Origin of the sequence: Parachlamydia acanthamoebae (assembly GCF_000875975.1) — a bacterium.
Taxonomy (GTDB): domain Bacteria; phylum Chlamydiota; class Chlamydiia; order Chlamydiales; family Parachlamydiaceae; genus Parachlamydia; species Parachlamydia acanthamoebae.
In genome coordinates this window covers 403699-519041 of sequence record NZ_BAWW01000066.1, presented here as the reverse complement: position 1 = coordinate 519041, position 115343 = coordinate 403699, and the positions used below count along the sequence as shown (strand labels likewise).

The window sequence follows — 115343 nt, the reverse complement described above, 5'->3', positions numbered from 1 at the left end:
GATGAGAAACAGGTTTTAGCTTTAAGAGATCAATACGGCATTTACACGCCCTTAAATGGTCGTATCAATGTGGCTGGACTTAATTCAAGTAACTTAGATTATGTTGTACAAGCGGTTAGCCAAATTGTAAAATCATGAGACGTAAACAATCCCAACCCTATCTTTTCATCTTCTGTTTCCTATTTTTATTGATGAGCATCCCTTTGCAAACTGCCGAGAAAATGAAAGGAAGTGTTGCTGCTTTGCTGGGCCCTTCCTGGGAAAGCCTGGCTAATACTAAATTGCGTTTGGCTTCATTTTTATCATTTACGACAAAAGGGGCGGACTCTCACGATCAATCGGAAGAAAGGCTTAAGGAGCTGGAGCTTGAAAATACGCTTTTAATGACAGAAAATGAACGACTTCGTTTAATGGCGGAGCATGACTTACGCTTGAATTCATGGAAAGAAGAGGACTCTGCTTCTGAGAAGAAGGAATTAGAAGGGCGAGGAATTCCAGCAAAAGTCATTTTTCGTTCTCCTTCATCCTGGAATAGCTCATTATGGCTGAATGTAGGAGCTAACAAAAATGAAGATTTAGGTTGTTCTTATATTTGCAAAAATAGTCCTGTGATGTTAGGAAAATCCGTGATTGGCGTGATTGATTATGTGGGAAAAAAACAAGCAAGAGTCAAATTAATTACAGATTCTGGCTTGACACTTTCCGTGCGTGTCCATCGAGGTAGTGACCAAAAAACGATTCTTTTAGAAAAAGTAGATTTACTTCTCAAGTCTATGTCCGCATCTTCTGTGCAAGATGAAGAGGTAAAAAACCTATTGAATAGTTTTAAAGAGAAGCTAAAAAAGGAAACCGTACCGAGATTATTGCTGGCAAAAGGCGAGTTAAATGGCTGTAGCAAGTCTTCCTGGCGTTCTCAAGCTCCGTGTTTGCGTGGAATTGGCTTTAATTATGATTTTGCTGATCAAGAAGGGCCTGCAAGAGATTTGAGAACTGGCATTCCCGAAGATATTCCTCTTTCACAACGAGCTACATACCAGGCTCCCCCTTTAGTGAGGGTGGATGATCTCCTCGTGACGACTGGAATGGATGGTATTTTTCCCGAAGGATTACATGTTGCTAAAGTGGTGAATATTCATCCTCTGAAAGAGGGCGATTATTTTTATGAACTCGATGCTGAACCCACCGCAGGTGATATGAATGATCTATCCGTTGTATTCATTCTTCCTCCACTTGGCTTCAATCCTTTAGATTTGCCCCCACCCATTAACAGATAACGCAAGAGCATAAAATGGATAATCTACCCCATTTGAAGTTGATTGGCGAAGAATTCCAAGAAAGAATTTGGAATAAAAAGGATCTAAGTGCCATTGATGATCTGCTTCATCCCGATGCCATTATTCATAGTCTGCTTGGGAATTTTCAAGGTAGAGAATTGATGAAAAATGTTGTCAAAACATGGTTGAAGGCCTTTCCTAATCTTAGTGTAAAAAACATATTTGTAGTGTGTGAAAGAGACGTTGTTGTCACTAACTGGCGATGCTCAGCTAATCATCAAGGGGAATTTAAGAATAAAAAACCCACAGGAAGACCTATTTCTTTTAGTGGGGTCTCGATGTACCGGATAAAAAATGATAAGATCATTGAATATTGGTCTTATTTTGATGTTCAACATATTCTGAACCAGATTGGTTGATGTGAGTTCATCGATTGTAACCAAGATTGTAGAGTGGGCTAAGCAAGAGCAAACCGTTAAAGCCGTGATTTTGCAAGGATCCCATGCCACAAATCAAGCTGATAGATACTCAGACTATGATCTATCTCTTTTTTGCACAGAAATCGAAACCTTTACCTATAACGACACTTGGCTATCAGCATTTGGAAATGTCTGGATTTGTGTGCATGAAAAGCTATGTCTTGCACAACAGATCGTTCCTACTCGCCTTGTCATTTTCGAAGATGGAATAAAAGTGGATTTTACCCTCTTTTCTCCAGACATTTTGCGAACTGTTCATTGTTTGCCCCCATTCAAGATTTTAGTCGATAAAGAGAATATGTTAAAAAATGTGGAAAATGAAGCGTATGAAAGGGATAATCCTAGCCTTCAGCAATTTGTCCGCTGCATCAAAGAGTTTTGGTTTGAAGCGTATCATGTTGCGATTGCTCTGAAACGAGAAGATTTATGGAATGCCAAATTTCGCTTTGAAGCGATTGATGCATTTTTGCTTCAAATGATCGAGTGGCATACCTCCGCGTTAAATGAAGGACAACAGATTTTACATGGTGGCAAGTGGATGCGATCATGGGTAACACCTTGCTGTTGGGAATACATTCAAAAAATTTCCTCTTTACCATCCGTTAGCTGGGAACGGCTGGATGAAACAACGCAGCTCTTTCGCTTACTGGCTACGGAAACGGCTTTCAAATGGCATTATCTTGATGCTTTGGACCTTGATTTTAATATCTCTCACTATATTTCCTCTCTTAAATTGTAGAAAAATACTTTTACATTTAAAAAATCTTCTGAAATGCTGATTTTAGAGAAATACGCAGTGAGATAAAATGTCTGACGATAGATCCCTTTTAGAATTACCATCCAAAAAATTATTCCAGCATATTTCTGTTAAAGGATTTTGGTTAGGATTAGCCTATTGTTTAATCTCTTTAGGAGCCGCTGAGGTCACGTATTTTTTATATAATGGTGCCTTCTATTTTGAATCATCAAATCCATTGATCTTATCCTTATCAGAATATGACGATGCCTCTTTAGGAAGTATCCTGGAACAACTACTCTTTCGCATTCAGATTCAACCCTTTAACTTGCTTTCTTTTGCTATTTTTATTTGTGCCATTACGCATACGTTTTTTACACATAAATTTACTGAGATGTCAAATCGTCTTAAAGCCTCACAAAGCGATTTAACCATACAAAACCCCCTTAATAATTTTAAAATTGAAGTTTTTCATTTTTTAGGGGAAGTCGAAGTTGCCTTTGGTGTGTGGGTGATCCCTTTAATTCTTTGTATGGGATATATCTACAATTGGAATACGGTCATTCACTACTTAAATGGGATCAGTTACATCGAACCTCTTTTTGTTGTTGTAATTATGGGGATTACTTCCACAAAGCCCATTATTCATCTAGCAGAAAAGAGTCTAAAGTGGGTAGCAAGGTTAGGGGGAGAGTCTGTTAAATCTTGGTGGTGGGCTCTTTTAACAGTGGGGCCGTTAGCTGGATCATTTATCACAGAGCCTGGCGCGATGACAATTTGTGCCATGCTTTTGGCTAAGCAGTTCTATCACTTAAAGCCTTCTCCTCTTCTTGCCTATGCGACTTTAGGACTCTTGTTTACCAACATTTCGATTGGAGGTATTTTAACAACTTTTGCTGCTCCTCCTGTCTTAATGGTTAGCAAAGTTTGGGATTGGAATACGCCAAACATGTTAATGCAATTTGGATGGAAAGCCATTTGTGGGATTTTAATTGCAAATTTTTTGTATTACCGTTTTTTTCAAAAAGAGTTTGTCCAATTAGAAAAACAAAGGCAGCAATTTAGAGAAACAGAAGAGGAATCGGAATCGATTCCCGTGTGGATTTGTCTGGCTCATGTGTTTTTTTTGACATGGATTGTGGTTCATTCTCACTATCCCGTCGTCTTCATTGGGTCTTTTTTGTTATTTATTGGATTTTATCGGGCAACGCTTCCTTTTCAATGGGAGTTGGAGCTTAAAACGCCTATTTTAGTAGGGTTTTTTTTGGCTGGCCTAGTCATTCATGGAACCCTGCAAGCTTGGTGGATTGCTCCATTGTTAGGGCATGCTTCAAATGAGATTTTGATTGGTCTTTCGATTATTTTAACTGCGTTCAATGACAATGCAGAAATTACCTTTTTAGCGACATTGATTCCCACATTTACAGACCAGATGAAATATGCCGTTGTTGCAGGAGCTGTAACGGGAGGAGGCTTGACAGTGATTGCCAATGCACCAAATCCCTTAGGTCAGGCCATTTTAAATAAGTATTTTGCGGATGGTATTTCAACATTATACCTATTTTTGGGGGCCCTTATTCCAACACTTATCATGGCGAGTATGTTCTATTTTTTTTAATAAGGACGCAAGGCACAGGCAAAGCCGCCATCTAAGCCCAAAGCATTCGGCAGAATGGTTTGGCTTGTTCGCATAAAAAGACCACTTTTTTGACTAATTTTCTGAGCAAGCTTTTCATTTTCCTGACTTAAAATGCTACAAGTCAAATACCAAATTTCCCCTTTATCTGAAAGGAGTGTTCGCGCATGAGCTAGCAATTGCAATTGAGTCTCTTCTAGCTGTTTAAGTGACTCAGGGGAAAATCTCCAACGCGCTTCTGGTCGTTTATTTAGGACACCCGTGTTGCTGCATGGGGCATCGACAATGATTAAGTCAAAACGTCGATCGGAAGCAAAAAATTCCCCTTTTGAACAGCTGAGGGAGACGTTTAATTGATATTTATGACAGTTTTCTTGAAGTGTTTTAAGTTTGCGCTCGGAAACATCGTTGGCAAATAAGGTCGCCGAAGGATAAAAATCATGGGCTAGCAATAATTTTCCACCTGGAGAGGCACAAAGATCCAAAATGGTTTGAGGATTTTCAGCGCTTTGGCGTAGATGTTCCATCAATAGGTAAGGTGTACCGTTTTGAATGTAAGTGTGGGGAGACTGAGAAAAAATGGACAGAGTACCTGTTTCTTTGATGCATGCTAGATGAGGAGAAAGCTCAGGTATGCACGTTAGTTTTTCTTTTTCATCTTCAGTAAGAGATGCATGGGGGCGAATTCTCACCATAGTAGGAGCCGGATGGTTGCCAAGCTCTAACATTTGTTTGCATTTTTCTAATCCAAAGTCATCCAAAAAAGCTTCAACCAAGGGAAGAGGATACGAATAACGAATGCTTAGATCTTGCAGGGAATTTCCTTCTGGTAGCGGAGGAATTCCGCTTCCTAATTTTCTCAATAAGGCATTTAAAAAAGAGCTGAATGTGGGATGGCAGTATTTTTTGGCGAGATTGCCACTCTCTTGACCAATCGCATAAAGAGGTGTGGACCGCTGAAAGGCTGCTTGATAAATGGCCGTTCGGAGAAGAGATCTTTCTTTTACTTTGAGAGATAACGATTGCCTTTCAGCTGTTGATTTTGCGATATAATCCAATGCGAGAGCCATTCTAACTGATCCGTAGGCAATATCTTGAGCAAAAGAAAAATCTAAAGAAGAAGGGGATTCTTTTTGCTTCCAGTTCTCTAGAGATTCTGAAAGAAACTTTCCTTCTTTTAAAAAAGAATAAACAGCCAAAAAGGCTGCTTCGCGCGCATGGATTTGAGGCATACATTTGACCAGAGTAAATTCGGATCTAGCTTACTCAATTGATGATTTTGTATCTAGAGTTAACCATTGTTCTAGGAACCATTTATGAAACCATTTTTGTAAGTTTTCGGCGCTATTTTCAAAGATCGGGTCTGTTTGTTCGTCTAGCCATTCACAGGCTTGATCGATCGAGCAACCCGAGCGGAAAAGAGAAAGAAAATGGTATTCATCTGGATCGAGTGGTGTCGTCACGACTTGATTGAAATCATTCCGGAAAACGGCGCAAAAAGTGGGTACGTGCTTCAGTTCGGGAAAGTCATGTTCCAGCCAATAATCGGGATTTTGCTTTAAAAAAGCTTGGCGAAATTCCACTAAATCGTATTTGAATGCAAACACTTGCATATGGGGCTGCAGAACTAGACTTTTTGCTAAAACAGCTTCTGAATCTCCTAACATCATCTCTTGAAGATTTGTGGGAATATGGGCTGAATAAAATGCTTGGTTAAAAGCGCAGTCTAATTGGGTGGCATCGTAAACGAGCTGAAAATCATCCGCCCGGTAATATTTCTGGACGAAAAGAGGTAGGCGATCTCCGATGGCTTGCAAGAACCAATGAGCGGGTGGGTATTTCACTAAAAAGGGAAACCCAAGGACTTGATTAAACTCTCGATAGCCAAACAAGCATGTGACGAAGGGAAAGACTTCATGCAAAACATTTAATAAACGCCACCAATATTGTTGGTTGTATAACTCAATTCTTTGCGCAGGTCGTAACGTTGGACTTGGCGCAATATAATGAGCCGCTTCCTTTTCCATGGAGTGCCCACATGGTGAAATGGGATTCATGCGATTGTCAAAATCAATCGGGCGAGCGATGATACTACCAAACCATTCTTGAATATATTGGAGGACTGGAGGCGCGAGTGTCTGTTCTGTGATCATGCCTGCTCTCCGCAACTAACTAAAGACTGTTGAAATTGCTTCGCTTTTAAGGCTTCATTCCACGTATCTTGAAAGCTCAGGAAGTTGTCATCCCATTCTAGCAATGTAGAGACGCCACCCGTCTTCGGATAGACCTCGGCATAAATTTGCCAGACTTCATCGACCACGTGATGGTCATGTGTGTCGAGAATATAGGCACCGTAGTCGGAATGGCCTGCTAAGTGAATTTGAAGAACCCGATCTAAGGGAAGGTTTTCCCAATAAGTTCGCGGAGTAAATCCGTGATTGCGGCTAGAGACATAGATATTATTCACATCCAACATCATATAGATATCCGCTTTTTCTACGACAGCCGTGTAAAATTCCCATTCTGGCATTTCATCTGCGTTATAGGCCACATAGGAAGAAAGGTTTTCTAGAGCGAAAGGAAGCTCAAGGTAATCTTGCACAATGCGTGCGCGTTCTGCAACGTAATCAATCACTTCTTGGGTATAGGGGAGAGGAAGTAAATCATGATAATGTGCACCTGGAAGTCTTCCCCAGCATAAATGGTCGGAGACCCAAGGTGTTTTCGTGAGTTTTGTCAGATTTTTTAATTTTTTTAAGTAATCAAAATCCAAAGGATCTGGGCTGCCGATTGCTAAGGAAACACCATGTTGAACAACAGGGTAGCGTTCCAAAATCCGTTCAAGATTTTGTAAGGGGAGGCCGCCCTCTACCATGAAATTTTCGCTAATAATTTCAAACCAGTCAATATCAGGTTGATCGCGAAAAATTTCATTGTAGTGTGGGACTCTTAAGCCAATACCAATCCCTAAATTGGGAATATTAGAATTTTTTTTCATAGGTAAATTTCGAGTCTTGTGTATCTATTAGTGTTTAACAGATAACAGGGTTATTTTTTGTTTTGTGTGCCTTCAGTGGCTTCTTTTCTCTTATCAGCCATCTTATCTACAACGAGCTTAACGGCTAGGTTTTTGTCTGCAAGGGCACACTTTCCTTTTCCTTTGCAGCTACCTTTTCCTGCACAAGCATTTTTATCTGTTTGACAAGCATTTAAACCTTTGCATGCATTTGAACCCATGCAACGTTGACTTGCCACGTAACGAGCCAATTCTTTACCTTTTGAATCCAAAGAATTATAAAGAGATACCCCCTGAGGACTTAATTCAAGGAGAAGTTCATCTTCTGTCATTAAGTGGTAACCCATGTTGCCACGTTCGCTGGTTTGCTTGGAAACCCCATATTTTTGGATGGTTTCATTATCGAGCTCAGTTCCGGCATAGGCCACAGTGTTAGCAGTAACAAAAGCGCTTAAAATTCCTCGCAAAGCGAGTTGTTTAGCAGTATTTTTTTTCATATTTAAGCTCTTATTTTAAAGAATGAACGCTTAGTCAAATTTAAATAAATAGCTTATGCATTGCGAGAATGCATAAGCTATGGGCTCTATTAAAAGAGATTAACGAGACTCGTGGCCCCATCCTTGGTTTTGAGGCGCATAGCGATTAGCATCTGGTTTACCAGCTTGGTTTGGCTGGTTCACTGGATTTGCTGATGGCGCGGATGGGTTAGATGGGTTGTAGTAGTTGAGTGGTTGTTGTCCACCACAGCTACTCGAACCACCGCAGCTTGAGCCGTGTGTTTGTGGGTGCGCTTGTCCTGCACATCCTTGAGAGCTAGCAGCACAGCCTGTTGAAATTGTCTGCTGTCCATTCCAAGATGAGGCTTGAGGATGGTGTGGTTGCGCTTCCCATTGTTGAGATCCACCATAGTTTGAAACAGGAGCTTGAGGATGAGCTTGTCCGCCACATGATGATCCACCAGCACCGCAGCTTGAGCCACCATGTTGAGGTATATGTTGAGGTGCATTCTGAGGTATTGCTTGTCCACCACATGCTGAACCACCGGCACCACAGCTGGAACCGGAAGATTGAGGGATTGCTTGTCCACCGCATGCTGAACCACCTGAGCCACAGCTTGAAGAAGCTCCACCCCATGAACTTTCGCCTGAGCCTGAATTGCAGCATCCACGGTTTTTGCTATAAGCATAGTTTCCGCGACGGATGTAGTTTCCGGAATAGCTGTAGTTATAGTTGGAAGCTAAGTGATTTTCAATCGAAGTTTCAGGTTGAACAGGAACTTCTGCTTGTCCTTGGGATGCCATCATAACACCGCTGGTGATTCCCAATAGGGCTAATTTTTTCAGGTGATTTTTTTTCTTCATAAATCCACTCCTTAAAGTTGATGGAACAGTATCTCATTATGGTTTGCGTCATCATTTTTTAGGGGTGATGCGCTCACCTAGATAAAAATAGCCTCTAGGTAGTTTATAAAGGCACTTACCCCTTTCTCTTTAATTTGTTTGTAGCATTAATCATTTCATCATGCAAGGTTTTTTTTGAGTGGTTCGCATCGTTTGCTTATCCACTTGAAAATCTTTCGGTTAATTTCATCCAAAGAAAGAAGGATATTGTGTATTTGGAGCTCTCATCATGCGAATCATGCCTTAATGGATTTAAATTCAATGCTATCTGCAGGGGAAAGTTTGTTGATATGTTAGTTTTAATTTTCATAAAAATTTATTAATTTTATTTAATAAGTGTTTTTTATTATTTGATAACATAAAATTTTGACTTTTATAAATTTTAACCAAAGAAAAACGATGGGACCTGATACGATTTGTGTTTATCAAAAAAATTGGGCATATGCCACACCTGATTCTCCAAAACCTATTCTGACAACCGGTAGCTTCGGCCCTTGTTATGTGGTCACGCTCATTTCAGAAAAGTGTACGGCAATGGCTCATGTGGATGATACGACTCAGGTTGAATCAATTAAGCAAATTTTTGCAGAATTTTCTAAACGATCAATTCAATTTAAAGATGTTCAAGTGGTTATTTTGGGTGGGTGGAAAGAACATGGGGAGTCTAAAGAATGGGGCGATAAAATTTTTAGATACCTTTGTTCTGCTGGTTTTTCATCAATCAATCTTAAATATATGTTTTCAAAAAAAATGCCTGAAAAGCCTGGTGACCAGCAAATATTCGCTGATCATTTTTATGGAGCCGCTCGAGTGGATGCGCGTAGTGGAAAGATGCAGATAAGTGCTACCCCCGATGGAAATATAGCCAGAGAACAAGCGAGGCAGATGTTACAAAATTTGCGCGATCATGGATCTGCTTATACCACTATTGAGCATCCTTTGACTCAAGTAGAGTTCTAAATAGGAGATTAAAAAGAGAATGATTAAGATAGCAGGTAGATTGACAATTTTATCAAAGAGGCTTGAGGAAATAGGGATCAAATATAAAAAAGCCCATTTTGATTTTTGAAAGCCTTCTAGGCTTGACCTTTTTCGCTATGGCCTATATATCCTTGTTCGATTTATACTCTGTCATTTTATCAAAATTTCTAAAGCAGTGGGCATCAATGAAGAAAAGAAGACAAAGTCAACCTGTGAGTGCGCTTGATATAGCAGCATATATTCTAGCTAATCATACGCGAAATACGCCCATTGCAGCATGGAAAATGCATATCCTTGTTTATTACTGTCAAGTTTACCAGCTTATCAGTGAAGGGATTCCTTTTTTTAATGAAAAAATAATGGCTACCCAGAAGGGAATTATGATTCATGAGCTTTGTGCTCTTCATTATAATCAGCTGTATATCGGAGATAGCTCCAAAGGGAATTTAAATCATTTGTCTTTAAAGCAGATCGATATTATCGGCGAGGTAATGAAAAAATATGGCAACAAAACATTGGAAGAATTGGGTCAATTGATTCAATTAGAAGCTCCTTGGAAAAAGGCTAGACAGGAAACGACGGATCTTAGAGTTTCGGTTGAAATCATTCCTATTTCTATTCTCGAGCTTTATAACCAAGGTAATCTTTAGATAGCCTAAACAGTTCTACATCTCACGTAAATTATATAGCTAAGTATGTACATAGGTCGATAATCTTATCAGAACAATTAAAGAAATTAGAATTGGAATCAAATAAAAAAAGCCAATTTTGATTTTCCTTTCAAATTTTTGACCTATTTCGTTTAGAAAACCGAAGATGGAAAAAGTAAACACAGCCGCATCCGTTCCTCCATAAAGGTTTAAAATTTTACCGGCTAGTTTTGCCAAATATTTTTTCAAAAGTCAAACTTGAAATCTCTAAACATAATCCGTTTCATTTATTCCCTATTTTTGTTAAAATGGAGGCTCGTTCTGGCCCTTTTATCTAAAAAAGCTGTTTCAGGAGAGCTTCATGAATAACGATGTTCAACTACGATTAAAAAATCTGGAAGATCGAATCCTTCATATGTGGAGGTATCTTTGACTTGGCTTCAAAGGAAGCAAAAGTTAAAGCATTAGAAACAGAAATGGAAGCCCCCACATTTTGGGATGACAACGATGCGGCTCAAAAAGTGATCGCAGAATGTAATGCCTTGAAAGCTTGGACAATTCCCTACCACGATCTTAAAGAACGCTATTCTAATGTCAGTGAATTATTGCAAGAAGCCTTTGATTTAGGTGAGGAAAGCCTCATTCAAGAGTTGGTGGAAGAATTAGATTCTATCGAAGCAAGCTTGAAAGAGCTTGAAATCAGAAAAATGCTTGCAGGTGAGCTTGATAGTAAAAATGCTTTTTTGAGTATCAATGCGGGCGCAGGAGGAACTGAAGCTTGTGACTGGGTGCTGATGCTATCTCGGATGTATCAAAGATGGGCGGCTAAAAAAAATTGGAAAGTGGAAGTGATCGATACGGTCGACGGAGATGTGGCCGGGATAAAGAGCATTACTTATAAATTTACGGGGCCTTTTGCGTATGGCTATGCCAAGGCAGAAAAAGGGGTTCATCGATTAGTCCGCATTTCCCCTTTTGACAGCAATGCCAAGAGACATACCAGCTTTGCTTCGGTCGATATTACGCCAGAAATTACGGATGACATTCAAATCGAAATCAGGCCGGAAGATTTGCGCGTTGACACATTTAGAGCCTCGGGGGCCGGTGGACAACACGTTAATCGAACAGATTCTGCTGTCAGATTGACGCACTTGCCTACAGGGATCGTGGTCTCCTGTCAAGCACAACGTAGCCAGCTTCAGAACAAAGAAACTTGTTACAAAATGCTTCGTTCTAAATTATATGAAATGGAAGTCACAGCCCGTGAAAATGCACTGAAGGCTATGGGTGGCGAGAAAAAAGAAATTGCCTGGGGCAGCCAGATTCGTAATTATGTTTTTCAACCCTATACTTTAGTGAAAGATACGCGTACAAAAGTAGAGTGTGGAAATATTCAAGCTGTCATGGATGGAGAGCTTGATGATTTTGTTAATGCTTATTTAATGGAGTTTGGGGGATGACGGCCCAGAATCAATCAGATATTGAAATTCGATATACAGAGCCTGGTGATGCAATTTATCTAAAAGAGTGGCTGATGGATAAAAGTGTTTCTCGCTGGTTTCCGATGTGTGATGAAGCTGAAATCAACGATGCTGTGAATCGTTGGATTGGCTTTTATCGCTATAAATGTAGCTTAACGGCTGTTAAAGATGGAGTTCCTTGTGGACTCGCTACCCTTTATTTACAGCCTTATCGCAAGCTTGCTCATCAATGTGAATTTGGAATTATTGTGGGCGCTGATTACAGAAATCATGGAGTTGGAACAGAACTTCTCAATAATTTAATGTATTTAGCCAAAGAGACATTTCGCATCGAACTGCTCCATTTGCAAGTATATGCTGAAAATCCGGCCATCCGTCTTTACGAGCGTTTTGGATTTAAAGAGTTCGGCAGGCAGAATCAATGGATTAAAGAAGACGATCGCTATGTTGGGCGGGTATTTATGGAGCGTTTCTTAACTTGATTTAATACGAATAGATGAGTCTATATGTCAATTATGCTTTTTCGGGAAAAGCTTGAAACCACTTCGGGGAAAAAGCTGATCCTGCGTTTTAATAATAATCGTTCGACCATGCTAAGTGTCAAATGGGGCGAGCCTGATTGTGTTGTTTCCTTGCATTCCTTTTTTTTGGGAGCTCCTCAAAATGTGATGGATGCCTTAGCTTGCTATATCAAGCAAGAGCATAAAAGGATTGCTCCAACGATTAAGATTTTCATTGAAGACAATCTTAAAAAATTAGATTACTCCAATCAAATCGATTCGTCAAAATTGTCTGCGCAAGGTAATATTTATAATTTGCAAGCGATTTATGATGAATTAAATGCAGAGTACTTTGGTGGAGAAGTCAAAGCCGCGATTACTTGGTATGGAAGACACTCGCAAAGAAATTACTCACGCGTGACATTTGGGCTCTATCATCATCTTTTGCGTTTAATCAAAATCAATCGGATTTTGGATGTCCCACATGTTCCGGAATATCTTGTATCTTTTGTCGTTTATCATGAGATGCTGCACGAAGCATGCCCGTCTTATGTAGATGAAAAAGGAATTAATCGTATTCACAGTAAAGAATTTAGAGAGCGAGAAGTCCTTTTTCGAGATTACTACAAAGCTAAAAAATGGATTGATCAATATCTCGGAGAGATGTTCGCATAAAACAAAGGAATTTTTATGGCAGGTCATAGTAAATGGGCGAATATTAAGCATCGCAAAGGACGCGCGGATGCTAAGAAAGGAAAAGTTTTTTCAAGAATTGCAAAGGAAATTATCAGTGCTGTCAAACTGGGTGGTCCTGATGCAAAAGCTAATCCTCGTTTGCGTATTGTTTTACAAAAGGCTCGCGAAGCTAACGTTCCTAATGATATTATCGATCGAAACATCAAAAAGGCCTCAAGTGCTGATCAAGCGGATTATATTGAGATGACTTATGAGCTCTATGGTCATGGCGGCGTTGGGATCATTATCGATGTGATGACCGACAACAAAAATCGGATTTCCTCAGATATGCGCATTGCGACCAATAAACGGGGAGGGAGCATTGCCACTCCTGGAGCGGTTGCTTTCAATTTTGATCGCAAGGGTGTCATCCAAATTTCGAAAAAGCATGGAGTTGAAGAAGAATTATTTAACGCGGCGATTGAAGCAGGGGCTGAAGATTTTGAAGTAGCGGATGAATTCTTCATGATCACGACTGATCCGGTCGATTTGTTTCACGTGAAAGATGCTGTGAATCATCTAGGTTTTCAAGCAGATGAAGCGACTTTAGAAATGATTCCAAAGTCTTACGTTGAATGTGATGAAGAAACAGCTAAGGCTAATTTAGCATTGATCGATTGGTTGGAAGCATTAGAAGATGTGGATGCTGTTTATCATAATATGAAAGTTCCAGATCAATTGGTGGATGAGTAATTTTTTCAGTGAGCTTGATCTAAGCTCCATCATTCGTCATTCCGATGATCTATTGCAGATTGCACGTTTTTTTTCTCAGGAAAAAGGAACGTGCTTTCTTTATTCCGGTGGAAAGTTCCCTCTTTCGCAAAAGTCTTTTTTATGTGTATTTCCATTTGCGTCTGTTTCGATAGAAGCTGCCCTCCAACGAAAATACTGGCAGGGCGATATTTTATCCCCTCTTGAATTGCAACTGGATAACCCATGGGATGCTCTTAAACAATTCTTAGAAGAACCAAGTTCCGATGAGCCTATTCCTCGATGGGTGGGTTATTTGGGATATGAAATGGGGGCCTATAGCGATCCCGATATTCAATTAGATTATGTGCAACCTGTTATTCCCTTGGCGTTTTTTCAACAGTTTGCTTGTACACTTATCTTCGATCATCAGTTGGAAAAATGTGATCTATGGATTGATGAAAACTCTTTTTCTTTTCTGAATTCATCTCAACAATCTAAAGTTTTAGAGTTAAATAATATTTCAAATTGGTTGTCGATAAGGGATCAAGCCTATTCCTTCGTTCCGAAACGTAAAGTGGCTCCGCTGAAATATAAAAATCAGCCGAAGAGATCAGAAGCTTATATGGATCACGTTCAAAAAGCCCAAGAATTGATTGAAAACGGGGAGATCTATCAAATCAATTTATCACAGTCTTTTGCTTTCCAAGGAAAACGAGATGGCTTTGAGCTTTTTTATCAGTTAGCCAAGCAAAATCCTGCACCTTACTCAGGCTATTGGGACCTCCCTTTTTGTTCGATTGTTTCCTCTTCGCCTGAAAAATTTTTAAAAAAACAATCTCAGACGCTTTCAACAGAGCCAATTAAAGGCACAGCTCCACGGGGAACAACAGCAATTGAAGATTTTCACAATCGAGAAAAACTACTATCTTCAGAAAAAGAAAATGCTGAATTGTTAATGATTACAGATCTTATGCGTCATGACTTAGGAAAAGTCAGCCTTCCAGGTAGTATCAAGGTAAATCCTGATTGGAATTGCTATGCCTACCAAAATGTTTTTCATTTAAGTTCTACAATTGAATCTATTCCTTTTTCATCCATGCACGATTTGGATATTGTGCGGACATGTTTTCCTGGAGGGTCTATTACGGGTTGTCCAAAAATTCGTGCGATGCAGCATATTTATGATTTTGAAAAAAGAGCTAGGGGTATTTATACAGGGTCTTTGGGGTATTTTTCTCACAATGGAGATTTCGATTTTAACATTGCCATTCGCTCTATCGTTTTGACTGATCTAGGCATCGAAACAGCACTTGGAGCAGGCATTGTAGCGGATTCTAACGCTTTGCATGAATACCAGGAAATTCTGTGTAAGGGAAAGTCAATTTTTGAAATTTTGGATATTTCGATCTCTTAAACTAGTCTAAGCTATTCAGTACTAATATTTTTCAATAAAACGTCGTATTTTGCTATCTGAAAAATAAAAAAAATTTATGAATGTATCATCTTTTTTGTTAAACAAAAAAATAATTGTTAACACTATTGACAAAGGAGATGACGATGAATTTCGGATCGACCACAGCAACTCCCTCAACACCTCCACCCGCAACTTCGACACCATTGGAATCTCCTAGAAGTAAAATTGGAAGCCCAAAAGCTGAACCAGTTAAAAATACGCCTCGCCTGAGCATAAGCTCAACATTTGCATCTAGAATTGCTCAATTGAAACACAAGCTTTCCCCTGGCTCTGGATCGCAGATTGGCCATTCAGATAAAGCAATGAGTGGACGAATTTCTCCTATAAGTAAAGGAGGATCACAAATTGCAGGGCATTCGCATGCTTATGAAACGTTTAGCAGCGAAGAAGACGAGAAAGACGTGGTAGTCAAAAAAGGCTCTCAAATTTCTTCTCGACAAGGGAAGAAGTCACATGGTTATAAAGCATTCTACACAAAAAAAGAAGAGGGAGAATTTATAGCCGAAAAAAGATCGCAAATTTCTTCTACGGGTTTAGGGGGAACTTTAGAAAATTATATGTTCGAGTCATCTGAAGAAAAGAAAGGCACTTTTGGGTTCTGGGAAATCAATACTCAAACCTCTTCCAGGGGTGGAGAAGTTGAAGTTGTGCGACCTGCTGAAGATTGGATGACTCCCATTGTCGAAGACCGAGAAACAGATGACGAACATTCATTGAGTTTTAAGCATGATTCTGCAGAAGGCAGCGAGGCAGAAGTAGGGCCCTCTTCTTTAAGAGAGCCCAATGCTGATAAAGTGAAAAAAAATCGGATTGTATTAGGCTCGCATGACGAGTTGAGCTCAGATGAATCCTCTACATCTGAAGAAAGCTTATCAGAAGTAGATGATGAATTATTTCATTCTGTTGACATGGGAACAGGAAAGGAAAAAGATTTTGAAGAGCTCTATAGTGCTGAAACAGTGCCTGATTTTTCGGAGCCATTTGAGGTCTTAAAACGACCCAACTGGGATCGATCTGAAATTAGAATGCGGGAGTGCCTAACCCCAAAAAATGCTCAAAAAACGAATCAAGAAGCAAAAAATGCAATCTTGGAGGAAGATCTTGTTCTCTACGATGCTGCTACATTAAATGTCAAAATATTGGATTATTTAAAAGTCCATGCTGAGGAAATTCTTAGAAAAAAGAAATGGGGGAATATCCCTGCTAAACAATTAGAGCGGATGGCATCGCCTCGATCTCTTAATCTTTATAAAAAAATTCATCGCAGTCGTTCTATTTTGCGTCATATCATTAATAATTTAATTATCATCGAAAAATGTTTATATGATTTTGTAGAAAGGACTAAAGCGAACACAAAATGGATGAAAAATTTTCGAAAACAACTCGATGTTTTAATTAAATCTAATTTTAAGTCTTTTGTTGATTACTTTGAAAACAGTCTTTCTATAGAAGATAAAAAGCTTGTCTTACTTGCATTAGGAAATGATGCCGCTGCCAATTTAGAAGTTTTAAAGATGTGGGTCAATCGCAGTAATCAGGATATGGTCAAAAAATATTTGTTAGATCGTGAGCTTTTTTATTTAGGTGTCGAAAATCTTCGCGAAAAGAAGATGGATGTTTCCCAGGATATTTTTGCAGACTCGAATGTTTTTTGTATTTCTCGAAGTGATATTGTGCGTGGACTTACTGCAAAAAAAGTCTGGGACATACCCCATTTTGTTAATGGCCGGCAAGTGATTTGTCATTTGGAAAATGAAAGAGACGAATCTAAGTTGGAAAATTTTTTAAATAAAATCCTAAATGCTAGCGATAATCGCCCTTTAGAGGAAACTGCTTTTGCTGGATATGTAGAGGATTTTTTAAGATTTAATTTAACCGATTTTGATTACTTATACAGGCTTTTATATCTTGGGCATTATAGAATGGCTCTAGCTATCCATTTTATTTTTAATTCGAATGCTAAAAGTGCAGATATTAAAACGAAAATGTGTAAAGTTCAATTTAATAATTGCAAAAATTTTGAACTTCAATTTCAAATCTGTTGCACATTGGAAGATAAAGCAAAAGTGACATTTACTTTGGACATTCGGCCCTCAAAAAAAACCGTGAATTCTTTCAAAGCTATTCTAAAAGTTTTGCATTATGAATTTAATCCAAAGATTTTAGATTACAAGAAAAATGAAATTTTAGAACATCTGGTCAATTATTCTAACGCTATTCGTTCACATAAAACGCTGCCACGTGGAATGTCCTATTACACCTCTCCTGGAAGCAAAAATCTGGACAGGGAATTTAAAAATAAGCTTGAACAAGAAATTACAAATTGTAACAGCGAACATCCTTATTTGGGTGTATTCAAATTAAAAGATGGGTATCGCAAAGAATGTCGCGGGGCAATTGTTAAGAATCGAGGGATTTTTTCAAATGAACTCATAGAGGAATTGCAGCAAAAATTGATTGTCAATGAAGCTTTTTTTGAATCGATTATTCCAAGAATTTCTTATCTCGCAAAGGAATTGCAGAACTATTCCGAAAGGAAAAATCGTCAAAGTATTTTTTATGAAGAAATCATGAAAATTTTCAAAAATATCAATGAGGCTTCCGAATATATTGTAAGGTCATCTGGTATAACAAATAATACGAACGTTGAAAGGTTTCTTGAAATCTTTAATGAAATCACAGATTCAGAAATCTGTGATTGGTTTTTAAAGGCAATAGGGGGAACGGCAGAAAATGGGAAAAAACTCATTGATTTTCTGAAAAAAACAGTCAATCCAAAAAAAATTACCAAACAAATCGAGAAAATGGCTGAAGAATATCATAAATATAGCCATGAAATGTTTTCTTCTAAGTGTTACCATGTAACTATTCCAAAAAAATTACAAAAGGCTTTTTTTACGGTTTTCCCTGAAGATATCTTCAGGAGCTATAAACCTCAAGAAAGTTCTGGCTGTATTTTTAATTCCATTAGAATCAACGAACATTTGCTTTTTAACTCGGAAGACGATTTTAATTTATCTCTTTTTTTAAAAAAAATATACGCCCACTTTGAAGAAGAACGTCAAGAAGAAAGGACGGATTTTGAGACGGAAGCTTTTGAAAAAATATTAAATACGAGCTGGAAAGAGATTCTTCCGTATTTTTTTTATAAAAAGAAAGGTGTTGAAGGCGATTTTCATAAACGAAAGGAAATCGATTTGAAGAAATTGCGGAAAATTTTTGATTTTCCTGCGATCAATCTAAAAAAAATTCAAGATGATTTTAGTGCATTTAAAAAAAAGAAAAAGTACGCGGCAGATGATTTATGCAAAATCATTGCGACGTGGTTTATTGCAGCGACCGTGCCTTGTTATCCCATATTAGTTTTGGGTGCAAATGGAGTCTGGAGCATTGTAGAAACACTTTTACAATCTACTTTTACAGGATTTAATAAACTTCCCTTCGGTTTAAAAGTATTGCCAGGCATTGATTTAGCGGTTCAAATTGAAAGCCCAATTTGTTATAAAGTCAAAGTGACCAAAAGCCTTGGTGTTTGTCCACGTGTAGATCGCTGGAATCCTGCATTAAGTGCAGTGGATAATAAGAGTCCCGTAGCTACGATGTTGGTGGAAAGTACATTTTGCGTAATTAGAAATAGTTTAGAAGCCTTAATCGAAATAAAGCCTCCGATTTTTCATAAAGAAAACATCTATTCTGCCGAGGATCCTTATCGCATTATTAAAGTATTTGATCGCGCCATTCTTCTGCACCCACTGGTGTATGGCATTCACTCCGAATCAAAAAAAGGCAGGAAAGCTTGGAATTTAAAGGTGAAGGACAGTTCGGATGATAAAGTGGGCGATTCGTCCAATTCTTTTGCTGCAATCAATGAAAGTAGAGAAAATTTAGAAAATGAGTCAACATCCACATGATATCAAAAACAAATAAAAATATTATCGTCACAGGTGCCGCAGGATTTATTGGATTTCACACTACGCTTGCGCTTGCTCAAAGGGGCGACCATGTCATTGGATATGACAATTTCAATGACTATTATTCTCCTCAATTAAAAAGAGACCGTTGCGAATTGTTGAAAAAAGCAGGGATTGAAGTTGTTGAAGGGGATATTTGCGACACTTCTAAGCTTAAACAGTGTGTCAGGGCAAATCAAGCGACACATTTTGTTAATTTAGCTGCTCAGGCAGGTGTGCGTTATTCTCTCACAAATCCTCAGTCTTATGTCAAATCGAATCTAGAAGGGTTTGTCTCTGTTTTGGAAATCTGTAAAGATCACCCAGGAATAAGTTTGGTTTATGCTTCTTCCTCTTCTGTATATGGATTGAACCGTAAAATTCCGTTTTCAATCGAAGATCGTACAGACCAGCAAGCCAGTCTATATGGCGCGACGAAAAAAGCGAATGAATTATTTGCGCAGACCTATCACCATTTGTATCGGATTCCAGTAACAGGATTGCGTTTTTTTACTGTGTATGGTCCCTGGGGAAGACCTGATATGGCCTATTCACTTTTTACGAAAGCCATTTTGTCGGGAGAACCTATCGAAATTTATAACTACGGGAAGATGCAGCGGGATTTTACTTATGTCGATGATATTGTTAGTGGAATTTTGGCCGCGATCGACCGAGAAGCCCAGTGTGACCTCTTTAATTTAGGCCATCACGAACCCGTTGAATTATTGGAGTTTATTCGCACTTTGGAAGAATACCTAGGAAGAACAGCAACGAAGATATTTAAAGAGCTGCAGCCGGGGGATGTGCCCGAAACTTTTGCCGATATTCGAGAAAGTACACGTCATTTGAATTTTGTTCCAAAGGTGGGAATGCGAGAAGGGCTAGCTAAATTTTTGGATTGGTATAGAGATTATTATCATGTTTGAATTTTAGTTAATTAAGTATTCCGAGACAGAAAAAAGGAAATCATTTATGATTTCCTTAAGTTTCCAAGGGATAGGCCATGATTTTAGTTAACATCATCAGTCTGATTTTTCAAGTTTATTTTCTCATGCTATTTGCGCGCATTTTAAGCTCGTGGCTACCGGAATTGCATCAATACCGAATCATGCAGTTTATTGCTTTTTACACTGACCCCTACCTGAATTTTTTTCGAGGAGTTATTCCTCCCCTGGGAATGATTGATATAAGCCCCATATTTGCCTTTTTGGCACTGAGCTTTATCGAATATTTCTTAAAAATCTTGCTCATAAATTTGTAATTTTAATGAATACTTTTTCTTCTTTTCAACTCGGGAACCTCACATTGCCTAATCCCGTGTTTTATGCACCTCTAGCAGGGTGTTCCGATTTTCCATTTCGGCAGATGTCTGCGCGGTATTCGCCTGGCTTAATGTATTGTGAAATGGTTAAAATGGACGCATTAGTGCGGCATGATCCCAATACATTCCGGATGTTAGATTTTGATAAGGATATGCATCCGATTGGCGGGCAGCTATGTGGAAGCAAACCTCAGCTAGCAGCTAAGGCTGCCAAAATCATTGAGGATTTAGGTTTTGACGTGGTGGATTTAAACTGTGGGTGTCCGGTTGATAAGGTCACAAAAGACGGTAGCGGTTCAGGACTTTTAAAAAATCCTTTGTTAATTGGAGAAATTTTATCAGAAATGGTCGCTGCTGTTAAAATTCCAGTAACGGTTAAAATTCGAGCGGGTTGGGATGATGAAAATCTATGTGCCGAGGAGATTACACAAATAGCTGAAAAGGCTGGAGCTAAAGCTATTACGATCCATGGCCGGACACGCCAACAAGCTTATCGCGGACCCGCCAACTGGGATCACATTAAAGCCAGTAAACAAGTTGCCAAACATATCAAAGTGATTGGCAATGGAGATGTGATGGATCCTACGTCAGCGAAGCGTATGTTTGAGTATACAGGCTGCGATGCTGTATTAGTCGCGCGCGGAACTATGGGACAGCCGTGGATTGCTCAAGATATTTTGAATTATCTGCAAGGCGGGACAATTCGTGTGCACACACCTGAGGATTGCCGCCAAGCTCTTTATGAGCATTTTTTGTGTACTGAACGTTATTACAATCCTCGCCAAGTTGTGATTGAAATGCGGCGTGTAGGATGCTGGTATATCAAAAGTTCTGGTGGAACTCGAGAATTTCGTGGCTTGATTAGCCGAGCTTCTTCACCTGATCAAGTGAAAGATTTGATTCAAAACTTTTCTTTTGGCAACGATAGTGATTTAGAAAATTCCGTTACCGATCAGGATTGTGAAGCCTGCTAGATTACTTTTTGGGTTTTTTTAGTTCAGAAACATTAGGTTGTGCCATGCGTATTGTGACCCTTTCACTCGCAATTGGATTTCGCTTTGCTTTCTTTTCTCCACGAGAGCTGTGAAAAAAATTTAGGGCACTTTCGATCGTTTCATTCGTTGTTTTCCAGGTTCTACCCTTGTGCTTAGTTTTTTGCACTGCTGGTGTTTGCGGAGGGTGATTAAAAATACGTGCAAATGAGTTAAGATTAATACGCATAGCTTTACCCCGCAAATTTTATCATTTATTTTTGTTCTTTTTTATCTAGTGAAGCTTTTGCTTTCTTTTCTTTATCTGAAATTAATTCGCTATAATTTTCAAGATAAAAATTTAATTTTTTATCTAGTGTACTAATAGTACTTCCAGATTTTTTCTGAACCGATTCATCACTATTAAGTAAGGACTGTAATTGACCTAATTTTTCAGAAAAATCCGCTTTAATCATTTCTTTGATATCATTCGTTCTGTCTTTACCACCTATCGAAATAGGAAACGTAATTTTTGTTGAATCAAGTTTGATTACAAAACTAATAAAGTATTCACGAACTTGTTTTAATTTAACTTTGTCAGGTCTTATTGCCTTTTTAATTGCTAAATACTTATTAAATTCCGCAGGAAAATCTAGTTCTTTTCGGGCTTCGTTCACATCTTGAATCTTGGGCTTAATGTTGATCGAGTCAACAGCTTTTCTGAGTTTATCCTGATTAGGAAGTTTTAGAGATCCTTTGATGGCATCAACTAATATGCCGTAGCGAGGAATTCTTTGAAGTGGATTGGCTGTAGGTTCGAAATCATAAGTGTCTTTAAATTGTTTATTTGGCATCGAGTGATCTAGAAAATCCTCAATCTTAGCCTTGTTTCTTCCAATAAAGTCTTGCATGGGGAATGCGTTATAAACAAGAGAAGTCTGCAGCTTAACGTTTTGATTAAAGATGCTTCCATTGTCATTTACCAAATCGGCAAATTCTTTTACCGCCGTTTCAGATTTTTCTAGTGTTAAAGGAGGTTTCAAAGCTGGATCGATAATCTCTTCTATTTTTTCAGAAAGCTTTTTTGCTAGAGGGATATACTTTTCTTGGTATGTTTTTTGCCATTCAGTTAACATTTTTTTGTCGGCTTTATTTAAACCTTTCATAAACTTTTTGTCTTTTACCATGGCAGACAGAATTTCTGATTGAATTGAAATACCCTTGAAATGTCTTTGCTCAGTCTCTTTCAACTCTTTTAATGGTTTAGAAAATGGAATAAGTTGTTTATGCTCTTCTCCAGCTGAATCCACATGCACTTCATTTTCTGAACTTGAAGATGACACAGGTGTATTCATCACTTTTTTTGAGGCTAGTTCTATTTTTGCAGCAGTTGCACGGCTTGTGCTTTCTGGAGGAACTTCGGTTTTTAAAGCGGTGTCTTTGACTTCATTTGTTGAGTTGCTTGCAAGGGTGGGTTTATCAGATTTTAAAGTATCTGGTTTAATCGAATTATCTTTCTTTGATATCTCGGTTTTTTTAGATTCATCTTCTTTAGGTTTAGTCTTTTTTGTCTCAATTTGGTTTGTTTTTTTTGCAGCGGGAGAAGATAATTGAGAAATATTTCTTTGACTCAACTGTTTATTTGACACTGTGGATTCTTTTTTCCCAAAATTTGGTACAAATTTTTTAAAAAAATTCCCTATACCTCCAAAGATTCGCTTCCAAATCCGTCCTTCGTGTTTGACGCTTGGGGTTTCGGTGGGGGGAGAGTTAGTTGCGCTTTGGTCAATTGTTCTAGCTATTGGTCCAGTTAAAGGAGAAGTCATGATTACTATCCTTTAATTTAAATATAATTATTTATTTTATAATAATTTGCGATTTAATAATTTTATTATAGCATTTTTAGTTTTTTAATAATTTATGTTTTTTAAAAATTATATATTTTCATTTGCAAAAAATAAAATATATTGACGATTTCTTACACGAAATAAGCCCTGTTAGGAAAAACATTACTGTGGTAGGATGAGGCCAATTCAATAAAGGTTTAAAATTGTCAAAATTTTATAGACGGAAAATCAATCATGTCGGGAACTAAGATCTTGAGCAAGCTAGTAGGTACTGTTTTTTTGCTTTGCATGGCCTTTCTACTAACGAGTTGTGAATCGCGGAAAACGATTGTGAACGGTTTGGACGAAAAAGAAGCAAACGAAATTGTAGTGTTTCTTTCTAGCAAAGGCATCGATGCGATGAAGGTACAAAGCACTGAGGGAGCCGGAGGCGGTGGATCAAAAATTGTGTTGTGGGATATTAGTGTTTCCGCTGATAAGGCGACGCAAGCCATGTCGATCCTCAATCAGAGTGGGTTACCTCGTAGAAAACCACAAAGCCTGCTGGGCATCTTTTCAAATGTTGGGCTTGTTCCCTCTGAGTTGCAAGAAAGGATACGCTATCAAGCGGGTCTTGCCGAGCAAATTGCGAGTACGATTCGGAAAATTGACGGAGTTTTAGATGCAGAAGTACAGATCTCTTTCCCTGAAGAAGATCCCTTGAATCCAACTGGTGAAAAGAAAGGCAAAATTGTTGCTTCTGTTTACGTCAAGCACTCAGGCGTATTAGATGACCCGAATTCTCACTTAGTCACGAAAATCAAACGACTGGTTGCAGCTAGCGTGACAGGGCTAGACTATGATAATGTGACTGTCATTGGAGATCGCGCACGTTTTAGTGAAATGCCCATTGGATTAAAATCGGGTGGAGATGAAAAGCAATTTGTCAGCATTTGGTCAATCATTGTGGCTAAAGAATCTGCTTCTCGTTTTCGTATCATCTTCTTTGCATTCAGTTTGCTTCTCTTGCTTTTGACGCTCTTAATGATCTGGACCGGGTGGAAGCTCTATCCACTTTTAAAAAGTCACGGAGGCATTAAGCAGCTTTTCAATTTACATCCTATCTCTGCAGAACCTCCTAAAGAGGAAGAGAAAGAGACTCCAAAGGAAGAAGAGAAAGCGAGTGAAGGGGATAATGATCAGGATAAAGGTGTAACCTAAAGCTCTTCTGCCAGGATTGGAAAAATGATGAATACTAAAAGTCTGATGATGCTCAAGGTTTTGTTGAACCGTTATCATGAGAAAAAAATGAAGGAATTTATCGATTGCTTGCCTTCAGAAAATGTTCAGGCTATTCTGAGTACACAAACGGAAGCATCAGCTCCAGAGGCCGTTTTGTGGGCTTATGAAAATAAAATTGGCCAAGTGCATTATTCTTGGCTGGTCCCCATTTTAAAAAAGATTCCTATTGAAGAAGCCGCGTGGATAATGAGTGCGTTGCCTGTGGCGATTGTTTCTAAATTAAAAAAAGTGTGTCATATCTCCCCGCTTGAAGTGGAATTATCGGCTCCAGCAAAAGAATTTGCTTTGCATTATCTTTGGAAGCAGATTGAGCAGCCGGATGTGATGCCTATAGAGTTTTTGCCGCAAACCTCTCTATCCTTTCTCTTGCAAACCTCAAGAGAGGATTTGTTAGAAATAATAGATCTTCTGAGTATATACGATTTGGCTGACAAAGTACGTCAAATTGTTGATAAAAACCGTTTAAAGAATATTTACGGAAGTCTAAAGCCCATCGAGCTTCAATTTTTGCGTTTTTGTTTGAATAAACAAGAAAAACTAGCCATTTCTCCTCTAAATCTCGCTGATTGGAATGGAGATAGCCAACAATTACGGCAAAAGTTACATAGGCGGGGGCTGAGTCGATTGGGGCATGCTTTAGTAGGGGAATCCGCTGATTTTAAATGGCACTTTTTGCGCAAATTTGATGTTGCTAGAGCTGCTGTTCTACAGCATTGTTCCGAGAAGCAAGACACCTCCAAAGTGACAGCTATCTTAATTCAACAACTTTTAGGTTTGGTGAATTTTAGAAATAAAAAGGATAATCGTGAGCAATAAAAAATTATTATCTTTAATTTATGGAAAAGAAGACGCGATTCATCTAGCGCCTAGCTCTAAGGTCGTTTCTGCCGATGTATTTTCGAAACTATTAGAAGGGCAAGATATTCTTGCTAGGGTGAAAGAAGATGCTGAACGGTATCGAAAAGAAGTTGTTGCTGAATGTGAAAAACTGAAAGAAGCCGCTCAAAAAGAAGGCTTTGAAGCAGGTTTTAAGCAATGGGTTGAATATGTTGCGGACTTAGAAAAAGAAATCAAAGAAGTACGCGGAGAATTTGAGAAAATTGTTTTGCCTGTCGCTTTGAAAGCCGCCAAAAAAATCGTCGGCAAGGAATTAGAGGTTTCAAAAACGGCTATCTTAGATATTGTGACTTCCACACTCAAAGCGGTAGCTCAACATAAAAAAGTTGCGATTTATGTGAATAAGGAAGATTTAGAAGTCTTGAATGAAAATCGACAGAAAATCAAAGATGTGTTTGAGAATCTGGAAACCCTGTCGCTAGGAGTGCGTGATGATATTGCGCCTGGGGGTTGTATTATTGAGACCGAGAGAGGAATTATTAATGCCCAGATTGAGAGTCGATGGAAGTTGTTAGAAGAAGTCTTTGAATCGATGGCAAAGCCTTCCTTAAAAAAAGTAGAAAATGAAGAAGCCACAAAAAGCTCTTAAGCGTTACACAAGATAAAAAGAAGGCAAATCAATGGTTTTTATGGAATGTTCTTTTTATAAAATCTTTCTCCCGTTTCTTGCTTTCCTGCTGCTTGTGGGTGGATCATCGGGTTTTGCTTCGCAAGACCTTCTATTGGCGCAAACAACTCCTGCACCAACTTCAGGAGCTATTCCTAGACAACCCACTATTCCAGCTCCTTCCGCAACACCAGCAGTGCCTCGAGCATCTTCTACTTCGAATCCTTCAACAAGGAATTTACCTAAAAAGCAAAGCGTGACAGAACAGCTTTTGAATAATCAGGGTGGAATGGATGACATCAAGCGTCCATCGCTTATCACTCAGGCGATTGTTTTGACTATTCTGTCGTTATTGCCTTTTATTATCATGATTTTGACCTCCTTCCTTAAAATTGTGATTGTGCTTTCCCTTTTACGAAGTGCTCTGGGAGTTCAACAAGCGCCACCAAACCAGATTATCAATGGTGTGGCCTTTATGCTTAGCTTGTTTATTATGTATCCCACTGTATTAAAGATGTACGATGCAGCACAAAGTGTGATTGAATCAACGCGAGCTCCAGATTCGTTAGTTTCAGTCGAATCTTCTAAGTACATTGTGGATGTAGCAGATGCTTCTAAGGAGCCTTTAAGAATGTTTTTAAAGCGGAATTCAAGTGTTAAGCACCAAGCTTTGTTCTATCGGATGGCTTATCGAATTCTGCCGGAAAATTATCGAGCAACCTTGAAGCCGGATGATTTTATGATTGTGGTCCCAGCCTATATTACTAGCCAGCTGAAAGATGCATTTGAAATCGGGGTATTGATCTACATTCCATTCTTTGTGATTGACCTTGTGACCTCTAACATTTTGCTCGCCATGGGGATGATGATGCTTTCTCCCGTGACCATTTCAATGCCACTCAAACTTTTTCTTCTTGTCATGTTAGATGGTTGGACTTTGCTCATTGATGGATTGGTCAATACTTTCCGCTAAAAACGAAGGAGTACTTTAAAATGCATGCAACGCAGGTCATTCAATTAGCTTATCAAGGCTTGTTGCTGATTTTAATTTTATCAGCTCCTCCAATCTTGGTGAGTATGTTTTTTGGAATTTTGGTCGCGATTTTCCAGGCTGCGACGCAGATTCAAGAGCAGACCCTTTCCTTTACAGTCAAGTTATGCGCTGTGACACTGACATTGATGTTCTTAGGTGGGTGGTTGGGAGCTCAAATTATGACATTTGCTTCTAATATCTTTCAGCATTTCCCTGAATGGAGCTTAGCGACACAATAATGAGCCAAATAAAAGTCAATCACCATGCCTGAAATTCAACAAGAAGCTTATATCTCTGTTTTTTTGAACAGTGCGCTTGCCACTGGAGAAGTCGAAGGGGTATTGACGATTTTTTTGCTATTTTTAGCTAGAATGTTTCCCATTATTGCCCAGTCCCCTTTTTTGGGAGCGCGTGTTTTGCCGCACCCCGTTAAAGTGTCATTGGCGATTTCTTTGTTTGTAATTTTTTTCCCACAAATGCTTTTGCTGACAACCACTCCCATTGGATTCAATTTCAATGCGCTGTTGCTTCTATTTAAGGAAATTTTGATTGGGTTTATCTTAGGTTTTATTATCAGCATACCGTTTAGTATTGTTCAAAACGCGGGAATGATTATCGATCATCAACGCGGCGGTGCGAGTTTGATGGTCAATGACCCTACTATTCAAAACCAATCGTCTCCGGTGGGCACACTACTAAACATGGTATTGATTTTTCTATTTTGGGTCGTAGATATTCCTTTTCTATTCATCGATGCTATTTTTACTTCCTATGAAATTGTTCCTCCGGACCAGTTCATCAATCCGAACTTTTTTGATGCTGCATCACCTTTTCGAAAGACTCAAATTGAACTATTAAACAAAGTGATGGTGGTCTCCATTCAGCTAGCAACACCAGCTTTGTTGGCCATTTTAATGACAGATGTGTTTTTAGGGATTGTGAATCGCTTGGCTCCACAAGTACAAATTACGTTTTTGGGGATGCCGCTAAAATCACTTTTAGGTCTTGGAGTGATTTGCTTTGGATGGAATCTTTTGACCACACAAATGGTTAAAGACTCCTATGTTTGGTTGAACTCTATTAATGATGTCTTCAAATTAATGAAAACCCCGATTCCATAGCTTTAGAAGGCATAATCGGGGATCAGGTATTTGATTCTTTTCTTTTCAAATTGTTCTCTTTCTTTTTGATGCAGGCTGAGCAATTTCCACGTGCTGTACTGCTCTTGCTGAAGGATTTTAAAGACTTCATCTGTGCCATTGACCTTATTGAAAATATCTTGACGATTCTGGGCTTTTGCTAGAGCCTGCTGAAAATGTGTTTTGTACAAAGTTTTTAAAATTCCTAAGATTAAATATTGTGTGGAAACGGGCTTATATTTAGCTGGGTTGGTAATCAGAATTAACACACCTTGGCAATCTTGCTTGGCAAATTTTCCGTAATAAGGACGATATTTGAAAGGTTCAAAGTGAACCCCGGGAAAATCTTGCTCATTGAGTTTCTTTGCTAACGTCGTTCCATTAATCCAAGGTGCTCCAATGAGTTTGAAAGGTAACGTATAACCAATGCCGATGCTAACAAGTTGTAATTCTCCAATAATACCTGTTGTCGGGTAATAAAAAGTGGTATTTGCCTCAGGGATGCATGGACTTGTCGGAATCCAGGGAAGACCTGTGTCTTGGAATATCATATCTCGTCGCCAGCCTTTCATGGGGATAACGGTAAGCTGACATCCAATTTGGTATTCTTGATTAAAGAACTGGGCGAGTTCTCCGATGGTCATCCCATGGCAGTAAGGGACATTGATATATCCAACAAAGGATCTCCATTTTTCTTCAAGCATGGGTCCATCAATAATAAGGCCCCCCAAGGGGTTTGGGCGATCCAAGACCCAAACAGGAATGTTCTTCTTAGCAGCTTCTTCCATCGCATAAAAAAGAGTCGTGCTGTAGGTGTAAGAGCGAGATCCGATATCCTGGATATCGTAAACTAATATGTCAACACCTTTTAGCATTTCGTCGGTGGGTTTTCGTGTTTTGCCATATAGGCTGTGGATTGGAATGCCATCAGGATCAACCTTTGATTGGAGCTCTTGCTCTGCATAGACATCCCCATCTAACCCATGTTCAGGGCCAAAGAGGGCGACTAGTTTAAAACCCTTGGATTTAGCGTGGGTTTTAAAGAGCTGAATCGTGGAATGTTTTTTTTCATTGAAAGCTGTGTGATTGGTGATGAGCCCGACTTTTTTTCCTTTTAAAAGGGAGACATAAGGCGCATTCATTACACGGTCTGCGCCGACTTGAATTTGGGATTCTATGCCATGCAAAGTTGTACATGCGCATAACCAAAGCAGTAAAAAGTAAAATCGATGCATAAAACCTCAAACTAAAGAAATCCACCATTTATTGACGAGTTGATCAGGCTCATAGGCCTCTTTGGCCTGCCTAAGAGAAGGAATTCCCAAATCCTGTTCTAAATTAATCCACAAAGTATCTTCTGAAAGATGGGCTGCAAAGTCTTCATACAGAAAAGGAGTTAGACCCTTAATTGCATGTAAAGCTTTTGAAAAGTGTAAAATAGCTGTGGACGGAGTGAGTTTTTCCCCAATCGTAAAAGCAACTGGAGCCCCATCCACGTAACACATACGCCCCATAAATTGGAACGGTTTTAAATGTTTTAAGGCTTCTTGGCAAGGATAAAAATCGGTTTCATCTGCCGGAAAGGAAGATTGTTTTTGCCATTTTTCTAAAACTTGTAAAGCATCCGTATAATCGCATTCGCAAAAGGACTCTGTATGCACTTCATGCTCTTGAGTGAGCTGATGGAGGAGATTGCGTCGGCTACTTAATTTTCGCCCAGGTAAAGTCTTTAATTTATCGACAGAAAAAAGATAATCGGATTGATCGCGGTTATATCTTGCTTGCACAGGAAAATCTTTGAAACAATCCAACCATTGATCTGGAATAGGAAATAAAGGAGCGATTTTTAAAAGTTCAAGAATACGCTCTTTAGATAATCTATCCGGATGAAACGTGGGAATTAAAAAATTTTCCCCGCTCCTAGAAACGCCTCTCACCAAGACAAGATTGTCTATGTGTTTGACTTCATACGCATGCTGTTTACGAAATAGAAAATTGTTGGGAAAGCTATATTCAGATAGGACAATTCCATTTTGTTGACAAAGTGTTTTCCACTGAGAGTCAAGTATAGATTGATGTTCCAAAGCTAGTGGAGACCATGACATAAAAACACTCCGAACGTAAGATCCAAAAGTCGATATTCTAAATTTTTTTAGCAAGCATTGCAAAGGTTCCGTTTCTTCCTGTTATACCATCGCGGCGGTAAGAAAAAAAATCTAAAGAAAGGGAATAGGTATTCATTTTTGCAATTTCAATGTGATGAGGCAAAACGCCACATGCTTTTAGCTGCATTTGACTGATGGACCATAAATCAAAATAGAGAGGGCGAATTTGGAAATCCCAGAAGTGGGAAGGGAGTTCTGTTTGAAAATGCTTAAACTCCGCATTTTCTGGACCGAGACTGGGTGAAATGCCTACTAAGAGGTTTTCAGGTTTTGTTCCAAAAGTTGTTTGCAGATACCGAGTGGTTTTTTGAAGAATGTTTTGAACATTGCCTCTCCAGCCCACATGCACGTTGGCAAGAGCTTGCGTGATAGGGTCAAACATGATAACAGCTTGACAATCTGCATGCATGACAAACAATGCCTGTTCTGAGAGATTTGTGACTAGCATATCAGCTTCTTGTGGGGAAGCGTTCGCATCTTTAATATGCCAGATATGATCTCCATGGCATTGTTTAGCCACGTGAATAGAGGGGAGTTGATGTGTGGACTGCACCTTCTCAAGATTTTGGGCAATTGCTAAGTGTTCGTCTTGGGTACTATATAAACCCAGATTTAAACTTGAAAACGAGCCACTGCTAAAGCCTCCTTGGCGTAAAATAGTGCCATGTTGGAGGCCTTTGCAGTCAGCTAATAACTCAAATTCTAGCCATTCGATTCCATTTTTTTTGTGACGAAGCATGTGGATAGAATCTCAAAGCTTATTTTTTTGTTTTTTGCTTAGCTCCAGGTGTTGTGCGGCGTAATAAAGCTTTTTTAGGTTTTGCAGGGGCTTTTTCCGCAGCTTTTTTCGTTTTAGCAGCAGGTTTTGCTTTTGCAGGAGCTTTACTTTTCGTTAGGCGCTTTGCTTTTGGTTCTTTTGCGGCTTTTGCTGTAGATTCTTTTTTCTTACCCTTAGAAGCTTTTGGAGAATCGTCTACATCCCAGTCGTCATCTTCATCATCTTCGTCATCGTCATCCCAGTTCTCTTGCACAACGGGTTTGGTTTTTTCAACTTCTCCTTCCACCCATCGATTGGAAAGATGTCGAAGCGTTTCCAATTTACTGGATAGGTCAGTCACGTTGAGATCAACATCACCTAGCAAGTGAGAGCGGCGATGTGCCATTAATTCTTCTCCACTTTCAAATTTAGAAGAGAAGGTTACATCAAATGCACTCGAAATATCTGGAGTGAACAGGAGTGGAAGAATCGGTGAAGGTACTGTGATATAGATATCAGTCGTCATTTGCGGTTCAATTTCTTGTTTTACCGCTTGTTTAGGAGGGCGACCCCGTTTTGGTCGTGGATTAAGTGCTTCGCTGGAGTAATAAGTCTTTGCTTTAGCCGTGAGGACTTTACGTGCCGAAGCAATGTCGTTGCTGACTTTTGGTTGAAAAAGATTGCGTTTCAATTTTTCAATCATATTTTTGGCTAAATCAAGATCTTCTTCAAAAACGAAGTGAAAGTTATGACTGCGCAGCCATTCGATAATGCGAATGCGAGAGCGCTCTTGGTAATACTGCTGCCATTTTTCAAGTTCTGAGTGATGATCATAGATAAACTCAAGGAAATGCTCACGCGCCTCTTTAGATTGAATGATATCTAAAAGTTTTTCCTTTGTGTCAATATCGTAGACTTTTTCGTTGACGAAACCTTCCATAATTTTTTTTGTTTCGTAAAAAGTCAGTTTTGGTATGAGGCAATAGCGTTCCGGGTTATTTTTAAGCTCTTCCTCAAACGCATCCAAATCCTCTTGTGGCTTATCTAGATCGACATAAATAATGAAGCCTTCTTGTCTATCTAAGTAAAAATCTCTTTCATCATCCGATTTTGCAAAAGCTTCCATCAAGCGATGGCTGCGTAAGATTAAAGGATTTTGTGCTTGGAGCTTAACTTTGGTATTGCTCATTGACTCTCCCTAAAGAAAAACGTGAGTTCATAAATTTCTGAATTTGACTCGATTGTACTGAAAATAAAGAGTTCCATTCAACCGAAAAGGGGGATTTCAGAATAAATGATGATTTATACAAATTGTAAGTAAGATGTTTTTGTATTAAAATGATTACATAGACACGAAAAGGAGCTTTTAAAATGAATCGCATCGATCAATTCACCGACCAAGCCAGTCGATTACTGTTTTTTGCCGTTGAAGATAAGAAACATAGTCTAGCGGTAGAGGAGTGGGTTGCTTCCCTTCCCGAAAATTTAACCCCTCTTCAACAAAATCAAGCTTACGCTGCGCTCGATTTGATCGACACACATTTGGGTCGTAAAACAAAACGGTTATTTTCGATTTTCATGGCGAAAGCTAAAAAAGAAAGAATGCGGAAAGCGATGGATCTGATTCAGGAGGCAAAAACCCGGCTTTCCTACGATTCGAGCTTGACAAGTGAAGTGGAGGCCCGCCTAAAATTTTATGGCAATACAGCGCACCGATTAGGGATTAAAAGGGCCGCAGAACATGATGCTTTAAGCATAAAAGTAATGAGCGCTAAATTTTGGGAGCACGCAAAGAATTATTCCGAGTATGAAAAGTATATGCGTTTATTTTTTCAAGGTGAGCATATGTTGATTGAAGAAAATGAGACCTATGCTTTGTATGACTGCTTGAGAGTGGCACGGAGAGGGGCTTATTTAAGAGGTTCTAGTCACTATGATCACGGAACAATTAATGGAAAGACGGGAGGCCCTCCGCCGATGAATAAGACAATCACGGCCGTCGCGAACCCTCAGTACGCAATCACAGGACCCCAAATTAAGTCTTTGCTTTTTGGACGGGTTAAATTAGCCGTCGATGAAAAGGACAATCCTCTCTTTGGAAAAACCTTTGAGCAAAGCTGTCAAGAAGCCGGGAAAAAAAAGAAAGAGGCTCCTAAACGTTTCAAACAATATACTTTTGTTCAGACAGAATGGGCGCCAGATAGTGATACTATTTATTCAAAAAACTTTTGGAAGCACCGCGTATTTTCTTTTTTTCTTTACAAATGTCGAAAGCTATTCCATTTCGAAAAGCCTAATGTGGGACCGTATGGCTATGGGCATGCTGATAAGGGATATAATGCTAAATCAAATCCAACGCTTATCCGGCTAAAACCCCTTTAAAAGTACAAATGGCAGGGCCTGTTAGGCGTACATTGCGGAATTTTGTCGTTTTTTCAAATTGAATTTCAAGATTATCTCCGGAGCGTGTTTTGATCGAAACAGGTGAGGAGATTCCTTGTATTTTGGCGGCAGCAATCGCAGCAGCTGTTGCTCCTGTGCCGCAGGCCAATGTTTCTTGTTCGACACCTCTTTCATAGGTACGTAAAGAAATTTCCTCTTTTTTAATTTGAGCAAAGTTGACATTGACCCCTTTTGGAGAAAAATGAGGGTGAGCGCGAATTTTAGGGGCGAGTGTCATCCAACGAGCTTCTTCAAGTTCATCAACAAATATGACAGCATGTGGCACGCCCGTATCCACCCAATGCACGGTGAGTAGTGTTTGATCCACTTCAATTTGTGTATCCCATTCAATTTCTGCTGGATCTGTCATAGATATCGTGATCGAATCCCCGAAGGGAAATGCCTCTAAAAGAGAGTGCATGGTTTGGATGGTGTAGTGTTTTTTTTGAATGCCAATTTCTTGAGCAAATTTGACTAGGCAACGAATGCCATTACCACACATTTCTGTTTCGTATCCATCCGCATTAAAAATTCGCATGCGAAAATCGGCGATATGGGAGAGTTCAAGAAGAATTAAGCCATCGGCTCCAATTCCATGTCGCCTCAGGCAAAGACGCTCAATGAAAGAAGCATCGCGATCAGGGAAACGTTGATCGCGATTATCAATCAAAATAAAATCGTTGCCGCAGCCACTGTATTTTGAAAAAGAAAAGTTCATTTAAGTTAGCTTAAATCTTTGTAGGATTCGACAACTCCACTGAGAAGGCCGAATTCATAAGCTTCTTGCGCGGACATCCAAGTATCTCGATCAATGGCTTTTTCAATAGCCGCAAAATCTTTACCCGTTTCGCGCATGTATAACTCAATGAGGGTGTTGCGTGTTTTTAACATTTCTTTTGCTTGGATTTCTAAGTCCGTTGCCTGCCCTTTAATCACACCACCAATTAGAGGTTGGTGAATCATAAAGCGAGAGTTAGGAGTCGCAAATCTTCTTTTGGGTGCTCCAGCTAAACTTAAAACAGAACCCATTGAGGCGGCTAATCCGGTTACAAGAGTCGTAACAGGAGAAGAAATCATTTTGATTTGGTCCCAAATTGCAAAACCTGAGTCAACGGAACCTCCAGGACTATTAATCACAAAAAGGATAGGTTTTCCTGGGGCAGTCAATTCGAGATACCACAATTTTTTAATGATATCTGCGGCTGTATTGCTATCAACGGCATCGCTTAGAAAAATGCGTCTAGCTTCGAGAAGCGCACGATCGATTTTTTCTTCCGTTTTAGGGGTCGGAATGGAATCTTGGTCTTGATCATTTTTAGGCATTGTGGTCTCCGATTTAAAATTCAAAAGAGATGGTCTATGAAATAAGTCTCTTTTAGAGCTCATTATCCTGTTTCACTCTCCTTTTTTCAAGCAGATTTCGCTCAAACAATCAAACGAAACTTAAGAGAAAAGGATAGCTTTGGTTTTAAGCAAGCTGTGCTTCTGCGACCATTGGAATACTTGGTTTTTGAATCTCTTCAAATGTAGGAGAAGAATTCTTCTCTAACTTGATTCTAGAGGCTTCAGCTCCAAGGTTTTGCAGTTTTCCTGCGAGGTTTTCATAGCCGCGATCTAAAAAGTGTAAGCCTGAAATTGTACTTTCGCCAGATCCAAGCAGTGCTGCCATGACATAGGCAAAGCCTGCGCGAAGGTCAGGAATTTTAATTTCCTTACCTGTCAAAGGAGTCGCTCCTTTTACGATAATACTGTGGCAGAAACTTTGTGCATTGAATCGGCATTCTTTTCCCCCGAGACATTGTCTAAATAAGGTGATATCCGCTCCCATACTTCCTAAAACTTCTGTGTAACCAAAACGATTTTCATAAACCGTTTCATGGATAACGGAGGAACCAGATGCTTGAGTTAAAAGAACGACAAAAGGCTGCTGCCAATCCGTCATAAAACCTGGATGGACATCTGTCTCAAGATGAAGGCCGCCCTGTAAAGGCCCATCATAGAAAAATTCGATGCCATTGCTTTTAATGTCAAAACCACCACCTACTTCACGAATTTTGTTTAAAAAAGTGATCATATTGTAGTGTTGAGCGCCTTCTACGAAAACTTTTCCTTTAGAAGCAATGGCAGCCATACCCCATGAAGCCGCTTCAATGCGGTCAGGAATAACAGTGTGTTCAACTTCGTAAAAACGACGTGTTCCTTGAATGCAAATCGTACGGTCCACATCGTAAAAAATGTTGGCTCCAAGCTTTTGGAGGAATAAAATGAGTTCGATAATTTCAGGTTCTGTTGCTGCATTTTTAATCACAGTCATTCCACGCGCAGTTACAGAAGCCAAAATGGTATTTTCAGTAGCCCCTATGGAAGGATAGGGAAGGTGAATGATTGTTCCTTTCAGTCCATTGTGAGCATGTGCAAAATAGGCGCCCTCTCTTTTCATCTCTCGGTATTCAATGGAGGCTCCCAATTTGCGTAGAGCATCGATGTGGAAATCGACAGTGCGGCTTCCGATTGCGCAACCGCCAACAGTGGGAACGATAATATCTTGATCCGTTCGTCCTAGGAGCGCGCCGATCATCAAAATAGGGATGCGATTAGATCCTGAAAAGCGTTGAGGGACATAGGCGGTTTTAAGTTCTGGTGTGACGACTTCCATGCAGCCTGCTTCTCGGTCCCAATTGACCTTCATGCCGATTTCTTGGCATAGAGAGACCGTGACCTCCACATCTCCAATATTAGGAACATTGTAAAACGTGCATTTTTTATCAGAGAGCAAAGACGCAACAAGCAGCTTTGTCATTGCATTTTTTGCACCAGCAGCTTTAACAGTTCCGTTTAAACGTGCGCCGCCTTTAATTTTGAGTATTTCCATGAGACTCACAAGTCGCTTTTAGAGGGATAAGAATCGTTTTTAATTATATGGATGAAGACAACCCCTTCTTAACAGTCTGAGTATTTAAATTCAATATAAAAGCTGAAATAACGTGTAATAATGGGGTCCAAGCTATACTAAAAGGTAGAAGTAATTTGATTTCTTAATTCTTTTCCATAATAAAGGTTCTGTATGAATTCATTTTTATCAAATTTGAAAGAACAATTTTTTCTTTTTTATAAAAAGGTTTTTCTGCAATATGGCTGCTGATTTATGGATTTTTAGCAGGAGACCTTCGTATGTCTAAAAAAATTAGAACGGGACTAGGACAAGACAGCCATCGCTTTTTGCAACCCGATTCATCTAAGCTTTGCATTATTGCAGGGGTGATTTTTGATGATACCCCAGGATTTAATGCAAATTCTGATGGAGATGTTGTGTATCATGCCATTTGCAATGCGATCACTTCGCTGTCCGGTGTTCTTATTCTGGGGGGGATTGCCGACGATCTATGCTTAAACGATGGAATTACAGATAGCGAAGTTTATCTAAAAGAAGCCTTAAAAACTTTAGGGAAACAAAAAATTGTGCATGTAGCGATTTCATTGGAAGGGAAAAAGCCTAAGTTTAAAGACAAAATTCTTCAAATGCGTGAGAAGATCGCACAGGTGATGGGATTGAGTGTAGAAGAAGTGGGCATTACGGCAACTTCTGGGGAAGGATTAACTGATTTTGGATGTGGAGATGGTGTTCAGTGCTTTGCCATCTTAACGACCGAGGAAGACATTTAATCGATATAACTCACTTGAGCTATATCAAGGTCTGCCAAAATTCCCTGCTTCATACGATGTTAAGCCATTTCTCTGCTTTCTAAAGTATCAGCTAAATATTCAAGGCGCAATTCAATGGAGGATTCTAAATGAAAAATAATTTTATCGTGATATTGCTTGGATTGACATTGATTTCCTCGATGCTATTAGCTGAAACCAATAGCTCTAGTGCTTTTCGAGCCAAAGATGGAAAACATGGTTCTTATGGCTATGGGAATAAAAAGGGTGAGGATGGAGATCTCGGACAGAAAGGTGAATCTGGTCAGGATGGCGGTCATGGAGGAAATGGTGGTGGTAGCGATTTTGGACAAGGGGGAAATGGCGGAGATGGCGGAGATAGCGACTAAAAATTCCACTATTTATATGTATTTTCTTTTCAAGGTAAAGTTTTTTATCTTCTAACCAAAAAACTTAAAAAAAGTAAAGCGTACGACAGACATTCCTAAAATTGGAGAGTTCTGCTGGAACGAATTGTCGACTTCTAATGTTCAAGAAGCAAATTTCTCTTTATTGGATGGCTTACATTTTCATCACCCAGATCCTACAGGCGCCCCTATTGCATGAACCGCTCAAATGTAAATTTCAAAGAATGGCTGATAGAAGGTTAATTTTTCTATCAGGCATTCATTTTCGACCATGCAATCAAAATAACTCTATGATGATCGATTGTTTGGTATCTCTGCAGTCAATTTTGGTTGGGTTATTTGAACCTTTATACTTATTGCTTTTTAGTAAACATCCCGCAAATACCTTTTTTCACTTTTCAGTGTTTTAAGGTATTTTTCAGTCTCTGCTTCATCTAGCTTTCCGTGTGTACTCACAATTTGTTTAAGTGTTTTTTCTACGTCTTTTGCCATTTGATGCGCGTCGCCACAAACAAAAAGAGTTGCTCCATTTTGGAGCCATTCGAAGACCTCGGCGCCTTTTTCAAGCAAAAGATGCTGAACATATATCTTTTGTTCTTGGTCACGTGAAAAAGCAGCATCTAAACGTAAGTTTCCTTTTGCTTCCAAGTCTCTCCAATAACCTTCATAGAAAAAGTTATGGGCTCTATGCCATTCTCCAAAGAAAAGCCAATTTTTCCCGGGTGCATTTTGGGCCATTCTTTCTTGCATAAAAGCGCGGAAGGGGGCAATGCCTGTTCCTGGTCCAATCATAATCATAGGGGCGTGGATGTTTTCTGGAGTCGTGAATCCGTGGTGAGCTTGAACGTAGAGAGGGACGACAGATTCATTTAAAGGGGCTAAATGACATAAATAATGCGTGCAAACACCCCGTTTTATTTGTTCATCTGTCAGTGTGTGAGGAAGGGCAACAGTCAGGTGCATTTCTTCACCGACAGCTTTCATAGAAGAGGCGATTGAGTAAAAGCGGGGAAGAAGAGGCATTAAGCAATTACAGAGTTCTTGTAGATCCCATTGAACTTCTTGGTGTTCTTCTAAAAATTCCCACAGGCCATGTTCTTCCAGATAAGATTTCAGTAGAGGCTGATTTTCACTTTGCAAAAAATAATCGAGTTGGGCTTTTTTATCAGCGTCCAGCTGTCTAGCAGCAGTTTCTGTGTATAACTTGCGACTGACTGTTGTAATAGCCGCTTTTGTTGTTAAAAATGCACGAAGAGGAAGTGTTTCTTGAGCACGTTTGTCAAAAACGATTTCGTCTCCGGAAGCGTTTAAAATTTGCAATGTTTGATCGACAAGTTCGACATCGTGTTGAGGGAAAATAGCGACGCTATCCCCAACAGCATAAGAGATTCCAGAATCTTTTAAATCCAAAACTAAATGATAGGTATTTTTTTTGGAGCCGGGATTGCAAAGCGAATATCTCTCTTTGATTGTGGCTAAAAAAGGATTTTTACGATCATAGATTTTTGAAGGAGTAGACATATTATAAAAAGCCTAAATTCTATTATTAAAGCTTCTATTTTCTCTTAAATTGTAACTTTTGTCTATAAAAAAATAAGAACACTTAAATTTTTAAATGAGGAAATGCAAAATTTGTTTAAAGCATTCATTTGTGGGTTCCCTTGACAACCTTTTCTAAAAATGGAATATAGGGTTTTAATTTATAAAATAAATGTGACGCGAGACGAAAATGAAAAGAGCTTTGATTATTTTCCTGATCTTTATTCTACTTGCAGCAGGAATATTCGCGATTTACAAGTATTTTTCAGGGAAAGACCGGTCTAATGAACTGATTCTTTATGGAAATGTCGATATTCGGCAGGTTGATCTAGGCTTTCGTGTAAGTGGACTGGTTGAAAAATTATTTTTTGACGAAGGTGATGAAGTTCATGCGGGAACATTGGTCGGAGTGCTTGATAAAAAAATCTATGAAGATCAGGTCGCACAAGCTGAAGCGAACGTCAAATCGATTAGTGCCAATTTAGCGAATGCAGAGAAGCTCTACAAAAGAAGGCAAGAGCTACTTCCGTCAGGATCTGTTTCACAAGAAGATTTAGATGATGCTTATTCAAATTGGAATGTTTTAACCGCAAATTTAGAACAATCTCAAGCCTCTTTGCGTGTTGCACAAGATAACTTGTTTTATACAGAAATGTATGCTCCGACAGATGGGTTTATTTTAACCAGAATTCGGGAACCAGGTTCTGTCGTCAAAGAAAGTGATCCTGTTTGTACGGTTTCCATTAAATCTCCCTTATGGATTCGAGCCTATGTTTCAGAGGGTAATTTAGGAAAGATTTACCCCAACATGCCGGCAGAAGTTTATACGGATACTCCCACTATGCCTGTCTATCATGGACATATTGGTTTTATCTCACCTGTTTCCGAATTCACTCCGAAAACCGTGGAAACCACCCAGTTGCGGACCGATCTTGTTTATCGTTTAAGAGTTATTGTAGATGACCCAGATCGATATTTACGACAAGGCATGCCGGTAACAGTGAGACTTAAATTGGGGGATGATCCCCATCAGGAACAATCGTGAGTGATCTTGTTCAAATCAATCAATTAACTAAAATTTTTGAAAAAGGATCAGCTCCGGCCCTGGATTGTATTCAAGCATCCGTTCCGAAAGGGAAAATTGTGGGGTTAGTCGGGCCCGATGGTGCAGGGAAAACGACTCTGATTCGTCTCATGGCTGGATTGCTTCTACCCACAAAAGGAAATATATCGGTAGCTGGGTTTGATACGGTTAATGATGCTGAAGAGATTCATCTCATTCTTGGATATATGCCGCAAAAATTTGGTCTTTATGAAGATTTGAGCGTTCAGCAAAACCTTGATCTTTACGCAAGTTTGAGGGGCGTGCCAAAAAATGAACGCAAAGAAACGTTCGAAAAACTATTAAAATTTACATCTTTAGAACCTTTTACAGAGAGACTAGCAGGTGCTCTTTCGGGAGGGATGAAGCAAAAACTTGGGCTGGCCTGTGCATTGATCCGGACACCTCAGTTATTATTATTGGATGAGCCCAGCGTCGGAGTTGATCCTGTTTCTCGACGTGAATTATGGAAGATGGTTCACCAGTTGATTGATGAAGGTGTGTCAGTCCTTTGGAGCACCGCTTATTTAGATGAAGCTGAGCAATGTGATAGCGTTCTTCTATTAAATGAAGGCAAGATGTTATTTAACGGGATTCCCCAAGATTTGACAAAGCGAGTACAAGGACAAACCTTTAAAATCGAACATATCACAGGACGGAAGCGGGTTGTTTTAGTAAAGGCTTTATCTTCGGAAGATGTGATTGACGGGGTCATTCAAGGTCGAGATGTACGGATTGTTTTTAAAGGAAAAAGCCATCGTTTAGATCTGAATACATTGGGAGCTGGACCTGAAGCTAAGCTCGAGGAAACGCCTCCTCGTTTTGAAGATGCCTTTATTGATATTTTAGGTGGGGGGCCGAGCGGTGAATCAGAACTAGCCAAAATTACCAAACCAATAAAGCCTGAAGAAACACCCGTCGTAGAAGCCATCGGCTTAACTAAGCGATTTGGAGAATTTACAGCCGCAGATGACATTACTTTTAAAATTAAGAGTGGAGAAATTTTTGGATTATTAGGTCCAAATGGAGCGGGTAAATCGACCACCTTTAAAATGATGTGTGGATTGCTGAAACCTACAGCAGGGGAATCATTTGTGACAGGGCTTAATCTGCAGGATGCTCCTGGTGAGGCTAGGGCCCAAATTGGCTATATGGCACAAAAATTTTCTCTCTACGGAAATTTAAGCGTTATGCAAAACCTGCAATTTTTTTCAGGGATTTATAATCTCACAGGTACATATCGAGCTGAAGCTGTACAGAAAATGGTCGACACATTTGATCTAAAACCCTATCTCAACGTTTCCGCAGATGAACTTCCTTTAGGTTTTAAACAGCGCCTAGCCCTATCTTGTGCTGTGATGCACAATCCAACTGTACTTTTTTTAGATGAACCCACATCCGGTGTAGATCCAATTACTCGCAGAGAATTTTGGAATCACATCAATGGGCTTGTTGAAAAAGGGGTGACAGTCATGGTGACCACTCACTTCATGGATGAAGCTGAATATTGCGATCGCATTGGAATGGTGTATCGCAGTCGTTTGATTCGTTTAGGGTCACCGGATGAGTTAAAAGACATTGTAAAAACAGATCATAACCCTTCACCTACTCTTGAAGATGCTTTTATCGAATTGATTAATCGGTACGATCAGGAGCATGCTAAATGAATGAGGCTGCGCAAATAAAAAAAGAAGGGAGTATCAGGCGCATTAAAGCTCTTGTGATTAAGGAATTTTTTCAGATCATCCGAGATCCAAGCAGTATTTTGATTAGCTTATTGCTTCCTATGATCTTGTTGTTTCTTTATGGATTCGGTGTTTCTCTTGATTTGAATCATTTGCGACTTGGTTTAGTGTTAGAAGAAACAACCGTTGATGCCATTAGTTTTGCTGAATCGCTTAAAAACTCTCCTTATTTTGAAGTGAGGATGGCAAAAGATCGTCGAAGTTTGGAGGATTTAATCATTGCAGGTAAAATCAGAGGCATTGTCGTTGTTCCTTCCTATTTTTCTGCTTTTAAAAAACGGACGGATCAGCCCGCACCCATTCAAGTCATTGCGGATGGAAGTGAGCCCAATACAGCTGCATTTGTGCAAAATTATGTTTTAGGTGCTTGGAACATCTGGTTACAACAGGAAAAAATTAATCAGAATCTTAAAGGTTTACCTCTAGTTAACCCTCAGCCAAGGTTTTGGTATAACGAAGAGTTGATTAGTCGAAATTTTTTAGTTCCCGGATCTTTGGCCATTATCATGACGTTGATTGGGACTTTGCTTACCGCTTTAGTTGTCGCAAGAGAATGGGAAAGGGGGACAATGGAGGCTATGATGGCGACACCAGTGGGCATTTACGAATTACTGTTTGGTAAATTAATTCCTTATTTTTTTTTAGGAATGACATCTATGATGATTTGCGTTGCAGTGGCGGTTTTTTTCTACAATGTGCCATTTAGGGGATCGTTTTTGTTGTTAGCTCTCGTTTCGGGTGCTTTTTTATTTTGCGCAACCATCTTGGGATTATTAATTTCTACACTCAGTCGCAATCAATTCATCGCATCCCAAATCTCCATGTTTGTGGGGTTTTTGCCCGCATTTATCCTTTCTGGTTTTATCTTCGAAATTTCGAGCATGCCTTTTGTTATTCAACTTGTAACTTATATTATTCCAGCACGCTATTTCGTCTCTTGCCTTCAAACTTTGTTCTTAGTAGGAAATATTTGGAGGCTAATTATCCCTGATTTGCTTTGTATGTTAGCTTTTGGATTTATTTTATTAATGATAACGGCCTTTAAAACAAAAAAAAGATTGGATTAGCATGTTTGGGCGTATTCATGCATTGATTATTAAAGAGATTTTGATGGTTTGGCGAGATAAAAAAAGTCGGGCTGTTTTAATCGTGCCCCCTCTTTTTCAATTGTTTATTTTTGCTTTTGCGGCGACCCTTGATGTAAAAAATGTATCGATAGGTATTTTAAATCGAGATTCTGGAAAACCTGCGTTTGAATTGGTGCAACGCTTCAAAGGAGCACCTACATTTAAAAAGATTCATTACTTAGGCAGTGTTGAGGAAATTACGCGTGTGATTGATTTGCAGGAAGTAATGATGGTCCTTCATATCGATGATCAATTTTCGCGCAATTTGTATGCAGGGAAAGAAGCGCCTGTTCAGCTCATTTTCGATGGACGTAAATCGAATACTACACAGATCGTACAAGGGTATGCTTTGAACATCATCGACCAATTTAGCCGCGAGTTTTCCCATGATCAAGGTTTTCATGTGCAGCCGACAGTGCTTGTTACCCGCAATTGGTATAATCCTAATCTTCTTTATTATTGGTTTAATATTCCCAATCTTTGCGGTGTGCTGACGATGGTTGTAACGGTCATTTTGACAGCTCTATCTGTCGCTCGTGAAAGAGAAATGGGTACTTTCGATCAATTGCTTGTTTCTCCAGCGCAACCATTTGAAATTCTCATAGGGAAAATGTTACCAGCGATTATTATTAGTGTATGCGAAGGATCAGTCATTATTGCTCTTGCCGTTTTTTTCTTTCAGATCCCTTTTACCGGGTCTTTGCTCTTATTATACTTTAGCTTACTAGTCTTTGTTAGCTCAGTAGTGGGTGTGGGACTGTTTGTATCTTCGCTTTGTCAAACACAGCAACAAGCCGTTCTAGGTAGTTTTGTATTTATGTCTCCCGCCATTTTATTATCCGGTTACGCAACTCCCATTGAGAATATGCCTGGCTGGTTGCAAACCATTGACCTCGCCAATCCGTTGAGCTACTTTTTAGTCGTCGTAAAAGGCATCTTTTTAAAGGACATGCCTGCCTATCTCGTCTTTCAAAATACGTGGCCAATGGCAATTATTGCAGTTTTTACCTTATCTGGAGCCGATTGGTTCTTTAGAAAACGATTAGAATAAGTGTGGGCTTATGAGAAATTTTTATTATTATTTATTAAGTCTATTCTTGTGTGGGTGCATGGTGGGACCAGATTATCGGCCACCTATGAACTATGTGCCGGATCAATGGACGCCTTTACCATGTCCACAAGAGGTTAATCTGGAATTTTCCCAAGAACTGCCTCTTTGTGAGTGGTGGGAAGTTTTTGAAGATCCTCTTCTGATTGAATATATACGAATGGCAGCCCTGCACAACAATGACATCAGAGTTGCTGAAGCGAATGTTTGCCGAGCAAGAGCCACGCGCATGGTGGCTGCTGCACCATTATTTCCACAGCTTTCGGCTGATTTCAATGGTTCTAGAACCATGTTTAGCAAAAATGGGCCTCTCTTTCAAATCCCTGCGCCAAATGCACCTACGACACCAGGTGCTACGACACCCAATGCCCAATTTACAATTCAAGTTCCCCAATTTCAAACCCTTTATAATGCAACTTTGGACATGACATGGGAACTCGATCTATTTGGAAAGACAAGACGAAACGTGGAATCAGCCGATGCGAAAGTCTCTGCATCCATTGAGCAAATGAACGATCGCTTAATTTCTGTTTTTGCTGAGGTTGCCCGCAATTATCTAGAGGCAAGAACGGCTCAGGAAAAGATTAGCTTGACAAAGGAAAATATCAACGTTTTGGAAAAAAGTGCAGATATTATTGGAAGAAGAGTCAAGGCTGGATTGAGCAATCAATTGGATCTTGAAAGAATTGAAGCGGAGGTCGCGCAAGTTTATGCGACGATTCCTAATTTTGAAGCATTGCTATTTCAAAGCATCTATGCACTCTCCGTTTTGACAGGCAATTTACCTGAAACGCTTGTGGCAGAATTATTGCCCTATCGATCGTTACCCCCCATCCCGAGTGAAGTGTCTATTGGAATCCGTTCAGATATCTTGAGAAGAAGGCCAGATATCCGGGCAGCTGAAAGGCAATTAGCCTCAGCGACAGCAGATATTGGGGTTGCCGTTGCCAATTTTTTTCCTACAATTTCTCTATTTGGAGATGAAGGATTTCAATCTTTAATGTTCAGCAATCTTTTTCAAGGAGCAAGTAATACGTGGTCATATGGCGGTGATATTAACCTTCCTATTTTCCAAGGAGGAAAACTTGTGGGGAACTTGCGTGTTGCTGAAGCATCTGCCACAGCTGCCGCTTATACATATCGTCAAACCGTTTTGCAAGCATTGCAAGAGACAGAAAATTCCATGGTGACATTTTTGGAAGATTTAAAAACCATGCGACGTTACGGTGATAGTGTTGGACGCAATGAAAAAATTGTGCAACTTTCCAATGAAAGATATGTGAAAGGACTCGTGAGTATAACAGATTTGTTAGATAGCGAAAGGCAGTTGATCTCCATTCAACAAAACCGTTTAGATGCTGAGAGTGCAGCCCTTTTGGATTTAGTTCGTCTTTACAAGGCGTTAGGTGGGGGGTGGGAAACTTACTTTTCTGAATGCAGGCATTAATATTAACGTTTGCTTATTTGAGGGGAATTTTTTATGGTTTGCCTGTTAAACGAAAGGATCATCTATGTCACCTCTTAGCTCCATCAATAAATGTCTGAACTTTATTTGCTTTCCATGGAAAAACAAAAAATGTACAGGCAAAAAAATAGCTGGATGGATTGCTTTTTTCTCCATTGGGTGGATATACCATCCTTTAAAAGCGACAAAAAGATGCTATAAAAAAATCAAAACCCTCGATAAATCTTTTACAATATGGCAAAAAGTATTTTCACAGGATTCGATAACGAAAACATTAGCATCTTTTAATAATCCCCATGTAGCCGATCAAATTTATGGCATTTATATCACAACCAATGAAACTAACTTAGCAACGATCTATCAAAAGTTAAGAGCACATCCACGACCTAATCATGGGGCTAAAACCATCCACATAGGTTGTGCAGCATGGTATAATTTTGATATGATGGTCCAAAGAAACTCAAACTATGGATTGATTATTGATTTTAACCCACAAAATGCCAAATTTATTGAGAAAACAATGGAGATCATCCAGTCATCAGGGACCCGGGAAATCTTTAAGCAGAAAATGATTCATTACTTGAATTCCTTGCATGGAAAACAGAGAGAATTATTTTTTCATGAAGATCAACAAGGTTTGCCTACTGATCGGATAGAAAAAGAGTTGTCTCGTGAAGGCAGTTGGCTTGAAAATGAAAAATCCTACCTCTTTATTCAAAAGCTTGTGTCGAGAGGAGCCATTATTCCTATTACAGAAGATCTTTCTCATTATGAAACATTTGCTAAAATAAGAAACACCTTAGATCGTCATGATATTGTGATAGATACTCTTTACCTAAGTAATGTAAGCAATTTTATTGCTGAAGATCAAAAAGCATCTTTCACAAAGTCTGTTAAACAGCTGTTGAACAAAGAAGCTCTATTTATCAATTGTCCAAAATTCCTTTATAGGTCTACAGGACATGTGAAAACGTTACAGCAACAAGCTTATCTTGGAAAAGAAATTCTTGAAAATTCTTGTGAGACAACAAAATTATTTGAATATATTTTATAGAAGCTCAATACCTAGATGATAATCTTTGATTAATTTTTTAGCTTTTTCTAACTGATTGCTTTCGGTATAAGATGTGACAATTTTCCTAAAGAATTTTATATAGATATAGGAGAACGTTTTTCTTTCGGTTTCGATTTCATAAATGATTTTTGTTAAATTTAGGGCATTTTTTAGATCGCCATTCTTTATAAACATGTCGAACTTTTCTTCCAAGTATGTATTTACGTGGTAGTCCCTGCATAAAAATTGGGGAGGATTTTGCATGTAAAATTCTTTTAAAAAAACTTTCGCTATTTCTAGATTGCCTTTCTGCATTAAATCGCAAAAAATTTCACTTGCAATAGAGGATCTAGGATAGATGTTTTTGGTACTCCCCATCGTTCTTTCTACCGGATCCGTGGCTATCTGGATAAGCTGTGCAGCTTCACTTAAGCGATTTGCTTTTTTAAATGCTTCGTACAGTTTTTGGCATCTTTCATTTTTGACGATTGCATTTTGCTTTTCCGCATCTAACAGCAATTCTTCCAGGTCTTTGTGTAAGGAAATTAAATCGAAGAGGTTCTTAGATAGACATGCAAAAGAAAGATCTATGGGATCTCTGTCTTCAATAAAAAGCTTTAATTGATCAAGATCAGTTTGTTCAAAATTTTTTAAAATATTGATCAACGCTCTTTCTAAAACAAATATATTTTGGAAGTAGTTAAAAAGCATTTTTTTGTTTAACTCATTGATCTGATCTGATTCATTCGGATATTTTTTTTTATTCACTTTGTCCGAAATAAAGGAGATGAATTTTTTGATTTCATAAAATTCGGCCGTGAGACTTAGCTCTCGCCATTTTTTGTTTACCAAACGAGTTGTTTTGATCTCTTTAAGGAATGTAAAAAGATGAAGAAGAGTTTCGTTAGGAAGTATGGTTTCAATATTTATTACCAAATTATTTTGAAGCGGATTTAGCTCAATAGTCATTTTTGTGCTTTTAGTAAAACTAGATATGTTAATAAGATTTGCAGGCTTTATTATGGATTGAATCGGATTTAAATCAATCTGACAATTTGTAAAAGTAGAAGTGAAAGATGGAGAGTCTCATGAAGGCATCCTAAAAAATGTTTTTAGGATGCCTGGAAGGGGTGTTTATGCTTGTGCCTTTTTTGCTAGAATATGGCGTAATACGTAGGGTAAAATCCCCCCATGAAGATAATACTCAATCTCTATTGGAGTGTCTAACCGTAAAATTAGTTGTGCTTTTTTTATTTCATTGCCTTTTTTAATTTCTAAAGTGACTTCTTGCTTACTTGTGATGTGATTTTCAATTCCGATTAGCGAGAATGTTTCATCGCCCGTAATACCCAAGCTTTCCCAACTTTCATCAGGTTTAAATTGAAGAGGCAATACACCCATTCCAATTAGGTTGGTTCGGTGAATCCTTTCAAAGCTTTGAGCGACGACGGCTTTAACACCGAGAAGAGCAGATCCTTTGGCGGCCCAATCGCGTGAGCTGCCCATGCCATAATCTTTTCCAGCAAAGACAATTAAGGGAACATTTTTCTCTCCATAAATTTGACATGCATCAAAAATCGGCATCACTGTGCCTTCAGGCATTAATTTTGTGAAACCACCTTCCTTATCACCAGCCATCCGATTGCGAATCCGCACATTTGCAAAAGTTCCACGTACCATTACGTGGTGGTTTCCACGGCGGCTTCCATAACTATTGAAATCTTCCTTTTTGATTCCTAAGGAGAGTAAATATTTGCCAGCAGGGGTATCAGCTCCTATGGATCCCGCAGGAGAAATATGGTCGGTGGTGACTGAATCTCCAAAGAGCGCGAGGGGACGTAAATTTTGCAAAGGTATTCTAGGGGGAAGCTCTGTAGTAAATCCATCAAAATATGGAGGTTTTTGGATGTACGAGCTTGTTTCGTCCCACTCATAAACACCCCCAGAATTGACTTGGATATTTTGCCAAATGGGGTTGTCTTCTAAAATGCGTCCATACCTGTTTTTAAACATGCTTGGATCGATGCTTTTAGCGATTGTCTTTTGAATTTCCTCTGTCGAAGGCCAAATGTCTTTTAAAAACACGGGATTGCCGTCTTTTCCAATTCCCAAGGGTTCTTTTTCAAAGTCGATATCTACTCGCCCCGCAATAGCAAAGGCAATTACAAGAGGAGGAGACATCAAAAAGTTAGCTTTAACAGCGCTATGGATTCTGGCTTCAAAATTTCGGTTTCCACTTAGCACACTGGCGGCAATTAAATCATAATCTTTGATGGCTTTTTCAATGTTATCGTCGAGCGGACCGCTATTTCCAATACAGGTGGTGCATCCATAAGCAACAAGTTGAAAGCCGAGTGCATCAAAGTACTTTTGGAGATCTGCTTTTTCAAAATAATCTGTAACGACGCGAGATCCTGGAGCTAAGCTCGTTTTGACCAAGGGGTTGACCTTAAGTCCTTTTTCTACTGCTTTTTTAGCAAGTAAACCGGCCCCTAGCATAACACTTGGATTGCTTGTATTTGTACAACTTGTAATGGCGGCAATGACGATGGACCCATGCTTTAAAATGATGTCGCATTTTTCAGCTTCGCCATAGCCTGGATCGGTAATTGCAGAATTAAAAGGGCGGTTTGTAACCATCTCAACTTCATCCCAGGCAGGTTCTTCTTTTTGTTTGGTATCAAGCACATAAGTACCTCCGGTGTCATGAGGAACGGTTATGGAAACTGTTCCGTTTGAATGCACACCGACCGCTTGTTGGAGATCTTCATCTGTTTTTCCGTAACCGCCATTTTTAACTGGGGTTTTGATAATTTCGAGGAATTTGCTTTTAAGATTGATCAGATCAATGCGGTCTTGAGGACGTTTAGGGCCTGCTACAGCGGGTTTAAGGGAAGAAAGATCAAGTTCTAGAACTTTCGTAAAGTCAATTTCCCCCTTTTTAGGTACACCGAATAAATTTTGTGCTTTTAAGTACTCTTCGATAAGGGTGATGTCTTTTTCATCTCTCCCCGTTAAATGGAGATATTCGAGCGTTTTTTCATCGACTGGAAAATAACCCGTAGTTGCACCATATTCGGGAGCCATATTTCCAATAGTGGCTCGATCTGCAACCGTTAGGCTAGCTGTGCCTTCACCGAAAAATTCGACAAATTTTCCTACTACATTTTCTTTGCGCAATAATTGTGTAATGGCGAGAGTCAGATCTGTGGCTGTTACTCCTTCTGATAAGCGACCACTTAAGTGAACGCCGATGACTTCCGGAAGTTGTAAAACGTTTGGCTGGTCTAGCATGGCGCCTTCTGCTTCAATTCCTCCAACGCCCCAACCCAAAACACCGAGTCCATTAATCATCGTTGTGTGGGAATCTGTCCCTACAAGGGTGTCAGGACTAATGATTAGAACGCCATTTTTTTTGTTAACAAAGACAACTTTGGCAATGTGCTCTAGATTGACTTGGTGAACAATTCCAATACCTGGAGGCACAACTTTGAACGTTTTAAAGGCTTGTTGTCCCCAGCGCAAAAATTCATATCTTTCTTGGTTGCGTTCGAACTCTACCTTTAAATTAAAATCGAAAGCATTTTTTGTTCCTGATCGATCGACTTGTACAGAGTGGTCAATGACAAGGTCTACGGGGACTTCTGGTTCAATAAGAGTGGCATCTAATTTTCTTTCTGCAACAGCGTCGCGCATGGCTGTTAAATCCACTAATAATGGAACGCCTGTAAAATCTTGCAAAATGACTCTAGAAACTACAAAAGGGACTTCACCTTCATAAGGCCCTTTTGCAGACCAATTGGCTAACCTTTCAACGTCTTCTTTTCGAACTCTTTTTCCATCGCAATTTCTCATTAAAGATTCCAGCATAATACGAATACTAATGGGCAGACGACTAATCTTTGCAATCTTTTGCTCTTCTAAGGCAGGTAAGGAGTAGTAATAACGTTTTTGATCGTTATTTAAGGATTTTAAAGTCTTAAAAGTGTCGACTAGGTTGGGTTGAGACATGTGTCCTCTTGTGGTTATCTGATTGAAAAGATAGAGATGAAAGAAAACGCCTTTTTATTCAATGATTTTATTGACAATAGACAAGCATCTTGATACTAGAAATAAGTATTCTTTTCAATGCACTCTTTTAAAAGATTTAAACTTAAGGAAACACATGCTAAGAAAAATTTGGAATTCAGTCAGTTTTAAAGTGATTGCTTTAGCCATCTGCACCATTCCGTCAAGTGGTTTTAGCTGCACAGATTTTTTGCTAAAAGCGGAAGACCGCACCTGCATTGTTGGACGCTCTTTGGAATTTGCCCAAATTCTGCCTACACGTGTACAACTTTTTCCAAAGGGGGAACAGTTTCAAAGTCCTGCACCTAACAATCAAAAAGGCATGCAATGGACCTCCAAGTATGCTTTCGTTGGCATGGTGATTTTGCCTTCAAAGGCTATTTCAGATGGATTTAATGAAAAAGGATTTTCCGTAGGAGCATTATGGATGCCTGGGACAGAATATCCAGCAGTTTCCTCGGCACCGGCTGATACAATGATCCATTTTGCAGATATTATGGCATGGTTATTGGGAAATGTTGAAACGGTCGAAGAAGCCAAAAATGCTCTTGAAAAAATGCATGTTTATTCGGATAAAGTTGCAGGCTTTTCGATAATTCCACCTGTGCATTTGTCGTTGCATGATGCCAACGGAAAAAGTGGGGTTGTTGAGTTCATTAAAGGCAAAGTCAATATTTATGATAATCCTGTCGATGTTTTAACAAATGCGCCTGAATATCCTTGGCACCTAACCAATTTGAGCAATTACATCAATCTTTCTCCAGTTAATGCCGGAGAATTAAAAATAGGCAATGCCGTGATTACCGCTACGGGACAAGGAACAGGTTTTCTAGGTGTTCCAGGGGACTGGACGCCTCCTTCACGTTTTGTACGCACGGCTCTTTTTAAGAATGCGATGGGTGCCCCAAAGACTGGTAAAGCAGGAATCAATGCGGCTTTTCACCTCCTCAATACGGTGGATATCCCTTATGGAACAGTCCGCGAAAAAGAAAGTAACAGTGGCGATTTTACGCAGTGGATTGTTGTGAAAGATTTAACGAACAAGAAATTGTACGTGCGCACCTATGGAGATCTCAACATTCGAGAGTTTGATTTTTTAAATGGAGACCAAAATTCTCAAGAAGCCAAGAAAGGGATTGATTTGCAGACTCAGGCTCTTTGAGAAAAATGGGCATCTTAAAATTAGTTTTTGATTTGTGATGCTTATATTTTTTACACTGGCTTTAAGATGAGTCACAAAAGACATGTAGACTTGCATAAAAAGACACATACGATTTTTTTATGGTCTCGTCCTTTAAATGCCCCATTTTGGTCCATCTATAGCATGATGTTCTTTATAAAGAACTTCATGCTTCTCCTATTCAGGTCACATCCATTATTGTGTTAAAACCTTTGGCTGCATTTTTTTCTCCGTATTGTGGAGTTCATGGATTGAAAAAAGACAAGATCGGCTGGTTTTTAACATTGTTTGGGCCAATATTTTTAAGTATGTGCCATTTTTACTCTCATTTTTGGATGGATTCTTGATGATTATGCGGGTTCTTGGCGTTGGATTTTATTTTTTACAGCCTGTGTAGGAATTCTTTCTACGGGACTATTAATTCGGTTAGCGATTAATACCAAAACTCTAATAAGTAAGCAACCGCATTTTAAGATGTTAGCAACTCTTGCAAATCCATGGGAAACAGCTTGGAAAGTGTTAGGTGAAAGACCCGATTTTGCGGCTTTTCAAATGGGATTCATGCTAGGGGCTTCTGCCCTTATGATGATTCATACGATTCTTCCCAGCTTTTTGTGGATATGCTGCATTTGAATTATAAAAAAATGATGTATGTCATGACTTTATGTAAAGGCATTGTTTTGCTTTAAGCTCTTCCATGTCGGTACTCCAATATTTATTATTTTTGTAGCGTTGTCACTTTGGTCGCAGCCTGTTTTCCTGTTTTGTTATTTTGCGGCTACTTCCATGTCAATGCAGTCTATTTTGGCTTATTTAGCATATGGAATCATGCAAGCAGGTAGTGAGCTATCATGGCATATCTCAGGATCTTATTTTGCGAAGAATTCCGATAGCACTGCGTATAGGAGTTTGAATGTGATATCGATTGGAATTCACGGGTGTATCGCACCCATATTGGGAACATTAATTGGCTTTTATACAAATGCTGCTATGGTCATGCTCATCGCATTTCTTCTATATCTCATGGCAACAGAGCGCATGAGAGCATATGGGAAAAAATATATGCGTAATCATCCCCACCCCATTTAGTCTCAACTCTTGTATTAGCATTGCCAATGTGTAAAACAGAAAAATGGGCGATGTGATGTTCATGTTTCCCAATGGAAAGATTTTATTTGTTGACAAGTAAAATATTCACTTGTATATTTTCGCGGCAAGGATTTGCTCGCAACGTTCTAGCAGGTCTTTAAGCAATATTAAATGGCAAAAACGACTAACATAAAAAGGAGTTCTTATGGCTTTAGGAAAATTATGTTTTCGAATTTATCTTTGCTTATTTATTTGTACAATTGTTTCTCCATTACTAGCAGATACAGTTTCTTCAGAAAAAACTTATGTGCTGCCTTCACAAATACACATCCTTTCTGAGGGAATTTTTTTCGTGAATGCAGAGGGAGAATTAAAATCTGCTTCAGGTGTATTTTTTGATGATGATGGGCTGTATGTTCGACAAGCATTTCAGCAATGCCCATCCTGCCATTTATGGAGTCGAGATGGCTCTCTCCATAGAACAAGTTGTCCTTTTTATACGGGCTAAATAACCCTAATTTGGCAAATTATGATCGCATAAAAACATAAGTTTGACTTATAGAAAAACATTTCTAGGTTTACGAGGATGATCATAATTTTGCCTATTAAATCAATTGCAGCAATTCGTTGTTCTAGATAAAATCTCACCAAAAAATCATATACTCCTGACTAGGAATTAACAATGAACGAGCTCAATCAAAGAAATTTATCTGGAACCAATCGATCTTTTTCAGAAACAATTCGTGCACGCACACAACATCTTTTACAAGCAACTTCCGCTCTGAAAAAAATCGCTGGAGAACACGGAACGGACGCCATTTGCTCTACAGCAACTATTGGTACTGCTCTTCTCGCGATTTCGAAAGTCGCGACTTCTGGAAATTTGCTCTCTTTAGCAGCCAATACAGGTTTATTTCTGGCTGGGGCAACAAGGGCCTATCATATTTTTAGCGATATTAAATCGACGCGTACACAAAGCGAACTTGGAGAACTTTTAAGGGACGTACAGGCCGGCATTGGCGCTTTAGAAATGTATGGAAAGATGAGTGAAGGGACTCTCGCGCAGCTCGAGCAAAGCTTACTATCTGTCGAAAATAAAGCGAATGAAATTGATGCATTTGTTCGTCAAGTTCAAGCTGCTTCTTTGCATGGACGGGAAGATTTACAAATGCATCAAACAGAAGCTCTGAAATCTTATGAAGCATCCAAAACGTTATATGCAAATGCTCGCTGTCATTTTCTCGAAAGCCAAACTCTTACCCAACAATCTGCAGCCTGTTTTGAGTCTGTTCAGCTTAAATTCGAACATATTAAACAGCTTGTAGAAAGTCAAACAGGTTCATTGATTGAACGTGTCAATCAACTTGAACAACTTGCTAAGAGCATTGAACAAGAGTGTGAACAGGCTAAAGACTACATGGATCAAGCCCAAGGACAATTAGACAAAGGAATCCAAGAATTTGACAACGCCTCTTTGGTTATGTCTAAAGCCGCTTGTGTTTTTGGGCAGCTTACGGAAGGCTCTAGCGCGGAATTTGTGGCCTTAGAATCTTTGGCAGATGAGTTGAGCAAAAAAAATGAAGAATCGCAGCAAGAGATTAGCCAAATGAAGCTTTTGCTCGACGATCTAAAGGCGTGCCATGAAGACAGCCGCAGAATTCTTGAAGAGATGCAAAAAGACAATGAAAAAGCCGCCCAAATTGATCGTGGATATACAAGAGGTGCTGTTATAGCTGGAGGCGTCTTAGCAGGAGCGATGACAGGATTTGGAATTTTACCAGCCATCGTGGGAACGGTTGTGGGAGCCCAGGTTTTCAAAAACAAGGAAACGATTGCTAGAAAGGTTGGGGATTGGGCTTTTAGTATTCCGAATCCTGATGATCCGGAGACAATTGCTGTAGAGCCTTACGGAGTCGCGGTTTCTTTTGATCGAGTTTCTTGCGGTCATTTTAATCGATATGTTAGACGTGTCAAATCTCAAACGACAGGGACAATTCGGGTCAATTTGGGAAATGAAAGTGTGAATTTACGTTTTGATTTTCGTCAAAAAGATCCCATTAGTAAATTAGACTTGTGTGCTCTACAAGAAAAAATGTCTCGCATTCTGATTGAAAATCCGGAATTTGCACTAGCTTCTTCTGTAACCAAAATTTTGAATACTCTGGAAACGTTTGAATTCGACCGCGGTACACAAGGCAAGATCATAGGAATTGTTGAAAAAGACTCTCCCTATTTTGGAAGAATTCATCGATTTTGTGCTCATCTGATTGCAGACAAAGGAATCACGGAAGAACAAAAAGGACGACTAGCTGAAGAGCGCGCCCCTGTAAGCCTTCCGGTGGACATTCCTGCTGAACCTAAAAAAGAAGTGATGCCGCAGCAATTGAGCTATTTAAGCTCGATTGGAGGAACAGCTTGTGAATCTTCGAAAAAACTTCTTGCGGTTGCTTTACTCGTTTCCGAAGCTGTGCATCTTACGCGCAAACATGGAACAGATGCATTGGTTTCAGGTTCATCTGTATTTCAGGGATTGTCTCTCATGATGTCGGGTTTTTCTTCGGGAGAAGCATTATCTTTTCTGACTGGTGCAGGCCTAACAATTGCAGGTGCAAAACGTTGCTATGACATTATCCAAGATATTCGCAATCCGCTTTCTGAAGAAACGCTTTTCAAATTATTGGGAGACACAGAAGCCAATATCGATGTATTGAAAACGATCGGAGAAGCACAATCTGGTGTTCTCTATCAAATGGACAAGACCTTAGGATCTGTCGAAAAACTAGCGACAGAAGTGGGCGATTCGCTTAAGGCTATCCAAGAAATGGCGATGGATGGAAATGAGGAAATTCAAGAGCGTCAAAAAGGGGCGACAGGTTTTTACCAACAAGCAAACAAACTTTTTGTTTCGGCTAGAGCTCACTACGAGACAAGTAAAGTAAAAATGGACGCTTCATCGGAGCATTTTGGGATCGCTGTCACTAAATTTAAAGAATTATCTCATTTACTGCAAAGCAAGCAACACACGTCTGCAGACCAACTGATCCGTTTTAAGCAGCTGGCTGAAGAGATTGATGTCGCGTGCTCCAAGGGCAAAGTGAGCATGGATGAAGCCCGTCAAACATTAGAACAAGGCATTCAACTTTCAGATCAAGCATCTTCTGTCATGACGCAGGCTGCTTTCGAATTTGGGAAATTAAAAGAAAGAGCGAGTGAAAAATTTGTTGCTATAGAGAATCGCGCGCAGACACTTTCGCAAAAGAATGCAGAATCCTTGGAAGAAATCAGGGTGATGAAAGGCCATATTGAAGAGGCGCGTGCCAATTTTGAGGATAGCAGTCAAATTCTAACAGAAATGGCTCAAACGAATCAAAAAGCTCAAAAACAATGGCATGGGTATTCAACTGGTGCTTTGCTTGTTGCAGGGGGATTAGCCGCAGGATTTGGAGTTATTCCTGGTGCCGCTATATCGGTTGTGGCTGCTGCTGTCTTTAATAATAAAGAATATATCGCACATAAAGTAGGGGATTATGTTTTCAAAACACCTCTAACAAATGACCCTTATAAGATTCCTGTGTCCAATTTTGATGTGTCTTTTACTTTAAATAACGTGTCGACTGGTTTTTTCAATCGTTACGTGAAAAAAGAAAGTTCAAAAACGATGGGAACTGTGCGAATTGATTTGGGTGATGATCAGATTGCTACATTCACTGTCAATTTAAATCATGAGAATCCACTTGAAAAATCAGATCAACAACAACTCGTGCAGCTCATGTATGAAAAGTTAAAAACACATCCTCATTATGCAACGAACTATTTAACGATCCTTCACAAGCTAGAAGCTTTGCAAGCTGATAGAGATGGGGTAGTACAAAAAGTGATTGGAAATGAGGGGCTTTTCTTTAGACCACTAAAGAGACATTGTGAAGGATTTATTAGAGATCCAAATCAAATTCAAGCCTTAGGCATTGTGCAGAATAAGAGCGCATTATCGTATTATTTTAGTGAAAATCCTAAAGGATGGCTATTTAAGCAACCATCAGGTAACGCTGGCTATTTAACGCTCGATCTTGGTTTAAAGAAAATGACGGTCAATTTTGATTTAGATGCTCCGCAAAAGATTAGCAATGGGGATTTAAGAACCATAAAAAATGAGATGCTTGCTAATTTGAAGAAAGATCCTCAGCTAGCTCCACGCTATCTAGCATTGCTTGAAGAGCTGCGGTCAAAAACGGTGTTAAAAAAAGATCAAACAAGCGTACAAGGATTTATTGCTAAGCATTATCCATTTATTCAAGATGTGGAAAAGATTTGTCGAGCCATTCCGAGCTAGGCTAAAAATTGAGTAAATAGGTTGCTGAGGAGATGCAAGATTTCCAATTCAGCAACAAATTGATCGCGGCGCGCATCGATGAGATTGACTTTGGCGTAGAGGACTTCAAACTCCGCGTTAAGAATATCGAGTATGGTGCGCATGCCTGCTGATTCTTCCTCCTGTACCCCTTTTAATGCCACTTCTGCTGTTTCTAACTGCGTTTTATAGGCGGTGATCTGGAACTTGGATGTTTCCAGGTTTTCCCAAGCTTGAACGCAGTATTGGCGAATGAATTTTTCGATTTCTAAATAAATTAACCATTCTTTTTGAGCTAAGGCCGCCGCTTCTCGCATCCTTGCTTTGACTCTGCCTGCCTGGTAAAGGGGAATTGTGAAGCTGAGTTCGGCCACAATTTCATTCGTATATTCATGCGGAATTGCCTGATCGCGATTGTGCTGAATCCAGCTATCTAAATCTAGCTCTGGATACTGCTCTCCTTTGATTTCTCGATAGACTTGGATGGCCGCATGATATCTGGCCAATTGTGCTGCTAATTCTTTATTTTGAGCTAGGGCTTTCTCACAAAATGCTTCCACATTTTTAGGCAGGTTTGGGGTAAATTCAGGGAATTCTAAGGTAGAAACTTTTTGGCTAATCAGTCGCTCAAGCTCTGCTTTGATGCTTGTTAAATTGCCACGCGATTGAATCACTTGCGCTTGGGCCCCTGCAAAGCGAGACTTTGCTTGTGCCAAGTCAGTTCTTGTCACATCGCCCAGCTTAAACCGATCGGTGACCACTTGCAGCTCTTTTTTCAAATACTCTTCGTTATTGAGATTCGCCTTTAAAATTTCTTGCTCACGTAGCACATCGATGTACAAAGTCGCCGTTTCAAGAAGCTGTTGCTCCATTTCCTCTTCATAGCTTAATTCTTGTGCGAGATACGCATATTTTGAGCCTTTTATGGCAGCTATGGTGCGCCCTCCCCTATACAAGGGCTGGCTGGCTGAAATTCCGATTGCCTTTGGCGTTCTAAAGACAGAGCGATCAGAAGAACGCGTATAGCGAGCCACACCAATTTCTCCATAGGAATAAACCGTCGGACGATAGCCTGAACGAGCCACATCGATCCGATTTTCCGCTGCGCGTACGTTTTGATATTGCGCCTGAATCCCTGGATAGGTCGCCACAAAATGTTCTAAAGCTTCCGTAAGGGTGAGGGCGAACACTGAAGTTTTTATGAGAAGAAGAAATGGAAGTATTTTTAACAATTTATGCATGATGTGGCTCGTTTTCGATTGTCTGAAGCTGCCGATTTAATTCTTTGGCAGTTGTTTCTGGTGAGCTTGTATGGTGAGCCATCCAGACATAAAAGGCGGGGACGATGTAGAGGGTTAAGAATGTGGAAAAAAAGACACCCACAAAAACAACCACTCCAATGCTAATGCGACTTTCAGCTCCTGCTCCGGTGGCAATGACGAGGGGCAGAGCTCCAATTGCTGTCGACAGCGCCGTCATCAAGATCGGACGAAATCGGGAAAGAGAGGCTTCTTTTAAAGCGCTCAAAATATCTTTTCCCTCATCGCGCAGCTGATTGGCAAATTCTACAATTAAGATCGAGTTTTTGGCCGAAAGACCAATGAGCATAATCATTCCAATTTGGCTGTAGATATTGATGGTGATGCCCCACATATAAATTCCCCAGAGACCGCCTAAGATAGCTAAAGGGACAATTGTCAAAATAATAAAAGGATGAATAAAACTTTCAAATTGAGCGGCCAAGACTAGATAGACGATAATTAAGGCTAGGGCAATGGCAAAAAGAAATGAGGCACTCGTTTCTTTATACATGCGCGATTCCCCTTTGTAGTCCATTCGGATCGTAGAAGGGAGTGTCTCAAGTGCTATTTTTTCAAGATCACTTAAGACAGGCCCTAAGGAAAATCCAGGAGCCAAGCTTCCGCTAATTGTAATTGCTCTCAACCGATTAAAGCGGTTCAAAGAGGCGGCATCCGATATTTCTTTCATCCGTACAAGGTTAAATAAAGACACTAATTCGGGTGCGTGGGAAGAGCGTACATAGATCCCTGTTAAATCACCTGTTGTGCGGCGATGATCTTCCTTGCCCTGAAGAATGACGGCATATTCTTCGCCTCGATCAAGGAATGTGGTGACTTTACGTGAACCTAACATCGTTTCTAAGGTCTTTCCCACCATCTCACTTGAAATCCCTAAGCTAGCCGCGCGATCTCGATCGATTTCAACCAAGTATTGTGGCTTGGTTTCTTTGTAATCGTGATCTAAATTGATAACTCCCGGATGGGTTTTGATTTTATCGATAAAAATGTCGCGCCATTTGGCCAACTCGTCATAAGAGCTACCTTGTAAGACAAGTTGGATAGGTTGTCCACCTCTTCTTAGAGCAAGCCCTTTAGGCATAATAGGAATAACTTGCATGCCCGCATATTGGTTAAACCGTTCTGTCATGTCATCTACGATCATTTTAGAGGAACGTGTGCGTTGCTCCCATGGTTCCAATAAAACGACCCCTCTACCTGTATTTAAAGAACCTGTGCTGGAATATCGACTAGGCACAACGAGAAATGTTTGCGTGGCTTCATGGTTGTCGACCAAGGAGATAAAATCTTTTTCGATTTTGCGCATATGCATTTTCATGTATGCGAGACTGGAGCCCTCTGGAGCTTTTAAAAGTGTATAAAAATAGCCCCTATCTTCGAGCGGTTCAAATTCATCGGGAAGGGTCGTGAAGAGTATATAAATAAGAGGGAGCGAAGTAACCGATGTCAGAATGATGAATGTCGGATGTTTAAGCACCCATACCAAACTTTTTTGATAGGTGCCATGGGCCCGATTGATGAATCCACTTGTCAGATTCCCCAAATAGGAAATGGAGTATTCTTTCTTCAAAATTTTAGAGCAAAGCATCGGACATAACGTGAGGGCGACCATACTGGAAAAAGCCACTGATCCAGCTAATGTCAGGGCAAACTCTGTGAACAGTTTCCCGATGTGGCCCTCTAAAAAAGCGATCGGAATAAATACGGCGATCAAAACCACCGTTGTGGCGACAACGGCAAAAGAGACTTGGCGTGTTCCAATAAAAGCAGCTGCGAGAGGGGGCATTCCCGCTTCGATTTTTTTATAAATATTTTCTAGTACGACGATGGCGTCATCGACCACTAGACCGATGGCGAGCACTAAAGCCAACAAGGTCAGTAAGTTGATCGAATAGTTAAGAACGTAAAGGAGAATGAATACCGAAATTAGTGAAATAGGAATGGTAATGGCTGGAATGATTGTTGCGCGAAAACTTCCGAGAAAGATAAAAATGATTCCAATCACCAACAAAAGCGTGATTGCTAAAGTTAAATAGACCTCCCAAATAGCCGCTTCAATAAATATCGAACCATCAAACGATACGACCACGTGAATATCTTTAGGAAGGGTTGCTTGAATGGCCTGTAATTCTTTACGTACGCCTCGGGTGACTTCCAGCGTATTGGCTTTGGATTGTTTGGAGATACCGATTCCAATGGCCGGAAGGCCATTAGCTCGTAGTTCTGTGCGTTTATCTTCTGGACCAATCTCAATTTCGGCGATATCGCCAAGTCTGACGAGATAATCGCCGTCTCCCCGTTTGATCACGAGATTTTTAAAATCATCCGCGGTTTCATAAAGTCGTTTTGTTCGAATGGTGAATTCCCGTTTATAAGACTCAATACGACCTGCGGGGAGTTCGATATTTTCCCGCTTCAAGGCCTGTTCGATATCATCCACCGTTAATCCACGTGCAGCCAGGGCTTTGCGATCCAGCCAAATGCGCATGGCATAACGCCGCTCTCCTGTGATGCGCACTCGCGCGACCCCATCGACAATCGCAAGACGGTCGACGAGATAACGATGGGCATAGTCTGTGAGTTCCATGGCATTGTACCGATCGCTGGAAATGCGCAGCCAAATGACCTCGTGTGTGTTCGAATCTAGTTTGGTGATTTCTGGGGTATCCGCTTCGGGAGGAAGGTCATTTAAGATGCGTGAAACACGATCTCTGACATCGGCGGCGGCTGTGTCAATATCGCGGTTAATATTAAACTCAATCGTGATGGAAGAGTCTCCATCCTGGCTCTCGGATTCGATGGTATGGACTCCTTCAATGCCACTCACTACACCCTCGATCAACTGCGTGATTTTAGTTTCTACAATATCGGCTGATGCACCCGTGTAGCCTGTGCGGATAGAGACGACGGGGGGATTGACATCTGGATATTCACGTAATGGAAGTTTAAAGAAACAAAGTGTTCCAAATAAGACAAGAAGCAAGCTAAACACAAGGGCAAAGATTGGTCTTTTGATCGAAACATCCGAAATCTTCATATGGCCTAACTTTTAAATTGTTGAAATTCCTGATGAGAAGATTCGATTGTTTTTGTTTCGATAATGGCCACTTTTTGACCAGATTCTAGCACTACACGGCTCTCTAAAATCACTCGTTCGCCTGGTTGGAGGCCCTCTGTGATTTCGACCGATCCTGCTAAACGCCTTCCCAATTGAACGGGACGTTTTTCGACTAGCTCATCGGCATCGATCACATAGACCACTTTATCTCCTTTTTTGGACAGAATGGCTTCCTCAGGAAGTATGAGTATATTTTCAGCGGGGAGAAAAATGCGGGCATGTAAGAGCATCCCTGGTTTTAAAAGAAATTTTTCGTTGGGAATGATTGCTTTTGCCGCAAGAGCACGCGTCAGGGAGTTTACACGCGTGTCCATCGCATAAATGGTACCAATGAAAGCTTCATTCGGATAAGCGATTGAAGAGGCCTGAATGGGTTGTCCGACAGATACCAAACCCACACGTTTTTCTGAGATTGAAAATTCAAATTTAATTTTGCTTATATCGTCTAATGAAGTAATTACTGTACCAGGCGTGACTAAAGTCCCTTCACTGACTTTTCTTAGGCCCAAAATTCCCGAAAAGGGCGCGATGATTTTACGATTATTCAATTTAGCTTGCGCAATTTGCATATTCATCAATTGCTGATCTCGTTTTGTTAAAGTAACGGCAGCACTTTGCGCGAGATTTTGAATACGCGTGTATTGCTTTTCAGCTTCCTCAAAAATTGCCTTTTCCTCTTCAGAATTAAGCTCAACAATCACTTCTCCTTTTTCAACATACTGGCCTTCTGTAAAATTAATTTTTGTAACAGTCTCCGTTACTTTTGCTGAGAGCTGCACTGATTCATTGGCATAAACGGTTCCGATGACGTCAATAAAATCTTGAAAAGGGTGTAATTCGGCAATGGTTACAGAAACAGGCAAATCGGTTGTTTGCCTTTTAGTTATTTTGACAGTTTTTTTTATCTGAAAATGATGCCAAGCCCATACACCAAGGGTTACTCCCAGAAATGCACTACATAAAAATAAAAAGTAGAGTTGCTTGCGAGACATTTGCGCAGCCTCCTTTTAAAATTAAGGAATATACCACTCCAAAATTTTAATAAACTTTTTTTAAATGTTTTACGCAGTCATTTTATGAAAAAGTTTGAGTAAGCTTTATCCGATGATGGGAATTCCATGCATAAGACCAATACCAAGAAGGTTTTTTAATCTGTGTAGTTTCGTACACTATTTGATTATCTTTTTGGTAGGCACGCATTTGGTGGCCATGCGGAACTTCGATTTGAATATTGCCTTCAAATGTCACATTCTCCGCAATGAACTCTCCATTTCCATGAATTTTGATTTGCATGGATTCCAAATGATGAATGTCTTGTTTCCAGAACATATTTTTTTGAGAAAAATCAATTCCTTTGTTTCGAATTTTGACATTTTTCAATCGACATTTTCCACTTTGTTCGCCGTAATGAATGATGTCTTCCTTGTTGAGATACCCTAAGGCCCGATCTGCATAGATTTTTAAACTACCTTGCAACTCAACATGGTGAAGCAAAATTTCGGCAATTTCCAAGATAAGTTCGCTTTGATGGGCCATTTTGCCTTGGGAGATTTTTTGTGCAATAATGGAATGGAGTGGACCGAGGGCTGGATGAAAAAGTGCGATAAAAGAAGGTCCTTGTTTTTGGTATTCTTCTTCGGATGGCATAGCAGGCATTTCGAGATGACACTTCTGACTTAAAAGAGCATGCATATTTTGCATCAGATCGTAGAAGCACTTTTCGGGGGTTTCGGCCAGAGAACCATTTGGACAAAGGCTGTGCTTGGTGACAGAGATAGTCTTAAGTCTTTCATGATAGGTTAAATAAGTTTTTAATACATGATAGTCTTTCGGCTCTAATCGATGATCGAAATTGTCAAAAATTGCATCCGCAATATTCTGCATTGTGGTTTCGAGTCTTCCGGCGGGGATTTCTTTTGTGCCTTCTGCACATTCCACCGATACGCTTGATTTCATATTGATGAGTTTTCCCGGCAAGGGATGTGTCTCAATGATTTGTTCAATTTGTTGCAAATTTGCGAATAAAATATTGGTATTTGCAGGGAAAGCGGAATAGACGCTTCCTTCTTTACAAGGGATATCACTTAAGCCACATTTTTTAAATTCGGTATACTCAATATTTGTTGTACAGTACCGATATGTGCCATTGATTTTGTCCTCAACCACAACATTCATCCCTTCGGCAGTATTGAGATAGCGTGGACAGGAAGCAAAACCAAACACTTTGTTTTGATGACTTCCAATACCGACGAAACCGAGCAATGTGTCATCTGTTCCAGCAAGTGGGTTGTTGATCTGGCGGATTAATGCATGGGGTCTTTTTTTCTCCTTCAACCACTCAAATAAACCCGCATCTTTCGCCAGTTTCCAAATCACTCCATGCCCTCCGGGCTTCAATTTTAAAGAAAAAGGATCTTTTAATAACCAATGTCCTTCTTGTGTGATCACGGGAACAAGAGGTTGAATGAAAAGAAATACGTTATCCCGTGAGCGATTAAACCAGAGATTGCGTTCGCAAATTTGGTAGATGTGCTGATGGTTATTTTTTTCATGAGAAGTCATCATCGCAACCGGTGTGACAAGTTGCTTTCCGTAAAGCTTATAATAAAGGTATTCTTGCCCTTGTAAGTCACGCAGCAAACCTTCTAAAAGAGTTCTTCCACAAAAAAGGAGTTGTGCAGCGGGTAAAGGTTCTCCTGTGGTTTCATCCATTAAATTTAGGCGGTCCCCGGCGCCTCCGACAGGATAAATAAGTGAGAGGGAGGAAAGATTTTCAATGCCCCATTTAACGGCTTGCCAGGTGTCATCATTTTCGTGGGAAAAATCATATCCTTCGGGGTTATGATAGGAACGATTTGGATGTTTAGCTGGAGGATTTTTTTGTTCAAGAATAAGTGAAATCACGGCGTGATGATAACCAATCAGTCCTCCCATTTCTTGATAAAAACTTTCAATGGGCAGCAATTGTTCCAACAGCAGATTAAAATTGTCTGCGTCATCTTCCAAAATCGTTTCTTCTTGAAAAAGGAGGTGTCCTTGCTCAATAGCTAATAGAGATTTAACACATAAGATTTCGGGTTTAGAAACTTCTGTAATAAAAGGATAGCGTTGAATCAGTGCTTCAAATTCTTGTGCAACCTGTTTAAAGTGTGTAATCAGTTCGATCTTTTTCTCAATGGAAGGGGTTTTTTTGAGAGATTCAATGAGAGGTTCGAGTTCAGCTTTTTGTTTTTCAAGGGATAAATTAGGGGGAATAGCAATCATACTCATCTTTGACCATGTTGAAATTTGCCCAAGGTTGCCATGTTTGCACTCTTTTTCGCAAGTAAGCAATCGCATTCTGTAAGATATCTTTTCAAGTTTATTCTTATGGGTTTATAGAGTGATTTGTCCCGGAAATTATTGATCCAACAGGCTAGGAGGTAGGTGTGTGCTTGTGTACGAGAGAATAAATTGTTTTGACTAGAAAATAGTAACAAAGCTAAAAGAAACCTCTAGAATGAACTGTGCTCAACTAGAAAATCAGAGATTACTCTTTGAATGAAGAAAGCCAGGTTATCAAAATTAAGTTGAATGACAAGAAACCTATAGGAGAAAAAAATGGCCAAAGAAAAAGAACCAAAGAAAAACTCAGCATTTATGAAGCCGGTGAATCTTAGCGAAACTTTGGAAGAGCTCATTGGAAAAGGCCCAATGGCTAGAACAGAAGTGACAAAAAAAGTATGGGAATACATCAAAAAACATAAGCTTCAAGATGCTACAAACAAACGCAATATCAACCCCGATGCGAAATTGGCTAAAGTTTTAGGTTCCAATCAGCCGATTGATATGTTCAAAATGACAAGCAAAATTGCGAAGCATTTGAAAGAAACAGAAGTTGCAGCGAGCCATTAATGTTCATTTCGCAGGGTGCTTTCTCGCACCTTGCTTTTTTTAATTCCCTATCTCTTTTTCTTAAAAACAAATTCTGTTTTTTAACTCCCTAATCTTCTATACTTATTCTCTTTTTGGGAATTATTAAAAGATATGGAAAATTTAGCGATTAAAAAATCCAATAAACATTTCCATCAATGGTTATGGGATGCCTGGTGCATTTTTTCTGTTGTAGGAATATGGCCGCGTTTTATTGAGCCCAATTTAGTGGAAGTTTCCCACGTGGATGTGGCTATTCCCCATTTACCATTGGCTTTGGATGGATTAAAAATTGTCCAGTTTAGTGATTTGCATCTAAATAAATCTGTTTCCTCTTTTTTCTTAAAAAAAGTCATTCGCAAGATCAATCAGCTCAATCCAGATCTCCTTTTTTTTACTGGAGATTTTCTCTGTAAGTCTGTTTTAGACGATCAACAAAGAATGAAAAATTTTTTTAACTCCTTAAATGCATGTTATGGCTGTTATGCAATTTTTGGAAATCATGATTATGAAAAATGCATTTCGATCAATCATGAAGGCGATTATGACGTTGTTGAAAGCATTCAATCGAACCTCATTCGAGGCTTTCAGCGGCTCCTCAATGATGTCCCTGTAACAGGAACAATTGTTGAGCGTGCAAAAAAAGTGGAACTGCACCCTGAGCTTTTAACGGTTTTGCAAGAGACATCTTTTAAAACCTTACACAACGAAACCGAGCAAGTTCAAATTGGGGATAGCTTTTTAAATATTTGTGGTTTGGGTGAATACATGGCAGGACGCTGTCTTCCTGAAATCGCTTTTAAAAACTATGATAAGCAATATCCGGGAATTATTTTAGCCCATAATCCCGATAGCTCAGCCTTACTTGAATCATATCCAGGAGAAGTGATTTTGTCAGGGCACACGCATGGATGTCAAATTAATCTCCCTTGGATGTGGAAGAAATTTACCAAACTGGAAAACATGTCTCTGCGAAAAGGGTTTTTTAAGGTACGGGATAAATGGTTGTATGTGAATCGAGGGGTTGGGGCAATTATGAAATTTCGGTGGTTTTCAGTGCCTGAAATTTTGTTTTTAACATTGAGGAAAAAATCATGACAGTCAGCGTTATCCTTCTAGCGGGAGGAATCGGTGCTCGGATGCGTCAAAATTTGCCCAAACAATTTTTGCCATTAGTTGAGAAGCCTGTTGCTTTCTATAGTTTAGAGTGTTTTATGGAGCTATCGGAAGTTGGAGAAATTGTCGTCGTGTGTGATCCCGCTTATCATGCTTTATTTGCCGATTATGCGCAGGATACGCGTATCCATTTTGCTTTGCCTGGAGTGCGTCGACAAGATTCCGTTTGGAGTGGTTTACAAGCAATTAAACAAGCTTCTCAAATTGTTTGCATTCATGATGCGGCAAGGCCGTTTATTGATCATGCCTTAATTAAGCGTGTTTTAAGCGCTGCGAGTGAACATGGAGCGGCTACGGTCGGCATGCCTATTAAGTTTACCCTCAAGCAAAGTACTGCCACAGGTTTTGTCGATAAAACGTTAGATCGCTCTTTGTTGTGGGAAATTCAAACACCTCAGGCTGTGGATTTCCACTTGCTTTATCAAGGATTTGACAAGGTGCATCAAATGGGCATCGATGTGACAGATGATGTCTCAATTATCGAGCTTTTGGAAAAGCCAGTCAAACTTGTAGAGGGCGATTACGCTAATTTAAAAATCACGACTCCAGAAGACATGGTGGTTGCTGAGCAATGGCTTGCCAAAAAGGTGGGTGATCGTGTCTTATAAGTTTAAAATAACTCTGGCTTATGATGGAACACATTATAGCGGCTGGCAAATCCAACCTAACGCCTTGGCCATTCAAGAAATTGTGGAAAAAGAAATCGGAAAAATTGTGCGACAGCCAGTTCGGGTGGTGGCTTCGGGGCGAACAGATGCGGGTGTGCACGCCAGAGGGCAAGTGGCTCATTTTTCTACCGATGCAGAAATCGATTTACGCCGCTTTTTAGTTTCCATTAATGGACTTTTGCCGAAGGATATTCGAGTGAAAGATATTTGCCAAGTATCCCCTGATTTTCATGCGCAATATAGTGTGAGTGGTAAAGCTTATCATTATCATTTAACTCTTTCTCGCGTGCAAAGTCCTTTTTCTCGCTTTTATGCTTGGCATATTCGACAAAAATTAGACTTATCGCAACTGCAAGCGGCGGCTCAACTTTTTGTGGGAACGCACGATTTTACCTCATTTGCGAATGAGGCGCATCGAGAACATCCACAAAATGCTGTGCGCACGATTAAAAGAGTGGACGTGATCATGGAAGATGAGGGTTGTCGCCTCGAATTTGAAGGCGATGGATTTCTCTACAAAATGGTTAGAAATATGGTGGGGATTTTGATAGAAGTTGCCACTGGCTATCGACCGATAACAGACATTCCTGCAATTTTTGCTGCGAAAGATCGTAAAAAAGCTGGCAAAGCAGCCCCACCGCATGGCCTTTTTTTGCATCAGGTGAATTTTCCTGAAGGCGTTCTGAGTTTTCCTCATTAAAAGGTTGCGACACTTTCAACGCTTGCTTATGGTGGAAGCGTATAAGGGAAATTTATATGAAACATTTTTTTTCTTATTTTCTTGTCATCTTTGTTCTTGGGATTCTAAGCTCGTGCTCATCGCCTGATCAACCTTTGGATTCCCAACATGGCTACCAAAAAGGGGAATATCTTTATCGTGTGCACGATGAATATTTATTCACTATTCATCCTCCAGAAGCTGCGCAGGCCCAAGTCTACCCGTGGGAAAAAAATGTGATTGGAGGATGTCCAAAAATTACCAAAGAATTTTTCCGCTGCAAAGGAAGTGGTCTAAATCCAGAACATGTTGTGCAAAATGAAAAAGAAACCAAGCGTTTCTATGATTGTGGGGGAAAGCATAGTTTGCCTTTGCGTGAAGGTGAAGAATTTATTTATCCCGTATTGATCGATCTATTGAATCATATTCAGGCGAAGACAAACAGCAAAGTGGTGATTACATGTGGGCATAGTTGTCCGGATCATCATGCTTATTCTGATCAAACTCCAGACAATCGCTATTCAAAACACATGATTGGTGCGGAGGTTGCTTTTTATGTGCAAGGCATGGAAAATAGCCCTGAAGTCATTATAGATTTGATAAAAGATTTCTATAAAAATGAGCCTAAGTATTTGAATAAAAATGAGTACACAGAATTCAGGGCTTATGAAAAAGATGACACGAATGTGGTGACTAGGCCGATTTATAATAAAGAAATATATATCAAAATTTTCAAGGAAACGGAAGGGCGCAATTTTGATAATAGGCACCCCTATCCGTATATTGCCATTCAGGTTCGGCATGATTTTGACCAGAAAACGAAAGTGGCGTATTCTTGGAATGCGGCCTATCGAAATTATTTGAGATGGTAAGTTCGCAAAGCCAAATATGACTTTTTTGCTTGCGTGCTAAAAAAAGAGCTGGCAACCTTACTACTGCTCTTTATTTGTAGAATTTAAAAAATTGAAGAAGGACTCATCCATGTTATTAGACGATTACGAAGAATTTAGTGAAAGCCAGCTTAAAATTCTTGAGCGTTATGTAACGAACACTCACAGCCATGTTTTTGTTTTGCGAAACCTGCCTGAAGTGATTAAGGGTGCTTTATTTTCACGTTACTCAAGATCTACACTCGGCTTGCGCACACTTCTTCTTAAAGAATTTATCTCGAATAATGACGAGAGTGCTTTTTCAGCCATTGCAGGGGAGTCAAGTGAGTCTTCTGAAGGGCAAAATGATCAAACTGTTGCTATCCGAAAAGCTCAAAATTTTTATGATCGCATTTTGGATGGGTACGGTGACGATTCCATTGGTGAACTAGGAGGAGCGCATCTAGCCATTGAAAATATTTCCATGCTTGCAGCTAAATTGGTAGAAGATGCGCGTATTGGAGGATCTCCTCTCGAAAAATCAACCCGTTATGTGTATTTTGATCAAAAAGTGAAAGGGGAATACCTCTTTTATCGTGAGCCCATTTTAATGACATCTGCTTACCGAGATTTGTATGTCAATACCTGTAATATGTTATTTGAGACCTATAGCAAGTTAATCCCTCCCCTTACAGAAATGATAGAAGAGAAGATGCCCAAAGATCAGGCAACTTCAAAATCTGCCTATGCTGCTGCAGTGCGTGCTAAGGTGTTGGATTGTTTGCGTGGATTATTGCCTGCGGGAACACTGACGAATATGGGGATTTTTGGGAATGGACGTTTTTACGAACAACTCATTCATAAAATGCACTGTAACAATTTAGCAGAATTACAGGATCTAGGTAAACGGGCATACGATGAGTTAGGCAAAGTCATTCCTTCTTTTATTCGTCGTTCTGATCTCTCTCACCATACACATCAAAGTTTTGCGCGTTATTATGAAGCAATGCAAGCAGAATTATCCGTAGTAACTGCTCAAAATACCAATTTCCCTGAACGCTCGATGGATCAAGGCGTCAAACTGTTGTCTTCTGATCCGGATGCTGTGGTTAAAGTGGCGGCTGCTTTATTGTTTGCCCATTCTGATAAGGGATACCATGATCTTCTACAATACTGCCGTAGTCTTCCAGAAGAGGAAATTGCGCGTATTTTGGATGCGGGATGCAGTGCAAGAGAAAATCGACGCCAAAAGTCGCCACGTGCTTTGGAGCATGCAGATTTCACATTTGAAATGGTGACAGACTTTGGTGTGTATCGCGATTTACACCGGCATCGCCTGCTTACACAAGAACGACAGTTCTTGAGCTGTGATTATGGGTTTTATGTGCCACAAGAGATTGTGGGAACCGAATTTGAAGAACAGTATCTGCAAGCCTTGCATACAGCTAAAGAAGCCTATGATACGATATCGACAGAATTGCCGGAAGAAGCTCAATATGTAGTCCCAATGGCTTATAATATTCGTTGGTACTTTCATGTGAATTTGCGTGCATTGCAATGGATTTGCGAATTGCGTTCAGCTGCAGCCGGTCACTCAGGTTACCGCCTTGTGGCGCAAGAAATGGCCAAAAAAGTCAGCCAGGCATTCCCTCAATTTGAGCGTTTTTTCAAATTTGTCGATTTCGAAGGGTATGATTTAGGGAGACTAGATCAAGAAATTCGAAAAGAAGAAAAGCAGTCGCGACAATAGCTTATGCTATTGACATATTCGCCAGCCGAGCTGGCGAAACGTATTTCTTCTTGTGCAATCCTATTCCATCTTAACATGATAACCAAGGTCAACTAGGCGAATCGCCAAAGAAACGATTCTTGCTAAACGATAATGGTGGTTTAACCATGAGGCATTATCTCGGTAAACTCTTTGCCATGTATAATCGGGTAATTTAAATTTCAAATGAATGCAAGTGTGTGCAGGAGAAGGTGAGATTTCTGATTTTAAAGAAATTTCATCGGGTTTCTTGTTTTTGAAAAGAGTTTGTGCGTTTTCCAGCATTTTTAAAATAGTTGGAATATCGCAGGCTCCCGCAGGGATTTTTTCCCCCTTTTGAATTTGTACAACAATATGAGTCATCCTTGTTTTTAAGCTTTTATCTAAAAAGGATACAAAACTGGATGAATCACCAGGAGAAGCTCTGCACGGTTTTTTTAATCTTTGCTCAGAAAGTTTCATTCCAACTGTTTGAATCAGGAAATCTTCTAAAGCTTCTGGAAGTTCTGCGGGAGGAACTGATTTTGGTAAAATTTCAGCATGAATATCACGAGACTGAGTTTGTGCGGGATTATGAAGGAGTTTTGGAAAAACAATCTCAAAATTTATTTTAGAAATTTTTCTACAACAATCACATGTGATGGCTTGCTGATAGCTCGATTTTTTTCGAAACCACTATTCTTAAAAGCCATCAAAGAAATATTTCTTTCAAAAAAACTTTTGCGCTTAGTTATAATAGACTTTAAGATTTCCAGCTCTTTTTTAGGATCAATGACCCGCCAAAGGGTTTTAATATAGGGCTTTGAAATTGTTAAGGCATCGAATTTTTGATAAGGTTTAATTTTTAGTGTATCAGACTTGATTTTCAAATTCGCTTTGACAGGTTCTCTTAAGGGAACCAAAGTATACCATAACAAAGTGTTTAATTCCGGCCAGGCATGTTCAAAAATGGCATCTCTCACGGCTTTTGCAATCTCCAAACGAACTTGTCTCCTTATGGTGACTTCAAAACGCAAGGCAAATTTCTGCACAAATTGAGCCTTCAGGAAGTGAATCTGATGGATTCATAAAGACTTTGTATTTTTTTAAAAGAGTAAATGCATTTTGAACAATTGTTCTCACCTGAACAAGCACTCTTTCGTTGTCGTTATCATTTGTTTGATAAGCTTTTTGCATATCTGTTGCTGCTAGATAAGCTTTGCGCATTTCAAGTTCAAAATGAAGCGGGTTTCCTGGTTGGTGTAGCCTGTCGTTAGGGGGTAAAAAACTTAAAGTGTGATCCAAAATCGTTTCAGGTAAATTTCTTAAGGATTGATACAAGTCTTCACTATAGAGGGCGGTAATATTCATGCTGGATCCTTTTTGAGAAATGCTAAAATGCAATTGCAAATGATATAAGCCTTATGTCCTTTTTTTGCCAAATTTAAAATCAATGGATAAGAAAAAAGCGGGATAATCGGAAATAAGAGGTACAGCTAGATAGATATGCGACTATGTAAAGATGTACATGGAAGGGCTCGAATAGACGAGCTAAAAGCAAAGGTTATGCTTATAAAAAACAACGCTGGGAGATTTTTCAATAAAAAAATTGCCATGCATGTTACTGCATGGCAAAAGCTTTATTAGTTGGGATTAGGTCAGAACACTAACATTGCGACATTTTAATTCTTGTTCTAATTGATGGATATGATACATTAGAGCGTTTTTTTCATTCTGTAAGGTTTTTTGTTTGCCATCGAATTTTTTATTATCATCATCAATTGATGAGGCGAACCAAAGCAAACCACCCACAGGGATAATACATTTTGCTAATCCCCGCATATTTTTTAGCGTGTGGGAAAGTTTATATCGCGAATCAAGTCTTTTTTGTTGGTGCCTGAGACGAGTTAAATCTTCTGCAGTAAATTTGGTGGTTCTGTCCATATACGAAGGTGTATCGTTCCGGTTAAGGGCAATGCCCTGTGCATTTTTTGTATGACGCCAATGGTAGTTAAAGAAATTGCATGCACTGTAGCTTTCACCGCTAATATAGGTTGAGCGACAACTCCGACGACAGGGTGAGTAAGAACAAAACCTGTAAAAAGAGAGAGATTTAAAGCTGTACGGGCGGTACTTTTAATACTCATATAAAAACCTTTGCTTGTTTATAATGAAAGTTATATCTTAAATGATTAATTTTAAAATGTCAATTTTTATTTAGGATTAATTAGTTTTGGTGTCTATAAAAGATTTAATTAAATTGTCGATGTGTTGTTAGTAGCAAAAGTCTACTGAATGCATAATTTCAGTAAACTAAAGATTAGTAATTACATTTTGATTGATCTTTTAACGATGAGCAACAACAGTTGCCTGGGCATAGCCGATGTGATAAAAGTCCTTAACTCTGATTAGTGGCGTTTAGCGGGGTGCGGGGCAGATCATGCAAGCTAAAGGCGGGGGTATTTTTGTAAAACAACGTTATATAATCTCTCACAAATCAACGAATCCATCCAGTGGAACAGTAAATAAAAATTGCCATGCAGTAACAGGCATGGTGAAACCTTTGATTGGTGGAAATTAGCTCAGGACAGTGATATTCCGTGCCTTTAATTCTCGTTCTAATTGATTGATGTGGGAAGAAAGAGACTCTCTTTCTTCCCAAAATTTTTTTTCTTCCCCCTTAGATTCGGAGAACCAATTATTTAGTGACGCATCAAACCAGAACAAACCAATCACAGGGATAATGCATTTTGCGAGTAATCGCATATATTCTAACGTGAGAAAAAGTTTATCTCGTGAATCAAGTCTTTTCTGTTCGTGTTTGAGACGAGTTAAATCTTCTACGGTAAATTTGGTGCTTGTGTTCATATACAGTCGATTAAGAGTGATACCCTGTGCATTTTTTGTATGGCGCCAATGATAGTTTAAAGAAATTGCGTGCACCGTCGCTTTAACTGCCAATATAGGTTGAGCGGCAATTCCCACGATGGGGTGAGTCACAACAAAAACAGAGGCAACGATAGCTACTTTTAGATCCATATAAAAACCTTTATTTATTTGATAAAACACATTATAAATAATTGATTTTAAAGTGTCAATCTCAATTCAAGGTAAATTAATGTAGATTAATTAGTTTTGGATCTATAAAAGATTTGATTGAATTATCGAGATGCTGGTAATAAGAAAGCTTGCTGAAATGTTACATTTCAGCAAACTAAAGGTTATGAATTACAGCTTAACTGATCTTTTCCGCACGGACAGCAGCCACCTTCTTGTTTAGAAGATGTGTGTTTACCAGGGCCGTAGTCGGTATAGTAAAAATCTTTTCCTCTGATCATTAGACTGCTTCCTCCTCCGGGACCTCTTCGCAGGGTATCTTGCGAGCATGCAGGGCAGGTGACGAGTGGTTCCGCCGTAATTTTTTGGCTAGCCTCAAAGTTGTGGCTGCACTGTTGGCATGTATAGTCATATGTTGGCATACATATATTCCTTTTGATAAAAAAAAGAGGCATCTTTTGATGCCTCTGGAAATATTCGAAAAGAGGGTTACATCATGCCCATACCGCCCATGCCACCCATTCCCATACCTCCCATTCCACCCATGCCACCCATACCGCCCATAGCGTGCATGTCTGGTTGCTTGGATTTAGGTTCTGGTTTGTCAGTAATGACGGCTGCGGTTGTCAACAAGAGCGCTGCGATAGAGGCAGCATTTGTCAAGGCGCTTTTTGTAACGCGTACCGGGTCAATAACGCCTGCTTGGACGAGATCGCAGAACTCATCTGTCAACCCATTGTAGCCATGAGCTCCCTGTGCTTCGAAGATTTTCTCTGCAATGAGGTTGCCTTGCTTACCGCAATTATTGGCAATTGCCGTAGCTGGTGCAAATGCTGCAGATTTAATAATGGCTATGCCGGTGGCTTCATCACCAGAAGCTTTGAGGTTGTCAAGAGATTTGACTGCACGTAAGAGAGCAACGCCTCCACCAGGAACGATCCCTTCAGCTACAGCTGCACGTGTTGCGTGCAATGCATCTTCTACGCGTGCCTTTTTCTCTTTTAGCTCTGTTTCTGTCGCAGCACCGATATTGATGATCGCAACTCCACCAACCATTTTTGCCAAACGCTCTTCGAGCTTTTCGCGGTCATAATTGGAAGTTGAAGGATTTGCAATTTCGGCTTTAATTTGATTAATGCGATCTTGGATTAAGCCGGCATCTCCCATTCCATCGATAATGGTGGTTTCTTCTTTCGTGATTTTGATTGTTTTGGCTCTACCGAGGACGGATACATCTACTTCCTCGATTTGCAAACCAACTTCCTCAGAAACAACTGTAGCACCCGTTAAGATCGCAATGTCTTGAAGCAAGGCTTTGCGACGATCACCAAATCCAGGAGCTTTTACTGCACAAACAGGTAGACCTGCTTTGAGTTTATTGACAACCAGTGTCGCTAGAGCTTCGCCATCGATATCTTCTGCGATAATCAAAATAGGGCGAGCGCCTTTTTCCATGGTTTTTTCAAGGATGGGAATCAAATCTTTTGCGGATGATAATTTTTTATCTGTCACGAGAACAAGTGCGTTTTGCAGTTCAACAGACATATTTTCAGGGTTTGTGATGAAATAAGGGGAGACATATCCTTTATCAAATTGCATCCCTTCCACAACATCTAACGTCGTGTCAATCCCTTTTGCTTCAGCAACTGTAATGATTCCATCTTTGCCAACTTTTTCCATTGCTTTTGCAATGATTTCACCAATTTCTGGATCATTGTTAGCAGAAATGCAAGCAATTTGTTGGATTTCTTGAGAAGTATTTACAGGGGAAGCTAAAGCGGTTAGTTCTTTGTTGAGAACCTCTACAGCGCGTTCGATCCCTTTTTTTAGGCTCATCGGATTAGCTCCAGCTGTAACACTTTTCAGCCCTGCGCTATAAATTGCTTCGGCTAACACGATAGCAGTTGTTGTGCCGTCGCCTGCAATATCGGATGTTTTGGAGGCAACTTCTTTGACAAGTTGAGCTCCAATGTTTTCGAATTTATCTTTTAAAGAAACTTCTTTTGCAACAGTCACACCATCTTTTGTTGAAAGCGGGGAACCAAAGCCACGGTTAATGACAACGTTGCGCCCTTTTGGGCCAAGTGTCACTTTGACAGCTTTTGCTAAAGTTTTGAGCCCTTTAGAAATGGATTTGAGGGCTTCTTCGTTAAATTGTAATAATTTTGACATGAGTCAAACTCCTGTAATGAATGGTAAAGGCTCGATTTATGCAAAAACGCCTAGGATGTCATCTGCGTTGAGAATGAGATAAGTTTCTTCATCTTTAGGACTTTTAACTTCTGTTCCTGCATACGAGCTAAACAGCACACGTGCCCCTACTTCGAGAGAAACAGGTTCATGTCGTCCGTTTTCGTTGATTTTACCAGGCCCTACAGCAACAACGATCCCTTCTTTGGGTTTTTCTTGGGCTGAATCAGGAAGTAAAATTCCTCCTTTTGAGGTGGATGCTTTGGTACGTTTGACTAAAACACGATCTGCCAATGGTTGAATATTTGCCATGATTCATTGCTCCTCTATACAAAATGTTTTCTTGTCTTTTACAAGCTAGATTGCAAGTGGAAGGGTTTCAAAAAGGCCTACTCACTTGAAGTTATAAAGCGTATGAATAAAATTGATTTATGTCAAGAGTGGAAGATGCTGTTTTTAGCAGATTGGGGTATGGAGTGCCAATATATAAAAGTTGACTTTAATGTAGGTAACTTGTTAATTCATTCCCAATCGAGGTGTATTTTATGATAGCAATTAACCCATATCGATTCCCAGAAAGTTCTATGAAGTTCTCTTCATTTCAAATTGTGAAAGATAAATTAAGTGTTTTGGTCGATTATATTCGCGCTTTTGTGAAAGATCTAGGGGCATTTGTTCTCCGCGTTGTTACCTATCCTTTTTCTCTTTCAGATAAACGCCCTAAAGTTGTTAAAGAAAAGACTCCCATTTTGTTCTTACATGGATTTGCCGATAGAAGTTCTGCTTGGATTTTTTATCGTTGGTATTTTGCGCGAAAAGGCTATTCTGTCCACTTCTTAAATTTTGGATCGCCCTTTCATTCGATTGAAGAATACGGGGCAAGGGTTAAAGAAAAGGCGGAGCAAATTGCCAAGGAATCAGGAACGGATCAATTAAACATCGTGGGTCACTCGATGGGTGGATTGGTGGCATCTTACTATGCGACAGATTTGGCACCGGCAGCGAGTGTGAAAAAAATTGTGACTCTTGGAACCCCTTTAGTCGGCACAAAAGTGGCCTCACTTGGAGTCGCTCTACGATTAGGAAAATGTACAAAGCAAATGCTATTTCAATCTCCATTTGTCCTTGACCAAAACCAAAAAAATGAAGCAAGTAAAACGCAGTTTTACCATTTTGCAGGGGTGGGAGATTTATTTATTCAACCCAATGACTCGGCCTTAGGCTTAAATAGAAATGCGACACACGTCAATTTTCGAGGCATGGGGCATATATCCTTTTTGTACTCTCGAAGGGCTTTAAAGCAAGTGCTGAAGGCTTTAAAAGCTTAATTCTGTTCCCTTATAATCCGTGAGCTTCGGCTGTTTGTGTAAAACAGTGCGCAGATGAAGAAGAGCGCTGTGATACACACAACAATCCCGCCTGTTGACAAGGCGATATCGTATGCTGATAGGACGTGACGTGAAACAGCCACGCCAATCAAAGAGGCTAGAATTCCCATTCCGACAGCCAATGCGAGCATGACTTTTAAACGCGCGGTTAGAAGTCTGGCTGTTAAAGGGGGGCCTGTAATGAAAGAAAGGACCATTAAAACACCGACTGCACGAAATGCCCCAATAATGGTAATCGAAACCAAGGTCATTAACAAATAGTTAAAGATGGTCGGAGAAATACCTAAGGCATGTGAGAGGTTAGGGTCAAAAGTCGTGATTTTAAATTCTTTAAAAAACAACCACAGAACAATTAAATCAATGATGAGGATAAGCCCTGCTAAGTAGCTGTCTTCAAGGTGCAAGGCATCCACATTCCCCATCACCACTTCAGTGCCGATGTGTGCATTACGAGTCAAAACCGTTACCAAAATAATCCCCGCTGCGAATAGGGTGGTAAAAATAATTCCTGTACTTGCGTCTTCTTGCATTTTGAGTGTTTTGGTCAGAAATTCTGTTAGAAAAACGGTCACAATACCCATGATAAATGCGGCAAGCAGCATCACATGCAAATTGATGGAGATATCTTCCGCTATTTTTCCTGAACTGAAGAAGGTGTGAGAGAGGAAAAAAGCTCCCACAATTCCAATTAGAATGGTGTGAGAGAGAGAATTTGCGAGCATGGTCATTTTTCTTAAGACTAAAAAACACCCTATAAGCGCTGCAGCTGCTGAAATTTCGATCAGAACGATCATTTGGATCTCATCACTTGCCAGTTGATTGAGTGAAAGCTGGCCCGTTGCGAACAGAAATAGGCGAGTAATCAGCGTATAAAAAAAGTCGAGAAATAGATTGCCTGAATAAGGATTCAGTGTGTTTTCCATAAGTTTCACCTAAAAAGAAGGGCTTGGGGGAATGGGCTGATGATGAGGATCTTTTTTGGGGTCTTTTAAAAGCAACGTTAGCTCTTTTTCCAGTTCGGGGGTGAGAATGTGTTCCATTTCTTCCGCGCTGCGGTGTACTCTTTCTGATCCCATTCCTAAGTAATCTGCTAAATAGACTTCCCACAGGCGATGTAAGCGCACAATTTGTGCGGCGCGCGCTTCACCGTCGACAGTTAAGGCATAGGCATTATGGTGATATTGCTCAACCCAACCATTGTGAATAAGCCTCATGAGGCAGAACCACAAGTAAATACGTGAAGCGCTTTGAAATTCAAAAATGGTATCCAAAGAAAAAGGTTGTTTGCCCCTTTTCTGCCACATGGCTTTCAGCAAGTTTTCGCTAATGCAGCGATCTTGAAACAAAAAAATACGTATTAAACGGAGTAAATATCCTCTTTCGGGGGCAAATAAGAGAGAAAAAAGACAAATTACGGCTCCCACTAGAACGATCATTGGCCCTGTTGGAAGAGAGATACGTGCTGTGGGGTATTTTTGAGCAAAATAGGTGCTGCCCTCGACCGAAAAATAGTTGCCAAAGAAACCACTGATTAAAGCAAAGCAACCAGCTAGCATAAACATATGGCTCAGTTTATTCGTATACTGACGGGCAGATGCAGCTGGGATGACGAGCATTGCAGACATCAAGACAACACCCACAGAACGAATTCCCGCAACAAGCGCAAGTGCGATGAGGATGAATAGGCAGGCATCGATTTTTTTAATTGGAATACCTAAACTCTTCGCATATTCCCGATCAAAAGTGATGATTTGCAGTTCTTTATACAAAAATGCTAAGAGTAAAACGACAATTAAAGAAAGAATGGCATATAAAATGACATGGTAATCGTTCATCGTGGCGGCTTGGCCATATAAATAACTTTGGCTTTGTTTGTAAAAAGAAGGCGAAGCAAACTGTAAATAGCTGGCCAGCGTCACCCCAACACCAAAGAATGTTGCAAGAATAAAACAAAGGGCTGAATCGGTGCGGATGTTCCACTTATTTTCTAAAATTTGGATGCACCACAAACTAATTAATGCTGTTATAAAAGCACCCAAGATAATTAAAGTTGCTATTTGCAATTCGTGATCTTGCTCTAAAGGGATGATAGCAGCAATAATCACTCCAAAAATCACCCCTGGATAGGTGGCATGAGAAAGTGTCTCTCCAATCAAAGACTGTTTGCGTAGAAAGACTATAACTCCTACAAGAGCAGCGGAAAAACTCATGAGCATGCATCCGATAGTGGGTGCACGTAAAACAGGATCTAAAAAGAATGAGACGAATGTATGCACAAAGTTCCTTTAAGACATTCCGGACGTTTTCTGTTGTGAAATTTTCAACGCCTCATCAAATAAGGCGTAGCTTTTCCCGTAGGCTGTATTAAGATTTTCGGGTGTAAAAACATCTTCTGTAGGACCAGCTGCAACGAGTCGCATATTCAGTAGAATAATCCAGTCGAAGTAGCTACGAACCGTATTCAAATCGTGATGCACAACGAATACCGTTTTCCCTTGGTCTTTTAATTGATGGAGAAGATCCATAATGATTCTTTCAGTAGCCATATCGATTCCTGTGAATGGCTCATCCATTAAATAGATATCAGCATCCTGCACAAGAGCACGAGCGAGAAAAACTCTTTGCTTTTGCCCGCCCGAAAGTTGATTAATTTGCCGATCAGCAAAAGTCGACATTCCTAGAGTATTTAAGTGATGCTCAGCAGACATTTTATCGGATTCTTTTGGGCTATTCCATAAGCCAAGGCTTCCGTAGCGCCCCATGAGCACAAGTTCTCTGACAGTTATGGGAAAATCCCAATCGACTGTTTCTTTCTGGGGGACATAAGCAACCTTTAAGCGCACCTTGTCTAGGGGGCTACCTAGAAAAGAAATTTTTCCAGAAAGTGGTTTCAAAAGTCCAAGACATGCCTTTAATAGCGTTGTTTTGCCTGCCCCATTTGGTCCAATGATTCCGACTAGTTGACCTGTGGGAATGTTTAAGGAAACATCCCAAAGAACGGGTGTTTTGTCGTAATTGACAGTTAATTGGGTTGTTTCCAAAGCATAAGGATGTTTAGGATCAGGGGATTTTGACATGGCAAGACTCTTGGATATGGATAGAGTATTCAGGGGCATCTGGATAAGCAATCAGATAATGTTTAATTGTGCGCGCATTGTGCTGGATCATTTTAATGTATGTATCTCCATCAGAACCAGGAGGTCCCATGGCATCCCCATACAAGGGGACCTGGGCCATGATCAAATTGAGGCCATGTTCTTTTCCTGCATACACGATTTTGCGGATAGAATCTTTGCTGACATTAGATTCTGGGAAAAGAACGTGAACTTGGTAATTTTTTAAATGGTCGATCACGTTTTGGATATCTACAGCACTCAATTGACTATCTGGGGCCAGGCCTTCAGGAGCTGCAAAACGGTGCTTCCATTTATGGGAAGATAATTCACCTTCTTCAGCAAGGTAGGCTCTTGTGAAATAATTAAAGGCATCATGGCTAGTGACTAGGAATCGTTTGGGGCAAGGAATTTCCTGCATATCCTTACGAATTTCTTGGTGGACCTCTAGCAAGGTTTTTTGTAAGGTTTCTGCCCGCTTACGATAGATAGGGGCATGTCTGGGGTCAACTTCAGAAAGTTTTTCTGTAATAAAGGGAATGGTTTGGGCCCAAAGAGACATGTCCATCCAGATGTGGGGATCAAATTGCCCATTTTCTTGCAAAATCACAGAAGGATTTTGACCTAAAATTTTGTTGCCCAAGGGAATAGCTTTAGGACTTTTTTGCAAATATTGTTTCAGGCTAGGCCCATGCTCGAGCTCTAATCCATTCGAAAAGATTATTTGGGCCGATGTGAGCTTTTCATCATCCCCTTTGACTAATTGATAAGAGTGAGGGTCGAGCTCTCCAGGAATTAAAATACGCGTATCTATATATTCCCCTCCAATCGTTTTCACTAAATCATTAATCATCGCAGTTGTAGAAAGCACGGAGATTTTCTTTTTTTGAGAGGCGTCAGAATGATTTGAATGCGGTTTTTCAGAAGCACACCCCCAAAGCATGAAGCTAAACAAGCACAACAAAAGAAGACTAGGTGGTTTCATTTTGGGTCCTTAAGTGGAAAGCATGAAGAAAATCGTAGCAATAAATGCCATTTGAACATCCTGAAGAAAAGCGAATTTGGAGAGCATATCTTCCTACGCTGGTAATTTTAAGCGCGGTGAGATTGTCTGGACTATTTTGGGGTAGATTTAAACGCTCTTGATTGGCGTCATCCCAGCATCCCGCACAAGGGCAGACGCGTTGAAGGTCAGATAAGCGATAGTTCATGCGATGTCCATCGTTCCATTCAATTGAGAATGTGTGATTATCCTTTTGCTGAATCGAGCAAATATATAATGCGGGTGTATGTGTCATTTAGCCATTTCCTTCCAGTTCAGTTCAAAATGAGAAAGTCCTTTTTTGCTATTTTCTTTGAGAACTTGCACATGGTCGACGAGTTGACCCGCTGCATGTTGAAAAGACTGAGCACTAGAGGATAAAGGGGTTTTAGAAAAAAGCGAAGACCCTTCATCTCCACTGCGGCAAATCTCCGGATCGATTGGGATAGACCCTAGAAGAGGAGCGCCTATTTCCGTCGCTAATTTTTTGCCTCCACCCTCTCCAAAAAGAAACCGTTTTTCTTGAGAGCTTGGATCTACATAATAGCTCATATTTTCAATAATGCCAATTAAAGGGATTTTGACTTGATTAAACATATGAATGGCTTTTCGAACATCTAACAAAGAGATTTCTTGAGGCGTGGTAACGACAATTGCACCTGTTAAATTGGCCTGTTGTGCCAATGTAAGTTGAATGTCTCCGGTTCCTGGAGGGAAATCCACTAAAAGATAATCGAGCTGTCCCCAACTGACATTTTGGATAAATTGTGTGATCACATTATTGGCAATGGGAGCTCTTACCACGGCAGCTTCGTTTTCGTGTCTAAAATAAGCGATAGAAATCATTCGAATCCCTTGGCAAAGGGCAGGGGTAATCAAGGCATCTCGCTGGGTGGGAAGGCGATCCTCCGGAAGCATTTTGCGAATGGAAGGACCGTAAATATCGGCATCGAGAATCCCAACTTCGTATCCTAGTCGTTTCAAGGCCAAAGCCAGATTGACTGTCATTGTCGATTTTCCAACGCCACCTTTACCTGCAGCGATTGCAATCACATTTTGAATAGAAGGAGTTTTTGTGTTGTCAAACATTTGGATTGGCATGATGAAATCCTTTGTGGAGAGCAAAATATACAAAATTAAAGTATACAAGATGTAATTTTACCTGATTTACCCTTTCCTATCAAAATATATTAGGGTGCTTTTTGAAACTTGCTGCGTATTAAAGGGGGAGTCTAAATAAATGGGAGGAAGAGAGGGCTTTTATCATTTTAATTTAGGAAAAAATACAGGCTTATCTTCTTCCAATAAACAGGGTGCAAATGAAGTCGAATTTTTTATTTGCTAGAAAAAATTTGAAGAGTAACAAAAACCTTCGATTATTTAGTTAAGGTGTGCAATCGCTTAAATATGATGAAATGTTGGTGAAACGGATTAATGGATCATTAAAGTTTGAAAATTGTTCATACTCGGACAATTGAATTATTTCTAAGTTTTCCTTGAATTTGTGTTGCATAAAAATCATATAACTCTTTAAGTTCCTAATTTACTAATTTGAGTATAGAGGAAAAGCCCTCTGTTTGTGATTTAAGCCTTATTTCACTGAGAGAAAACAGCAAATAAGATGCGGAAGTTTTGGATACTCAGATCATGAGATTTATAAGAGTTTGTGAAAAAGAGATGAATGCAAAAATTGTAACAACCGAACAATTGATTAATTAGGCATTCATTTTCTCTAAAAGCGAATTCGAATCGTAAAAAATTTCTTTTTATTTTTATAATTACTCAGTTTTTCAGCTGAAAAATTGAAAAGCCAAAGCGCTTGATTTTAGACATTAAATTGAATCGATATAACAATAAGGAAGGTAGAAATGACTCAAACATTAGAGAGAGAAAAAGTGAAAGTCGACGCCAAGCAAATCGAAGCGTTGATTCATGCTGCGGTAAGAAAAATAGCGGGAGATAAAGAAAATGACATTTGCCGTTATTTGCCTGTTGATACAGGAGGTTACATTCACCATTTTACAATGCGTAAATTAAAAGTCGAAGATCCAATCGAGTTAGCAGGTTTAATCCAGAAATACATTATCGATCCTGAGGCTCCTGCACTCGTGACTCCAAAACCAAGAGCTGCTAGAGGTTCAAGAAAACGTCGTGATCAATTCCAGTTTTCTAAGCAAGACATCGAGCGGATGTTAAATATGGCGCGTTTGGCAGGAGACAAGGACATGGTTAGAAAACTAACACCTAAAAAAGATCTCCGCACAATTAAAAGAGAATTAATCGCTTCTATTCGCCATGGAAAAATTGACCCTGAATTGTGGAATTTGTATGTGGAAGTTATTACAAGTCACCATAACCAAATGAATGCAATTCCCACTTCTACAGCTTTGGTTTAAAAAGAGCGTTGAATAGTTTTTACATTTGATCCACGAAAGCACTCTTATTTAGGAGTGCTTTTGTCTTTTTATAGCTTTACTTTTCAAACATTTTTCTTGCCTTTTTAATGGAAAGAGTTTAAATTCTTAAATTTAGAGAATAAGTTTATCGCATAAAACGAACATTCGTTTTGTAGATAATTAGAATTGAAAAAATATGAACTAGTTTGAGGTTGATTTTATGACAAATGAATCCAAGCCAGAGTTTGGACCGTTGCGCTCCTTTTTTTGGCCTGTGCATAACTACGAGTTGAGAAAACTCTTGCCGATGTTTTTGATGTTTTTTTGTATTTCTTTTAACTATACAATTTTAAGAGATACTAAGGATACATTAATTGTGACTTCTTCTGGTGCAGAAGCGATTCCATTCTTGAAAGTTTGGGGCGTTGTACCTGCAGCCATTATTTTTATGTTGCTTTATGCAAAATTAAGCAACATCCTTAGCAAAGAAAAACTTTTTTATGTCACAATCACTCCGTTTATTGTTTTCTTTGCCCTGTTTGCTACAGTGCTTTATCCAAATAAAGACTTTTTGCATCCGACAACTTCAGCAGAATACATTCAATCTTTCTTACCAGAAGGCTTGGGTGGCTTAGTTGCTTGCTACCGTAACTGGACATACTCTCTTTTCTACATTCTTTCTGAATTGTGGGGAAGCGCTGTTCTTTCCTTGATGTTCTGGGGCTTTGCAAATGACATCATGAAAATCACAGAAGCAAAACGTTTTTACACTTTGCTAGGATTAGGAGCAAACGTGGCATTGCTCGTTTCCGGTCCTGCGATTATGTACTTCTCTGATATTCGTAAACATCTTCCAGCTGGTGTAGATGCATGGCAAGTTTCCCTTAACTACTTAATGGGATCCGTTGTTCTTGCAGGTGTTTGTGTGGTGGCTGTTTACTGGTGGATGCAGCGTAACGTGATGACAGATCCTCGTTACTATGATCCAAGTGATGTAAAACAACCTAAAAAAGCAAAAGCTAAAATGTCTATCATGGAAAGCTTCGCATTCTTAGGTAAGTCCAAGTACATTCTATGCATCGCAATCTTAGTGATCTGCTACGGGATTTCAATTAACCTTGTAGAAGTAACCTGGAAGAACCAGCTTAAATTGCAATATCCTAATCCAAATGAATATAACACATTCATGGGAGCCTTCTCTACATTCACGGGTGCTATCACGATCATTATGATGTTCGTTGGTGGATACATCGTACGTAAGAAGGGATGGGGATTTGCAGCGATGACAACTCCAACTGTATTGCTTCTCACAGGCTTAGGATTCTTCTCCTTCGTGATTTTCCGTGATTCTCTACAGGGATACATCGCAATGTTGGGAACAACTCCATTGATGCTTGCTGTTGTGATTGGAATGATCCAAAACATCATGAGTAAATCGACAAAGTATTCCTTGTTCGATCCGACCAAAGAAATGGCTTATATCCCTCTTGACCAAGAGTCAAAAGTTAAAGGGAAAGCGGCTATTGACGTGGTAGGAGCTCGTCTTGGAAAATCCGGTGGTTCATTCATTCAGCAAGGTCTTCTTGTGTTCTTCGGAACAATCAGCGCAATTACTCCATATGTTGCAGTTGCAACAATTGCAGTAATCGTTGTATGGATGATCGCAGTACGCTCTCTGAATAAGCAATTCGTTGCTTTGACAGGGGAAACTATTGCGAAGCCTGCAGTTCCTGTGGCAGCAGTTAAAGCCGCAACAGAAACAACGGCTGCATAAGCTATCGCTTCCGAAAGGGATCGTAAATTAAACCGGCTATAAGCTTGTCTTATAGCTGGTTTTTTTTGACCTGCTATTTTCAATTACGTGATAGATTGCCTTTTTCTTTCTAAATTTCACATTGATAAAAAACGGATTAAAATTTTTTAGAAAAGATGCAAACGAGGTCTATTTTTTTGACTGCGAATGGATGTGTATGTGGTTTACCAACCATCTTATTATCATTCCAATCATGGGAACACAGGACCCTTCAGGATGCTGCCCATTATAGAGATTTGGCACAGAATCTGAGGAGCAGCCAGCTGAATCCTCCGATTCCCAAAAGCATCAAAAGACCCATTCCTAGCTGAGATTGGTTTTCAACATTCATCTGTTTTGCCTGATTTAAAAAATATTGGCGTTGCCCATTGGTCAATGTGACTACAGATAAAATTCCATCTAACTCCACGATTTGTTCTGTGTTAGGCAGGGCGAGAAAGTTTTCGATGAAAATTTGCTTATCCATTTTATTTCCAATGCAACAAGACTTGAGATTGGGTTCTGCAGCAAGAATCCATCCCCCTTGCGGGTTTTCATAGAGAAAACCGCGGATTTTGATCGCTGTTTGATCACTTAATTGGGCTATTTGGTGAAATGTGGCGGGTTCTGAACTCATTAAAAGGGGGGTATAACAAAGAAAAATTAATAGTCCTAATTTCTTAAACATGCATTTCTCCAATTGAAATAATAACTGCTCTTTTTCTATAGTTCTCTTTCAGCAAACTTCGTTGCCACCAGCATTGCATATAGGATCTTAATGGGAAATTATTTATTCACTTCCGAGTCTGTCGCTGTCGGGCATCCTGACAAAATCGCCGATCAAATTTCAGATGCTATTTTAGATGCCTGTCTAGAGCAAGACCCTCTTTCTAGGGTCGCTTGTGAAACCCTTGTGACATCCGGTTTGGTGATGTTAGCCGGTGAAATTACCACAACCGCCAATGTTAACTATCAGGATGTTGTGCGGCAAACCATCCAAGAGATTGGCTATCATGAAAGTTTCCTAGGATTTGATTTTCGTTCTTGTGGAATTTTAACTTCTCTCCACACGCAATCTCCTGACATTGCCCGAGGAATTCATGAAGAGACGCCCGATGAAATGGGTGCAGGAGATCAAGGTTTAATGTTTGGCTATGCTTCGGATGAAACGGAAGAGCTGATGCCATTGCCCATTGCTCTTGCACATGCTTTTGTAAGGGAATTGCGCAGACTCAGAGTTTCCAAAGAATTGCCTTATCTGCGGCCGGATGGAAAGACACAGGTGACTGTTGAATATGATGAACATGACCAACCTGTACGCGTACATAATGTGGTGATTTCAACGCAACATTCGGCAGATGTCGATAATCAAACCATTTATGAAGATATGACGCGTATGGCGTATCGTATTGTTCCGCCGAAATTTATTGATAACAAAACCCTTTTCTTTATCAATCCGACGGGCCGATTTGTTTTAGGCGGGCCTGTAGCTGATACAGGTTTGACAGGGCGAAAAATTATTGTCGACACATACGGAGGTATTGCTCGTCACGGTGGAGGCGCTTTCTCAGGAAAAGATCCCACAAAAGTAGATCGCTCTGCTTGCTATATGGCTCGGTATATTGCGAAAAATATCGTTAAAGCAAAACTAGCCAAACGTTGCGAAGTCCAATTATCCTATGCCATCGGGGTGTCGCAACCCACAGCTTTGCATGTGCAAACTTTTGGAACCTCTAAATATAGCAGTGAACAGCTTGAAAAAGCGATTCATGCGGTTTTCCCATTGACTCCTCATGGATTGATCGAAATGCTCGATCTGCGACGGCCCATTTATAAAAAGACGGCTTTTGGCGGGCATTTTGGTCGAGAAGAGCCTGAATTCACATGGGAGAAAACGGACCAGGTGCATGCTTTGCAAAAGGCAATCGAAAAACATGTCCCTTAATCGAACAGAGATTGCGCATCTAATTGTCGAGTTGCAATGTCTTCAGGGAGCTCAAATTTTAGATTGCATTCAAAAAGAAGCCCGACAGCTATTCCTCGTTTTTAAAACAACAAAAGGGTCTATCTTGACCCTTTTGTTGGGTTTCCAAGAGCCTTTCTTACGCTTTCACTTGACGTCGCAAAAACAGCGTGTAACTCATGGTGAGCTGTCGCGCAAACTTTATTTTTTCTTGCAAGACAGCTATGTCATGAAGATCGAACAACTCAATGATGATCGTATCTTGCAAGTGACCTTTCAAAAAGAAAAACAGCTTTATCGTTTGGTAGGCGAGTTTTTTTCTAAACGTCCTAACCTGTTCTTGCTTGATTCTCAAAATCATATCTTGGCAAGCTTGAATTCTGTTTCAGCAGGTGTTTATATTGTACCTTCGCTTCGTCCACCGGATTCATCCGCTCCAAATGCTCCCATTTTATCCAGTCAAGAAATTGAAAGCCGCTATCTTGTACTTGAGAAGGCTGCGGTTTTTCAAAAAGAAAAGCAATCTCTGCATCGGGAGATTAGAGACAAAATAAAAAAATGTGAGAAATATAGGCTCAAACACACCCAAGAATTGCAACAGCTTGAAAAATGGAAAGATTTCCAAGAAGAAGGTGAGTTGATTCAAGCGAACTTATTTCGTATAAAAAAGGGCATGGCTTCATTAGAAGTGGAGGACTGGTTTCATGCAGGGCAATTGCGCGTCCTAACTTTTGATATCCATGAAGAACCTGCCGAACGCATTGCTCAGCTGTTTCGACAGGCAAAAAAAAGGAAGGGTGGGATTGAGCGTTGTCAGGCTCAACTTATTCAAGCTTCTATTGATTTGGAGCAATGGGAAAGCGCTTTAGTCCTTGCAGAAAAAGCTGTGATGGAAGTTGATTTACAAAATATCCGTAATAAATGGCTCCTTCACCGCCCAGCCGAAAAACAAAAGGAAACAATTGCCCTTCCTTTTTTTGAATATCAGTCTGAAGTCGGCTTAAAAATTTGGGTGGGAAAAGGGGCTAAGCAAAATGAACGCTTAACCTTTTCTTATGCAAAAGGATCTGATTGGTGGTTGCATGTCCGTGATTTCCCGGGTGCGCATGTGGTGATCCGCGTTGCAAAGGGACAACGACCAGATAGGGAATCTTTAAAAGATGCCTTTCAACTCGCATTAGCCTATAGCAAAGCTAAAAATCAGGGAAAGGCCGAAATTCTTTTGACCCAATGTAAACATGTGTCTCGTTTTGGTCGTAAAAAAATTGGGCAGGTCCATGTCTCTTCGCACGAAATTTTTCTAGAAAGTTTTGATTCCGAACGTTTTCAAAAAATTAAGAACAGAAAAATCAAATAATTTCACTCATTTCAAGCTTCTTTTTGAATCATCTTTATCCACAAAAAACCTTTAGATTTAAGAGAGAATAGGTTAAATATGATGGATTGCGCTTTAGCCAAGCTCCATTCTTCAACTTTTCATTATATCCATTCTTTCGCGAAGAGCAATTGGCTGAGTCGTTTTTGAAAAGGAACTCTAGATGAAACCTCTCATGTTTTTTGCGTTATTAATCTGCATTGCAACTGGCTGTTCACGCCCATATTGCGATTATGCCATTGTGGGTGCAGATGAATTTGTCACGGATTCGTATAAAATTCGTGAAGGGAAATTTGGCATTTTAGAAATGGAAGGAATAGAGACCGGCTGTATTCCCCCTGAAGCAATGGAAGAGTATCAAGATGCCATTGCGGAAGATGACGTGTTAAATGTCGTTGTTTATCATCCGAAGCGAAAAGATTTGATGGAATCTTTTCAGTTCATTAATGACAAAGTGGGTGGATTCAGAGTTTATCAAGGTCGACTTGAGCTTCCGGATATAGAATCCGTCTATGTGGAAGGGCTTACATTAGAAGAAGCTCGCATGGAAGTTCAGGCACGCTTGAGCGAACATATCCAAGATGCAGAAGTTTTCATCGGTTATAAAGATCGTTTACTCAGAAAGGTGGAATTGGCAGGGCTCGTCAAAGTCCCGGCAGTACCAGTCGATGGAAAAATCCGGTTATTTGAAGTTCTCTCTAAAGCCAGTCCTCCTCCACAAGCCAACTTATACATGAGCTATGTTTTGCGCAACGGAATGCCCATGGCTGTGGATATGTATAAATTAATGAATACGGGAGATATGAGCCAGAATATCGTCATGAGAGGAGGTGATAAAATTTTCATTGCAAGTCCTTCTGACGCTACCGTGATGTTGATGGGAGAAGTTGGCTTACCGACAGCTGTGAGCCTTCCTTATGGCTTTATGTCTTTACGTGAAGCTTTAGTGGCTGCTAGAGGGATTCCCTATACGGGTGATCGACGACGCATTCAGGTCATTAGAGGCAACATCCCTTGTCCCAAAATTTACGTGCTATCTTGGGAGCACATTATTCACCTTCCCAACAACAGTTTACTCCTCATGCCAGGAGACACCGTGTATGTTTCAGAAAAACCAATTACTGCTTGGAACCGCTTTATCAACCAATTACTCCCAAGTTTTCAGGGAGTGCAAGCAGCTTATGGCGTTTATCGCCTAACAACAGATTAAGGTTTGTGCATATGGATCGGAATGAAGAGATTTTTTTAGTAACCTTTTCAGATTTCTGGGCGGCAATTAAAAAAGCCAAAAAAAAGCTCCTATATGGAGCTCTTGTATTTGCATGTTTAGCCTTTTGTTATGCGATTACACGGCCGATTGAATTTGCTGTAGAAGCATCATTCAAAGAGAAAGGAGCCAAAGATTCCGGCTTAGGCAGCAATGTATTTTCTTCTCTTTTAAGTGGAGGAGAGGCGGGCAAAAGTGAAGCTCTTGTGGTGATGAAATCTAATCGATTGCTTCAAGATGTGATTAGAGAGCACGGTATTCAAGCGGATTTGCGTCAAGAAGGGTGGACCTTTCCTTTGTTCAAACGGATGAAGAACAACCTTCGAACAGAATATGCCTATCTACGCAATCGCCTAGCTCCTGCAGTGAAAGACACACAAGAAAACCTTGTTGTGACAAAACTGCAATATGAAGGGGAAATTCCTCTTGTCCTGACACTCAAATTTTTAACAAATCATACGTACGAGATCACTGAAAGCCGATTTGGATTACTGGGAGAAGGTACTTTAGGTGAGCCATTTGCAAATGAAGCATTTCAAGTTATCTTAGATGGGGGCGCTGTTGAGCCTCTGATGGGTCAAGAGTATACATTGACAATTCGAGCGATCCGAAATGTTGTTAAAGACCTGTTTTCAAGATTAAATATCGAACCAGACACACAAAACCGCAGTATTTTGAAGCTCAAATATCTCTGTCCAAACCGACAAGAGGGGTGCAAGCATTTAAATACAGTGATGGCTTTTTACCAAGATTTGTTAAAAAAAGAACATCAACGTGTTTCGCAGGAGCAAATCAATTATTTGGAAAAAAGACGAGGGACAATGCAGTCTGGCTTGCATGACATGATGCAAGTTTTTGCCGATCGGGTATCCTCAGATGTGGTGAATACAGGCTTTACGAATACAGAAGAAGGAATGCGCTTTCTCGCGGAAGCACTCCAAAAGCACAAACAAAAATTACTTGATATCAATTTAGAGATTGAGCGATTGGAAAGAGCGCAGAATGGAAATATTGTTTTTCTCGACCGCTATGGTTCTAGCGATCCTCAAGTGATTAATGCCATACTATCTGAAATCCGCAATCTCAAACAAGAATGTGATGGGCTTAACTTAGTGGTACGTCGTAATTCTTCGTATCAAGATCAAGAGCAGCGGGGTCTCTTTTTAAAGCAAATTCAAGAACATGAATTAGCCCAAAAACGTGTGGATGAAGCTAAATGGATTTTGGCACGTTTAGAAGAGAATAACATTCAAGAGATTAAAATTCAGCAATTAGACAGTCCAGATTACTTTGTGAGCCTATGGAATAGTAAACTTCAGGAAGCTTTTCAACGTTTTGAGAGCTGTTCTTTAGAAGAAAGTGCTTCTCGAGAGAAAGAATACAATAGTTGTAAAGATAACTACATGGCTTATCTGAATCAGTTAACACACTACTTTGAAGTCTTGGAAAATACATTGCATGAAAGAATCTCTCGGCAACAATTACCTCAAAAGCAGTTTCAAGGAATTAGTCTGTCCACAGCCAATTCATTGTATGTGCAGATAAGCACGGAAATGAGTCAGGCGGAAACTCTTTTGAAGCAACGTGATTTTATCATTGCTCAGTTGGAAGATGAAACATTTGAAATCAGTTCCTTAAGTTCAGTGTTAACAGATTCAGTTAGCCGTCAAATGATTGATCGGGCCAGCACACTGGCATTGTCTTTACAAGACCAAGCCAACCGAAGCGCGAAAGAGCAAACGCGATTAAGAGAAGAACTCGATCTTCAGAAGCAATTTTTAAAAGCCCACTTAAACCAAACGCAACAGCTCACCCGTTTGCAAATCGAGCTTCTCACAAGCAAGATTTTGGCCTTACAAAATGTGATTTTGGAGTTAAGCCAACAAAAAATCTCCGTTCTGGAAACAAATCTAGGAGATTTTATTCAAAGTCGTTTGGATAATTTGCACGAAGAAAATGATGCTGTGCAGCAGCAATTGAAGGATTTACAAGGTCAGTTGAAACAGTTACCTTCTCGTTGGATTGCGGAAAAGCTTGTAAATTTACAAATGGCATCTAACCAAGCTATGGTTGAAGAGTTAACACGTTTAGTGGAAACCAAAAATACGGCGAGCAATTTGGAAATTATTCAATCGGCACCTCTGGATTTGGCCGAGCCTCCTCTTCATCCACGACCACCTAGATTATTGTTGATGACCTTTCTTGGAGCTTTTCTTGGGGTTTTCCTTGTTGCAGGTCAAGTTGTTGTTGAAACAATTCTCCGCGGAATTCAGGCAAGCGAGGAGAATCTTACTGCCTCAGGTTTTGAAGTGTTAGGGCGTTTGTCTCCGACTTTTCAGGATCGTGGAAATCATCCATTGAATGAGCAAGACTTAAGTACACTGCGAAAAGCAGCAGCTTTTATCCACCCTGATAAAGAGCTTCTAGATAAAGAGAAAGTGACGCTATTCATTGAAGGAAATGGAGCAGAATATTGCCGCAGTTTAGCGAGTTTGCTTGCAAAGACAGGCTTTAAGATCTTAATTCTTCCTTTAACGCAAATGCCAGAAAGCTTAACTAGTGACGCGGGTTTAATTCCTTATCTTGAAACTGGGAAAAAAGCCCCAACAATTGTCAAGTGTCCATTTTTTGATGCTATACCGGCAGGTGCGAGCTCCCGTTATGAGGCAGAGCTCTTGACATCTTTGCGATTTAATCAATATTTGGAACCTCTTTTACTGGACTACGATTGGATTTTTGTGGTGAGTCATGCATCAGCCAAGAGTGGGGATGCCAGAATGCTACTCGGCCATTACCAACGTGCCATCATTAGTGTCACGAATGAAACAATTGATGATCTAAGAGACTGCTGTGCATTCATTTCCGAAAAGGATCCATCCATTCAACGTGCCTTTATTTTTTCTTAAGCAGATGCCATTTTACGATTAAGATTACTCGTAAAATGGCGTTCCTAGATTAGGCATTAGACTATTTTTTCACTTAAGAGGTTCATTTGTCTATTTTCCGAGTTCTTTTTCTTCTAAGCATTACTGCTTTTACTTCGGTTTATGCAAATCAAAAAGTAGTTCTCTTCAATGACACTTCTGCTTGGTATCATTGGGGATGCACAGGAACAAGTACAGCTTTAAAAGAAGGAATTCAGGAATTGGGATTCGACATACAAGCTGTTCCTATCAATGTAACCTATGCTCTAAAACAAGTTCCCCAGTTCGAAGAATTCAACGATCTCCAGAAATTTGATCAATTCTGTGAAGAAAACAGGGAGACCATTGAAGCAATTCAAAATGCTGTTGCTGTGGTGATTACAGGAGAAGGGACTATTCATGATTTACGGTCTGGCCCTAAAGCTCTTCTTTATTTAGCTCATATTTCTAAAAAGTTTTTTGAAAAGCACGTAGAGATCATCAACCATTCCGCTTATCCCAAGGACGATCCAGGTCTATCTGCTTGTTTTTTGGAAAATTTTGAAATTGAAAAGGAGAGGGCTGAGCGAGAATTAGAGCAAGCGCAAGCAATTTATAGAACTATATATGCCGAACTCGACTTTATTGCTATTCGAGAACCTGTTAGTCAAGATGAGATGAGAAAAATCAATATTGCATCTACTTTAAGTTTTGATTGCTTACCTTTATATATTAGAGATCATTACCGAACCAAAAAACGAATTAAGGAAAAAACACTTGTTATTGCAGGTTCGGCTGCTTTCTCTGAAACTGGGGCAGAAAAATTATGTCGCTATCTTGAAACTATAGCTGCAACAGGATTTGAGATTAAAGTTTTGATCGGTGCAGCAGCATTTCCATCAAAAGATGATCAATCATTTGTCAGTTTTCTAAAAACGCATTGCGAAGCTCCCTGGGAACTCATTAAAGCCTCTTCAATGGAAGAATGGCTAGATACAATCAATCAAGCAACTTTTCTTGTCTCAGGTCGATTCCATCATTCGATTGCAGCTTTTTGTTTGAATACGCCGTTTATTGCTCTCAATAGTAACACGCACAAGGTGCATGCAATCTGCGCTCTTTTAGGGCAGGCAGAGCCGCTTCTTTTCTCAGATCCAGAACTTTTTGATCACTTATTGTTAAGGACGAATGCCATTATTTCTTCTCCTAGTATTGACAACGACACGAAAGTGACAGAAATTTGCCAGCTTGCCGAAAAAAATTTTAACGGGCTTAAATCACTTGCTGAAGATAGATTTAGTAACTCAGCCTCTAAATCCTATTCATCCTTTTAAATTACTTATTCAGTTTTCTTGTTTTGCTTTAATTATGAGAGGCTTTCATAAAGAGTCCAAGAAATCCATCAAGTTTTTATCGTCGCGCCTATGCTTTTTTGTTTTTTTACTTCACGGCATGCCAATATCTTGGCCTTCATCTCAAGATCCACCTCAACATAGATATGCGTTGTATTAATAGAGACATGTCCAAGCCAAGCACGAAGAGTATTGATATCTGCGCCAAGTTGCTGTTGTATGTCTTATGGTAGGACTGACACGATTTTTGTCTAGCGAGGGAAATTCAGGGAGCAATTGATGGGATCTTTACGTCGGTGACGTTATTCTATGGTATTTTTATGACGCCAAAAAGTGCTATAAAGATGGAATAACTTTCTTTCTTCTATGGGTAAGAAACAAATTCCATTTGAAGATATTGTATTGGAGCTTTCGCAGTTGACCGACAAATTTTTGACGAGTAGATCAATGCAAAAGTCGGAATCTGTGAATAAACCCTGATAGCACGATGTATAGCGCTTGAGAACAATCAAATCCTTTGATACAACTGGATAATTTCTTGCCTATCATAATAGATTGAAGGAAGTTCTGATGTTTTTTTCAAGGATACTTTGCTTAATGGCCATCACTTTTACAACGACCTCTATTTTTGCAGAAAGTAAACCAAAGGTTGCTGTTATCGGAGCAGGGCTAGCCGGATTGACAGCGGCCTATCGACTACAGCAGAAGGGCATGGATGTAGATGTATATGAAGCGCGCGATCGAGTTGGTGGAAGGATCCTCACTGTAAAAATAGGCGATAAAATTGCTGAATTAGGAGGTCAAAGCATCATCGATGATGGCGAATCCTCCAATATCCTTTGTTTAATTGAAGAATTAGGCCTCGAGCTGGTCAAAAATAAAGCTAACCGTAACCATTCCTATTTTAATGGAAAAGAGCTGATTCCCGTATACCAACTTTTAAGCAAATCATTTAATCCAGAGAATCTCAAAACTCAACTAGACGATCTTTCCCAAACATCTAAGAATATGCGTGAGGTATTAAATGGAATTCTGGATGAAGAAGATCCTCTTTATAAGGTTTTGGCGGTAAGGTTAGCCAGCTATGAAGGTGCTCCTATTGAACAACTTTCGCCTCTTTATACGGAAACATTGTATGATATGCTTCTTGGTATAGTGTCAGCTAGTAAGAAAGAAAATGGAGAAGAAGATGATTTTACTAATCTTTTGAGCATTAAAGGAGGAAATGCCTTACTACCGGAAAAACTGGCTCAAATGCTTGTAGGAAAACTTCATCTGAATCAAGTACTCAAACAGGTTTCAAAAGAAGTAAATGATACATTTGTTCTTACATTTCAAAATGGTCAACAGATAACTGCGGATATCCTTGTATTAGCCATTCCCTGTTCTGTTTATGAAGACATTGATTTTGAAGAAAATGTTCTTCCATCAAAAAGGCTTGAGGACATAAAAAATGTGCAGTATGGCACAAACGCAAAAATCATGATTCCTTTTTCCAAAGCATTTTCAAAGAGAATCCGATTTAACAATGGGCAGGTGGGATGTCATTTTGATGTGAATTGCAATATTTTAACGCTACATTACATGGGCGAAGCAAGTCAATTTTCCACAGATACGATCCAAGATACTTATAAACAAGATTGGTCCATGCTCAAAACTGTTTTTGGGGATATATGCCCTTCTTTTATTTCCCCAGTGCTTGCAACAGATCACGTGTTTATCACTTATGAGGCTCCGGTTGGTTATAGTTGGCCAAACGACCCTTTTGCAAAAGGTTCTTATTCCTGCATTGGCCCGGGTCAAGAAAAGACATTGACTGCCATTAACGAGGAGCTTGGAGAGCAAGTTAAAAAGCTTTTTGCTCCAATTAACGAAAGGCTCTATTTTGTTGGCGAGCATGCTTCCATTTTAATAGAAGCACCAGGAACAATGGAAGCTGCTTGTGAATCAGGAGAAAGAGTTGCTCGTATGATTAATCATAAATGATTTTATTCGTTATAAATTCACTTGAACATTATTCCTGGTTGCCCCAATAAAAAATTTTTCCTCGTAATGTTCGTTTTCTTTGTAACATTTGAACTCTTTGCAATTAGGGGGGGGCAAATCTCCTTTGAAATGAGATTCCTCGGATGAATTTAGTCGATTTTTTACTCATCTTCGATGTCGCCACAAAAAAACGACTTGCAACAATTATGACAGTCATTATCCTTGTATCATCGGTTCAGCATCAATTAGTAAATTTTAAATAATCATCTTAAATTGTATTGCAAAATACAACATAGATACATAATTAGATTTAAAGGAAATATCATGAATATCCATTTTGTTCCAAATAATCCAGAAGCTATAAGTCTATTTCGTCAAATAGTTCTAGAGCCAAATGATGAAAAACCAATCGTTGAGATGAACGACGAAACTGCCCGGGATATGAATATCATATGGGCTTCTATAGATGCTTTAGCAGTTCGATGGCGAGGGGAAAAAGATTCTCGTGTTCCTGGGATGCCAAGCAATCGAAAGGAATTCTGGGGTGCTTTTGCACAGGGTCACGAGCCACAAATTTTACCTGTTGCACAAGAATTTATCGATAGCACATCTGGTCAAGGTAAGTTAGCGATTGATCTTGGGTGTGGTAAAGGGGGTGCAACCAATTATTTGTTACAGAAAGGATGGAGAGTTATTGCGGTTGACTATTCGAGATCTGCATTAAAGGCTCTTGAATTGCAAAATAGCAAGGAAGTTAAATCGGGTCAATTGCGCATCATTGAAGCAGAAGTGGCAGCCTTCGTTCCTTCCGAGCCCGCAGATCTTGTTATTGCAGCAGATGTTCTTCCTTACATCAATCCCTCCAAATTCCACGCAACCTGGACAAAAATTCATGATACCTTTATCAAAGATAATGGTTTTTTTGTTGGAAGCCTTTTCCGTGATACTACAAAATCTGAAGAAGTTCCAGTAATGAACATGTTGAAAGAAATGGGAGCTTGGTTTCTTCACGATAGACGTATGGTAAGGCCTCTTTTAACTCAAGCTGGGTACGAGATAAAAAAATGTATATACCGAATTGATGACCCCACTTCGGAATCAACATGCATTCAATTTATTGCTGAAAAAAAGACAATCGTCTAAATCTGCAAGATGAGGGAAAATAAAGGTAAAAAAAACAACACTTTTGTAATCCCTCATTTACGAATGTAAAGCATCGTTTCTTATTCTCAACAACCACCATTCTCAAATCTATGAATGTCTAAGAGTTCCTCTTCTGGAGAGGCTCTTGCGAATCAGGAGAAAGAGTTGCTTGTATGATCTTTAAATGAAAGGGATATAATGCTTATAAGATGTTTGACGAATAAAGGACTAAATCTTCCCGAAAACTTGATCGGAAAGTTGACAGGATTTTCCAAAGAGGCCGAATTTCATTTAACCATCGGTAAAATATATGTTGTTTACGCCATGGTCATCGAACAAGGTTACATTTGGTATTTTATTTGTGAATATCATGGTCGCGATTATCCTTTTTGGTACCCTTCCCCGCTATTTGAGGTGATCGATGGAAGAATGTCAAAATATTGGATGTATGCTTGTTTAGAGACATATCTTCGAAAAGATTATTTTACCTTATGGGCATTTCCAGAATGGATAAATGATCCTTATTATTATGGACAGCTTGTTGAGGGGGATGTTCCATATGTCGAAAATTTTGCCAGATACAGAATGTTAATGGACAAAGAGTTTCCACATCCTTCCATAGAGCCTGTCGCTGATATTGGAGATGAAAACTGGTTGATTTGTCCTGCATGCATTGATGCATGGGAGTCTTCCTCTCTTGTCGATGCCTTGACGACATGTCCCGGATGCAAAACGATTTATAACAATCCTCGCTATTACAACGATGATTCATTTAAATCCAAAATTGTTATTTGCAATGAGTGAATGAAGGATTGAATACATATATGTTCATTCAAAAGAGTTTTTGTAAACGTTGAATAGCTTCTAACACATTTTCGCGATGACCAAAAGCGCTCAGACGTACAAACCCTTCTCCGGCTGGTCCAAAACCAGATCCTGGAGTTGTCACAATTTGGACATTCTCAAGCAACATTTGAAAAACATCCCATGACTTTTGACCTGGAAAGCGAATCCACACATAAGGAGCATTTGTTCCCCCATAAATTTCAAGGGGAAAATGTTTGAGGCCTTCTACAATTAGACGGGCATTTTCAAGGTAGAATTGGGTTAATTGTTGCATTTCATCAAAACCTTGCGTGGATAATGCCGCGATTCCTCCCTGTTGGGCAATATTGGAAGCACCATTAAAAATGGTCGTGAAGAGACGCGTCCAGTCCCTAATTACAGGTGTGCCATCCTCAAATAACAGTTTTTCTGGAACAACCGTCCAGCCTAATCGAACTCCTGTAAATCCTGCAATTTTGGAGAAAGATCCCATTTCAATCGCGACTTCGTGAGCGCCTTCAATTTCGTAAATTGAGCGGGGAAGAGTCGGATCTTGAATGTAATGTGCATAGGCAGAATCAAAGATAATGATCGATTGATGGATTTTTGCAAATTGCACGAGTTTTTTTAGCTGATCGTGCGTTGCAACGGCACCCGTTGGATTATTGGGTGAGCAAAAATAAATCAAGTTGACGGGTGGCGTGGTTTTCAATGTGGGAAAAAAATGATTCTCTGGTGTACATGGCATATAGTGAATCTGTTTTACACCATGCATAAGGCTTCCATCTACATAGACTGGGTAGGCGGGGTCTTGAACCGCAATGGAAACATCTCCTCCAAAAAGAGCTTGCAAACGTCCAATATCACATTTGGCTCCATCTGAAATAAAAACTTCCTGCGGAGAGACTCGATTGTGGTAGATGTTCTCTGCGATTTTTTCTCTTAATAAACTTTGCCCTTGTTCTTGCCCATAGCCTGTATATCCTTCCTTGGTCCCTAGACGAGCCGCTCCATCCACTAAGCCATGTGTAATGGTAGAGGGAATGGGCTCGGTTGTATCTCCAATGCCAAGACTGATTAATTTGGCAGTTGGATGTTGTGCCAGGTACTGCAACTTCCGTTGGTTGATTTCTGGAAAAAGGTAGGTAGGTTTTAGCGCGCTGAAATGGGGGTTACGTTTTGTCATGTGAGATATCTTTGGGTAAAAAGTAGTTCAGCATTCAGAATTCCTCCTCCAGCAGCTCCTCTTAAGGTATTGTGAGAAAGCGCGACAAAACGGAAGTCTAATAGATTGCATGGGCGTAGGCGTCCGACTGTGATGGCCATTCCTTTCCCGGCATCTCGGTCTAGGCGGGGTTGCGGGCGGTTTAACTCCTCTCGGTAGAGGATTGTTTTTTCTGGGGCTGAAGGAAGTTCTAGTGTTTGTGTTATGGGTGTATAGGCATTCCAAATGGAGAGGATTTCTTCTCGCGATGGAGGGGTGGCAAATTCCACCGAGACGCAAGCGAGATGCCCATCCAAGACAGGAACACGATTGCAATGGGCTGAAATGCGGACATCAGGCGTGGGAATAATTTCATTATCCACAATGCTTCCAAATATTTTAAGAGGTTCATTTTCTGTTTTTTCCTCTTCTTTAGCAATGTAGGGGACAACATTTTCATAAATATCCCACGAAGGAACCCCTGGATAGCCAGCCCCACTCACTGCTTGCATGGTGGTCACTAAGATTTTTTTTAGCTGAAATTTTTCGTGTAAAGCTGCCAAGGGGATCATGTAGCTTTGAATTGAGCAATTGGGTTTGGTGACAATAAACCCTTTTTCCCATCCCCGTTTTTGTTGTTGGGAAGGGAGAATCGAGAGGTGAGAGGCATTAATCTCAGGAATCAATACCGGCACGTCGGGAGTTTGTCGATGGTAGCCTGCATTGGATACAACAGGGAGACCTGCAGCGGCATATTGCTCTTCATATTCTTTGGCTACATCGGTATCGATAGCCGAAAAAACAAACTGACATTTCTCTAAAGCTTTAGAAATTTGATCAATAGAATACACATATAGCTGACTTTCTCTTTTAGGAATAGGTGTGGGCATGTGCCATCTGCGTTCAACAGCAGCTTCATAGGTTTTCCCCGCGGAGTGTGGGGATGCACACAGAAATGTAACTTCAAACCAGGGATGATTCTCCAATAAGCGCAAATAATTTTGTCCTACCATGCCAGTAGCACCTAAAATTCCAACAGGGATTTTTTCCATAGTGGTCCTAATGTTTGATTAAGCGCATTTCTTGTAACAATTGAAGGAGCTTGGCTTTATTTTCAGGTAAAAGATCGCAAAGAGGAAGTCGACAGCTCCCGGCGGGTTTTCCACACATTTGCATGGCCGTTTTAATTGGAGCGGGATTGACTTCAACAAAAGCCATTTTAAATAGGGAGAGAAGTTCATAATGACTTTTTTGTGCTAAATCAAATTGTCCTTCCAAAGCGTAGTTAACGAGGTGGCTCACTTGTGTGGGAACTAGATTGCTAACCACCGAAATGATTCCCTGCGCACCTAAAGAAATCATGGGGAGAGTTAAGGCATCATCTCCGCAAAAAACGGTGAAATTGGGATTGATACGACTGATCTGATGCATGGTATCGCTGGTTTGCAGCAAATTTCCAGTTGCATCTTTAATCCCGGCAACATGAGGTAGAGTTGCAATTCTTTGTAGGGTTGCGATTTCAATATTAACGCCTGCTCGGCCAGGAATATTATAAACATAAATGGGTAATGAAACTTGCTGTGACAAAGCTTCAAAGTGCTTAAAAATGCCTTCTTGCGATGGTTTATTGTAGTAGGGAGTGACAACTAAAAGAGAATCCGCGCCCAAATCCTGTGCTTTTTTGGCTTTTTCGATTGTTTGATGGGTGCTATTACAACCCACTCCTACCATAACAGGAATTTTGTTTTGCGTTTCCCGTACGGCAATTTTGATAATTTGTGTTTGTTCTTCAGGAGATAACGTGGGAGATTCTCCTGTTGTTCCTAAAACAAGAATCCCATTGACGCCAGATGCGATTTGAAATTGGATATTTTTGGATAATCCTTGCTCATCCAAATCGTATTGCGCAGTAAAAGGGGTGATAAGCGCTGTGATCGTTCCTTTTAAAGTCATGAAAATCTCTCTAGATTGAGGCATTGTTCGAAAGTGAAAATTCCTTTTTTATCCACGACCCATTCTGCCGCTCGAATAGCTCCTGCTGCAAATCCTTCTCGATTTCGGGCTTCATGCGTGAAGGAGATGGTGTCCGCAAATGTGTCAAAAAGGATGGTATGTGTTCCTGGAAATGTCCCACATCGCACACTAGAAAAGGTGAGAGGAGGGGTAGATTTCAGTTCCTCATTTAGTACTTGAGCAAGCTTTTGAGCAGTCCCAGAAGGGCTATCTAATTTTTGGCTATGATGGTATTCAATGCCTGCGGCCGAATATTCAGGAAAAGGGGCCATTAGTTGGGCTGCATAGCGCATCATTTTTAAAAAAAGTTGAATACCTAAGGAAAAGTTGGGACTATAAAGAACCCCCACTTGATACTTATCAACCAAGCTTTTCAATTGATCAAATTGATCATACCACCCCGTTGTCCCAATCACAGTAGGAATTCCATGATTGCAAATTTTTTCAAGGTTTTCGAGGACAGCATCGGGTTTTGAAAATTCAATGCACACATCTGCTTTGTGAATACTTTTCCAGCCTTCGCAGTTTTCAGAAGAAACGCGAGAAACGATTTGATGTTCCTTCTGTATCGCAAGCTTCTCAAGCATTTTTCCCATTTTCCCATAGCCAACCAATGCTATTTTCATGACTGTACTCTCCGTTACTTTCTCACATCATTTCACGTTTTTGCTTAAAACTCAACTCGCCCAAAGGCCTTATTTCGATATTTGGTTAATCAGTTCAACGGCTGGAATTAGGCGGATGGTCCCTTCCAATTCACGCATAAATAACGCCCATTCAGTAATGGCTTTGCGAGAAACAAAAACTACATCTCCGGGGATGAGCAGTAAGTTTTTATTAGGTTCGTGGACCACAAAATCCCAGGTAAACGTGTAAATTCTAGGGCAAGAAATATTTCCTCTAATCACCTGGATGTGATTCTTATTCCCCGTGAATCGAATGCCGCGTGCAAGCGCAAGGGCTTCTTTTAATGAAATGGATCCCGAGAGCAAAGGAATACGTTTAGGTGCATGGACATCTCCAAGTACCATAGCAACATGATCTGTCGGACTCGCAATAAAAATTTTATCGCCGCCTTTCATGACAATATTTTGGTTCATGTCTCCCATTTTTAGAAGGCGGGATAAATCTAACTTAAGAGGGAGATTATCTCTTAAAACGTAGCTTGCAAATAAATTTGCCGTGGGAAGAATAAAGGCTTTTGTTAGAACTTCATATAATCTCAGCTGGCCATCAGCTGCAATCGGAGGGGGGGATACTAATCCGGTGATGATGATCTTATTGGATTCCTTTGCCTTGAACGAAAGGTAAATCTCAATGTCTTTGATTTGTTCATTAAAGCGGGCTTTAATTTCCTGACGAGCTTGTGGAAGCGTCAAACCTCGCACATCCACAGCATTTAATTCCGGTAAAGTAATTTTGCCATTTACAACTCGAAATCCACCTGTACGAGCGTTAATCAGTTGCACAGCCGCCATGAGATCGCGGCGAGAGGGATGGTAAAGTGTGATATTTAATACATCATCTTCACAAATGACGGGATAATAAGGCGTAAAGGCATCTTCAGGAAGCTCTGCATAATAGTGGCCCTGAAGCTCTTCAATGGCAAACTTTCCTTCTTCTTGAATTCTTTGAGAATCTAGAACAAATTCGCATGCACCCAAAAGCGTATACGGATTCGCCTGGGCAGATGAGTGTAATAAAAAAAGTAGGATGACGAGTAACTTTTGCATCATTTTCCGTTCGAAAGAAGAATAAGCTACGCACTATAGCATTCTCCGAACTTTGTCGCAAATCAAGACATTTACTGTGTAAGTCCTTGAAACATCTGATTTCTTAGCTGTGTGGTGTCTTCAAAGAAAGGGTTCATGAAGGCATAATTGGAAGAAGCTTCAAATTTTTCTCCGAGAGCAAATTTGGTTAAAATTTTAGCGATTTCAATGGCGTTGGGGGCTTGCTTATCAATTAATACAAAACTGTCGTCAAATTGCTGAGGATTGACGAGCATCGCATTTTGCATTTTAATTAAATATAGGCCCAGGACAGCTATTTTTCCATTTTCATGGTTTGCAGAAGGAAATCTTCTATCTATTTCATTCTGTAAGTGTTGGTAGACCTTTTTCATCGCAGGTGTTGGAGGGTTAGTTTCTAGATGATGGGTGATATCCTTTAAAATTGTTTGATGGATATTTAAAAAGTTTTCAGGGTTGGGGACTATAATTTCTTTGGTTTCTAGATTAGAATGAGTGAGTTCAAAATTATTAGGAATATGTCCCCAAATGTAGTTTAAAGATTTTTCGTTTTCTTTGCGCTGGAGCATGCTGACAAATTTCATTGCAACATTATCTTTAACGAGAAATGTTTGAAGAGAATCTAGCGTTTTAACTTCATTTGTTATCAGGTGACTGGCGATGTCAGCTAAATCGTTATCTGAGAGGGCTCCACTGTTAATCATCATTTCAGCCATGGAAACACTAACAGAGGATGGAAGGGCTAAAAGAATTTGGCTAATCCCTCTTGGAGGATGCTCTAAAGTCATTTCAAAAAGTGTATTTTGTTGTTTTTCATTTAGATTTTGAACAAACTGAGAAATCCCTTTGGCAGTTTCAGGAGACTCATCGATTCTAGAGCTTAACACTTGGACTGTATGTAAAGCTGCTTCTGGATTTTCTTCCCATACTTCTTTTAACATCGAGGTCAAGTGATTGGCAGGAACGTTTAATAACAAATTTTGATTTTTCACTAAGCTCTCGGTATCCGCATGACAGAGATTAATAATGGAATCTCGAATTGTGTGACTAACAAGGTCTCTTTGACTTGTCGTTGGATTGGTCATTTTTTCGGTATAATTAGGCGTTAGCAAGCTATTTAAAACACTTTTATAAAAAGGTAGTGGAGTACTATTAAGCAGTTGAAATACGTCATCTTGACGAGAGGATTTCGTTTGTTGGATTAAAAAATCGCGCATTTTAACGCCCGTATCTGGAGATAATTTTGCAAAAAACTTCGATTGATATTCAGGAGGAAGGGAGAGAAGCAAATCAAGTGTTTTGGGATTTTTTTCATCCGCTAATGTACGCAGGGTGTCAAGAATGCTCTTATCGGCAGAGGAGATATATAGTTTGATGATACCCTGTTCATGAGCGGTGAGTTCATTGAACGGTTTCGACTGGTTCTCATTTAAAATCTGTGTGACCTCTTGCTTAAGTTCATCTTTTGTTTTGATGAGTTCATATGACGATTCAAAATGTTGTTTGATTTGGGAAAAAAATGATTGAAAAGCCGTCATGGTTTTTTTGACTGTTTGATTTTCTAAAGTCTCTTTCGTTGGTTCTGAAACCGCAAAACGAACTTTCCTTGTAGGGGCTTGGGTTTCCATCTTGGGTGTTTGATCTTGAATTTTCTTTTCTACTGGCACTGTTTTTTGTCCGAGGACATTTGAAATTTGATGCCCTAAAGCAGTCGTTGATTGTTTAACGTAATCAGCAGCTTTGTTTAAAGCATAGGCAACTTGCGCGAAACCTTTGATTGGATCTGGCATATCAAATTCCTCACTTTCTATATTCTTGTTTACTTGCTTCAACAGCTTCTTGATGTGCTTTTACTTCTTGAAGAAAACGCTTGGGTATTTGACCTTTTAAATTTTCATGCACCGAGGGAGGTGCAATAGCCAGGAGTGCACTGGCTGTAGCAGAGTCTTTTTTCTCATAAGATTCTAAGATTGCGTCCTCAATGACAACTTGGACTAGCAGATCATGGGCGATACTTTCTAAGAAAGCGTGTATTTCATTTTCGGCCTCTGCAGGAATTTGAGGATGCGTATTCAGTTTGCTCAATGCTTTAAAGGCTTTGGTATTATCCTCAACCCAAAGAGAGGTAAAAAAAGCGTCTAGCTTTTCCTTGGGGATATTGAATAGAAGGTTGGTATGTTCGGGGATGCTTTTCTCGTTTTGACAGATTTTGATGAGTTCTTGGCTAACCGTTTTATTGGGTTCGTCTATTAAAGGTCCCATCAATTTTTGCAATTCAGGGGAGTGAGAAGCATTAAGCAAAAGCAAGACTTCTTTGGGATTGGTTTTTACAAATTCCAGAAGATAAGCGTTTAATTTTTTTTCAGAGGATTTTGATTTAAAAAAGGTGTCGATTAAGGTATCCCGTCGATCGATAGGAAGTGATTGGAGAAAAGTGAGAGGTAAAGGGCTATTTTTCCCCATCAAAGGAAGTAATGTTTTGACTAATTTCTCGGGGTTTTGGGGATCTTCAGAGAAAGAAATATCTAAGATATTTTTTTCCGTTTCAGAGGAGAGGGGAGTTTTCTTTTGAATAGTTGAAGCAGACTGCTTTGTTTCGGAAGATTTTCCGATGAGATTTTTGAAAAAAACAAAGGCTCTTGTCTTTGTTTTGTTCACCTCTTCTTTGGAAGTGGCATTTGAAGCAACATGTTTTTTGTATGTTTTTTCTACTGTTTCACTAGGGACTTTAACGTCAGTTTTTTTGTCTTTACCTAAAAAACCGAGTGAAACAGAGTGGCTACCTAATTTAAGCTTTTTTGAAATAGAAATACTTCCGAGAGAAGAAGCAATTTGGGATAATCTATGAATAGGAGAGACCATATAATAAACTCTCTATTAATAGTTTCTATTAATACTATTATTATACCAAATAGATAATTTAATGTGGGTAGATGCTAATATTTTATGTTTTTTTAATCTTAACAGTAAGCTCCCCTAGAAAAAAGTTTGTGGTTATCCTCCGATTTTGCTACGATTTCCTCTTTATTAAGAGTGAGCCAATTTGTAAGCGAGGACTTGAACCTTATGCTCCATTTTTTTCGTACTTATGAACGATATCTTTATATCGTAATCACGTTTGTTATTGTTATAACATTCTCTTTTTTTGGTACTTACAACGAGATCCTTTCTTCCGGTGGAACAGATGAAACAGCATTTTATACGGTAGATGGTTCAAAAGTAAGTCGAACTGATGTTCAAAATATTGTCCATTTTATTTCGACAGATTCTGAAGACAAGCTTTCATTTGGGGGTATGTGGGGTCCTAATTTTTTGAATGATGGGGTCATAAAAAAAGATTTTCTTCAAACAGGATTAGCAGAAATTTTAATTCTGCATTATCAGAATGACTTGAAAGAGGAGCTTCAAAAAAAGCTCGAAAAAGAAAAACGTTTTTCTCTCTACACGCATCCGCAAGCGAAGTTTGTCGGTGTTGAATCTGTTTGGAACTATTTGGCTCCAGGGATGAAAACCAATTTTGATACCCTACGCTTTTCTGACAAAGCTGTTGATCCTCAAACCCTTGCGTCAAGAGTTCAACTTTTCTTGGGTGAGCGTCAGCTACCTCCTGCATTGATAAGCAATGTTTTACGCTATCAAGAAAGACAGTATGACTGGATATCACCTGACCCTAATTTAGAACGGATGGATCTTTCTTTGTTTGGTTATCACACAATTGAAGATTGGTTTGGTTCTCGCTTTGTCCATTTAGTAGCCCAATTTATTGCCAATTCAGCCAAAATTGCTGAGCAAAAAGGTTATGTGGTCACAAAAGGGGAAGCATTGGCGGATCTAATTCGTCACAGCGAAAAAAGTTTCCAAGAAAACCAGGCTAGTCCTTATCTCGGCTTAGCAAGTAGTCGCGAGTATTTTAATGAGCAATTGCGTCGTATGGGAATGGATCAAACAAAAGCTGTCCAAATCTGGAGACAGGTGTTGCTTTTTAGACGTCTTTTCCATGATATGGGCAATTCGGTTTTCATTGATCCTTTAACAATTGGTCAAATCCAACAATTTGGAAACGAAACAATTGCAGGGGATGTGTACCGTTTGCCATCTGCTTTGCGTTTCTCTGATTGGCGTTCTTTGCAAAAATTTGAGATTTACCTCGATGCGATTGCAAAAAGAGGTGTATCAGCAAAAGATCTGCTAAACTTGCCTACACAACTGCGTTCTGTCGATCAGGTGGCGAAACTTACACCAGAGCTCGTAGAGAAAAAGTATACGCTTGAGGTAGCTGAAGTAGACAAAAAAGCCTTACAATCGCTGTTTAGCATTAAAGAAACATGGCATTGGGAAGTGCAAGATGCAAATTGGGCAAAGCTTGCAAAACAATTTCCTGAGCTAGCCTCTCATAAGGCTGAGACTCAAGACTCCCGTTTTGCTGTATTGGATGGGCTCGATCAAAAAATGCGTACAAAAGTTGATGCTTATGCACGTGGTCAGATGCTTGAAGAAAATCCAGCTAAGTTGTCAAAAGCTTTAGATGAAGCAAAATCGAAAGAAATTGTCTTAGGTTTACGCAAAAAAGGGGGATCAAGCCTGATTAAAGGCCTTAAAGATTCTCAAGAATTGATGAGCTTATTAGACAAAGCTCCTCTAAAAGGGCAGAGTGCGAGTGCTTCTCAAGAAATCGAAGCTGTGGAAACGTTAAAACACTTTACAGTGAATGGAAACAATTATTACAGAATCGAAGTGTTGCAAAAAGCGCCGACTGAAACTGTCATGACTTTCCAGGAGGCGAATCAACAGGGGGTTTTAGATGATCTGCTTAACAAGACTTTGGAAAATTATTACACCAAAATTCGCACTGACAGAGAGGAAGAATTTCAGAATGAAGATAAAACCTGGAAAGACTTCCAAGTGGTTCAAGGAAAAGTTGCAGAGTCCTATTTTACACCTTTGTTAACAGCCATTAATGCGGATTACCAAAAGAATAAGCCCCAGGACAGCAGCCAGTTGATTCAAACCTTAACACCTGAATTGAGTGCTCCTTTACGTTTTTATGCCTATAGCCGAGAAGCTAGACAGGCGCTTCAAAAATCTCCTGAAAAGAGTGTTGAATTGATTGCCGAGGCATCCTCTCAGAACGGAGATCTGAAAGACCAATGGAAACTTGTAAAAGAACCTTACTCAATCGGTCATAATCAGGATTCTACTCTTGTTGCGAAAGAAAAAGCGCACAAAATGAATGAAGGGGAGTGGTCTCCGATCCTTCCGCTTCCGAATGGAGATGTGCATTTCTTCACGGTGCTGAAAAAAGGAGTACGAGAAGAAAACCTTCAGCTTGAAGAGCAAATGAGTATGGCGCATCGGTTACTATCAGATGATGCACAACAAAAATTAATGGAGCGTGTGTTAAAAGAAATTTCAGATAAACAAGCGATTTCGTTAGATTATCTGACACGTTCTTATGAAGAAGTTGCGCCTGAGGAAACAAAATAAGGAGGGAAAATGGATGACTTTATTCCTGTAAGCCCCCTTAATTTTTTTCAGATCCAGGTAGACTGCTACCGATGTGAAATGGAGAGAAAGCACCCCTTTCTCTCCAAGCCTATTCCAGAGAAGTTTTTTCTGCCTGATACATCAAGCTTATCCACGGAAGATACCTTTGCCAAAGTTGCTTTAGGTTGGCATCCGGATGGAATGGCTTGTACGGTTGTTGTACAAGAGCCTTTTACCGAGGCTGATTATCCCAATATTCAACATGGCGATAGTATCGAGCTTTTCTTAGATACACGCGATATGAAAAATGCGGGTTTTAACACCCGTTTCTGCCATCATTTTTTCTTTTTGCCCAAAAGTGTCGACGAAGTCTCTTGTGGAGAAATCACCCGTTTTCGAACAGAAGATGCACATGAATTATGTGACTCTAATGAATTGAAAATGAAGGCTGATTTTACATCTAAAGACTACACCATCTATATTTTTATTCCCCGACAATGTTTATATGGGTATGATCCAGAACAGTTTGATCGGCTTGGTTTCACTTATCGGATTAACCGCCCTAAAAGGCCATCTCAGCATTTTTCCGTGCTTTCAGATGAATATCAAATCGATCAACAGCCCGCTTTATGGGGTAGCTTAAGGTTGATCAATGCAAAAAACAGCTCTAAATAGTCAGCACCATGCTTTAGGTGCAAAAATGGTGGAATTTAGTGGGTGGGAGATGCCTGTATCCTACCAAGGAATCTTGGCAGAACATCTAGCCGTTAGAAACACTGTGGGTATTTTTGATCTTTCACACATGGGAAGAATCGATGTGGAAGGAGCGGATGCCGAGCAATTATTAGAAAGTCTTTCTACTAATATCATTAGTGGAAAAATGAATGGATCAGCTACCTACACTGTCTGGATAAACGCGGAGGGTGGTAGTGTGGATGATTTGATTGTTTATCGCCAAAGCCCTACCCAATTTTTCGTGATCGTAAATGCGTCTAATCGGGATAAAGATTTAAAATTTCTCGAAGATCATGCCCAAAAATTACGAGTTGAGATTACCCCTCGTTACAATGACGGAATTTTAGCCATTCAAGGTCCTCAAGCACCTAGCATGGTGAGCCATCTCTTTCCTTCCGCTTCTGTCATTAAACCCATGCATTTTGAAGAACTTATTTATGATGGGGAGCAGCTGATTTTGTCGGCGACTGGTTACACAGGTTCAGGGGGATTTGAAATTTTAGCTTCTGAAAAAATCATCAAGCAGCTCTGGCATTACTTTGTCGATCAAGAAAAAATCCCTCCCATTGGTCTCGGAGCGCGCGATACGTTGAGATTAGAAATGGGGTATGCATTATATGGACATGAACTCAGTGACACCATTTCCCCCCCAGAAAGTGTGTCTGCATGGACAGTAAAAAAGGCTTTGCCTGTATTAGAAAAGCGAGCGACTAAGCGTTATGCCTATGGAGTGGTCTTGTTGGAAAAAGGGATCGCACGTGAAGGCAACGAGGTTTTATCCGCGGGCGAAGAGATTGGATATGTGACTTCGGGAACATACTCTCCCAGTTTACAAAAAGCTATAGCACTAATCTTAGTAAATAAAAAATTGACCGCAGGCAGTTTGGTGGAAGTTCAAATACGCTCTCAAGCATGCCCTGCTCAGGTCGTAAAACTACCTTTTGTCAAGATCGAAAAATGAAAGGAAAAGTCATGAAAAGATATACAGAATCGCATGAATGGATTGAAATCGAAGGACCCATAGGAACGGTTGGTGTGACTGATTACGCGCAAAAAGAGTTAGGAGACATTGTGTATGTCGAGCTCCCACAGGTGGGTAAAAAAGTCTCTAAGGGTGGCGAAGCAGCTGTGCTTGAATCGACAAAAGCAGCGGCAGATGTCTATTCACCTGTTTCAGGAACTATTTTAGAGGTGAATGATGAACTTTCCACAGAAGCCCAGAAAGTGAATGAGTCCCCAGAAAAAGGGGGATGGCTTTTTAAAGTGCAATTGGATAGCCCAGAAGAAATTTCGACACTCATGACTTGGGAAGATTATCAGAAATCATTTGGTTAATAGGAGCTGCAAGTGGACTTCATTTCCAATCAAGAGCCTCAAATTCAGGAAATGCTTAAGGATTTAGGCATACGGAATGTGGAAAATTTATTTCAGGATATTCCAGAAGAGCTTAGGCTTGCGCGTCCAACCATCGATGATGGAATGTCTGAATATGAAGGCGCTAAATGGGTGGAGTCCCTTGCTTCTCAAAACACCTATCCTTCCTTTGAAAATTATTTAGGTGCAGGCGCCTATGAACACTATGTGCCAGCAATTGTTTCTGCTATATGTGGCAAATCCGAATTTTTAACTTCCTATACTCCCTATCAAGCCGAAGCTTCGCAAGGAATGCTTCAAGCCATTTTTGAGTTTCAATCGGTCATTTGTGCTCTAACAGGTATGGATGTTTCGAATGCCTCGGTTTATGATGGAGCGTCTGCATGTGCGGAAGCGGTTTTAATGGCTATGCGCTGTCAAAAAGAACGTTCCAAAATTCTATTAGGATTTTCTTTGCATCCTCATTACCGAGCGGTCATTAAGCAGTATGTGCATGGGCATGACGTTCAGATCCTAGAGATCCCTTTTCTTCCCTCGGGGGAAATAGACCCAGACAAATTACATGAAATGCTGGATGAACAAGTCGCAGCTGTTTTAATCCAATCACCCAATTTTTTTGGCGTTGTGGAAAACATGCAGAAGATTGTTCCTCAAGCTAAAAAAGTAGGGGCTTTAGTGATCCAGTGTGCCAATCCACTGGCTTATGGTCTCTTTGCATCGGCTGGTGAAAATGGGGTGGATATTGCTGTTGGGGATAGTCAGCCTTTTGGCTTGTCATTGAATTTCGGCGGGCCTTACGCGGGTTATATGGCTTGTCATCAATCTTTGGTGCGACAATTACCTGGAAGAATCGTGGGAGAAACTGTGGATACAGGAGGGAAGAGGGGATTTGTCCTTACTCTCCAAGCACGAGAACAGCATATTCGACGTGAAAAAGCCACATCAAATATTTGTACAAACCAAGCTCTGGCAGCACTTGGAAGTTTAATTGCCATGTTATGGTATGGAAAAGAAGGCATTCCTCAGCTCGCACTGACAAATTTTCAACGCACTTCCTATTTAAAAAAGCATTTAGAAAATATTGAAGGTGTGGAAACGTTTAATACGCCTTTTTTTAATGAATTCCTTGTCCGATTTCCAGGAAATATGCAGCGCACCCAAACCCTATTTCGAAATGCAAAAATAGAACCCGGTCTCGACATGGGAAAATTTTATCTTGAGATGCAAGGTTGGATGTTAGTCGCCGTGACTGAAACAAAAAGCAAGGCGCAACTTGATCACTATCTCACAATTGCAGGGCGGAGCGTATAATGCAAACCATCTTTGAAAAATCCCAATCCCGACAGCATGCCTATAGTCTTCCCGCTAGCGATTCGGCTTTTAACGCTTTTCATCCGCCTCAACATTTGCTCAGGCAAACACCTTTGTTATTGCCAGAAATTTCAGAACTCGATCTCACGCGCCATTTCTCGCAACTTGCACATCGAAATATGAGCATTGATACAAATTTCTACCCTCTAGGCAGCTGTACAATGAAGCTAAATCCTAGAATTAACGAATGGGCAGCCGCATTGCCTGGTTTTACCCGTTGCCATCCTTTTGCCCCTGACGAGACTGTACAGGGAAATTTGCAGTTAATGGCTGAATTGATTGATCTGCTTTGTGAAATGTGTGGAATGGCTGCTGGAACGCTTGTTTCAAATGCAGGAGCTCAAGGGGAATTTACGGGGATACGGATGATTTCCGCCTACCATGAAAAGCAAGGGGATGACCGGAAGCGAGAGCTACTGATTCCAGATAGTGCTCATGGAACAAATCCGGCTACAGCTGCCATGAATCAATACAAGATCATTTCTATTCGAACGAATGAGAAAGGAGATATGGATCTTGAACAACTCAAGCAGTCTGTCAATCATTCGACAGCGGGACTCATGCTAACAAATCCTAATACGTTGGGATTATTTAGTCCCTCAATTTTGGAAATTTCCAAGATCATTCATCGCAGTGGAGGATTGCTATACTATGATGGAGCCAATTTAAATCCGATTTTGAATGTGGCTCGTCCAGGAGATATGGGTTTTGATGTGATGCATTTGAATTTGCATAAGACTTTTTCTACTCCCCATGGAGGTGGTGGACCAGGATCTGGTCCCGTTCTTTGCGTTAAACGACTTGAGGAATTTCTGCCGGTTCCTCGCATCATTAAAGAGGGCATTGAATATCGTTTGAAATGGCAAGCTGAGAACTCTATTGGGCACATGGCTTCTTTTCAGGGAAATTTTGCTATCAATGTCAGAGCTTACCTATATGCCAAACTGCATGGGCATTTTGGATTGAGAAAAATTGCTGAACAATCGGTATTAAATGCGAATTATCTCAAGGCAAAAATGGAGCCGTTTTTTACCATTCCCTTTTCGCAACCTTGCATGCATGAGTTTGTTATGCAGGCTGACCGATATCTCTCAAAAGAGATCAGAGCTCTTGATATTGCAAAAAGATTGTTAGATTATGGTGTGCATGCCCCTACGATTTATTTTCCTCTTATTATTAAAGAGTGTATGCTGATTGAACCAACTGAAACAGAATCGAAATTAACCTTAGACAATTTTATAGCCTGTATTCAAAAGATCGTTCAAGAAATAGAGTCAGATCCTCAACTTGTAAAAACCGCACCCCATACTCTGTCGGTTTCTCGTCTTGATGAAACTTTAGCTGCTAGAAACCCTATTTTGAAACATCAAACATCTAAAAAGAATAGCGAATAAATAAATAAGTCGATGTTTTTTTCGTACTTGCATTGTTTTTTGGATTTTATTAATGTGACCCATATCCAACTAACCGCGCTGGTCATTTCTTTAACTAATTTGAACACGACTTATAATCGAAGGAATTTGGCAATGACTGTCAATAACGAGTTTTCACGTGTGTATCCTGCTTATGGGCTTTCCGGAACTGAAAGAAAGAACTCTTTACCGACTCTATCAAAGAAATTTCTCTTTGTATCTCCGACGGCACTTCAAGCAACAAATAAGCCTAGAAAAGTGAATAAAATAAAACACTTTTTCACGTATGTTGTTCGAAAAATTGTCCAATTCTTTAAAGGGATTAAATCTAAATTATCTCAAAAACTAAAAAAACCTTCTAAGAAACCTTCAGCATATGTGATTCCAGCTGCGCCACCACCACCACCATCAAAGGCATCTCCTGTAAGTTCTCAACAAAAAAAAAATCCTAGAGTGTCTCCAATGCCTTCCGCTCCGAAAGAAGAGAAGTCCGAAGGGGCGAGTGCTGCGAAAAGACCAGTGAGCACTTCATCTCCTATGATGAATGAGCTTAACAAGGCTGTGTTAAACAAAGGGAAAAATAGCAGTAACATTTCGATAGAAGAACAAATTCAAAGAAATAAAGCAAAAAAAGAAGCGTCTGATCATTCAGAAGAGTCAAATGGCTCAGGATCTGTTCAAGATCAAATCAAAAGATTCAGTGCAAAGCCTAAGGAAGCAGGAACTTTTGAGAAAAAAACAGTTAAAAAAGATGAAACACCCGTAAAATCTGAAGTTTTATCTGTTGAATCTATTCTTACACAAGAAGCATCAGCATATATTGCTCCAGACGATGCTTTGCAACCAAAGCCAGTTTTAGAATCGTCTGCAGTTCCGAACGAAATTTCAAGGCAGAAAATTCAAGATGCTTTGTCGTCTGGTGAAAGCTCCCCAAGAGATCTTTCATCTTCGGGGGAGGGTTTTGTGGTTATTGAGGTTTCTCAGACAAATGAAAAAGAAAATGATAAAACGGAATCAAAACCCATCAATTCTTCGTTTTATTTTGGTGAAGAATTTATCAAAGTGGAATCTTCTCAAGACCCAGAGGCGGGGCAACTTCCTAAAAGATTAGACCTTTTCAATTCAGAAGGAAAAGTGGAGCCTCTTGAAACGCCTTTTTTAGGGGGCACTACTAGTTTAGTGGACACTGCTGAGGAAGATGTGGAAAAGGGTGATCCGCAAGAAGAAGACAGAAGAATGGCTGAGCTTGCGAATCAAACAGTGGAAACCGAAGTATCTAGCCAGCCTAAAAAGCATGAATCTCCACAAAAGGTAGTTACTGAA

At 39.9% G+C, this 115343-nt stretch carries 103 protein-coding genes (2 of these 103 only partly in view); 60 read left to right on the top strand and 43 right to left on the bottom strand.

What is annotated here, in order from left to right:
• The 5 genes from AOM43_RS11835 to AOM43_RS11815 all read left to right on the top strand — a co-directional run.
• Window positions 1-138 carry the final stretch of an amino acid aminotransferase gene (locus AOM43_RS11835; RefSeq protein WP_013924146.1) on the top strand. It extends 1056 nt beyond the left edge of the window, so only the last 138 of its 1194 coding nucleotides appear in the window; its start codon lies beyond the left edge, outside the window; it ends in the stop codon at window positions 136-138.
• Entirely contained in the window at window positions 135-1274 is a 1140-nt protein-coding gene (locus AOM43_RS11830; protein WP_013924147.1) for a rod shape-determining protein MreC, read from the top strand. The genes AOM43_RS11835 and AOM43_RS11830 overlap by 4 nt, the downstream gene beginning before the upstream one ends.
• Window positions 1275-1288: 14 nt before the next feature.
• Window positions 1289-1693, top strand: a complete 405-nt coding sequence (locus AOM43_RS11825) for an ester cyclase (protein WP_006341523.1) — start codon at window positions 1289-1291, stop codon at window positions 1691-1693.
• A 1-nt stretch (window position 1694) separates the two neighbouring features.
• Window positions 1695-2492 carry an aminoglycoside 6-adenylyltransferase gene (locus AOM43_RS11820; protein ID WP_059360420.1) on the top strand — a complete coding sequence of 266 codons (798 nt, stop codon included), beginning with the start codon at window positions 1695-1697 and terminating at the stop codon, window positions 2490-2492.
• A 67-nt stretch (window positions 2493-2559) separates the two neighbouring features.
• On the top strand, window positions 2560-4107 hold the full coding sequence (locus AOM43_RS11815; RefSeq protein WP_006341521.1) for a putative Na+/H+ antiporter: 1548 nt from the start codon (window positions 2560-2562) through the stop codon (window positions 4105-4107).
• Here AOM43_RS11815 and AOM43_RS11810 read toward each other — a convergent pair.
• The 5 genes from AOM43_RS11810 to AOM43_RS11790 form a co-directional block, all read right to left on the bottom strand.
• On the bottom strand, window positions 4104-5357 hold the full coding sequence (locus AOM43_RS11810) for an RsmB/NOP family class I SAM-dependent RNA methyltransferase (protein ID WP_059360418.1): 1254 nt from the start codon (window positions 5355-5357) through the stop codon (window positions 4104-4106). The two genes, AOM43_RS11815 and AOM43_RS11810, sit on opposite strands and share 4 nt — an antisense overlap.
• A 30-nt stretch (window positions 5358-5387) precedes the next feature.
• The gene (locus AOM43_RS11805; protein ID WP_059360416.1) at window positions 5388-6278 is read right to left on the bottom strand and encodes an HvfC/BufC family peptide modification chaperone; all 891 of its coding nucleotides are present in this window, start codon (window positions 6276-6278) and stop codon (window positions 5388-5390) included.
• On the bottom strand, window positions 6275-7123 hold the full coding sequence (bufB, locus tag AOM43_RS11800) for an MNIO family bufferin maturase (protein ID WP_006341518.1): 849 nt from the start codon (window positions 7121-7123) through the stop codon (window positions 6275-6277). The genes AOM43_RS11805 and bufB overlap by 4 nt, the downstream gene beginning before the upstream one ends.
• Window positions 7124-7173: 50 nt before the next feature.
• On the bottom strand, window positions 7174-7638 hold the full coding sequence (locus tag AOM43_RS11795; protein WP_006341517.1) for a hypothetical protein: 465 nt from the start codon (window positions 7636-7638) through the stop codon (window positions 7174-7176).
• Between the two features lie 99 nt (window positions 7639-7737).
• Window positions 7738-8502, bottom strand: a complete 765-nt coding sequence (locus tag AOM43_RS11790) for a hypothetical protein (RefSeq protein ID WP_059360415.1) — start codon at window positions 8500-8502, stop codon at window positions 7738-7740.
• Window positions 8503-8940: 438 nt separating this feature from the next.
• Between AOM43_RS11790 and AOM43_RS11785 the strand changes: the two genes are divergently transcribed.
• The 11 genes from AOM43_RS11785 (at window position 8941) to dusB (ending at window position 21300) form a co-directional block, all read left to right on the top strand.
• Entirely contained in the window at window positions 8941-9501 is a 561-nt protein-coding gene (locus tag AOM43_RS11785; RefSeq protein ID WP_039378091.1) for a hypothetical protein, read from the top strand.
• A 206-nt stretch (window positions 9502-9707) separates the two neighbouring features.
• Window positions 9708-10172: a Panacea domain-containing protein gene (locus AOM43_RS11780; RefSeq protein ID WP_006341514.1), complete on the top strand. Its 465-nt coding sequence runs from the start codon at window positions 9708-9710 to the stop codon at window positions 10170-10172.
• Between the two features lie 392 nt (window positions 10173-10564).
• Entirely contained in the window at window positions 10565-11632 is a 1068-nt protein-coding gene (prfB, locus tag AOM43_RS11770) for a peptide chain release factor 2 (RefSeq protein WP_100067517.1), read from the top strand.
• A complete protein-coding gene (locus tag AOM43_RS11765; protein ID WP_006341511.1) occupies window positions 11629-12135 on the top strand; it encodes a GNAT family N-acetyltransferase in 507 nt (168 codons plus the stop codon). Before prfB ends, AOM43_RS11765 begins: the two co-directional genes overlap by 4 nt.
• A 24-nt stretch (window positions 12136-12159) precedes the next feature.
• On the top strand, window positions 12160-12828 hold the full coding sequence (locus AOM43_RS11760) for a hypothetical protein (RefSeq protein ID WP_013924152.1): 669 nt from the start codon (window positions 12160-12162) through the stop codon (window positions 12826-12828).
• Between the two features lie 15 nt (window positions 12829-12843).
• Entirely contained in the window at window positions 12844-13581 is a 738-nt protein-coding gene (locus AOM43_RS11755; protein ID WP_006341509.1) for a YebC/PmpR family DNA-binding transcriptional regulator, read from the top strand.
• The gene (locus AOM43_RS11750; RefSeq protein WP_059360413.1) at window positions 13574-14995 is read left to right on the top strand and encodes an anthranilate synthase component I family protein; all 1422 of its coding nucleotides are present in this window, start codon (window positions 13574-13576) and stop codon (window positions 14993-14995) included. The genes AOM43_RS11755 and AOM43_RS11750 overlap by 8 nt, the downstream gene beginning before the upstream one ends.
• A gap of 143 nt (window positions 14996-15138) precedes the next feature.
• Window positions 15139-18966, top strand: a complete 3828-nt coding sequence (locus AOM43_RS11745; protein ID WP_059360411.1) for a hypothetical protein — start codon at window positions 15139-15141, stop codon at window positions 18964-18966.
• The gene (locus tag AOM43_RS11740; protein WP_006341506.1) at window positions 18963-19931 is read left to right on the top strand and encodes an NAD-dependent epimerase/dehydratase family protein; all 969 of its coding nucleotides are present in this window, start codon (window positions 18963-18965) and stop codon (window positions 19929-19931) included. Before AOM43_RS11745 ends, AOM43_RS11740 begins: the two co-directional genes overlap by 4 nt.
• Window positions 19932-20008: 77 nt before the next feature.
• Window positions 20009-20266: a YggT family protein gene (locus tag AOM43_RS11735; protein ID WP_006341505.1), complete on the top strand. Its 258-nt coding sequence runs from the start codon at window positions 20009-20011 to the stop codon at window positions 20264-20266.
• Between the two features lie 5 nt (window positions 20267-20271).
• Complete coding sequence (gene dusB / locus AOM43_RS11730; RefSeq protein WP_006341504.1) at window positions 20272-21300, top strand: tRNA dihydrouridine synthase DusB; 1029 nt, start codon at window positions 20272-20274, stop codon at window positions 21298-21300.
• Window position 21301: 1 nt separating this feature from the next.
• On the opposite strand, the gene AOM43_RS11725 is transcribed toward dusB, so the two are convergent.
• Together AOM43_RS11725 and AOM43_RS11720 are read right to left on the bottom strand one after the other, a co-directional pair.
• Window positions 21302-21547, bottom strand: coding sequence for a hypothetical protein (locus tag AOM43_RS11725; protein WP_006341503.1), 246 nt, complete (start codon window positions 21545-21547; stop codon window positions 21302-21304).
• 25 nt (window positions 21548-21572) lie between these two features.
• Window positions 21573-23123, bottom strand: coding sequence for a hypothetical protein (locus tag AOM43_RS11720; RefSeq protein WP_013924156.1), 1551 nt, complete (start codon window positions 23121-23123; stop codon window positions 21573-21575).
• Window positions 23124-23378: 255 nt separating this feature from the next.
• Here AOM43_RS11720 and sctJ point away from each other — a divergent pair, with 255 nt between their 5' ends.
• From sctJ to AOM43_RS11690, 6 genes are read left to right on the top strand one after another with little or no spacing between them, the layout of a single operon-like run.
• Window positions 23379-24344, top strand: a complete 966-nt coding sequence (sctJ, locus tag AOM43_RS11715) for a type III secretion system inner membrane ring lipoprotein SctJ (RefSeq protein WP_006341501.1) — start codon at window positions 23379-23381, stop codon at window positions 24342-24344.
• A gap of 24 nt (window positions 24345-24368) precedes the next feature.
• Window positions 24369-25241 (top strand): hypothetical protein, encoded by an 873-nt coding sequence (locus AOM43_RS11710; protein WP_013924157.1) that lies wholly within the window; start codon window positions 24369-24371, stop codon window positions 25239-25241.
• Entirely contained in the window at window positions 25231-25911 is a 681-nt protein-coding gene (locus tag AOM43_RS11705) for an HrpE/YscL family type III secretion apparatus protein (RefSeq protein ID WP_006341499.1), read from the top strand. Before AOM43_RS11710 ends, AOM43_RS11705 begins: the two co-directional genes overlap by 11 nt.
• 40 nt (window positions 25912-25951) lie before the next feature.
• Window positions 25952-26902, top strand: a complete 951-nt coding sequence (gene sctR, locus AOM43_RS11700) for a type III secretion system export apparatus subunit SctR (protein WP_226987523.1) — start codon at window positions 25952-25954, stop codon at window positions 26900-26902.
• A 20-nt stretch (window positions 26903-26922) separates the two neighbouring features.
• Window positions 26923-27201, top strand: coding sequence for a type III secretion system export apparatus subunit SctS (gene sctS, locus AOM43_RS11695; protein ID WP_006341497.1), 279 nt, complete (start codon window positions 26923-26925; stop codon window positions 27199-27201).
• Between the two features lie 24 nt (window positions 27202-27225).
• Window positions 27226-28083 carry an EscT/YscT/HrcT family type III secretion system export apparatus protein gene (locus tag AOM43_RS11690; protein WP_006341496.1) on the top strand — a complete coding sequence of 286 codons (858 nt, stop codon included), beginning with the start codon at window positions 27226-27228 and terminating at the stop codon, window positions 28081-28083.
• A 2-nt stretch (window positions 28084-28085) separates the two neighbouring features.
• On the opposite strand, the gene AOM43_RS11685 is transcribed toward AOM43_RS11690, so the two are convergent.
• Genes AOM43_RS11685 through AOM43_RS11670 form a run of 4 tightly spaced genes read right to left on the bottom strand, consistent with a single transcriptional unit; the run spans window position 28086 to window position 32212 of the window.
• Window positions 28086-29336 (bottom strand): exo-beta-N-acetylmuramidase NamZ family protein, encoded by a 1251-nt coding sequence (locus tag AOM43_RS11685; protein ID WP_006341495.1) that lies wholly within the window; start codon window positions 29334-29336, stop codon window positions 28086-28088.
• Between the two features lie 6 nt (window positions 29337-29342).
• A complete protein-coding gene (locus AOM43_RS11680; RefSeq protein ID WP_006341494.1) occupies window positions 29343-30206 on the bottom strand; it encodes a DUF2156 domain-containing protein in 864 nt (287 codons plus the stop codon).
• 37 nt (window positions 30207-30243) lie between these two features.
• Window positions 30244-31005 carry a purine nucleoside phosphorylase YfiH/LACC1 family protein gene (locus AOM43_RS11675; protein WP_006341493.1) on the bottom strand — a complete coding sequence of 254 codons (762 nt, stop codon included), beginning with the start codon at window positions 31003-31005 and terminating at the stop codon, window positions 30244-30246.
• A gap of 19 nt (window positions 31006-31024) precedes the next feature.
• Window positions 31025-32212, bottom strand: coding sequence for a UPF0158 family protein (locus AOM43_RS11670; protein ID WP_059360409.1), 1188 nt, complete (start codon window positions 32210-32212; stop codon window positions 31025-31027).
• Window positions 32213-32394: 182 nt separating this feature from the next.
• Here AOM43_RS11670 and AOM43_RS11665 point away from each other — a divergent pair, with 182 nt between their 5' ends.
• Entirely contained in the window at window positions 32395-33405 is a 1011-nt protein-coding gene (locus tag AOM43_RS11665) for a hypothetical protein (protein WP_059360407.1), read from the top strand.
• Here the strand turns inward: AOM43_RS11665 and dapF are convergent.
• The 3 genes from dapF to murA form a co-directional block, all read right to left on the bottom strand.
• Entirely contained in the window at window positions 33383-34183 is an 801-nt protein-coding gene (dapF, locus tag AOM43_RS11660) for a diaminopimelate epimerase (RefSeq protein WP_006341490.1), read from the bottom strand. The two genes, AOM43_RS11665 and dapF, sit on opposite strands and share 23 nt — an antisense overlap.
• A gap of 5 nt (window positions 34184-34188) precedes the next feature.
• Window positions 34189-34788 carry an ATP-dependent Clp protease proteolytic subunit gene (locus AOM43_RS11655; protein ID WP_006341489.1) on the bottom strand — a complete coding sequence of 200 codons (600 nt, stop codon included), beginning with the start codon at window positions 34786-34788 and terminating at the stop codon, window positions 34189-34191.
• 145 nt (window positions 34789-34933) lie between these two features.
• Complete coding sequence (gene murA / locus AOM43_RS11650; protein WP_013924162.1) at window positions 34934-36337, bottom strand: UDP-N-acetylglucosamine 1-carboxyvinyltransferase; 1404 nt, start codon at window positions 36335-36337, stop codon at window positions 34934-34936.
• Between the two features lie 299 nt (window positions 36338-36636).
• Between murA and ispF the strand changes: the two genes are divergently transcribed.
• Both ispF and AOM43_RS11640 read left to right on the top strand, forming a co-directional pair.
• On the top strand, window positions 36637-37128 hold the full coding sequence (gene ispF, locus AOM43_RS11645) for a 2-C-methyl-D-erythritol 2,4-cyclodiphosphate synthase (RefSeq protein ID WP_006341487.1): 492 nt from the start codon (window positions 36637-36639) through the stop codon (window positions 37126-37128).
• A 128-nt stretch (window positions 37129-37256) separates the two neighbouring features.
• The gene (locus AOM43_RS11640; protein WP_059360405.1) at window positions 37257-37514 is read left to right on the top strand and encodes a hypothetical protein; all 258 of its coding nucleotides are present in this window, start codon (window positions 37257-37259) and stop codon (window positions 37512-37514) included.
• Between the two features lie 381 nt (window positions 37515-37895).
• On the opposite strand, the gene AOM43_RS11635 is transcribed toward AOM43_RS11640, so the two are convergent.
• Window positions 37896-39053, bottom strand: a complete 1158-nt coding sequence (locus AOM43_RS11635; RefSeq protein WP_059360403.1) for a ferredoxin reductase domain-containing protein — start codon at window positions 39051-39053, stop codon at window positions 37896-37898.
• A 208-nt stretch (window positions 39054-39261) separates the two neighbouring features.
• On the opposite strand from AOM43_RS11635, the gene AOM43_RS11630 reads away from it, so the two are divergent.
• The 6 genes from AOM43_RS11630 (at window position 39262) to AOM43_RS11605 (ending at window position 46672) form a co-directional block, all read left to right on the top strand.
• Window positions 39262-40116: an efflux RND transporter periplasmic adaptor subunit gene (locus AOM43_RS11630; protein ID WP_059360401.1), complete on the top strand. Its 855-nt coding sequence runs from the start codon at window positions 39262-39264 to the stop codon at window positions 40114-40116.
• On the top strand, window positions 40113-41840 hold the full coding sequence (locus tag AOM43_RS11625; protein WP_059360399.1) for an ATP-binding cassette domain-containing protein: 1728 nt from the start codon (window positions 40113-40115) through the stop codon (window positions 41838-41840). Before AOM43_RS11630 ends, AOM43_RS11625 begins: the two co-directional genes overlap by 4 nt.
• On the top strand, window positions 41837-42985 hold the full coding sequence (locus AOM43_RS11620) for an ABC transporter permease (protein ID WP_006341482.1): 1149 nt from the start codon (window positions 41837-41839) through the stop codon (window positions 42983-42985). Before AOM43_RS11625 ends, AOM43_RS11620 begins: the two co-directional genes overlap by 4 nt.
• Window position 42986: 1 nt before the next feature.
• On the top strand, window positions 42987-44096 hold the full coding sequence (locus tag AOM43_RS11615; RefSeq protein ID WP_006341481.1) for an ABC transporter permease: 1110 nt from the start codon (window positions 42987-42989) through the stop codon (window positions 44094-44096).
• Between the two features lie 10 nt (window positions 44097-44106).
• Window positions 44107-45600, top strand: coding sequence for an efflux transporter outer membrane subunit (locus AOM43_RS11610; protein WP_079978273.1), 1494 nt, complete (start codon window positions 44107-44109; stop codon window positions 45598-45600).
• Between the two features lie 64 nt (window positions 45601-45664).
• Window positions 45665-46672 (top strand): LIC_10091 family protein, encoded by a 1008-nt coding sequence (locus tag AOM43_RS11605; protein WP_059360397.1) that lies wholly within the window; start codon window positions 45665-45667, stop codon window positions 46670-46672.
• Here AOM43_RS11605 and AOM43_RS11600 read toward each other — a convergent pair.
• Both AOM43_RS11600 and AOM43_RS11595 read right to left on the bottom strand, forming a co-directional pair.
• A complete protein-coding gene (locus tag AOM43_RS11600; RefSeq protein ID WP_006341478.1) occupies window positions 46667-47641 on the bottom strand; it encodes an F-box protein in 975 nt (324 codons plus the stop codon). The genes AOM43_RS11605 and AOM43_RS11600 overlap by 6 nt on opposite strands.
• Before the next feature lie 165 nt (window positions 47642-47806).
• Window positions 47807-50683, bottom strand: coding sequence for an aconitate hydratase (locus AOM43_RS11595; protein WP_006341477.1), 2877 nt, complete (start codon window positions 50681-50683; stop codon window positions 47807-47809).
• Window positions 50684-50837: 154 nt separating this feature from the next.
• On the opposite strand from AOM43_RS11595, the gene AOM43_RS11590 reads away from it, so the two are divergent.
• From AOM43_RS11590 to AOM43_RS11575, 5 genes are all read left to right on the top strand, one after another.
• The gene (locus tag AOM43_RS11590; RefSeq protein WP_013924171.1) at window positions 50838-51902 is read left to right on the top strand and encodes a linear amide C-N hydrolase; all 1065 of its coding nucleotides are present in this window, start codon (window positions 50838-50840) and stop codon (window positions 51900-51902) included.
• 492 nt (window positions 51903-52394) lie between these two features.
• Entirely contained in the window at window positions 52395-52553 is a 159-nt protein-coding gene (locus AOM43_RS13445; RefSeq protein ID WP_161792770.1) for a hypothetical protein, read from the top strand.
• A 153-nt stretch (window positions 52554-52706) separates the two neighbouring features.
• On the top strand, window positions 52707-53009 hold the full coding sequence (locus AOM43_RS11585; RefSeq protein WP_059360395.1) for a hypothetical protein: 303 nt from the start codon (window positions 52707-52709) through the stop codon (window positions 53007-53009).
• Window positions 53010-53214: 205 nt separating this feature from the next.
• On the top strand, window positions 53215-53517 hold the full coding sequence (locus tag AOM43_RS11580) for a hypothetical protein (RefSeq protein WP_013924189.1): 303 nt from the start codon (window positions 53215-53217) through the stop codon (window positions 53515-53517).
• Window positions 53518-53691: 174 nt separating this feature from the next.
• Window positions 53692-57339, top strand: a complete 3648-nt coding sequence (locus tag AOM43_RS11575) for a sbcc family protein (RefSeq protein ID WP_059360393.1) — start codon at window positions 53692-53694, stop codon at window positions 57337-57339.
• Here the strand turns inward: AOM43_RS11575 and AOM43_RS11570 are convergent.
• The 4 genes from AOM43_RS11570 to AOM43_RS11555 all read right to left on the bottom strand — a co-directional run bounded on the left by AOM43_RS11570 (window position 57336) and on the right by AOM43_RS11555 (window position 65064).
• Complete coding sequence (locus AOM43_RS11570; protein WP_059360391.1) at window positions 57336-58598, bottom strand: TolC family outer membrane protein; 1263 nt, start codon at window positions 58596-58598, stop codon at window positions 57336-57338. The genes AOM43_RS11575 and AOM43_RS11570 overlap by 4 nt on opposite strands.
• Window positions 58591-61713, bottom strand: coding sequence for an efflux RND transporter permease subunit (locus AOM43_RS11565; protein ID WP_059360389.1), 3123 nt, complete (start codon window positions 61711-61713; stop codon window positions 58591-58593). Before AOM43_RS11565 ends, AOM43_RS11570 begins: the two co-directional genes overlap by 8 nt.
• Before the next feature lie 5 nt (window positions 61714-61718).
• Window positions 61719-62786, bottom strand: coding sequence for an efflux RND transporter periplasmic adaptor subunit (locus AOM43_RS11560; protein ID WP_006340615.1), 1068 nt, complete (start codon window positions 62784-62786; stop codon window positions 61719-61721).
• A gap of 82 nt (window positions 62787-62868) precedes the next feature.
• Window positions 62869-65064, bottom strand: coding sequence for a UTP--glucose-1-phosphate uridylyltransferase (locus AOM43_RS11555; RefSeq protein WP_226987522.1), 2196 nt, complete (start codon window positions 65062-65064; stop codon window positions 62869-62871).
• Window positions 65065-65394: 330 nt separating this feature from the next.
• On the opposite strand from AOM43_RS11555, the gene AOM43_RS11550 reads away from it, so the two are divergent.
• The 6 genes from AOM43_RS11550 to AOM43_RS11525 all read left to right on the top strand — a co-directional run bounded on the left by AOM43_RS11550 (window position 65395) and on the right by AOM43_RS11525 (window position 70887).
• Window positions 65395-65688, top strand: coding sequence for an SWIB/MDM2 domain-containing protein (locus AOM43_RS11550; protein ID WP_006340613.1), 294 nt, complete (start codon window positions 65395-65397; stop codon window positions 65686-65688).
• A 132-nt stretch (window positions 65689-65820) separates the two neighbouring features.
• Window positions 65821-66804: a UDP-2,3-diacylglucosamine diphosphatase LpxG gene (gene lpxG / locus AOM43_RS11545; protein ID WP_006340612.1), complete on the top strand. Its 984-nt coding sequence runs from the start codon at window positions 65821-65823 to the stop codon at window positions 66802-66804.
• A complete protein-coding gene (ispD, locus tag AOM43_RS11540; RefSeq protein WP_013924196.1) occupies window positions 66801-67490 on the top strand; it encodes a 2-C-methyl-D-erythritol 4-phosphate cytidylyltransferase in 690 nt (229 codons plus the stop codon). Before lpxG ends, ispD begins: the two co-directional genes overlap by 4 nt.
• Entirely contained in the window at window positions 67480-68250 is a 771-nt protein-coding gene (gene truA, locus AOM43_RS11535) for a tRNA pseudouridine(38-40) synthase TruA (protein ID WP_059360384.1), read from the top strand. Before ispD ends, truA begins: the two co-directional genes overlap by 11 nt.
• 56 nt (window positions 68251-68306) lie before the next feature.
• Window positions 68307-69140, top strand: coding sequence for an outer membrane protein assembly factor BamD (locus tag AOM43_RS11530; RefSeq protein WP_059360382.1), 834 nt, complete (start codon window positions 68307-68309; stop codon window positions 69138-69140).
• Window positions 69141-69249: 109 nt separating this feature from the next.
• Complete coding sequence (locus AOM43_RS11525; RefSeq protein ID WP_006340608.1) at window positions 69250-70887, top strand: FAD-dependent thymidylate synthase; 1638 nt, start codon at window positions 69250-69252, stop codon at window positions 70885-70887.
• A 60-nt stretch (window positions 70888-70947) separates the two neighbouring features.
• Here AOM43_RS11525 and AOM43_RS13880 read toward each other — a convergent pair whose 3' ends face one another.
• From AOM43_RS13880 to AOM43_RS11495, 8 genes are all read right to left on the bottom strand, one after another.
• The gene (locus tag AOM43_RS13880) at window positions 70948-71367 is read right to left on the bottom strand and encodes a hypothetical protein (protein WP_226987521.1); all 420 of its coding nucleotides are present in this window, start codon (window positions 71365-71367) and stop codon (window positions 70948-70950) included.
• 143 nt (window positions 71368-71510) lie between these two features.
• Complete coding sequence (locus AOM43_RS13875) at window positions 71511-71936, bottom strand: hypothetical protein (protein WP_226987520.1); 426 nt, start codon at window positions 71934-71936, stop codon at window positions 71511-71513.
• The gene (locus tag AOM43_RS13870) at window positions 71911-72255 is read right to left on the bottom strand and encodes an F-box protein (RefSeq protein ID WP_226987519.1); all 345 of its coding nucleotides are present in this window, start codon (window positions 72253-72255) and stop codon (window positions 71911-71913) included. The genes AOM43_RS13875 and AOM43_RS13870 overlap by 26 nt, the downstream gene beginning before the upstream one ends.
• Before the next feature lie 536 nt (window positions 72256-72791).
• Window positions 72792-73031 carry a hypothetical protein gene (locus tag AOM43_RS13865; RefSeq protein WP_226987518.1) on the bottom strand — a complete coding sequence of 80 codons (240 nt, stop codon included), beginning with the start codon at window positions 73029-73031 and terminating at the stop codon, window positions 72792-72794.
• 430 nt (window positions 73032-73461) lie between these two features.
• Window positions 73462-73923, bottom strand: a complete 462-nt coding sequence (locus AOM43_RS11510; RefSeq protein WP_059360380.1) for a hypothetical protein — start codon at window positions 73921-73923, stop codon at window positions 73462-73464.
• A gap of 182 nt (window positions 73924-74105) precedes the next feature.
• A complete protein-coding gene (locus AOM43_RS11505) occupies window positions 74106-74363 on the bottom strand; it encodes an FmdB family zinc ribbon protein (RefSeq protein ID WP_059360378.1) in 258 nt (85 codons plus the stop codon).
• Window positions 74364-74430: 67 nt separating this feature from the next.
• Entirely contained in the window at window positions 74431-76113 is a 1683-nt protein-coding gene (groL, locus tag AOM43_RS11500; protein ID WP_006340603.1) for a chaperonin GroEL, read from the bottom strand.
• 36 nt (window positions 76114-76149) lie between these two features.
• A complete protein-coding gene (locus AOM43_RS11495) occupies window positions 76150-76443 on the bottom strand; it encodes a GroES family chaperonin (protein WP_006340602.1) in 294 nt (97 codons plus the stop codon).
• Between the two features lie 233 nt (window positions 76444-76676).
• On the opposite strand from AOM43_RS11495, the gene AOM43_RS11490 reads away from it, so the two are divergent.
• Entirely contained in the window at window positions 76677-77459 is a 783-nt protein-coding gene (locus AOM43_RS11490; RefSeq protein ID WP_036745971.1) for an esterase/lipase family protein, read from the top strand.
• Here AOM43_RS11490 and AOM43_RS11485 read toward each other — a convergent pair.
• The 6 genes from AOM43_RS11485 to AOM43_RS11460 are packed head-to-tail and all read right to left on the bottom strand — an operon-like array spanning window position 77456 to window position 82775.
• Window positions 77456-78442, bottom strand: a complete 987-nt coding sequence (locus AOM43_RS11485) for a metal ABC transporter permease (protein WP_006340600.1) — start codon at window positions 78440-78442, stop codon at window positions 77456-77458. The genes AOM43_RS11490 and AOM43_RS11485 overlap by 4 nt on opposite strands.
• Before the next feature lie 9 nt (window positions 78443-78451).
• Window positions 78452-79795 (bottom strand): metal ABC transporter permease, encoded by a 1344-nt coding sequence (locus tag AOM43_RS11480; protein ID WP_059360376.1) that lies wholly within the window; start codon window positions 79793-79795, stop codon window positions 78452-78454.
• Between the two features lie 9 nt (window positions 79796-79804).
• Entirely contained in the window at window positions 79805-80596 is a 792-nt protein-coding gene (locus tag AOM43_RS11475) for a metal ABC transporter ATP-binding protein (protein WP_006340598.1), read from the bottom strand.
• Window positions 80580-81617: a metal ABC transporter solute-binding protein, Zn/Mn family gene (locus tag AOM43_RS11470; protein ID WP_059360374.1), complete on the bottom strand. Its 1038-nt coding sequence runs from the start codon at window positions 81615-81617 to the stop codon at window positions 80580-80582. Before AOM43_RS11470 ends, AOM43_RS11475 begins: the two co-directional genes overlap by 17 nt.
• The gene (locus AOM43_RS11465; protein WP_013924208.1) at window positions 81604-81930 is read right to left on the bottom strand and encodes a DUF971 domain-containing protein; all 327 of its coding nucleotides are present in this window, start codon (window positions 81928-81930) and stop codon (window positions 81604-81606) included. The genes AOM43_RS11470 and AOM43_RS11465 overlap by 14 nt, the downstream gene beginning before the upstream one ends.
• Entirely contained in the window at window positions 81927-82775 is an 849-nt protein-coding gene (locus AOM43_RS11460) for an Mrp/NBP35 family ATP-binding protein (RefSeq protein WP_013924209.1), read from the bottom strand. The genes AOM43_RS11465 and AOM43_RS11460 overlap by 4 nt, the downstream gene beginning before the upstream one ends.
• Window positions 82776-83542: 767 nt before the next feature.
• Here AOM43_RS11460 and AOM43_RS11455 point away from each other — a divergent pair.
• A complete protein-coding gene (locus AOM43_RS11455; RefSeq protein WP_006340594.1) occupies window positions 83543-84070 on the top strand; it encodes a hypothetical protein in 528 nt (175 codons plus the stop codon).
• A gap of 220 nt (window positions 84071-84290) precedes the next feature.
• Window positions 84291-85844, top strand: a complete 1554-nt coding sequence (locus tag AOM43_RS11450) for an NTP/NDP exchange transporter (protein WP_006340593.1) — start codon at window positions 84291-84293, stop codon at window positions 85842-85844.
• Between the two features lie 265 nt (window positions 85845-86109).
• Here the strand turns inward: AOM43_RS11450 and AOM43_RS11445 are convergent, their stop codons facing one another.
• The gene (locus AOM43_RS11445; protein ID WP_006340592.1) at window positions 86110-86550 is read right to left on the bottom strand and encodes a hypothetical protein; all 441 of its coding nucleotides are present in this window, start codon (window positions 86548-86550) and stop codon (window positions 86110-86112) included.
• Between the two features lie 90 nt (window positions 86551-86640).
• Here AOM43_RS11445 and metK point away from each other — a divergent pair, with 90 nt between their 5' ends.
• The 8 genes from metK to AOM43_RS11405 all read left to right on the top strand — a co-directional run bounded on the left by metK (window position 86641) and on the right by AOM43_RS11405 (window position 98655).
• Complete coding sequence (gene metK / locus AOM43_RS11440) at window positions 86641-87807, top strand: methionine adenosyltransferase (RefSeq protein WP_006340591.1); 1167 nt, start codon at window positions 86641-86643, stop codon at window positions 87805-87807.
• Window positions 87797-89182, top strand: coding sequence for an NFACT RNA binding domain-containing protein (locus AOM43_RS11435; protein WP_059360371.1), 1386 nt, complete (start codon window positions 87797-87799; stop codon window positions 89180-89182). Before metK ends, AOM43_RS11435 begins: the two co-directional genes overlap by 11 nt.
• Window positions 89183-89363: 181 nt before the next feature.
• Window positions 89364-90410 carry a polysaccharide biosynthesis/export family protein gene (locus AOM43_RS11430; protein WP_006340589.1) on the top strand — a complete coding sequence of 349 codons (1047 nt, stop codon included), beginning with the start codon at window positions 89364-89366 and terminating at the stop codon, window positions 90408-90410.
• 11 nt (window positions 90411-90421) lie between these two features.
• On the top strand, window positions 90422-93373 hold the full coding sequence (locus AOM43_RS11425) for a coiled-coil domain-containing protein (RefSeq protein ID WP_059360368.1): 2952 nt from the start codon (window positions 90422-90424) through the stop codon (window positions 93371-93373).
• Window positions 93374-93459: 86 nt separating this feature from the next.
• Window positions 93460-94704, top strand: coding sequence for a polysaccharide pyruvyl transferase family protein (locus AOM43_RS11420; RefSeq protein ID WP_059360366.1), 1245 nt, complete (start codon window positions 93460-93462; stop codon window positions 94702-94704).
• A 615-nt stretch (window positions 94705-95319) separates the two neighbouring features.
• Window positions 95320-96708, top strand: coding sequence for a flavin monoamine oxidase family protein (locus tag AOM43_RS11415; protein ID WP_059360603.1), 1389 nt, complete (start codon window positions 95320-95322; stop codon window positions 96706-96708).
• Window positions 96709-97032: 324 nt separating this feature from the next.
• Entirely contained in the window at window positions 97033-97851 is an 819-nt protein-coding gene (locus AOM43_RS11410) for a class I SAM-dependent methyltransferase (RefSeq protein ID WP_013924215.1), read from the top strand.
• Between the two features lie 198 nt (window positions 97852-98049).
• Window positions 98050-98655, top strand: a complete 606-nt coding sequence (locus tag AOM43_RS11405) for a hypothetical protein (RefSeq protein ID WP_013924216.1) — start codon at window positions 98050-98052, stop codon at window positions 98653-98655.
• 28 nt (window positions 98656-98683) lie between these two features.
• Here the strand turns inward: AOM43_RS11405 and AOM43_RS11400 are convergent, their stop codons facing one another.
• From AOM43_RS11400 to AOM43_RS11370, 7 genes are all read right to left on the bottom strand, one after another.
• Entirely contained in the window at window positions 98684-99862 is a 1179-nt protein-coding gene (locus AOM43_RS11400; protein ID WP_059360364.1) for an LL-diaminopimelate aminotransferase, read from the bottom strand.
• Window positions 99859-100932, bottom strand: a complete 1074-nt coding sequence (gene asd, locus AOM43_RS11395; RefSeq protein ID WP_006340579.1) for an aspartate-semialdehyde dehydrogenase — start codon at window positions 100930-100932, stop codon at window positions 99859-99861. The genes AOM43_RS11400 and asd overlap by 4 nt, the downstream gene beginning before the upstream one ends.
• A 7-nt stretch (window positions 100933-100939) precedes the next feature.
• On the bottom strand, window positions 100940-101833 hold the full coding sequence (gene dapA / locus AOM43_RS11390; RefSeq protein ID WP_226987517.1) for a 4-hydroxy-tetrahydrodipicolinate synthase: 894 nt from the start codon (window positions 101831-101833) through the stop codon (window positions 100940-100942).
• On the bottom strand, window positions 101830-102519 hold the full coding sequence (locus AOM43_RS11385) for a 4-hydroxy-tetrahydrodipicolinate reductase (protein WP_059360601.1): 690 nt from the start codon (window positions 102517-102519) through the stop codon (window positions 101830-101832). The genes dapA and AOM43_RS11385 overlap by 4 nt, the downstream gene beginning before the upstream one ends.
• Window positions 102520-102588: 69 nt before the next feature.
• Entirely contained in the window at window positions 102589-103626 is a 1038-nt protein-coding gene (locus tag AOM43_RS11380; RefSeq protein ID WP_226987516.1) for a polysaccharide biosynthesis/export family protein, read from the bottom strand.
• A gap of 71 nt (window positions 103627-103697) precedes the next feature.
• On the bottom strand, window positions 103698-105434 hold the full coding sequence (locus AOM43_RS11375; protein ID WP_059360358.1) for a RasGAP domain-containing protein: 1737 nt from the start codon (window positions 105432-105434) through the stop codon (window positions 103698-103700).
• Window positions 105435-105444: 10 nt separating this feature from the next.
• Window positions 105445-106506 carry a hypothetical protein gene (locus tag AOM43_RS11370; protein ID WP_059360356.1) on the bottom strand — a complete coding sequence of 354 codons (1062 nt, stop codon included), beginning with the start codon at window positions 106504-106506 and terminating at the stop codon, window positions 105445-105447.
• 204 nt (window positions 106507-106710) lie between these two features.
• Here AOM43_RS11370 and AOM43_RS11365 point away from each other — a divergent pair, with 204 nt between their 5' ends.
• From AOM43_RS11365 to AOM43_RS11335, 7 genes are all read left to right on the top strand, one after another.
• Window positions 106711-109128 (top strand): SurA N-terminal domain-containing protein, encoded by a 2418-nt coding sequence (locus tag AOM43_RS11365; protein WP_006340573.1) that lies wholly within the window; start codon window positions 106711-106713, stop codon window positions 109126-109128.
• Window positions 109129-109137: 9 nt separating this feature from the next.
• Entirely contained in the window at window positions 109138-109803 is a 666-nt protein-coding gene (locus AOM43_RS11360) for a DOMON domain-containing protein (RefSeq protein WP_006340572.1), read from the top strand.
• Window positions 109781-110824 carry a glycine cleavage system aminomethyltransferase GcvT gene (gene gcvT, locus AOM43_RS11355; RefSeq protein ID WP_059360354.1) on the top strand — a complete coding sequence of 348 codons (1044 nt, stop codon included), beginning with the start codon at window positions 109781-109783 and terminating at the stop codon, window positions 110822-110824. Before AOM43_RS11360 ends, gcvT begins: the two co-directional genes overlap by 23 nt.
• Before the next feature lie 11 nt (window positions 110825-110835).
• Window positions 110836-111198 carry a glycine cleavage system protein GcvH gene (gene gcvH / locus AOM43_RS11350; protein ID WP_226987515.1) on the top strand — a complete coding sequence of 121 codons (363 nt, stop codon included), beginning with the start codon at window positions 110836-110838 and terminating at the stop codon, window positions 111196-111198.
• Between the two features lie 12 nt (window positions 111199-111210).
• Window positions 111211-112548, top strand: a complete 1338-nt coding sequence (gene gcvPA / locus AOM43_RS11345; protein ID WP_059360352.1) for an aminomethyl-transferring glycine dehydrogenase subunit GcvPA — start codon at window positions 111211-111213, stop codon at window positions 112546-112548.
• The gene (gene gcvPB / locus AOM43_RS11340) at window positions 112548-114002 is read left to right on the top strand and encodes an aminomethyl-transferring glycine dehydrogenase subunit GcvPB (protein WP_059360350.1); all 1455 of its coding nucleotides are present in this window, start codon (window positions 112548-112550) and stop codon (window positions 114000-114002) included. Before gcvPA ends, gcvPB begins: the two co-directional genes overlap by 1 nt.
• A gap of 132 nt (window positions 114003-114134) precedes the next feature.
• A protein-coding gene (locus AOM43_RS11335; RefSeq protein ID WP_059360349.1) for a hypothetical protein crosses the window boundary here: on the top strand, window positions 114135-115343 show its 5' portion. The gene runs 633 nt beyond the window's last position; the window shows 1209 of its 1842 coding nt (coding positions 1-1209); it begins with the start codon at window positions 114135-114137; its stop codon lies beyond the right edge, outside the window.

Excerpts from the sequence above, each read along its gene's own strand:
- AOM43_RS11830 (WP_013924147.1), top strand. The coding sequence starts at position 135 with ATGAGACGTAAACAATCCCAACCCTATCTTTTCATCTTCTGTTTCCTA.
- AOM43_RS11825 (WP_006341523.1), top strand. The coding sequence starts at position 1,289 with ATGGATAATCTACCCCATTTGAAGTTGATTGGCGAAGAATTCCAAGAA.
- AOM43_RS11815 (WP_006341521.1), top strand. The coding sequence starts at position 2,560 with ATGTCTGACGATAGATCCCTTTTAGAATTACCATCCAAAAAATTATTC.
- AOM43_RS11810 (WP_059360418.1), bottom strand. The coding sequence starts at position 5,357 with ATGCCTCAAATCCATGCGCGCGAAGCAGCCTTTTTGGCTGTTTATTCT.
- AOM43_RS11805 (WP_059360416.1), bottom strand. The coding sequence starts at position 6,278 with ATGATCACAGAACAGACACTCGCGCCTCCAGTCCTCCAATATATTCAA.
- bufB (WP_006341518.1), bottom strand. The coding sequence starts at position 7,123 with ATGAAAAAAAATTCTAATATTCCCAATTTAGGGATTGGTATTGGCTTA.
- AOM43_RS11795 (WP_006341517.1), bottom strand. The coding sequence starts at position 7,638 with ATGAAAAAAAATACTGCTAAACAACTCGCTTTGCGAGGAATTTTAAGC.
- AOM43_RS11790 (WP_059360415.1), bottom strand. The coding sequence starts at position 8,502 with ATGAAGAAAAAAAATCACCTGAAAAAATTAGCCCTATTGGGAATCACC.
- AOM43_RS11785 (WP_039378091.1), top strand. The coding sequence starts at position 8,941 with ATGGGACCTGATACGATTTGTGTTTATCAAAAAAATTGGGCATATGCC.
- AOM43_RS11780 (WP_006341514.1), top strand. The coding sequence starts at position 9,708 with ATGAAGAAAAGAAGACAAAGTCAACCTGTGAGTGCGCTTGATATAGCA.
- AOM43_RS11765 (WP_006341511.1), top strand. The coding sequence starts at position 11,629 with ATGACGGCCCAGAATCAATCAGATATTGAAATTCGATATACAGAGCCT.
- AOM43_RS11760 (WP_013924152.1), top strand. The coding sequence starts at position 12,160 with ATGTCAATTATGCTTTTTCGGGAAAAGCTTGAAACCACTTCGGGGAAA.
- AOM43_RS11755 (WP_006341509.1), top strand. The coding sequence starts at position 12,844 with ATGGCAGGTCATAGTAAATGGGCGAATATTAAGCATCGCAAAGGACGC.
- AOM43_RS11750 (WP_059360413.1), top strand. The coding sequence starts at position 13,574 with ATGAGTAATTTTTTCAGTGAGCTTGATCTAAGCTCCATCATTCGTCAT.
- AOM43_RS11745 (WP_059360411.1), top strand. The coding sequence starts at position 15,139 with ATGAATTTCGGATCGACCACAGCAACTCCCTCAACACCTCCACCCGCA.
- AOM43_RS11740 (WP_006341506.1), top strand. The coding sequence starts at position 18,963 with ATGATATCAAAAACAAATAAAAATATTATCGTCACAGGTGCCGCAGGA.
- AOM43_RS11735 (WP_006341505.1), top strand. The coding sequence starts at position 20,009 with ATGATTTTAGTTAACATCATCAGTCTGATTTTTCAAGTTTATTTTCTC.
- dusB (WP_006341504.1), top strand. The coding sequence starts at position 20,272 with ATGAATACTTTTTCTTCTTTTCAACTCGGGAACCTCACATTGCCTAAT.
- AOM43_RS11725 (WP_006341503.1), bottom strand. The coding sequence starts at position 21,547 with ATGCGTATTAATCTTAACTCATTTGCACGTATTTTTAATCACCCTCCG.
- AOM43_RS11720 (WP_013924156.1), bottom strand. The coding sequence starts at position 23,123 with ATGACTTCTCCTTTAACTGGACCAATAGCTAGAACAATTGACCAAAGC.
- sctJ (WP_006341501.1), top strand. The coding sequence starts at position 23,379 with ATGTCGGGAACTAAGATCTTGAGCAAGCTAGTAGGTACTGTTTTTTTG.
- AOM43_RS11710 (WP_013924157.1), top strand. The coding sequence starts at position 24,369 with ATGATGAATACTAAAAGTCTGATGATGCTCAAGGTTTTGTTGAACCGT.
- sctR (WP_226987523.1), top strand. The coding sequence starts at position 25,952 with ATGGAATGTTCTTTTTATAAAATCTTTCTCCCGTTTCTTGCTTTCCTG.
- sctS (WP_006341497.1), top strand. The coding sequence starts at position 26,923 with ATGCATGCAACGCAGGTCATTCAATTAGCTTATCAAGGCTTGTTGCTG.
- AOM43_RS11690 (WP_006341496.1), top strand. The coding sequence starts at position 27,226 with ATGCCTGAAATTCAACAAGAAGCTTATATCTCTGTTTTTTTGAACAGT.
- AOM43_RS11685 (WP_006341495.1), bottom strand. The coding sequence starts at position 29,336 with ATGCATCGATTTTACTTTTTACTGCTTTGGTTATGCGCATGTACAACT.
- AOM43_RS11680 (WP_006341494.1), bottom strand. The coding sequence starts at position 30,206 with ATGTCATGGTCTCCACTAGCTTTGGAACATCAATCTATACTTGACTCT.
- AOM43_RS11675 (WP_006341493.1), bottom strand. The coding sequence starts at position 31,005 with ATGCTTCGTCACAAAAAAAATGGAATCGAATGGCTAGAATTTGAGTTA.
- AOM43_RS11670 (WP_059360409.1), bottom strand. The coding sequence starts at position 32,212 with ATGAGCAATACCAAAGTTAAGCTCCAAGCACAAAATCCTTTAATCTTA.
- AOM43_RS11665 (WP_059360407.1), top strand. The coding sequence starts at position 32,395 with ATGAATCGCATCGATCAATTCACCGACCAAGCCAGTCGATTACTGTTT.
- dapF (WP_006341490.1), bottom strand. The coding sequence starts at position 34,183 with ATGAACTTTTCTTTTTCAAAATACAGTGGCTGCGGCAACGATTTTATT.
- AOM43_RS11655 (WP_006341489.1), bottom strand. The coding sequence starts at position 34,788 with ATGCCTAAAAATGATCAAGACCAAGATTCCATTCCGACCCCTAAAACG.
- murA (WP_013924162.1), bottom strand. The coding sequence starts at position 36,337 with ATGGAAATACTCAAAATTAAAGGCGGCGCACGTTTAAACGGAACTGTT.
- ispF (WP_006341487.1), top strand. The coding sequence starts at position 36,637 with ATGTCTAAAAAAATTAGAACGGGACTAGGACAAGACAGCCATCGCTTT.
- AOM43_RS11640 (WP_059360405.1), top strand. The coding sequence starts at position 37,257 with ATGAAAAATAATTTTATCGTGATATTGCTTGGATTGACATTGATTTCC.
- AOM43_RS11635 (WP_059360403.1), bottom strand. The coding sequence starts at position 39,053 with ATGTCTACTCCTTCAAAAATCTATGATCGTAAAAATCCTTTTTTAGCC.
- AOM43_RS11630 (WP_059360401.1), top strand. The coding sequence starts at position 39,262 with ATGAAAAGAGCTTTGATTATTTTCCTGATCTTTATTCTACTTGCAGCA.
- AOM43_RS11620 (WP_006341482.1), top strand. The coding sequence starts at position 41,837 with ATGAATGAGGCTGCGCAAATAAAAAAAGAAGGGAGTATCAGGCGCATT.
- AOM43_RS11615 (WP_006341481.1), top strand. The coding sequence starts at position 42,987 with ATGTTTGGGCGTATTCATGCATTGATTATTAAAGAGATTTTGATGGTT.
- AOM43_RS11610 (WP_079978273.1), top strand. The coding sequence starts at position 44,107 with ATGAGAAATTTTTATTATTATTTATTAAGTCTATTCTTGTGTGGGTGC.
- AOM43_RS11605 (WP_059360397.1), top strand. The coding sequence starts at position 45,665 with ATGTCACCTCTTAGCTCCATCAATAAATGTCTGAACTTTATTTGCTTT.
- AOM43_RS11600 (WP_006341478.1), bottom strand. The coding sequence starts at position 47,641 with ATGACTATTGAGCTAAATCCGCTTCAAAATAATTTGGTAATAAATATT.
- AOM43_RS11595 (WP_006341477.1), bottom strand. The coding sequence starts at position 50,683 with ATGTCTCAACCCAACCTAGTCGACACTTTTAAGACTTTAAAATCCTTA.
- AOM43_RS11590 (WP_013924171.1), top strand. The coding sequence starts at position 50,838 with ATGCTAAGAAAAATTTGGAATTCAGTCAGTTTTAAAGTGATTGCTTTA.
- AOM43_RS13445 (WP_161792770.1), top strand. The coding sequence starts at position 52,395 with ATGTTAGCAACTCTTGCAAATCCATGGGAAACAGCTTGGAAAGTGTTA.
- AOM43_RS11585 (WP_059360395.1), top strand. The coding sequence starts at position 52,707 with ATGTCAATGCAGTCTATTTTGGCTTATTTAGCATATGGAATCATGCAA.
- AOM43_RS11580 (WP_013924189.1), top strand. The coding sequence starts at position 53,215 with ATGGCTTTAGGAAAATTATGTTTTCGAATTTATCTTTGCTTATTTATT.
- AOM43_RS11575 (WP_059360393.1), top strand. The coding sequence starts at position 53,692 with ATGAACGAGCTCAATCAAAGAAATTTATCTGGAACCAATCGATCTTTT.
- AOM43_RS11570 (WP_059360391.1), bottom strand. The coding sequence starts at position 58,598 with ATGCATAAATTGTTAAAAATACTTCCATTTCTTCTTCTCATAAAAACT.
- AOM43_RS11565 (WP_059360389.1), bottom strand. The coding sequence starts at position 61,713 with ATGAAGATTTCGGATGTTTCGATCAAAAGACCAATCTTTGCCCTTGTG.
- AOM43_RS11560 (WP_006340615.1), bottom strand. The coding sequence starts at position 62,786 with ATGTCTCGCAAGCAACTCTACTTTTTATTTTTATGTAGTGCATTTCTG.
- AOM43_RS11555 (WP_226987522.1), bottom strand. The coding sequence starts at position 65,064 with ATGAGTATGATTGCTATTCCCCCTAATTTATCCCTTGAAAAACAAAAA.
- AOM43_RS11550 (WP_006340613.1), top strand. The coding sequence starts at position 65,395 with ATGGCCAAAGAAAAAGAACCAAAGAAAAACTCAGCATTTATGAAGCCG.
- lpxG (WP_006340612.1), top strand. The coding sequence starts at position 65,821 with ATGGAAAATTTAGCGATTAAAAAATCCAATAAACATTTCCATCAATGG.
- ispD (WP_013924196.1), top strand. The coding sequence starts at position 66,801 with ATGACAGTCAGCGTTATCCTTCTAGCGGGAGGAATCGGTGCTCGGATG.
- AOM43_RS11530 (WP_059360382.1), top strand. The coding sequence starts at position 68,307 with ATGAAACATTTTTTTTCTTATTTTCTTGTCATCTTTGTTCTTGGGATT.
- AOM43_RS11525 (WP_006340608.1), top strand. The coding sequence starts at position 69,250 with ATGTTATTAGACGATTACGAAGAATTTAGTGAAAGCCAGCTTAAAATT.
- AOM43_RS13880 (WP_226987521.1), bottom strand. The coding sequence starts at position 71,367 with ATGAAACTTTCTGAGCAAAGATTAAAAAAACCGTGCAGAGCTTCTCCT.
- AOM43_RS13870 (WP_226987519.1), bottom strand. The coding sequence starts at position 72,255 with ATGAATATTACCGCCCTCTATAGTGAAGACTTGTATCAATCCTTAAGA.
- AOM43_RS13865 (WP_226987518.1), bottom strand. The coding sequence starts at position 73,031 with ATGAGTATTAAAAGTACCGCCCGTACAGCTTTAAATCTCTCTCTTTTT.
- AOM43_RS11510 (WP_059360380.1), bottom strand. The coding sequence starts at position 73,923 with ATGGATCTAAAAGTAGCTATCGTTGCCTCTGTTTTTGTTGTGACTCAC.
- AOM43_RS11505 (WP_059360378.1), bottom strand. The coding sequence starts at position 74,363 with ATGCCAACATATGACTATACATGCCAACAGTGCAGCCACAACTTTGAG.
- groL (WP_006340603.1), bottom strand. The coding sequence starts at position 76,113 with ATGTCAAAATTATTACAATTTAACGAAGAAGCCCTCAAATCCATTTCT.
- AOM43_RS11495 (WP_006340602.1), bottom strand. The coding sequence starts at position 76,443 with ATGGCAAATATTCAACCATTGGCAGATCGTGTTTTAGTCAAACGTACC.
- AOM43_RS11490 (WP_036745971.1), top strand. The coding sequence starts at position 76,677 with ATGATAGCAATTAACCCATATCGATTCCCAGAAAGTTCTATGAAGTTC.
- AOM43_RS11485 (WP_006340600.1), bottom strand. The coding sequence starts at position 78,442 with ATGGAAAACACACTGAATCCTTATTCAGGCAATCTATTTCTCGACTTT.
- AOM43_RS11475 (WP_006340598.1), bottom strand. The coding sequence starts at position 80,596 with ATGTCAAAATCCCCTGATCCTAAACATCCTTATGCTTTGGAAACAACC.
- AOM43_RS11470 (WP_059360374.1), bottom strand. The coding sequence starts at position 81,617 with ATGAAACCACCTAGTCTTCTTTTGTTGTGCTTGTTTAGCTTCATGCTT.
- AOM43_RS11465 (WP_013924208.1), bottom strand. The coding sequence starts at position 81,930 with ATGACACATACACCCGCATTATATATTTGCTCGATTCAGCAAAAGGAT.
- AOM43_RS11460 (WP_013924209.1), bottom strand. The coding sequence starts at position 82,775 with ATGCCAATCCAAATGTTTGACAACACAAAAACTCCTTCTATTCAAAAT.
- AOM43_RS11455 (WP_006340594.1), top strand. The coding sequence starts at position 83,543 with ATGACTCAAACATTAGAGAGAGAAAAAGTGAAAGTCGACGCCAAGCAA.
- AOM43_RS11450 (WP_006340593.1), top strand. The coding sequence starts at position 84,291 with ATGACAAATGAATCCAAGCCAGAGTTTGGACCGTTGCGCTCCTTTTTT.
- AOM43_RS11445 (WP_006340592.1), bottom strand. The coding sequence starts at position 86,550 with ATGTTTAAGAAATTAGGACTATTAATTTTTCTTTGTTATACCCCCCTT.
- metK (WP_006340591.1), top strand. The coding sequence starts at position 86,641 with ATGGGAAATTATTTATTCACTTCCGAGTCTGTCGCTGTCGGGCATCCT.
- AOM43_RS11435 (WP_059360371.1), top strand. The coding sequence starts at position 87,797 with ATGTCCCTTAATCGAACAGAGATTGCGCATCTAATTGTCGAGTTGCAA.
- AOM43_RS11430 (WP_006340589.1), top strand. The coding sequence starts at position 89,364 with ATGAAACCTCTCATGTTTTTTGCGTTATTAATCTGCATTGCAACTGGC.
- AOM43_RS11425 (WP_059360368.1), top strand. The coding sequence starts at position 90,422 with ATGGATCGGAATGAAGAGATTTTTTTAGTAACCTTTTCAGATTTCTGG.
- AOM43_RS11415 (WP_059360603.1), top strand. The coding sequence starts at position 95,320 with ATGGCCATCACTTTTACAACGACCTCTATTTTTGCAGAAAGTAAACCA.
- AOM43_RS11410 (WP_013924215.1), top strand. The coding sequence starts at position 97,033 with ATGAATATCCATTTTGTTCCAAATAATCCAGAAGCTATAAGTCTATTT.
- AOM43_RS11405 (WP_013924216.1), top strand. The coding sequence starts at position 98,050 with ATGCTTATAAGATGTTTGACGAATAAAGGACTAAATCTTCCCGAAAAC.
- AOM43_RS11400 (WP_059360364.1), bottom strand. The coding sequence starts at position 99,862 with ATGACAAAACGTAACCCCCATTTCAGCGCGCTAAAACCTACCTACCTT.
- asd (WP_006340579.1), bottom strand. The coding sequence starts at position 100,932 with ATGGAAAAAATCCCTGTTGGAATTTTAGGTGCTACTGGCATGGTAGGA.
- dapA (WP_226987517.1), bottom strand. The coding sequence starts at position 101,833 with ATGACTTTAAAAGGAACGATCACAGCGCTTATCACCCCTTTTACTGCG.
- AOM43_RS11385 (WP_059360601.1), bottom strand. The coding sequence starts at position 102,519 with ATGAAAATAGCATTGGTTGGCTATGGGAAAATGGGAAAAATGCTTGAG.
- AOM43_RS11380 (WP_226987516.1), bottom strand. The coding sequence starts at position 103,626 with ATGCAAAAGTTACTCGTCATCCTACTTTTTTTATTACACTCATCTGCC.
- AOM43_RS11375 (WP_059360358.1), bottom strand. The coding sequence starts at position 105,434 with ATGCCAGATCCAATCAAAGGTTTCGCGCAAGTTGCCTATGCTTTAAAC.
- AOM43_RS11370 (WP_059360356.1), bottom strand. The coding sequence starts at position 106,506 with ATGGTCTCTCCTATTCATAGATTATCCCAAATTGCTTCTTCTCTCGGA.
- AOM43_RS11365 (WP_006340573.1), top strand. The coding sequence starts at position 106,711 with ATGCTCCATTTTTTTCGTACTTATGAACGATATCTTTATATCGTAATC.
- AOM43_RS11360 (WP_006340572.1), top strand. The coding sequence starts at position 109,138 with ATGGATGACTTTATTCCTGTAAGCCCCCTTAATTTTTTTCAGATCCAG.
- gcvT (WP_059360354.1), top strand. The coding sequence starts at position 109,781 with ATGCAAAAAACAGCTCTAAATAGTCAGCACCATGCTTTAGGTGCAAAA.
- gcvH (WP_226987515.1), top strand. The coding sequence starts at position 110,836 with ATGAAAAGATATACAGAATCGCATGAATGGATTGAAATCGAAGGACCC.
- gcvPB (WP_059360350.1), top strand. The coding sequence starts at position 112,548 with ATGCAAACCATCTTTGAAAAATCCCAATCCCGACAGCATGCCTATAGT.